Annotated in this window: 79 protein-coding genes, 1 tRNA gene, 1 pseudogene and 2 riboswitches; of the genes and pseudogenes, 31 read left to right on the top strand and 50 right to left on the bottom strand. The window is 44.3% G+C overall.

Annotated elements, in window-relative coordinates; all coding sequences use genetic code 11:
* Positions 1 to 235: 235 nt before the first annotated feature.
* The 4 genes from xthA to AB6E78_RS06960 all read left to right on the top strand — a co-directional run bounded on the left by xthA (position 236) and on the right by AB6E78_RS06960 (position 7,214).
* Complete coding sequence (xthA, locus tag AB6E78_RS06975; RefSeq protein ID WP_017070028.1) at positions 236 to 1,042, top strand: exodeoxyribonuclease III; 807 nt, start codon at positions 236 to 238, stop codon at positions 1,040 to 1,042.
* Between the two features lie 156 nt (positions 1,043 to 1,198).
* The gene (locus AB6E78_RS06970; protein ID WP_017062120.1) at positions 1,199 to 2,884 is read left to right on the top strand and encodes a type I secretion system permease/ATPase; all 1,686 of its coding nucleotides are present in this window, start codon (positions 1,199 to 1,201) and stop codon (positions 2,882 to 2,884) included.
* Entirely contained in the window at positions 2,877 to 4,217 is a 1,341-nt protein-coding gene (locus AB6E78_RS06965; RefSeq protein WP_017070029.1) for an HlyD family type I secretion periplasmic adaptor subunit, read from the top strand. The genes AB6E78_RS06970 and AB6E78_RS06965 overlap by 8 nt, the downstream gene beginning before the upstream one ends.
* A gap of 12 nt (positions 4,218 to 4,229) precedes the next feature.
* Positions 4,230 to 4,313: riboswitch (cyclic di-GMP riboswitch) on the top strand.
* 30 nt (positions 4,314 to 4,343) lie between these two features.
* Positions 4,344 to 7,214 (top strand): hypothetical protein, encoded by a 2,871-nt coding sequence (locus AB6E78_RS06960; protein ID WP_372132924.1) that lies wholly within the window; start codon positions 4,344 to 4,346, stop codon positions 7,212 to 7,214.
* 163 nt (positions 7,215 to 7,377) lie between these two features.
* Here AB6E78_RS06960 and AB6E78_RS06955 read toward each other — a convergent pair whose 3' ends face one another.
* From AB6E78_RS06955 to AB6E78_RS06940, 4 genes are all read right to left on the bottom strand, one after another.
* A complete protein-coding gene (locus tag AB6E78_RS06955) occupies positions 7,378 to 8,055 on the bottom strand; it encodes an ABC transporter permease (protein WP_017062123.1) in 678 nt (225 codons plus the stop codon).
* 2 nt (positions 8,056 to 8,057) lie between these two features.
* Positions 8,058 to 8,798 (bottom strand): ABC transporter permease, encoded by a 741-nt coding sequence (locus tag AB6E78_RS06950; RefSeq protein ID WP_017062124.1) that lies wholly within the window; start codon positions 8,796 to 8,798, stop codon positions 8,058 to 8,060.
* Positions 8,799 to 8,877: 79 nt separating this feature from the next.
* A complete protein-coding gene (locus AB6E78_RS06945) occupies positions 8,878 to 9,648 on the bottom strand; it encodes an ABC transporter substrate-binding protein (RefSeq protein ID WP_017062125.1) in 771 nt (256 codons plus the stop codon).
* Positions 9,649 to 9,785: 137 nt separating this feature from the next.
* Positions 9,786 to 10,556 (bottom strand): ABC transporter ATP-binding protein, encoded by a 771-nt coding sequence (locus AB6E78_RS06940; RefSeq protein WP_004736532.1) that lies wholly within the window; start codon positions 10,554 to 10,556, stop codon positions 9,786 to 9,788.
* 791 nt (positions 10,557 to 11,347) lie between these two features.
* Here AB6E78_RS06940 and AB6E78_RS06935 point away from each other — a divergent pair.
* The 5 genes from AB6E78_RS06935 (at position 11,348) to AB6E78_RS06915 (ending at position 18,302) form a co-directional block, all read left to right on the top strand.
* Positions 11,348 to 12,889 carry a DUF3360 family protein gene (locus tag AB6E78_RS06935; RefSeq protein ID WP_016767646.1) on the top strand — a complete coding sequence of 514 codons (1,542 nt, stop codon included), beginning with the start codon at positions 11,348 to 11,350 and terminating at the stop codon, positions 12,887 to 12,889.
* Positions 12,890 to 13,196: 307 nt separating this feature from the next.
* A complete protein-coding gene (pflB, locus tag AB6E78_RS06930) occupies positions 13,197 to 15,473 on the top strand; it encodes a formate C-acetyltransferase (RefSeq protein ID WP_372132921.1) in 2,277 nt (758 codons plus the stop codon).
* Positions 15,474 to 15,673: 200 nt separating this feature from the next.
* Positions 15,674 to 16,675, top strand: coding sequence for a lipid A deacylase LpxR family protein (locus AB6E78_RS06925; RefSeq protein ID WP_372132918.1), 1,002 nt, complete (start codon positions 15,674 to 15,676; stop codon positions 16,673 to 16,675).
* 164 nt (positions 16,676 to 16,839) lie between these two features.
* Positions 16,840 to 17,580 (top strand): pyruvate formate lyase 1-activating protein, encoded by a 741-nt coding sequence (gene pflA / locus AB6E78_RS06920; protein WP_010437353.1) that lies wholly within the window; start codon positions 16,840 to 16,842, stop codon positions 17,578 to 17,580.
* A 221-nt stretch (positions 17,581 to 17,801) separates the two neighbouring features.
* The gene (locus tag AB6E78_RS06915) at positions 17,802 to 18,302 is read left to right on the top strand and encodes a YfbU family protein (protein WP_017070032.1); all 501 of its coding nucleotides are present in this window, start codon (positions 17,802 to 17,804) and stop codon (positions 18,300 to 18,302) included.
* 107 nt (positions 18,303 to 18,409) lie between these two features.
* Here AB6E78_RS06915 and AB6E78_RS06910 read toward each other — a convergent pair.
* Positions 18,410 to 18,550: pseudogene (locus tag AB6E78_RS06910) on the bottom strand (MipA/OmpV family protein); the annotation flags it as partial.
* Between the two features lie 380 nt (positions 18,551 to 18,930).
* On the opposite strand from AB6E78_RS06910, the gene AB6E78_RS06905 reads away from it, so the two are divergent.
* The 3 genes from AB6E78_RS06905 to AB6E78_RS06895 all read left to right on the top strand — a co-directional run bounded on the left by AB6E78_RS06905 (position 18,931) and on the right by AB6E78_RS06895 (position 23,838).
* Complete coding sequence (locus AB6E78_RS06905; protein ID WP_372132915.1) at positions 18,931 to 20,865, top strand: PrkA family serine protein kinase; 1,935 nt, start codon at positions 18,931 to 18,933, stop codon at positions 20,863 to 20,865.
* 127 nt (positions 20,866 to 20,992) lie between these two features.
* The gene (locus tag AB6E78_RS06900; RefSeq protein WP_171732055.1) at positions 20,993 to 22,264 is read left to right on the top strand and encodes a YeaH/YhbH family protein; all 1,272 of its coding nucleotides are present in this window, start codon (positions 20,993 to 20,995) and stop codon (positions 22,262 to 22,264) included.
* 11 nt (positions 22,265 to 22,275) lie between these two features.
* Positions 22,276 to 23,838: a SpoVR family protein gene (locus AB6E78_RS06895; RefSeq protein WP_017062134.1), complete on the top strand. Its 1,563-nt coding sequence runs from the start codon at positions 22,276 to 22,278 to the stop codon at positions 23,836 to 23,838.
* A gap of 197 nt (positions 23,839 to 24,035) precedes the next feature.
* Here the strand turns inward: AB6E78_RS06895 and sohB are convergent, their stop codons facing one another.
* A complete protein-coding gene (sohB, locus tag AB6E78_RS06890; RefSeq protein ID WP_009849001.1) occupies positions 24,036 to 25,097 on the bottom strand; it encodes a protease SohB in 1,062 nt (353 codons plus the stop codon).
* 143 nt (positions 25,098 to 25,240) lie between these two features.
* On the opposite strand from sohB, the gene AB6E78_RS06885 reads away from it, so the two are divergent.
* The 4 genes from AB6E78_RS06885 to AB6E78_RS06870 all read left to right on the top strand — a co-directional run bounded on the left by AB6E78_RS06885 (position 25,241) and on the right by AB6E78_RS06870 (position 31,522).
* Complete coding sequence (locus AB6E78_RS06885) at positions 25,241 to 25,981, top strand: YciK family oxidoreductase (RefSeq protein WP_017629695.1); 741 nt, start codon at positions 25,241 to 25,243, stop codon at positions 25,979 to 25,981.
* Between the two features lie 154 nt (positions 25,982 to 26,135).
* Positions 26,136 to 26,843, top strand: coding sequence for a translesion DNA synthesis-associated protein ImuA (gene imuA / locus AB6E78_RS06880; RefSeq protein ID WP_372122644.1), 708 nt, complete (start codon positions 26,136 to 26,138; stop codon positions 26,841 to 26,843).
* Between the two features lie 3 nt (positions 26,844 to 26,846).
* Positions 26,847 to 28,316: a DNA polymerase Y family protein gene (locus AB6E78_RS06875; RefSeq protein ID WP_372132912.1), complete on the top strand. Its 1,470-nt coding sequence runs from the start codon at positions 26,847 to 26,849 to the stop codon at positions 28,314 to 28,316.
* Between the two features lie 113 nt (positions 28,317 to 28,429).
* Positions 28,430 to 31,522, top strand: a complete 3,093-nt coding sequence (locus tag AB6E78_RS06870) for an error-prone DNA polymerase (protein WP_372132909.1) — start codon at positions 28,430 to 28,432, stop codon at positions 31,520 to 31,522.
* 333 nt (positions 31,523 to 31,855) lie between these two features.
* Here AB6E78_RS06870 and AB6E78_RS06865 read toward each other — a convergent pair whose 3' ends face one another.
* Complete coding sequence (locus AB6E78_RS06865) at positions 31,856 to 32,797, bottom strand: chemotaxis protein CheV (protein WP_102398089.1); 942 nt, start codon at positions 32,795 to 32,797, stop codon at positions 31,856 to 31,858.
* A gap of 168 nt (positions 32,798 to 32,965) precedes the next feature.
* On the bottom strand, positions 32,966 to 34,183 hold the full coding sequence (locus AB6E78_RS06860) for an ROK family protein (RefSeq protein ID WP_017062140.1): 1,218 nt from the start codon (positions 34,181 to 34,183) through the stop codon (positions 32,966 to 32,968).
* A gap of 319 nt (positions 34,184 to 34,502) precedes the next feature.
* Here AB6E78_RS06860 and pyk point away from each other — a divergent pair, with 319 nt between their 5' ends.
* Positions 34,503 to 35,951, top strand: a complete 1,449-nt coding sequence (gene pyk, locus AB6E78_RS06855; RefSeq protein WP_017062141.1) for a pyruvate kinase — start codon at positions 34,503 to 34,505, stop codon at positions 35,949 to 35,951.
* A 159-nt stretch (positions 35,952 to 36,110) separates the two neighbouring features.
* Here pyk and AB6E78_RS06850 read toward each other — a convergent pair whose 3' ends face one another.
* Together AB6E78_RS06850 and AB6E78_RS06845 are read right to left on the bottom strand one after the other, a co-directional pair.
* Positions 36,111 to 37,325 (bottom strand): patatin family protein, encoded by a 1,215-nt coding sequence (locus tag AB6E78_RS06850; RefSeq protein WP_017063485.1) that lies wholly within the window; start codon positions 37,323 to 37,325, stop codon positions 36,111 to 36,113.
* Between the two features lie 41 nt (positions 37,326 to 37,366).
* The gene (locus AB6E78_RS06845; RefSeq protein ID WP_100214626.1) at positions 37,367 to 37,456 is read right to left on the bottom strand and encodes a YnhF family membrane protein; all 90 of its coding nucleotides are present in this window, start codon (positions 37,454 to 37,456) and stop codon (positions 37,367 to 37,369) included.
* A gap of 145 nt (positions 37,457 to 37,601) precedes the next feature.
* On the opposite strand from AB6E78_RS06845, the gene AB6E78_RS06840 reads away from it, so the two are divergent.
* Positions 37,602 to 38,195, top strand: coding sequence for an outer membrane beta-barrel protein (locus tag AB6E78_RS06840; protein WP_017067207.1), 594 nt, complete (start codon positions 37,602 to 37,604; stop codon positions 38,193 to 38,195).
* A gap of 92 nt (positions 38,196 to 38,287) precedes the next feature.
* Here the strand turns inward: AB6E78_RS06840 and AB6E78_RS06835 are convergent, their stop codons facing one another.
* From AB6E78_RS06835 to yceD, 15 genes are all read right to left on the bottom strand, one after another.
* Positions 38,288 to 38,692 carry a hypothetical protein gene (locus AB6E78_RS06835; protein WP_017062144.1) on the bottom strand — a complete coding sequence of 135 codons (405 nt, stop codon included), beginning with the start codon at positions 38,690 to 38,692 and terminating at the stop codon, positions 38,288 to 38,290.
* 229 nt (positions 38,693 to 38,921) lie between these two features.
* A complete protein-coding gene (gene ptsG / locus AB6E78_RS06830) occupies positions 38,922 to 40,352 on the bottom strand; it encodes a PTS glucose transporter subunit IIBC (protein ID WP_017062145.1) in 1,431 nt (476 codons plus the stop codon).
* 445 nt (positions 40,353 to 40,797) lie between these two features.
* Positions 40,798 to 41,565, bottom strand: coding sequence for a TatD family hydrolase (locus AB6E78_RS06825; RefSeq protein WP_017063483.1), 768 nt, complete (start codon positions 41,563 to 41,565; stop codon positions 40,798 to 40,800).
* A complete protein-coding gene (locus AB6E78_RS06820; protein WP_017062147.1) occupies positions 41,556 to 42,521 on the bottom strand; it encodes a DNA polymerase III subunit delta' in 966 nt (321 codons plus the stop codon). Before AB6E78_RS06820 ends, AB6E78_RS06825 begins: the two co-directional genes overlap by 10 nt.
* Positions 42,522 to 42,527: 6 nt before the next feature.
* Positions 42,528 to 43,160, bottom strand: coding sequence for a dTMP kinase (tmk, locus tag AB6E78_RS06815; protein WP_017062148.1), 633 nt, complete (start codon positions 43,158 to 43,160; stop codon positions 42,528 to 42,530).
* A 10-nt stretch (positions 43,161 to 43,170) separates the two neighbouring features.
* Positions 43,171 to 44,187 (bottom strand): endolytic transglycosylase MltG, encoded by a 1,017-nt coding sequence (mltG, locus tag AB6E78_RS06810; RefSeq protein WP_372099116.1) that lies wholly within the window; start codon positions 44,185 to 44,187, stop codon positions 43,171 to 43,173.
* Complete coding sequence (pabC, locus tag AB6E78_RS06805; protein WP_065583975.1) at positions 44,184 to 45,062, bottom strand: aminodeoxychorismate lyase; 879 nt, start codon at positions 45,060 to 45,062, stop codon at positions 44,184 to 44,186. Before pabC ends, mltG begins: the two co-directional genes overlap by 4 nt.
* A 104-nt stretch (positions 45,063 to 45,166) precedes the next feature.
* On the bottom strand, positions 45,167 to 46,411 hold the full coding sequence (fabF, locus tag AB6E78_RS06800) for a beta-ketoacyl-ACP synthase II (RefSeq protein WP_010437291.1): 1,245 nt from the start codon (positions 46,409 to 46,411) through the stop codon (positions 45,167 to 45,169).
* Between the two features lie 93 nt (positions 46,412 to 46,504).
* On the bottom strand, positions 46,505 to 46,738 hold the full coding sequence (gene acpP / locus AB6E78_RS06795) for an acyl carrier protein (protein WP_004737381.1): 234 nt from the start codon (positions 46,736 to 46,738) through the stop codon (positions 46,505 to 46,507).
* Between the two features lie 166 nt (positions 46,739 to 46,904).
* Entirely contained in the window at positions 46,905 to 47,639 is a 735-nt protein-coding gene (fabG, locus tag AB6E78_RS06790) for a 3-oxoacyl-ACP reductase FabG (RefSeq protein ID WP_029235138.1), read from the bottom strand.
* Positions 47,640 to 47,664: 25 nt separating this feature from the next.
* Positions 47,665 to 48,588, bottom strand: coding sequence for an ACP S-malonyltransferase (gene fabD / locus AB6E78_RS06785; protein ID WP_017063479.1), 924 nt, complete (start codon positions 48,586 to 48,588; stop codon positions 47,665 to 47,667).
* An 80-nt stretch (positions 48,589 to 48,668) separates the two neighbouring features.
* The gene (locus AB6E78_RS06780) at positions 48,669 to 49,619 is read right to left on the bottom strand and encodes a beta-ketoacyl-ACP synthase III (protein ID WP_017054985.1); all 951 of its coding nucleotides are present in this window, start codon (positions 49,617 to 49,619) and stop codon (positions 48,669 to 48,671) included.
* Between the two features lie 5 nt (positions 49,620 to 49,624).
* A complete protein-coding gene (gene plsX / locus AB6E78_RS06775; RefSeq protein ID WP_372113120.1) occupies positions 49,625 to 50,650 on the bottom strand; it encodes a phosphate acyltransferase PlsX in 1,026 nt (341 codons plus the stop codon).
* 9 nt (positions 50,651 to 50,659) lie between these two features.
* On the bottom strand, positions 50,660 to 50,830 hold the full coding sequence (rpmF, locus tag AB6E78_RS06770) for a 50S ribosomal protein L32 (protein ID WP_004737376.1): 171 nt from the start codon (positions 50,828 to 50,830) through the stop codon (positions 50,660 to 50,662).
* Positions 50,831 to 50,865: 35 nt separating this feature from the next.
* Positions 50,866 to 51,393 (bottom strand): 23S rRNA accumulation protein YceD, encoded by a 528-nt coding sequence (gene yceD, locus AB6E78_RS06765; RefSeq protein ID WP_017062153.1) that lies wholly within the window; start codon positions 51,391 to 51,393, stop codon positions 50,866 to 50,868.
* Positions 51,394 to 51,542: 149 nt separating this feature from the next.
* Here yceD and AB6E78_RS06760 point away from each other — a divergent pair, with 149 nt between their 5' ends.
* The gene (locus AB6E78_RS06760) at positions 51,543 to 52,124 is read left to right on the top strand and encodes a nucleoside triphosphate pyrophosphatase (RefSeq protein WP_017067204.1); all 582 of its coding nucleotides are present in this window, start codon (positions 51,543 to 51,545) and stop codon (positions 52,122 to 52,124) included.
* A gap of 280 nt (positions 52,125 to 52,404) precedes the next feature.
* On the opposite strand, the gene rluC is transcribed toward AB6E78_RS06760, so the two are convergent.
* Complete coding sequence (gene rluC / locus AB6E78_RS06755) at positions 52,405 to 53,349, bottom strand: 23S rRNA pseudouridine(955/2504/2580) synthase RluC (RefSeq protein WP_017054981.1); 945 nt, start codon at positions 53,347 to 53,349, stop codon at positions 52,405 to 52,407.
* 618 nt (positions 53,350 to 53,967) lie between these two features.
* Between rluC and rne the strand changes: the two genes are divergently transcribed.
* Positions 53,968 to 57,045: a ribonuclease E gene (gene rne, locus AB6E78_RS06750; RefSeq protein WP_372132905.1), complete on the top strand. Its 3,078-nt coding sequence runs from the start codon at positions 53,968 to 53,970 to the stop codon at positions 57,043 to 57,045.
* 258 nt (positions 57,046 to 57,303) lie between these two features.
* Positions 57,304 to 58,851, top strand: a complete 1,548-nt coding sequence (locus tag AB6E78_RS06745) for a SulP family inorganic anion transporter (RefSeq protein ID WP_017063477.1) — start codon at positions 57,304 to 57,306, stop codon at positions 58,849 to 58,851.
* Positions 58,852 to 58,965: 114 nt separating this feature from the next.
* Here the strand turns inward: AB6E78_RS06745 and AB6E78_RS06740 are convergent, their stop codons facing one another.
* Complete coding sequence (locus tag AB6E78_RS06740; RefSeq protein ID WP_372073701.1) at positions 58,966 to 59,415, bottom strand: low molecular weight protein-tyrosine-phosphatase; 450 nt, start codon at positions 59,413 to 59,415, stop codon at positions 58,966 to 58,968.
* Positions 59,416 to 59,499: 84 nt separating this feature from the next.
* Between AB6E78_RS06740 and cobO the strand changes: the two genes are divergently transcribed.
* Positions 59,500 to 60,105, top strand: coding sequence for a cob(I)yrinic acid a,c-diamide adenosyltransferase (gene cobO / locus AB6E78_RS06735; protein WP_017062158.1), 606 nt, complete (start codon positions 59,500 to 59,502; stop codon positions 60,103 to 60,105).
* A 221-nt stretch (positions 60,106 to 60,326) separates the two neighbouring features.
* Here the strand turns inward: cobO and AB6E78_RS06730 are convergent, their stop codons facing one another.
* The 3 genes from AB6E78_RS06730 to apbC form a co-directional block, all read right to left on the bottom strand.
* Entirely contained in the window at positions 60,327 to 62,453 is a 2,127-nt protein-coding gene (locus tag AB6E78_RS06730; protein WP_102398545.1) for an AsmA family protein, read from the bottom strand.
* A gap of 106 nt (positions 62,454 to 62,559) precedes the next feature.
* On the bottom strand, positions 62,560 to 63,201 hold the full coding sequence (gene udk / locus AB6E78_RS06725; protein ID WP_004734002.1) for a uridine kinase: 642 nt from the start codon (positions 63,199 to 63,201) through the stop codon (positions 62,560 to 62,562).
* A 257-nt stretch (positions 63,202 to 63,458) separates the two neighbouring features.
* On the bottom strand, positions 63,459 to 64,535 hold the full coding sequence (gene apbC / locus AB6E78_RS06720) for an iron-sulfur cluster carrier protein ApbC (RefSeq protein ID WP_372074414.1): 1,077 nt from the start codon (positions 64,533 to 64,535) through the stop codon (positions 63,459 to 63,461).
* Between the two features lie 157 nt (positions 64,536 to 64,692).
* On the opposite strand from apbC, the gene metG reads away from it, so the two are divergent.
* Entirely contained in the window at positions 64,693 to 66,753 is a 2,061-nt protein-coding gene (gene metG / locus AB6E78_RS06715) for a methionine--tRNA ligase (RefSeq protein ID WP_048617880.1), read from the top strand.
* Positions 66,754 to 66,974: 221 nt separating this feature from the next.
* On the top strand, positions 66,975 to 67,454 hold the full coding sequence (locus AB6E78_RS06710; RefSeq protein ID WP_016783812.1) for a DUF1456 family protein: 480 nt from the start codon (positions 66,975 to 66,977) through the stop codon (positions 67,452 to 67,454).
* A 194-nt stretch (positions 67,455 to 67,648) separates the two neighbouring features.
* Here AB6E78_RS06710 and fadR read toward each other — a convergent pair whose 3' ends face one another.
* Positions 67,649 to 68,488: a fatty acid metabolism transcriptional regulator FadR gene (fadR, locus tag AB6E78_RS06705; protein WP_017062161.1), complete on the bottom strand. Its 840-nt coding sequence runs from the start codon at positions 68,486 to 68,488 to the stop codon at positions 67,649 to 67,651.
* A gap of 640 nt (positions 68,489 to 69,128) precedes the next feature.
* Between fadR and nhaB the strand changes: the two genes are divergently transcribed.
* Together nhaB and dsbB are read left to right on the top strand one after the other, a co-directional pair.
* A complete protein-coding gene (gene nhaB / locus AB6E78_RS06700) occupies positions 69,129 to 70,721 on the top strand; it encodes a Na(+)/H(+) antiporter NhaB (protein ID WP_102332510.1) in 1,593 nt (530 codons plus the stop codon).
* Positions 70,722 to 70,868: 147 nt separating this feature from the next.
* Entirely contained in the window at positions 70,869 to 71,384 is a 516-nt protein-coding gene (dsbB, locus tag AB6E78_RS06695; protein WP_029235613.1) for a disulfide bond formation protein DsbB, read from the top strand.
* A gap of 121 nt (positions 71,385 to 71,505) precedes the next feature.
* On the opposite strand, the gene AB6E78_RS06690 is transcribed toward dsbB, so the two are convergent.
* Complete coding sequence (locus AB6E78_RS06690; RefSeq protein ID WP_017062164.1) at positions 71,506 to 72,126, bottom strand: YecA family protein; 621 nt, start codon at positions 72,124 to 72,126, stop codon at positions 71,506 to 71,508.
* A gap of 175 nt (positions 72,127 to 72,301) precedes the next feature.
* Between AB6E78_RS06690 and dusC the strand changes: the two genes are divergently transcribed.
* Entirely contained in the window at positions 72,302 to 73,258 is a 957-nt protein-coding gene (dusC, locus tag AB6E78_RS06685; RefSeq protein ID WP_017069187.1) for a tRNA dihydrouridine(16) synthase DusC, read from the top strand.
* Between the two features lie 162 nt (positions 73,259 to 73,420).
* Here dusC and AB6E78_RS06680 read toward each other — a convergent pair whose 3' ends face one another.
* The 3 genes from AB6E78_RS06680 to yfbV all read right to left on the bottom strand — a co-directional run bounded on the left by AB6E78_RS06680 (position 73,421) and on the right by yfbV (position 76,859).
* On the bottom strand, positions 73,421 to 74,887 hold the full coding sequence (locus AB6E78_RS06680; RefSeq protein ID WP_017069188.1) for a sensor domain-containing diguanylate cyclase: 1,467 nt from the start codon (positions 74,885 to 74,887) through the stop codon (positions 73,421 to 73,423).
* Positions 74,888 to 75,138: 251 nt separating this feature from the next.
* Positions 75,139 to 76,104: an ABC transporter substrate-binding protein gene (locus AB6E78_RS06675; protein WP_017062167.1), complete on the bottom strand. Its 966-nt coding sequence runs from the start codon at positions 76,102 to 76,104 to the stop codon at positions 75,139 to 75,141.
* Positions 76,105 to 76,406: 302 nt separating this feature from the next.
* Positions 76,407 to 76,859 (bottom strand): terminus macrodomain insulation protein YfbV, encoded by a 453-nt coding sequence (gene yfbV / locus AB6E78_RS06670; protein ID WP_017062168.1) that lies wholly within the window; start codon positions 76,857 to 76,859, stop codon positions 76,407 to 76,409.
* Positions 76,860 to 77,200: 341 nt separating this feature from the next.
* On the opposite strand from yfbV, the gene AB6E78_RS06665 reads away from it, so the two are divergent.
* Positions 77,201 to 78,397 carry an acetate kinase gene (locus AB6E78_RS06665; protein WP_017062169.1) on the top strand — a complete coding sequence of 399 codons (1,197 nt, stop codon included), beginning with the start codon at positions 77,201 to 77,203 and terminating at the stop codon, positions 78,395 to 78,397.
* 147 nt (positions 78,398 to 78,544) lie between these two features.
* On the top strand, positions 78,545 to 80,710 hold the full coding sequence (gene pta / locus AB6E78_RS06660; protein ID WP_017062170.1) for a phosphate acetyltransferase: 2,166 nt from the start codon (positions 78,545 to 78,547) through the stop codon (positions 80,708 to 80,710).
* Between the two features lie 82 nt (positions 80,711 to 80,792).
* Here the strand turns inward: pta and AB6E78_RS06655 are convergent, their stop codons facing one another.
* The 11 genes from AB6E78_RS06655 to moaA form a co-directional block, all read right to left on the bottom strand.
* A complete protein-coding gene (locus AB6E78_RS06655) occupies positions 80,793 to 81,731 on the bottom strand; it encodes a glutathione S-transferase family protein (protein WP_017069190.1) in 939 nt (312 codons plus the stop codon).
* Between the two features lie 198 nt (positions 81,732 to 81,929).
* Positions 81,930 to 82,916, bottom strand: a complete 987-nt coding sequence (oppF, locus tag AB6E78_RS06650; protein ID WP_372132899.1) for a murein tripeptide/oligopeptide ABC transporter ATP binding protein OppF — start codon at positions 82,914 to 82,916, stop codon at positions 81,930 to 81,932.
* The gene (locus AB6E78_RS06645; protein WP_012603544.1) at positions 82,913 to 83,884 is read right to left on the bottom strand and encodes an ABC transporter ATP-binding protein; all 972 of its coding nucleotides are present in this window, start codon (positions 83,882 to 83,884) and stop codon (positions 82,913 to 82,915) included. The genes oppF and AB6E78_RS06645 overlap by 4 nt, the downstream gene beginning before the upstream one ends.
* Before the next feature lie 42 nt (positions 83,885 to 83,926).
* Positions 83,927 to 84,829, bottom strand: a complete 903-nt coding sequence (gene oppC / locus AB6E78_RS06640; RefSeq protein WP_019823598.1) for an oligopeptide ABC transporter permease OppC — start codon at positions 84,827 to 84,829, stop codon at positions 83,927 to 83,929.
* A 15-nt stretch (positions 84,830 to 84,844) separates the two neighbouring features.
* On the bottom strand, positions 84,845 to 85,765 hold the full coding sequence (oppB, locus tag AB6E78_RS06635; RefSeq protein ID WP_017067676.1) for an oligopeptide ABC transporter permease OppB: 921 nt from the start codon (positions 85,763 to 85,765) through the stop codon (positions 84,845 to 84,847).
* A gap of 103 nt (positions 85,766 to 85,868) precedes the next feature.
* Positions 85,869 to 87,500, bottom strand: a complete 1,632-nt coding sequence (locus AB6E78_RS06630; protein ID WP_016767672.1) for an ABC transporter substrate-binding protein — start codon at positions 87,498 to 87,500, stop codon at positions 85,869 to 85,871.
* 652 nt (positions 87,501 to 88,152) lie between these two features.
* Complete coding sequence (gene moaE / locus AB6E78_RS06625) at positions 88,153 to 88,608, bottom strand: molybdopterin synthase catalytic subunit MoaE (protein ID WP_017062176.1); 456 nt, start codon at positions 88,606 to 88,608, stop codon at positions 88,153 to 88,155.
* 2 nt (positions 88,609 to 88,610) lie between these two features.
* Positions 88,611 to 88,856 (bottom strand): molybdopterin synthase sulfur carrier subunit, encoded by a 246-nt coding sequence (moaD, locus tag AB6E78_RS06620; protein WP_017063465.1) that lies wholly within the window; start codon positions 88,854 to 88,856, stop codon positions 88,611 to 88,613.
* Complete coding sequence (gene moaC, locus AB6E78_RS06615; RefSeq protein WP_004734026.1) at positions 88,853 to 89,332, bottom strand: cyclic pyranopterin monophosphate synthase MoaC; 480 nt, start codon at positions 89,330 to 89,332, stop codon at positions 88,853 to 88,855. Before moaC ends, moaD begins: the two co-directional genes overlap by 4 nt.
* A gap of 12 nt (positions 89,333 to 89,344) precedes the next feature.
* Positions 89,345 to 89,857, bottom strand: a complete 513-nt coding sequence (gene moaB, locus AB6E78_RS06610) for a molybdenum cofactor biosynthesis protein B (protein WP_004734027.1) — start codon at positions 89,855 to 89,857, stop codon at positions 89,345 to 89,347.
* Positions 89,858 to 89,943: 86 nt separating this feature from the next.
* Entirely contained in the window at positions 89,944 to 90,933 is a 990-nt protein-coding gene (moaA, locus tag AB6E78_RS06605; RefSeq protein WP_009848642.1) for a GTP 3',8-cyclase MoaA, read from the bottom strand.
* Positions 90,922 to 91,074, bottom strand: a riboswitch (molybdenum cofactor riboswitch). (Overlaps the previous gene by 12 nt.)
* Positions 91,075 to 91,269: 195 nt before the next feature.
* Between moaA and AB6E78_RS06600 the strand changes: the two genes are divergently transcribed.
* Complete coding sequence (locus AB6E78_RS06600) at positions 91,270 to 92,157, top strand: YvcK family protein (RefSeq protein ID WP_017062178.1); 888 nt, start codon at positions 91,270 to 91,272, stop codon at positions 92,155 to 92,157.
* A 74-nt stretch (positions 92,158 to 92,231) separates the two neighbouring features.
* Here AB6E78_RS06600 and luxU read toward each other — a convergent pair whose 3' ends face one another.
* The 3 genes from luxU to uvrB form a co-directional block, all read right to left on the bottom strand.
* Positions 92,232 to 92,576, bottom strand: coding sequence for a quorum-sensing phosphorelay protein LuxU (gene luxU / locus AB6E78_RS06595; RefSeq protein WP_372126067.1), 345 nt, complete (start codon positions 92,574 to 92,576; stop codon positions 92,232 to 92,234).
* Between the two features lie 24 nt (positions 92,577 to 92,600).
* Complete coding sequence (gene luxO / locus AB6E78_RS06590; protein WP_004734031.1) at positions 92,601 to 93,989, bottom strand: quorum-sensing sigma-54 dependent transcriptional regulator LuxO; 1,389 nt, start codon at positions 93,987 to 93,989, stop codon at positions 92,601 to 92,603.
* A gap of 302 nt (positions 93,990 to 94,291) precedes the next feature.
* Positions 94,292 to 96,322: an excinuclease ABC subunit UvrB gene (gene uvrB, locus AB6E78_RS06585; protein ID WP_372126065.1), complete on the bottom strand. Its 2,031-nt coding sequence runs from the start codon at positions 96,320 to 96,322 to the stop codon at positions 94,292 to 94,294.
* 508 nt (positions 96,323 to 96,830) lie between these two features.
* Here uvrB and AB6E78_RS06580 point away from each other — a divergent pair.
* Positions 96,831 to 96,906, top strand: a tRNA-Asn gene (locus AB6E78_RS06580).
* A gap of 170 nt (positions 96,907 to 97,076) precedes the next feature.
* On the opposite strand, the gene melB is transcribed toward AB6E78_RS06580, so the two are convergent.
* The gene (gene melB / locus AB6E78_RS06575; protein ID WP_102394332.1) at positions 97,077 to 98,450 is read right to left on the bottom strand and encodes a melibiose:sodium transporter MelB; all 1,374 of its coding nucleotides are present in this window, start codon (positions 98,448 to 98,450) and stop codon (positions 97,077 to 97,079) included.
* Positions 98,451 to 98,917: the final 467 nt, after the last annotated feature.

The following is a 98,917-nucleotide window of genomic DNA, read 5'->3' as shown; positions in this document are numbered from 1 at the left end:
TGAAGCCTTTTTTCTATCTAAATAAACAAGTTAGCTCTTAAGATCCTGTCTATGAAGACTCAATAGATTCTACGTAACTGTAAGTATTCACATCATTTAATGTCGCCATTTTGTCTCTACAAAGTGGCGACAGAAATTATTAAGCATGGTTAAATACGATGAACCATGAAATCCACCAAATCAAAAACCTTTAAAAACAAGCAGTGACAAAGGTTTACGAGAGGTATAAAAACAAATGAAAGTAATTAGCTTCAACATCAACGGTCTTAGAGCCCGCCTTCACCAACTGCAAGCTATTATCGACAAACACCAACCCGACGTGATTGGTCTGCAAGAGATAAAAGTGCACGATGAAGCCTTCCCAATTGCTGATGTTGAAGCAATGGGCTATAAGGTTTACTTCCACGGTCAAAAAGCCCACTACGGTGTGGCAATGTTGTGTAAGCAAGAGCCTATTTCTGTGCAGAAGGGTTTCCCAACAGATAATGAAGACCATCAAAAACGCATGATCATGGCGACGTTTGAAGATGAAGATGGTGAAAAGGTTACCGTGCTAAATGGCTACTTCCCTCAAGGGGATAACATCAAGCATGAAACAAAATACCCGTACAAACGCCAGTTCTATAAAGACTTAATGACTTACTTAAACGATTATCACAACAAAGATGAGCAAGTGATTGTGATGGGCGACATTAATATCAGCCCTATCGACGCAGACATCGGCATTGGTGAACCTAATGCGAAACGTTGGTTAAAAACAGGTAAATGCTCTTTCCAACCAGAAGAGCGAGAATGGTTGAAAACATTGATGGACTGGGGCTTTGTAGACAGCTTCCGCTTGCTGCACCCTGAAGTGAATGATCAATACTCGTGGTTTGATTACCGCTCAAAAGGCTTCGTAGACAACCGCGGCCTGCGTATTGATGTAGTCCTAGCGACTCAAAAGCTTGCCGATAAGTGTACTGAAGCTGGCATCGATTACGAGCTACGCGGCATTGAAAAACCGTCAGATCACGCTCCGATTTGGTCGACGTTTAAATAAAATCCAAATTAAATTTCAAATCAAAAATGCACAAGCTTTTGTTTAGCTTGTGCATTTTTTTTACTTAGCTCAAATCCACTCAAAAAGCTTGAGATAGTTCACATTCTCGCCACTGCCCATCTATACTATTTGGACAACCAATGGAGAGAGTTTTGTATGGACGCAAAGCCTTGGGCCGGTATAAATCCAATTAATCTGCGTAGTTTACTTCCGATGATGGTGGTCAGCGGAGCGATCAGCGTATTGATGTTAGTCGTTCCCTTATTCAGCCTCCAAGTGTTTGATCGAGTCCTCTCAAGTCAAAGTTTAGATACGCTTCTATTCTTGGCTTTCATTGCTGTGTTCCTACTTACAGCCCAAGCGTTCCTTGACGCGTCTAGAGCCAAGTATGCACAAAAGAAAGCGATCAAATTTGAATTTATCGCGTCTCAGCAGCTATTTGAACAAACCTCCTTCTCATCGAAATCAAAAGAAAAACATCTGTTCAACGATATAAGTGAGGTAAAGAGCCTACTCTCTTCTCCAGCCTACTTTGTCATGTTTGATCTGCCATTCACTCCCCTTTTTCTTATTATTATGTTTGCGATTCATCCATATATAGGATTAGTCGGTGTGGGTGCCGTTGTTTTTATTCTCATGACAACATTGCTTTCTCATTGGGTTAAATCTAAGCACTTTAAAACCACTTACTTAAGCCAGCTCGCAACACAAAGAAAAAACGACGAGTGCTTTCAAAAACACGCCACGATCTTTAGCCAACATCAACAACAAGGTTTAAGTCAGACCTACCAAGAAATATTGGCGGAGAAGAGCTGGTCTCGAAGCCATTTAGATCAAGCCACCTGTTCACTGAGTGCATTTTCTCGTTACATACGTATGGTCCTTCAACTCATCATCATGGCTGTCGGAGCAAGTCTAGTCATTCAAAATGCCATGTCTGCTGGTGGAATGATTGCGGGTTCAATCCTAATGGCGAGAGCACTCCAGCCAATTGAGATGCTCTCTAGTGGTATTCAAGCATGGAAAACTGGTTTGGATGCAAACAAACGCTTAGCTAAGGAATTTGCTTCTCATACTAAACATACCGAGCGAACCGAGTTGGAAACAATTAAAGGTGATCTGGTCATCGACAACGTCACATGGTTCGCGTCTGAAAAACTTAACAAGCCGACTCTTAATGGTTTGAAGCTAAGACTGGAATCAGGAAATCGAGTCGCATTGATAGGCCCTAGCGGGTCAGGTAAGTCTTCCATCTGCAAAATGATCACTAACGGCATATCGCCCTCAAAAGGTGGCATTTCTATCGATGGACTCAATGTTGAGTTGTGGAATCTGAATCAGTTCAAACACACCGTCGGTTATGTTCCTCAGCACATCGACTTTTTACATGGCACTGTCAAACAAAATATCGCCCGATTTGATTCCAACGTTACGGATAGCCAAATCGTCAGATCCGCTATTCAAGCCGGTGTGCATGATGCTGTTGTCGCCTTACCGAATGGATATGAAACGATTATCGGTTCTTTTGGTCATCAGTTATCTGGTGGACAAGCCCAGAAACTTGCCATCGCAAGAGCATTGGTTTTCTCACCTAAGCTACTCGTGCTTGATGAGCCTGATTCCCATCTCGACAAAGAAGGCGAAGAGTTTCTTGTTTCGCTATTACAATTGGCGAAAGAGAAATCCATTTCTGTCGTGATGGTAACGCATAACCCAAGCTTACTCAGACATGTCGATTGGGTTGTTGAATTGAAAAACGGCCAGATAACGCAAGCAGGCGAAGCGAGTAAAGTTGTCCGGTCGCTCTTCAATGTCGCTTCCTCGGAGGTGTCGAATGGCTAGTATTCATCATGACGATAAAGGTATTCACTTCGACGATGGTAGAAAACTGATCTTTTCTACATTCAAAATACAGGTGTTCATCTGGTTAGTTCTTGTGACTACTCTTGGTGGCTTTGCTGCTTGGGCATACCTAGCCCCGCTTTCTTCTGCTGCCATTGCGCCAGGCGTGATTATCGTAGAATCAAAGCGAAAACCCATTCAGCACTTAGAAGGCGGGATTGTAGAAATCGTCCATGTTTCTGACGGCGACCATGTTCAAAAAGACGAACTGCTCATCACGTTAAGTCACACACAAGCTCAAGCATCGCTTCTAAGGCTAAGAGCTCAGTGGCAAAGTGATTTAGCGCGGCTGAACCGCTTACAATCAGAGTTAGCGAGTCATCAAGAAATTCAATTTGATATGAGATTACTCTCCCTTATGAGTGACCCAAACGTATCAAGCTTACTTGATACGCAGAGTAAACTTTTCAGCAAAAGACAATCGTTAAAATCCGGTGAATCCGATGTGTTACAGCAAAAAGTCGAGCAATCAAAACTTGATCTGCAAGGCTTCCAACAACGATTCTTAGCCGGAAATCGAAGCCTGAAGTATTTAGAAGAACAGGTACAAATGCACCAAGATTTGCTTGTTTCCGGTAACACATCCAAATCTCGCTTATTGGATTTACAGCGAGAACGCTCTCAATTACAAGGTAACGTTGCTGACCTCAAAGCTAGAATCGGACACGCCAAGCGCACCATCGCCGAAGCGAAATTAGAGCTGATCAACGCGGATTATACTTACGCCAAAACGCTCGGCGAAGAGATACAAGATTTAGAACGAAAGCTGAATGAAACCAGAGAAGCTATGGTCAATGCTCAAGATATTCTTACCCGGGTTGAAATAAGAGCACCTCAAAGTGGTGTGGTGGTTGGACTTAATGTGGTCTCCGAAAATGCCATTGTTCCACCCGGTGAAACCTTAATGGAATTGGTTCCGCAAAATGACGAGTTGATTGTAGAAGCGTTAGTCAAGCCAGAAGACATTGAAGCCTTACGAATTGGGTTGGATACCCAAGTAAGACTGACTGCATACAGTTTCCGTAAAACACCACCGATTCGTGGAAAATTAGTCCATATTTCGGCTGACCGCATTAGCGATCAAGCTACAGGATCTTCTGCTTACTTAGCGAGAGTATCGTTAGATAAGTCTGAGCTAGAAGCATTAGAAAACATCTCATTGTATCCGGGCATGCCCGCAGAAGTGATGATATTACTTGAGCAACAAACACCGCTCGAGTATCTACTCAACCCACTCTCTGTGAGCGCCTATAAGGCAATGAGAGAAATTTAACCAAGCGCACAAAGAAGATAAAGCCAAACTCATCGTGAGGTGAGGACGGAAAGCTCCAGATCTCAGGGATGAAGCCGAGATGGCTGGGCTGCCTCTATGTATCGAATGATATGTGAGGAAAAAACGATGGCAGAAGTAACCAATACAGCAGCAGGACTGAAAAGTAATGGTAGCAATGATACCAATACACTAGTAGATGGTCCTAACCTCCCCACCCCAGAATCTAGAGATGTCAACAATGACCTTTCTAACCTCAGCGGCGATAACCTCGAAGTACGAGCCGGTAAAGGCGACGACATTGTGCATGCCGGCAGCGGCGATGACTTTATCGCTGCTGGACGTGGATCGGACACAATTAAAGCAGGTGCCGGAAACGATGTGGTTGAAGCTTGGAATCATTCGCTCAATGCTGGTGATGAAGCCGGCGTTAACCGCGATTTAAGCGCGGCACGCGATAAAGATTTAGAAGCGCTAGGAGAAGAGTGTGTTGACGACATTGTGGTTGCAGGTGCCGGTGATGATTATGTTGAAGGCGGTGCGAACAATGACATTATTTATGGTGACAGAGGCGCTGGTGCAGAATTTGGCGAAAACCTAATCAGCGATGGTGATTTTGAAGCTTTTGACCTTGGCAATACATGGGGAACAGCGCCAAGCGCCGGTGCATGGAACGCAGAGGTTGGCAGTATCGAGATTCAAGAACAACTGCATGGCGGTGTCCCAGCTGATGGTTACGGGACTGATATCGCCAGTGGTCACTTCCTAGAATTAGACTCGCATGGCGCGAATTCAAATTCAACCGTCTCCCAAACATTTACGGTCGATGACGACGGTATATATCAACTCGATTTTTCCTACGCTTTCCGTAACAAAGGAGGCGATAGCACCACCGCTCCTTTCACAGTCCAAATAATGGCGGGCACCGACGTTGTATTCGAGAAGTCTTTCCAAGACATTGACGGCGTCGATGATGATTGGGATCTGTTTAGCGAAGATGTCGATCTCTCTTCAGGAAATTACTCACTCAATTTTATTGCCGACGGCGCAGAAGACACCTTTGGGGCTCTGATTGATAATGTGTCATTGAAGCAGGTACTGCATAACGATGTGCTCATTGGTGATAACGGGCCAGACGCTGCAAATGAAGGCGCCGCTGGGAACGACTTGATTCGAGGCGGTAAAGGGAATGACGTAATTATCGGCGATAACTTTGAAGCGCTGTCGTTTAACGAAGGAACCGGCGAGTTTGAATTAGCGGAGCCAACGACATCCGTCGACCTATCAGCAAATTCAACCGCCTACAACGCTGATGGATCTGTCGGTACCGTTGATACAGGTAATGCAAGTTCTGGCGGTACAGGTTATGGGGTAGATGGCGCAGCAGAGGCTGGCGTGCTTGCTCAAATTGGCTTCAGCTACGACGGCGGTTCTGGTGAAGGTGCATCAGAGATGTTTTCTGTCAGCTTAGACGAACATACAATGATTGCTAAAGTCGGTATATCCAACCTCTACTTAAATGAAGGCGACAATGGCGTAGATGAGGCTGGCCATTGGGCAGCATATCGAGAAGGTATTCTGGTCGCTGAGGGCGATTTCATTGCGAGCGATTTAGCGGATGGCAATAACAACAGCGGTTATCTAAACATCGGTCCTGATGAGACTGGCTTTAAAGCCTTTGATGAACTTCAGTTTACTGCCGTTGGTCCTGCATTTGAAAAAAACGGAAACGCTAATGCCGATTCAAGTGACTACTACGTCACTTCTGTTACCACCGATGGCCTAACGGGTGACGGAACCGATATATTGCGCGGTGGTCGTGGCGACGATGTCATTCTTGGTGGCGACAACGCCAAGGGTGGCGTACCTGAACTCGATCCTGATACGGGTTACTACGATGTAAGTAACTTCAGAGGGACTATTGATGTCACTATGGAAGGCACCGAAGCGGGCTTCGAAAATTCGTTTGGTTACTTCACAAAAGACAGTGAAGGCAATGTAAACGCTGAAGTCATTTGGGGAAATGTGAAGGATCACCTTCCAAACTCTGAAGCTGGCAACAGCTTTAGTCTCGATTTGGGGCACTGTGATGATTGCGTTGATACGCTCGGGTTCTTCATTATCCCAGATGGCGGGAATGACGGTTTCGTCTCAGGCGAAAGTATCGCAATTGACTTAAACACTCAACAAGCGACAAGCTCTAACAATAGTGACCACCCCTTCTTGCTGGGCGTACAAAATTTAGTCGGTAGTAACGGCAACCTTACCTTAGATGTTAGCGGCATTAACAACTTCAATCCGGGTACAGAACTCGGAAATCAGTTCTGGAATGACAACCCTGGCGGTGATGGTGACTTCGATGATGTGGTAACCACCGTTGAAATCGACGACCAACCAGAGCAATTGTTTGGTGGTAAAGGCGATGATTGGCTTGATGGCGGAGACGGAATCGACCATATCAAAGGCGGTAAAGGCGATGACATCATCATTGGTGGTGGTGGTGCAGACGAAATCCGTGCTGGTAAAGGCAACGATACAGTAGCCTTTGATGCAGAGGATACTCTAATTCATGGTGGTAAAGGGTTCGATGTACTGGTCGCCAATGACCCTGGTGGTGTCGATATCGACATGTCGAAGGGGTCAAACATCAATGGGTTTGAAGCAGTCATAGGGGGAGACTCAGCTAATGACAAACTGACTATTTCTCTAGGTAAAACCTTCAATCAAAACCATGACCTTGATGGTAATAGAGCAAAGAACGACGACCAAGTTGCTGAATTCTTTGCTTTAGGAATTGAAGATATCGACGCTAGTCATCTTCAAGGATTCCAATACCAAACCGCAACATCAGTGACGCTAGACCAAGATATGCAAGATAAACTTGGACTCGATGGAACTGAAACGATTACCGCTTATAGTTTCACCAAAGGAGGCAAAGAAGTCATCATCTACACTGATGCATCCTTTGATGGTGATTTCATTGGCGTTAATGAAGTTTAATTGCTTTTTGAACTAGTAAATCAGAAACAAAGTTAAAGGACTTATTGCTTGTGTAATAAGTCCTTTTTGCTTCAAAGAGCTACTCAACTAATTCCTATACAAACCCTAAATAAGAACGGCGCTCAATGAGCGCCGTTTTGTTAACTGTGTGAATACCGTGCAATTAGCTAAGGGGTCTTAGATAAGCAAGGAAACGCTTCTCTGCGAATTTGAAAATCGCGATGATGATGAACGTTAACGCCATGTAGAACAGACCTGCCGTTAGGAAAGACTCGAATGGAGCGTAGTAACGTGAGTTAACCAAACGTGCTGCACCGGTTAAGTCCATAATGGTTACGATACCCGCTACCGCAGAGCCGTGAAGCATGAAGATGACTTCGTTACTGTAAGCCGGCAATGCGCGACGCAGAGCACTTGGTAAAATGATACGACGGTAAGTCTTCGGTGTACTCATGCCGTAAGCTTTTGCTGCTTCCACTTCACCTTTAGGTAAGCCGTTAATCGCACCACGAATGATCTCTGCGGTATAAGCTGACGTGTTAAGAATGAATGCCACCAAAGCACAGAACCATGCGTTTTCCCATAATGTGTCTTTCACTGGGAAGAATTGGTCCATACCGTAGTAAATCAGGTACAGCTGAACCAGTAATGGCGTACCACGGAAGAAATAGATGAATGACCAAGCCGGAGCATTAATCAGCATATTTGGACTGTTACGAGCGATAGCTAGTGGTATGGCGACGAATAAGCCAATGATCAAAGCAACGCAAACCATCCAAGCCGTTGTCCATAAACCACCAAGGTAAATCGGCAGGCTTTCAATTATCAATGAAAAGTCCATAACTACCTCGCGTGGATACTGAATTTACGTTCAACCAGCTTAAGTAAGCCCGTTGAAACACTGGTGAAGAATAAGAAGATAATCGCCACAGTCATGTAGAAAGTGAATGGCATTTTGGTTGAACCCGCCGCCAGTGCACTAACACGTACCATGTCTTCTAGGCCAATAATCGAAACCAGCGCAGTGGTTTTAAGTAATACCAGCCAGTTATTCCCAAAACCCGGTAATGCGTGACGAATCATCTGCGGTAGCAGTATGCGGTGAAACGCCTTTACAGGGCTCATACCATAAGCTTTTGCCGCTTCCATTTCACCGCTGTCGACAGCCATGATGGCACCACGGAACGTTTCTGCCATATAGGCACCGAAAATAAAGCCTATGGTTAAGACACCAGCAACAAATGGGCTGACATCAATATAATCAGGTAAGTAAGCGGTCCATTCGTGGTTAGGATCACTGGATGCAAACCACTCGTTGAGCCACTCGTTGATGGAATACAAACTGTTGTTTAAAAGGATTTGTCCACCAAAGAAAATCAACATCATCAGTACGAGATCTGGAATGCCTCGAATGACGGTTGTGTAGAGGGTTGCAATAGCACGAGCCCAGCGATAAGGCGCGAGTTTTGCTAAGGCACCTAGCATACCAAGAACCATAGCTAAAATTAGCGACAGCAAGGCAACTTCGATTGTGAGCACCGCCCCTTTCAGGATCGACGCTTCATATCCTTGTAAATCAAACATAATGGATTCCAACAGAACTGCGAAAAAGTTGGTAAGACAGGGAGAGGAGAACCTCTCCCTTAAGAATTGACGCTAAAGATTACTGACCGTATACGTCGTAGTTGAAGTATTTAGCCGCGATATCTTGGTAGATGCCTTTTTCACGTAGTGAAAGGATTGCCGCATCTAATTGCTTAGTCAGATCTTTGTCTTGCTTACGAACAGCAATACCCATACCTTCACCGAACCACTTAGGATCCGTTAGAGAGGGGCCAACAAACTCGTAGTCTTCACCACCAGCTTTGTTCAGCACGCCTTCTTCTAGAGCAGATGCATCACCTAGTACAGCAGCAACACGACCGTTTGCTAGATCAAGGTAAGCTTCGTCGAATGAACCGTAACGAACGATCTCTACTGTATCGCCGTAGTTGTCTGTTAGGTATTTATCGTGAGTTGTTGCACGTTGAACTGCAATCTTTTGACCGCTTAGATCATCAAAGTTAAGGCCTGCACCTTTCTTAGCGATGAACTTGTTTGGGATAAGTGCGTATTTACCAGTGAAGTCGATTTTTTTCTTACGCTCTTCCGTGATAGACATTGCCGCGATGATCGCATCATATTTACGAGCAAGTAGAGAAGGAATGATACCATCCCAGTCTTGTGCAACGATCTTACACTGCACCTGCATTTCAGTACAAAGTGCGTTAGCCATATCGACATCGAAGCCTTTCAGTGACCCGTCAGCTTCTGTCCAGCTAAATGGAGGGTAAGCACCTTCAATACCAAAGCGTACTGTTTTCCATTCTTTTGCTTGAGCTACGCCCGTTGCAGCAGTTGCAGCAAGTGCCGCGACTAATAACCACTTTTTCATATCCCTACTCCTGTGATTTAGGTTTTTATGTTTTGCTAGTTTTAATATTGTGTTTGTTGTTGCTTATTAACTTACTTGTTGTGTTTTATTGTTCACACCGTCGCTGTTTACCGTTGGCAACGGCGTTTCAATTCTGATTAGTAAATCGATGAGATAAATTGTTGTAAACGTTCAGATTCAGGTTCCGTAAACAGTTTAGCTGGATCGCCCTGTTCTTCCACTAGACCTTGGTGCAGGAACATCACATGGTTTGATACGTCACGAGCAAAAGCCATTTCATGTGTTACCACAAGCATGGTTCTTCCTTCTTCTGCTAGATCTCGCATTACACCGAGTACTTCCCCTACTAACTCAGGGTCAAGTGCTGATGTTGGCTCATCAAACAGCATCACTTCCGGATCAACCGCTAACGCTCGAGCAATTGCCGCTCGTTGTTGTTGTCCACCGGATAAATGACCTGGGTAGTAATCTTTGCGCTCATACAAGCCTACTTTTTTAAGTAGTAGTTCTGCATTTTCAATCGCTTGAGCTTTAGGTACACCTAATACGTGAACGGGTGCTTCGATAACATTTTCGAGAACGGTCAGGTGAGACCAAAGATTGAAGCCTTGAAAAACCATCGCTAAGCGTGAACGGATACGCTGTACTTGTTTTTCGTTGGCAGGAACAGATACGCCTTGGCGGTTGTTTTTCATTTGAATTAATTCGCCATTAACCCAAATCTCGCCTGCAGTTGGTGTCTCTAAAAGGTTGATACATCTAAGGAAAGTACTTTTACCCGACCCTGAAGATCCGATAATCGATACAACATCGCCTTTATGCGCAGAAAGTGAAATTCCCTTTAAAACTTCATTTTGACCAAACGTTTTGTGTAGATCCTTTATGTCCAGCGCTGGTACATCTTTCATGCGCTTTCTCTCCCAAGTTTGTGAAAATGCAAGGTACTCCGACCTTTTCATGCGATACAAACTAGCACCACACGAAACAACATGCAACAAATTATTAACCTGATAAATTGGAATAAATAGCGATTCACTCTGACTTATTATGCAAAAGGTAGCGTTTTCGCCTCAATTTAATGAATGAGTTCTATCAATAAGCTGCAATTACACCCCTTACATTGTTTAAATAAAGTTAATCAAAATGAGATTCTCGTAGCTGGATGTCTCACAAGAAAAACACGTTTTGTGAACTTATAAACATTACTGTCGACAAAATATAGCGCACACATTCAGCACACTGCCCTCACCTTAAAGCACAATTATTTTAAGGTTATTACATTGTAAGCATTTCACTCGGAACAGTTGGGAAGCAAGTAATAGTGAAATAACTCAGTAAGAATTGAGTATTGAACTCGAGCCATGACGACAAAGGCTCGAAGAAGATAGGTAAACGTCAATTTGTGAAAACTAATTACACGATTCATCAATGGGAAGTTAATGAATCGCTGCGTTTTGTAGCTTTCTTTCACATATACTCATAAAGTGATCAAGATCAATCACCCTAAAGGGTAAGCTTGTTAGACTCCTCAGCAAAGAATAAGGCATTAAAAATGCCAAACATTTCTTTTAACTTAGCTGCATAAAGCACAGCAAAACCGTGCAACATAATGTTAATGAGTTATAACTAAGAAATAACGCAATTACGCGAACTTATAGAATTCAATTTTAGAATTACTAACAAAAAATATGAGGAATCTATGTCAGACGTTGTCAATAATGCGAACTCTGAAGTAGAAGAGAAAAGCTATAAAGAGCTACACCGTCCTGCTTCTGAATTTGAGAGCCGCTCAGATTATCTAGATCACGAACTTCAAATCATGAAGCCTCGCCGCTTCGGTTTAAACCTTCCAGGTCGTGACTTCCGCTTTGAACTTGAAGATCTTGTTCCTGCACTTGCTGGTACTATTGGTATCATTGCGATGTACTCTGCAGTAATGATGTCGTGGGCTGATGGCCTAACTCAAGCTTGGGATCACGTAAACCTAGGTAAAGACTTCGCAATTGAAGTCGCTCGTGTAGAAATGCTTATTCCTGCACTACTGTTTTGTATCCTTGCTTCTGGTTTCTTTAACCCTAAAGCAAACCTTGCCGGCAACCACGGCCCAATGATCCCTCTTATCGGTACCATCGCTCTCGCTGGTGCTCACCCTCTTGCATTGGCCATCCTGATCGGTGTGTTCGGTCTCATCCTAAGTTTCCTAAAAGGCGGATCTAAACTTGTTAACCTAACTTCTGAAGGTACAGCAGGTGGCTTGCTCATATTCTTAGGCTTAACCGGTACCATGAGCCAAATCAACTCAATTCAAGCATGGGCGGTTGGTCTTCAATCTTCTACTGTTGAAGCGGGTAGCATGGGTTACGTGGGTCTTATCGTTCTTGCTATTACTATTGCTATCTACGCTTTCTTAGCAAAAGTGAACAAGCGTTGGTTAGCTATTCCAGTTTGTGCGTTTACAGGCCTTGCTATTGCATTAGCATTAGGCGCTGGTTTCGATATCGTGTTCGAAACTGAAATGGGCATTCCAAACCTAAACCCAGTTTACTGGTGGGGTTCGACTTCTGAAGGTTGGATGCTTGGCTTGCCAAATGTTGAGCACTTCATCGCTTCGCTACCGTTCGCTATTCTTGCAGTAGCAATGTGGTCACCAGACTTCCTAGGTCACCGTATCTTCCAAGAGCTGAACTACCCTAAACGTTCTGAAAAAGTTCTGATGGACGTAGATGACACAATGACGATGTGTTCTGTTCGTCAAATGGTCGGTACTGCAGTAGGTGGTGGTAACATCACATCTTCTTGGGGTACTTACATGATCCCAGCAGCAATCGCGAAACGTCCAATCCCTGGCGGCGCAATCTTGCTTGGTTCTCTATGTATTATTGTTGCGATTCTTGGTTTCCCGATGGACGTAGCAGTATGGCCACCAGTGATGCGTGTTGCGCTACTTGTAGGTGTATCTCTACCTCTACTTGAAGCAGGTATGCAAATGGTTAAGGATTCAAAAGATTCTCAAGCGGCTGGTATCTGTATCTTTGGTTCAGCGGTTGTTAACCCAGTATTAGCATGGGCACTAACTATGCTTCTTGATAATAATGGTCTAATTGGTGATAAAGAGCGTGCAAAGCGTCTATCATTTGTAGATAAGATTGTTATCCCTGTTGGCGTTTTAGTTATCTGTCTAGTGGCAATGCTTGCAGTTGGTATGCTAGAAAGTCAATATGGCCTGAAAGCTTGGCTATAATAGTCCTTACTACACAAAAGTAGTATTAGGATTAAAAAAAAGTTTGGGTGGCAACCCCTGCCACTCAAATTTTTTCAACTTTTTTTGGCATTTATTGATTTAGTTTAAGGTTTGCAGAAATTTTTTAGCGTAGTCTTGAATACATAGAGTAAAGACAACATATAAAAGGTAGTGACAATATATATAACCATATGATGCTTATATGCTCATATATATTGTTATTAATAAGAGTGTACTACCCTTACGAGGGGCGCTGGCTCAACAGTGTTAATGTACGTATTTTTTCTACTAAAAAGGTAGGTATGTCATGGCAGAGCAATTTGCTAAAGCTTGGGAAGATTTTGCTGCAGGTGAGTGGCAAAGCGAAGTAAACGTTCGTGATTTCATTCAAAAGAACTACACGCCGTATGAAGGCGACGAGTCTTTCCTAGTTTCTGAGGGTACTGAAGCAACTAACAAGCTTTGGTCTTCGGTAATGGAAGGTATCAAACAGGAAAACGCAACTAAAGCACCTGTAGATTTCGATACTTCTGTTATCTCTACCATTACTGCTCACGATGCAGGTTACATTGAGAAAGATCTTGAGACTATCGTTGGTCTACAAACTGAGAAGCCACTAAAACGTGCAATCATCCCTAACGGTGGTGTGCGTATGGTTGAAGGTTCTTGTAAAGCATACGGTGAAACTCTTGACCCAATGGTTTCAAAAATCTACTCAGAATACCGCAAAACACACAATGCTGGCGTTTTCGATATCTACACTCCTGATATCCTAAAATGTCGTAAGTCTGGTGTTCTGACTGGTCTTCCTGATGCTTACGGCCGTGGTCGTATCATTGGTGACTACCGTCGTGTTGCACTTTACGGTATTGATTTCCTAATGAAAGACAAGCAAGCTCAATTTGCTTCTCTTCAAGAGCAATTCGAAAACGGTGAAAACCTAGCAGAAACAATGCAACTGCGTGAAGAGATCTCTGAGCAACATCGTGCTCTAGGTCAAATCAAGCAAATGGCTGAGAAATACGGTTTCGATATCTCTGAGCCAGCTCAAACTGCTCAAGAAGCTATCCAGTGGACTTACTTCGGCTACCTAGCTGCTGTTAAATCTCAAAACGGTGCTGCAATGTCTCTAGGTCGTACTTCGACTTTCCTAGACATCTACATCGAGCGTGATATCGCTGCTGGCAAAATCACAGAAGACCAAGCACAAGAAATGATCGACCACTTCGTAATGAAGCTGCGTATGGTTCGTTTCCTACGTACTCCTGAGTACGATGAGCTATTCTCTGGCGACCCAATCTGGGCAACAGAGTCTATGGGTGGTATGGGTATCGACGGTCGTACGCTAGTAACGCGTTCGAACTTCCGTTTCCTAAACTCTCTATACACTATGGGTCCTTCTCCAGAGCCAAACATCACTGTTCTTTGGTCTGAGCAACTACCTGACGGCTTCAAACGTTTCTGTGCGAAGGTATCTATCGATACTTCTTCTATCCAGTACGAAAATGATGACCTAATGCGTCCTGACCTTGAGTCTGATGATTACGCTATCGCTTGTTGTGTATCTCCAATGATCGTTGGTAAGCAAATGCAGTTCTTCGGTGCTCGTGCTAACCTTGCGAAAACAATGCTTTACGCAATCAACGGCGGTGTGGACGAAAAACTTAAGATGCAAGTTGGTCCTAAAGAAGCTCCAATGACTGACGCTGTTCTTGATTACGATAAAGTAATGGCCCGTCTAGATCACTTCATGGACTGGCTAGCTAAGCAATACGTGACTGCACTAAACAGCATTCACTACATGCACGACAAGTACAGCTACGAAGCGTCTCTAATGGCTCTTCATGACCGTGACGTTCGTCGTACAATGGCTTGTGGTATTGCTGGTCTATCTGTTGCAGCTGACTCACTGTCTGCAATCAAGTTCGCGACTGTTAAACCAATCCGCGACGAAGATGGCATTGCAACTGACTTCGAAATTGAAGGCGATTACCCTAAATACGGTAATAACGACTCTCGTGTAGATGATATTGCTTGTGAACTAGTTTCTACGTTCATGAACAAGATCCGTAAGCTTAAGACTTACCGTAACTCTATCCCTACACAGTCAGTTCTTACTATCACGTCTAACGTGGTTTACGGTAAGAAAACAGGTAACACTCCAGACGGTCGTCGTGCTGGCGCTCCTTTCGCTCCTGGTGCAAACCCAATGCACGGTCGTGATGAGAAAGGCGCTGTAGCTTCACTAACGTCTGTTGGTAAACTACCGTTTGCTGACGCACAAGATGGTATCTCTTACACGTTCTCTATCGTGCCAAACGCACTAGGTAAAGAACAAGACAGCCAACGTGCTAACCTTGCAGGCCTAATGGATGGTTACTTCCACCACGAAGCTGGCATTGAAGGTGGTCAACACCTTAACGTTAACGTTCTTAACCGCGAAACTCTTGAAGACGCAGTTAAGCACCCTGAGAAATACCCTCAGCTAACAATCCGTGTATCTGGTTACGCTGTTCGCTTTAACTCTCTAACTGCAGAGCAACAAGCTGACGTAATCGCACGTACATTTACTGAGTCTCTATAAGCTCACGCTCAATAGACAGTAAATAATATTAGCCTCGCCAATGTGCGGGGCTTTTTTATATCTGAAATAAATCGCACTACACTCACCTATCCCGCGAAATGTTAGGTTGAGCAAAAAAGCACCCTGCCATTCACTTTTTTTCCACAAATTCTGTCAAATTACGGTAATATCGCGGTTCATAATTTAAGAGTAACTGCTCCATGAAATACCTGCGTTGTTTACCCCTGATTCTTCTCTCTTTCTCATCTTTAGCCTCTGAGCGTTCTACGTTAACTTTTGCTTTAGATAATGATGGTATTTTTGGTGTCGACCAAGACTATACCAACGGCTTATTTCTGGGTTACACATCATCAAGTATTACGCCATATAACTGGGTAAAACCATTGAGTCTTTCCTACTGGGGCGCAAGCTCTCTAGACAAGTGGGAAATCACCATTGGCCACAAGATGTATACGCCTTCTGACATTGAGTTAGAAACGCCATCGCCTAATGATCGCCCATACGCAGGTTACCTTCACACTGAATTCAATTACATCAGCTTAAACCCACAGCAAGCCCAGCGTTTTAATATCACGTTTGGTACTACGGGCGAACGTGCACTGTCTGAAGATGCTCAAAAGCTGGTTCACTCAATCACTAAGTCGGATGAGCCGATGGGTTGGGAATACCAAGTCGATGATGAATGGGCGGGAAGCGTTGGTTACCTAAGCCATTTCAACCTAATGCGTAATCAAGCTCTTGCGAATACTGACTACGAAATCTCTAACGTTTCTGAAATCAACGTCGGTAACTTTAGAAGTGACATTTCAACGGGCTTCATGTTTCGTTGGGGTACAGACTTAGGCGGTAACTTTGGTGCAGCTAACATCACCACAGAAAACCCATTCAAACCGGGCATGATCGGCGCATCAAACGCTGGTTGGTTTACCTATGCAGGCCTCGAAGGTCGCTACCGATTCAACGACCTGACTATCGAAGGCGATCGCTCAGGTGTTGATGAGTACGCTAATAAAAACAACGAAGATCCAGCGATCTACGATGTGACTTTAGAGAACATTCAAGTAACTGCTGTATTGGGTGTCGCTTGGTATAACCGATACGTTGGTGCCTCTTTAGCGCTAACCGCAAAAACACCGGATTACGAAGAAGCGAAAGAGTCAGTGTACACCACTGGCGGTATCACAATGTTTGCTTTCTTCTAGCCACCAGTAAGGGCTTTCGTCCTTTACTTTTCAAGTTTAATAAAGGCAATCATCTTCACAGGTGGTTGCCTTTATTTTTAAAGGTCTCGTTACCATTTGACCCTATTTTATGTACCGTTTTTGTAATAAAATAAACGGTATAAATTCCTCTACGAGAATAGCTCATGTCTACAACTGGTCGCATTCACTCATTCGAATCTTGTGGTACTGTCGATGGCCCTGGTATCCGCTTTATTGTGTTTCTTCAAGGCTGCTTAATGCGTTGTATGTACTGTCATAACCGTGATACATGGGATCTTCATGACGGAAAGGAAGTAACGGTCGAAGAGATCATCAACGAAGCAAAATCATACCGTCATTTCATGAAAGCATCGGGCGGTGGTATCACCTGTTCTGGTGGTGAAGCGATGCTACAACCTGAGTTTGTTCGTGACTTTTTCCGCGCAGCTCAAGCTGAAGGCATCCACACTTGTCTTGATACTAATGGCTACATTCGTAAGCACACTGAAGTGGTTGATGAAGTCCTAGAAGCCTCTGATCTAGTTATGTTGGATCTTAAGCACATGCGAGATGAGATTCACCACGATTTCATTGGTGTATCAAACAGACGTACTCTGGATTTCGCACGCTACTTACACAAAATCGGTAAGAAGACGTGGATTCGTTATGTGATTGTCCCTGGCTACACGGACACACCTGAAGATGCTCATCTGCTAGGCGAATTCATCAAAGACATGGATAACATCGAGAAAGTAGAACTGCTTCCATACCATAAGCTTGGTGCACATAAGTGGGAAGCACTTGGTTTTGACTACCCTCTTGAAGGTACAAACCCGCCAAGCAAAGAGAAAATGGACGAGATTGTTGCTGTTCTTAGCCAGTACCATTCAAACGTAAAATACTAATCTAGACTGACGTTCATAGTGATTTCAAGCGCCTCAATTTCGATTGGGGCGTTTTCTTTTCTAGCGCTAACTATCCTTTCACTTTTCTTTACAACTTTTGTTTATCAATTAAAAAAATCATATTAAATCCGTGTTGAGATCATGTTTCCACGCGTAGGAATGCTGTTACTCTTACTGCAACAAAAGAATATAACATTTAGTTTTTTAGTGAGGCTCATCCCATGGAAATGACCAATGCTCAGCGTCTAATTCTATCAAATCAATACTACCTAATGTCTCAAATGAACCCTGAGAACTCGGCGAAATACCAGCGTCTACAAACGATTGTAGAACGTGGTTACGAACTCCAAATGCGTGAACTTAACAAAGAGTTTGGTTGTTTGACTGAAGCAGAATGTCGCGAAATTATCGACATCATGGAGATGTACCATGCAATGCAAGAGTCGAACAAAATGCTTGCAGAACAAGAGCGTGCTGAAGTAGACCAACGTCGCCTGCAGTTCTTAGGTTTTGATATCGCTTCTGAAGCGCAGATCGTACACTACGTGCGTTTCCTTGTTGATTCTGAAGGTCTTTACCCTCAATTCGACAAAGCCGATCACCACTTCAATAGCCAGATGCCAATGCTAGAGAAGTACCGTCGCATGCTAACAACATGGCGCAACTGCCCTCGTCAGTACCACCTATGTGCGACAGAGCTATCTCAAATCTTTAGCGCTTAATTCGTTAATAGATCAGCGATAACTTTTAAAAAGTTTCAAGAAAAAGGGTTACTCATCATGAGTAACCCTTTTTTAATGTTCGCACACAAAGAGAAAAACCAAAGCAACTAGAAAACGTAAGCAACACCAACGTTCGCGGCCATGTTGATACCACTTTCAAGTATTGGGCTATTCTCTATATCACCTTCAAGGTTGGTATAACGAACGCCACCAGTTACTCGAACATTTGGCGTAACATGCAGATAGCCACTATTTTTAACCCATAATTCTTCACTACATCTACCTATTTATTGAGCAATTTTTGATAACGCTGCGCATTATATGGTACTTCATTCCAATAAATCAATAGAGCTCAGTTATACATCTAATACACATAAATCCAGTGTGAGTATTATTAAGCGACCTAAAATCACAAAACAAACGGCTAGATCCCCTCGAATGTAAAATAATTGGATTCTACACGCCTCAAGTTGCCTATTGCGCTCGCTAGGTTTTTCACACGCAAAATTGTAAATAAATACATAATTGTTAAGCAAAATTGTGCAAGCGGGTCTAACCTTAAAATGTAGGGAGAGCCTATTTTTCAATCGCTCATCAGTTTTGACTGGTTAACAAGGGGAATGTGACTATGAGTATTTTTGACCACTATCAATCACGTTATGAAGCAGCCAAGGAAGAAGAGCTCACATTGCAAGAGTTCTTAGGGCTGTGTAAAGACGATAAAAGTGCTTACGCTAACGCTGCTGAGCGCTTACTACTGGCCATCGGCGAACCGGAGGTTATAGACACCGCTCAAGACCCCCACCTAAGTCGTATTTTCTCGAACCGTGTCATCTCACGCTACAGCGAATTTAAAGATTTCTACGGCATGGAAGATGCGATTGAACAGATTGTTTCTTACTTAAAACATGCTGCGCAAGGTTTAGAAGAACGTAAACAAATCCTTTACCTACTTGGCCCTGTGGGCGGTGGTAAATCTTCTCTCGCTGAAAAACTCAAAGCCCTGATGCAGAAACTACCAATCTATGTATTGTCTGCTGACGGTGAACGAAGCCCAGTAAACGATCACCCATTCTGTCTATTCGACGTTAACGAAGACGGCGACTTATTGAAGAATGAATATGGCATTGAGAAACGCTATCTTCGCTCAATTATGTCTCCGTGGGCAGCAAAACGTCTGCACGATTTTGGCGGTGATATTTCCAAATTCAAAGTCATCAAACTGCGCCCTTCTATTCTCGATCAAGTTGCGATCGCGAAAACGGAGCCAGGTGATGAAAACAACCAAGATATCTCGTCTCTGGTTGGTAAAGTTGATATTCGTAAACTTGAACACTTCTCTCAAGATGATCCTGATGCCTACAGCTACTCTGGTGCGCTTTGTAAAGCCAACCAAGGTGTGATGGAATTCGTGGAGATGTTCAAAGCGCCAATCAAAGTATTACACCCTCTACTTACGGCAACACAAGAAGGTAACTTCAACGGTACCGAAGGGCTTTCTGCACTGCCATTTGACGGTATGATTCTCGCTCACTCGAACGAATCTGAGTGGCAGACCTTCCGTAACAACAAAAACAACGAAGCATTCCTCGACCGTGTGTACATTGTAAAAGTCCCTTACTGTCTGCGTGTGTCTGAAGAAGTTAAGATCTACAAGAAACTGCTTGAGCACAGTGAGCTATCCCAAGCGCCTTGCTCACCAAGCACACTCGATCTGCTATCGCAATTCAGCATTCTTTCGAGACTAAAAGAGCCTGAAAACTCATCTCTATTCTCTAAGATGCGTGTTTACGATGGTGAGACTCTAAAAGACACCGATCCAAAAGCGAAGAGCTACCAAGAGTACCGAGATTATGCTGGCGTTGACGAAGGCATGTCTGGGCTATCAACGCGTTTCGCCTTTAAGATCCTGTCTCGTGTGTTTAACTTCGACCAAGCCGAAGTGGCCGCGAACCCAGTGCACCTGTTCTACGTTATTGAGCAGCAAATCGAACGGGAGCAGTTCCCTCAAGAGACCGCCGAGAAGTACCTAGAGTTCTTGAAAGGATACCTAGTGCCACGCTACGTAGAGTTCATCGGTAAAGAAATTCAAACCGCTTATCTAGAGTCTTACTCTGAGTACGGTCAGAATATCTTCGACCGCTATGTCACCTACGCAGATTTCTGGATTCAAGACCAAGAGTACCGCGACCCAGAAACAGGCCAACTATTTGACCGTGCTTCTCTGAATGGTGAACTAGAGAAAATCGAGAAGACAGCCGGTATCAGTAACCCTAAAGACTTCCGAAATGAGATTGTGAACTTTGTGCTTCGTGCCAAAGCCAACAATAACGGTCAAAACCCAGTGTGGACGAGCTACGAGAAACTGCGCACTGTGATTGAGAAGAAAATGTTCTCTAACACAGAAGAGCTACTTCCTGTTATTTCGTTCAATGCTAAGACCTCAACGGATGATCAGAAAAAACATGACGACTTCGTTGCTCGTATGATGGAAAAAGGCTACACCGAGAAGCAAGTGAGACTGCTATCTGAGTGGTACCTAAGAGTTCGTAAATCCTCATAACTAAACGGTATTGAGCTGCTCAACTGAGCAGCTCGTATAAACCAATAACTTTTATACCTTAGTAAATCAATAACTCTTATACCCGAATAAAAAGTAGGATCGCGACATCAGCTGAGAGGGAGTTCTTATGGCACAATTTATCGATCGGAGGCTCAATGGCAAAAATAAGAGTGCTGTGAATAGACAGCGTTTCTTACGACGCCATAAAGAGCAAATCAAAGAATCTGTTGCCGATGCAGTTAACCGACGCTCAATCACCAATACAGAAACAGGTGAAGACGTCACTATTCCCCATAAAGACATCAAAGAGCCGAACTTTCACCAAGGTCAAGGCGGCGTAAGAGAGCGCGTTCACCCAGGTAATGATCAGTTCATCACTGGCGATAAAATCGAACGCCCTAAAGGTGGTGGTCAAGGTGGTGGCTCAGGCCAAGGCGACGCAAGCCCTGATGGCGAAGGCCAAGATGAATTTACCTTCCAAATTTCAAAAGATGAGTATCTTGATATTCTCTTTGAAGATTTAGCTCTACCTAATCTAGAGAAAAATCAGGTCAACAAAATCACCGAATGGAAAACCCACCGCTCTGGTTATCAGAGTGCGGGGATTCCATCCAACATCGCTATTGTTCGTTCACTGCAGCAATCTCTAGCTCGTAGAACCGCGATGACAGCAGGTAAAAAGCGCGAGCTTAACCTACTGATGGAACAGCTTGACCAAGTTAAAATGACGGAGCCGGCACAACCTTTTGAGGAAGGTCGCCTCAAAGAAGAGATTGCCGAGTTACGTAAAAAGATTGAAAGCGTGCCGTTCATTGACACCTTCGACTTACGTTTTAAAAACTACGAGAAGCGCCCTATTCCATCTAGCCAAGCCGTGATGTTCTGTCTAATGGATGTATCGGGCTCTATGGATCAGGCCACAAAAGATATTGCGAAGCGCTTTTATGTTCTTCTGTATCTGTTCTTAAATCGCACCTACGAAAACGTCGATGTGGTGTTTATTCGTCACCATACTCAAGCGAAAGAAGTCGACGAACATGAGTTCTTCTACTCACAAGAGACGGGCGGCACCATCGTTTCTAGCGCACTGAAATTAATGAAAGAAATTGTCGCAGACCGTTACCCAGCTAATGAGTGGAATATCTATGCGGCACAAGCATCTGATGGTGATAACTGGGCTGACGACTCGCCTCGTTGTAAAGAGCTGTTGGTCAACACGCTTCTGCCAACTTGTCAGTATTACTCTTATATCGAAATTACACGCCGCTCTCACCAAACGCTTTGGCACGAGTATGAGAAGTTAGAAGCAAGCTTTGACAACTTCGCCATGAAAAACATTAAAACGGTGGATGATATTTTTCCTGTGTTTAGAGAACTGTTCCAGAAAGAGACAGCGTAAGGGAGTTTGCCATGACAGCGAAATCAAACGTTGCAGAGAAAAACAAAGCTGCAAAAAAGAAAAACGACAAGATGCTGCCTGATGGTCCAGATTGGACGTTCAACCTCTTGGAGAAATACCACGTAGAAATCAAACGTGTTGCGCAGCATTACCGTTTAGATACTTACCCAAACCAGATTGAAGTGATTACTTCAGAACAGATGATGGATGCCTACTCGAGCATTGGTATGCCTATCAATTACAACCACTGGTCTTTTGGTAAGAAATTCATTCAAACCGAGCAAAACTACAAGCATGGCCAAATGGGCTTGGCATACGAAATCGTAATCAACTCCGATCCTTGTATCGCTTACCTGATGGAAGAGAACACGGTCACAATGCAGGCGCTGGTAATGGCTCACGCTTGTTATGGCCACAACTCTTTCTTTAAAGGCAACTACCTGTTCCAAACATGGACTGATGCCAGTTCCATCATCGATTACTTGTTGTTTGCTAAGAAGTACATCAGTGGTTGTGAAGAGAAATATGGTGTTGCTGAAGTCGAGCAGCTCCTTGATTCTTGTCACGCACTGATGAATTACGGCGTAGACCGATACAAACGCCCTGAGAAGATTTCCATTGCAGAAGAGACAGCAAGACAAGAAGAACGCGAAGCTTATCTGCAATCTCAAGTGAATGAGCTATGGCGAACCGTTCCTCAAAATAAAAGTAAGGAAGAAGAGACCAAGATCCGCTTTCCTAGCGAGCCTCAAGAAAACATTCTCTACTTTATCGAGAAGAACGCACCACTGCTTGAACCTTGGCAACGAGAGTGTGTTCGCATCGTTCGCAAAGTGAGCCAATACTTCTACCCTCAAAAACAAACTCAAGTGATGAACGAAGGCTGGGCAACCTTCTGGCATTACACCATTCTTAACCACCTTTACGACGAAGGCTTGGTGAGTGATAAGTTCATCTTAGAATTCCTACACAGCCATACCAGTGTCGTCGCACAACCTGCCTACAACAGTCCTTATTTCAGCGGGATAAACCCTTATGCGCTTGGCTTTGCGATGTTTAGAGACATCCGACGCATCTGTGAAGAGCCAACCGATGAAGATAGAGAGTGGTTCCCTGAGTTAGCCGGAAGTGATTGGTTAGAAGCGGTGCACTTTGCGATGCACAACTTCAAAGATGAAAGTTTCATCAGCCAATACCTTTCTCCAAAAATCATTCGAGACTTTAAGCTGTTCTCTGTACTCGACGACGACCGTAAAAATACCATTGAGGTGAGTGCTATTCATGATGATCCGGGCTATCGCCTGATTCGTGAGAAGCTTGCGGCGCAATACAACCTAAGTAACCTTGAACCAAACATTCAGGTGTTTAATGTCGATGTTCGTGGTGACCGCTCAATGACACTGCAATATGTGCCTCACGACCGCATCCCGCTTGATAAAGGCTACGACGAAGTGATGAAGCATCTCTATCGCTTGTGGGGCTTTGATGTGATTTTGGAAGAGCTCAAAGATACGGGTCATAGAGAGATTCTGACTACTTGTCCAAAACGTAATGATTATGGAGCCAAGATTTAATATCAATCACAGTAAGTCAGTGTTTGGTATAAAACTCCGCTCCCCCTACAACATAGTGGTCACCCGCTCGGAAGTGGAGCAATAAAAAAACGCATAAGTCTGATGACTTATGCGCTTTCTTTTTAAGGCTCAAACGTCTGTAAATGAACGTAAGGCACCAAGCCTAGAACTAGAACTAGAACTAGAACTCAATAAGCTTAAACAATCGGCTTTTGACCGCGTTCAATCAGCTTCATCAACACGCTGTCTGCAGATTTACCTGCCACGCCCGCTAGTTTGTCTGAAAGCTTTTTCTTCTGTACGTAGTGGATCGCTAGAACCGTTTTGTCCTTACATGCCGCTACGACTAAGTCATCAGAAGTGCTGATCTCATCCACCAGTCCAAGTTCATGTGCTTGTGTACCAAACCAGTGTTCACCCGTTGCTACTTTTTCAAGATCTAACGCAGGACGATGGTCACGGATGAAGTCTTTGAATAGGCCATGTGTCTCTTCTAGCTCTTCTTTAAACTTCTCACGTGCTTTATCGCTGTTCTCACCAAACATAGTAAGCGTGCGTTTGTACTCACCCGCCGTTAGCTGCTCGAACTCAATATCGTGCTTTTTAAGTAGTTTGTTGAAGTTTGGCAGTTGAGCGATAACACCAATAGAGCCAACAATAGCAAACGGTGCAGATACAATTTTGTCTGCGATACATGCCATCATGTAACCGCCGCTTGCCGCCACTTTGTCTACCGAGATAGTCAGAGGCAAACCTGCCGCTTTGATACGATCAAGTTGAGAAGACGCTAAACCATAGCCGTGAACCATGCCACCGCCAGACTCAAGTTTCAGCAATACTTCATCACCTTCACGAGCCACAGCCAGAACCGCCGTTACCTCTTCACGTAATGAAGCCACTTCTTTCGCATCAATGCTGCCGTTAAAATCAAGAACGAATAGATGTGGTTCACGCTTACTATCAAGCTCACCCTCTTTCGCTGCTTTCTTCACTTCTTTACCGCGTGATTTTACTTTCTCTTTTTCCGCTTTCTTTTCTGCTTTATCACGGGCTTTGATGAAAGCATCATCGTGTAGATGGTGCTCTAGTTGTTCAATCGTCTGTTTATGATGTTCAGATAGGTTCGTGATTTCCAGCTCACCTTTAATCGCGCTTGATTTCCCACCCACAGATTTAGCAATCACTAAAATTGCGATGATGGCGATTACAACGGTCGCAATCTTGGCTAAAAACAAGCCGTAGTCCAACAAAAATTCCAATGTCATATCCCCTATTGTATGAATTAGTGTATTGTAACCATCTTGTCACGATTACCAAGAATTTCTCATCATTCCTGCGGTTATCTGTGTGATTAAACATCAATGGAATGACGAACATAATAAAAGAAAGAAGGATAAGCACAGTGGATTACCCAATCTCTACAGATGCCCTCAAAGATAAAGTAATTTTGGTTACAGGTGCCGGTGCTGGCATTGGTCGCCAAGCAGCACTAAGCTTCGCTCAACATGGTGCAACTGTCATTCTGTTAGGCCGCAATGTTAAAAACCTTGAATTCATTTACGATGAAATCGAAAGCGCTGGTTACCCACAGCCTGCGATCATCCCACTGGATCTAAAAGGCGCGACAAAGCAGAACTACATTGATATGGCTGAAACCATTGAGTCACAGTTCGGTCGTTTAGACGGTCTACTTCATAACGCTGGCGTTCTCGGTACTCTGAGCCCGTTTGAGCAGATTGATGAAGAGACTTTTGATGATGTTATGCAGATCAATGTGAAGTCTGAATTCTTGATGACTCAAGCACTTCTGCCTGCTCTTAAGAAAGCGGAAGCAGGTCGTATCGTATTTACCTCTTCTACCGTTGGCCACTCTGGCCGTGCATTCTGGGGCACTTACGCGATCTCTAAGTTTGCTACCGAAGGTATGATGCAAATCCTAGCGGATGAGCTTGAAGACACCAACATCCGTGTTAATGCGATCAATCCGGGCGGCACTCAAACTCGAATGCGCGCAAAAGCATACCCAGGTGAAGATGCAAACAAGCTAAAAACGCCACTGGATATCATCCCACTGTACTTACACTTAATGAACCCAAGTGTGACAGATATTAATGGCCAATGTATCGACGCTCAACCTAAGTAGTTGATATTATAACCAATCGTAAAAAGTCGCTTTAATAGCGGCTTTTTTTGTATCTAAATCAAGCATCTAACACTTACTTCTACTAATTTTCGTCATTTTGCTTTGCATCTTTTTCATTGTTAAATATACTGTATAAATATACAGGTATTTAATTATGCATGAACTAATAAAAAACTTACAAGACCGCCAGCTAATCTGGAAAGGGTTACAATCAACAACGCAAGGAAGCACCACTTCAACAGGCTATCCTCAACTGGATAAACAGCTTGATGGCGGCTTCCCGACGCACGGCGTTATTGAAGTTGAATCACAACAAGGGATCGGCGAGCTTCGCCTACTGACGCCCTATTTATCTCAACAAAACTCGCAAAAACTGGCCATATTCATTAACCCGCCAGGGAAGATCTGTGCTGAGTTTTTTAACAGCCAAGGCATTGAATTAGAAAACATTCTCGTTATCCAGCCTCAACGCGATCTCGATGCGTTGTGGGCAGCTGAGCAGTGCCTCAAAAGTGGTGCTTGCCATTCTGTATTGTTATGGGGAACCGATCTCGAAATTCACCAAACCAAACGCCTACAAGCAGCAAGCGAAACGGGCAAGTGCCTGCAATTTCACTTTAAAGCCACCAGCCATAATCAATTATCCCTACCCGTTTCTTTAAGCATGAAACTCTCTTCTCACGCGCAGGGGTTAAAGGTTGAAGTGACGAAGAGAAAAGGCAGTTGGTCGTATGGCAGCTTTATTCTCGACATGACCCCAAATTGGCCGTTACTGACAGAGAAAGTCATCAACATCGATAGTTCACACCACGGTCTATCAGGTAATACTGTATTGGCCTTTCCTATTGCGAAACAAGGTTAGCGCATGCTGTGGCTTTATCTGCACTTTCCATCTCTGCAGTTGGATACCTTATTTAACTCTAATGAATTGGGTTCGAGCGAAGACTCACGCGAACAACCTATTATCATCGTGGATGAAAAAGATCATCGTGTGCTGCAGGCTAATCAAGCAGCACTGGACTCAGGCATTACACTGGAGATGGGTCTAGGGTCTGCGGCAGCGCTTTGCCATAACTTACACGTCCACCCTTACAGTATTGAGCTGGAGAAAAGTAAGCTGAAAGAGATAGCTCAATGGGCGTATCTGGTCACTTCTGATATGGCGTTATTGCCACCTAATGGTTTGTTGATTAAAGCCTCTAACATGCTGTCACTTTACGACGGGCTAGATAACTATTGGCATGAACTCAAAAGCCATTTAGAAACGCTCAATATTCAGTTCAACTTTGCGACGGGTTATTCACCGCTTTCTGCGATCCTTTTGGGTAAGCAAGCGATCAACCAAGCAACAAACAATATTGAGCAGATGAAGACTTGGGTTAATCAGCAAGCTCTAAGTTCTAGCGAACTGCCGCCTAAACAAGTTGAACGCTTAAATCGTGTCGGCATTAATATCATTGAAGAGTTATTGAAGCTGCCTTTGCAAGAGGTCGCACGCCGCTTTGATATCGACTTGGTGAATTATGTCGGTCGCCTTAACGGCCAGTTCAAGCACCCGATTGATTTCTATCATCCACCAGAGAATTTCCAGCAATATTTGGAGCTATTGTTTGATATTGAAAACATCCTATTTATCGAAAAGCCGTTGCTGAAATTACTGAATCAACTCGAATGTTTTTTGAAGCTACGCGATCGAGTGGCTTTCGAGTTAACTCTGACTTTACACCTAAGAGATAAAGACGATCACCCTGTCTCTTTTTATTCGGCACAAGGTGATTACCTTGCTGAAAAATGGGCGAACCTTACTCATCTCACCTTAGAGTCACTCAAGCTCACCGCACCGGTTCAAGGACTGACCCTCAGCTTGGTTCGTCATGGAGAACCCCAAATGGCCTACCATGATCTTTTTGATGGTAATACCGGAACACTTGCCGCGTTAGATTTGCTCTCACTACTGCAAGCAAAGCTTGGACAAGCCTGTATTCAAACACCAAAAATACAGCACGACCCAAGGCCAGAAAAGGCCAATCAGTATTCGCTCCCAACACTGAGTAAGTCTGTGACAAAAAGGCAAGCGCCCTCAAGGAGCGAGCAACAAACCACAGCTCTCAGCGTCGTTCAACAGCGGCTCAGGCCCAGTATTTTACTGCCAGAGCCCGAAGCCTTAACCGAAAGCGTCACCTTATCTCAAGGCCCAGAGCGCATTGTGTCTGGCTGGTGGGACGGAGAGAAGGTCATTCGTGACTACTTTATTGCTCACAGCGAAAACGGTCGGTGGCTCTGGATATTTAAAACGCCAGATAAACAGTGGTTTTTGCACGGCTTATTTAGCTAGTCGGTAAGAACGTAAGTCAGCAAGAAACTTTGTTAGCTCCTCCGTTCTACTTATTCAATTTCAGCGTCCCTTTTCAATCATGTTCACTCGCAATGGTTAAGTGAGATCACATTATGTCTCAGCAATACTCAGAGCTTTTCTGTCAAAGTAATTACTCCTTTCTAGAGGGAGCTTCGCATGCGGAAGAGCTTGTTTTACAGGCCGACTTCTTACGTTACAAAGCACTCGCGGTTACTGATGAGTGCTCAGTCGCGGGCATCGTTAAGGTTCACTCTGCAATCAAGCAACATAAACTGTCACTCAAGCAAATTGTCGGGAGCATGTTTTGGCTAAATGAAGAGTGCCAAGTGGTCTTGATATGCCCAAACAGACAAGCCTACGCCGAGCTGTGCCGTATTATTACCAACGCGAGACGTCGTAGCAGCAAGGGACATTATCAGCTCTCTGAGTGGGATATCATGTCGGCTAAGCACTGCTTTATTCTTTGGCTTCCTCAACAGAAAAATGAAGACGCACACTGGGGGCAATGGCTCTCCCAGCATCATTCAGGTCGGTTGTGGATCGGCTTACAAAGACACCTAAAGCAAACCGACCAGCAGTACACAGATTACTGCGTTGAGCTGTCACAACATCACCAACTGCCGATTACAGCTTGTGGTGGTGTGTTGATGCACAATGCGAATCGCTTACCCTTGCAGCACTCACTCACTGCGATTAAATATCAAAAACCCATTACCGAAGTGGGCAGTCACTTACTCGCTAATGCAGAACGTTGTTTACGGAGTATCAATAAGCTCTCTCATATCTTCAAAGCGGAGTGGCTAGAAGAGAGCAACCGCATCGCTGAGTTGTGTGAATTTGATTTAGATAGCTTACGATACGAATATCCCAGTGAACTGATTCCTCAAAGTGAGACACCCATGAGTTATCTGCGCATGTTGGTCGAAAAGGGAAAACGAACTCGCTTCCCACAAGGTGTACCTGACGACATCCAACAAATCATAGATAAAGAATTGGGATTAATTGACGAGCTTGACTACCCTTTCTTTTTTCTCACCATTCACGACATCGTGATGTTTGCCAAAAGCCAAGGCATTCTTTACCAAGGTCGAGGTTCAGCGGCCAATTCCGTGGTCTGTTACTGCTTAGAAATCACCTCTGTCGACCCAAGACAGATCTCGGTGCTGTTTGAGCGTTTCATCAGTAAAGAGCGCGATGAGCCGCCTGATATTGATGTCGATTTTGAACACGAACGTCGTGAAGAAGTCATCCAATACATCTATAAAAAATACGGTAGAGAACGGGCTGCACTTGCTGCAACAGTCATCTCTTATCGCTTCAAAAGTGCGGTGAGAGATGTGGGGAAAGCATTAGGGCTACAAGAAACTCAGCTCGACTACTTCATCAAGAACACCAATCGCAGGGACAAAAGCTTAGGTTGGCAGGCTCAGCTCACTCAATTAGGGCTACAACCTGATTCTTTGAAGGGGCAGCAGTTTATCCACTTGGTTAATGAGATTATCGGCTTCCCACGTCACTTATCTCAACATGTCGGTGGCTTTGTCATATCCTCAGGGCCTTTGTATGAGCTGGTTCCCGTCGAAAATGCAGCGATGCACGATCGAACCATTATCCAATGGGATAAGGATGATCTAGAAACCTTAGGCTTGCTGAAAGTTGATGTGCTCGCGTTGGGTATGCTCTCTGCGATTCGTAAATGTTTCGACCTGATCAAACGTATTCACGGGCGATCACTGACCATTGCTGAGATCACTCGCCTTAAGGACGATCCTCAGGTTTACGGCATGATTCAGCGAGCAGACACAGTCGGGATATTCCAAATTGAGTCACGCGCACAAATGAGCATGCTGCCAAGGCTTAAACCGAAGACTTATTACGACTTGGTGATTCAAATCGCTATCGTACGCCCAGGTCCTATTCAGGGTGATATGGTGCATCCGTTTCTCAAGCGTCGAGATGGCATTGAGCTAATCAGTTATCCATCTAAAGACGTGGAATCAGTACTGTCGCGCACCTTAGGTGTACCGATATTCCAAGAGCAAGTGATCAAACTCGCGATGGTCGCTGCAGGGTTCACAGGCGGAGAAGCAGATCAACTCAGACGGGCAATGGCCGCTTGGAAGAAAAATGGCAACGTCTTTAAGTTTAAAAACAAACTCATCGAAGGAATGCAAAAGCGCGGCTATGAGACAGAGTTTGCTGAGCAGATCTTTAAACAGATATGCGGCTTTGGCGAGTACGGTTTTCCTGAAAGCCACTCCGCTTCGTTTGCGGTGTTAGCGTATTGCTCCGCTTGGTTGAAATGCTACTACCCAGAGTGCTTCTACGCTTCTCTGTTGACTAGCCAACCGATGGGGTTTTATAGCCCTTCACAGTTGGTACAAGACGCACAACGACACAATGTGGTGATACTTCCGATATGTGTGAACGCTTCTCAAAACGACCACACGGTTGTCTCTCATCAGAATGGTCTAGCGATTCGCTTAGGACTGCGACAAATCAAAGGATTCAGCGAGCATGGAATTCAAAGCGTGCTCGCCAATCGCCCACAATCCGGTTATCGCCACCCTAGTCAGGTCAAACAGTTATCGATGAATAAGAAAGATATCGAGCTACTGGCATCGGCCAATGCGCTACATAACGTTTCTGGTGACCGCTTCCAGACTCGCTGGGCGATCATGGACTCGGCGTCGGATTTACCTCTGTTTAGCCAAGCCTATGACGATGCTGAGGCAGGGCATGACGAACATGTACTGCACAAGCCCAACGAGATGCAAGATCTACTCGAAGACTTCACCAGTGTCGGAATTTCATTGAACAAGCACCCCATCACTTTGCTCGAAGAAGCAGGACGATTGGGTCGATTCACACACATGAAAGATTTAATACAGCAAAGACACAAATCTATGGTCACCGTTGTCGGATTAGTCACAGGTAAACAATCTCCCGGCACCGCGGCAGGTGTCACCTTTGTTACGCTGGAAGATAGCACTGGCAATATTAATGTCGTGGTATGGGGAGCAACCGCACGCGCTCAACAGCAAGCTTATCTCACAGCCAAGGCGTTAAAAGTACAAGGGATATTAGAAAAAGAAGGTGAAGTCGTGCATGTTATCGCGGGAAAACTTATCGATATTACCGATGAAATTGTTGGCTTGAAAACCAAATCTCGGGATTTTCATTAGCGAAGTACCAACTGTTCTCAATCGATCATTGGCTAAAGAAAAGAGAGAAAGAAAAACGAAAAAGGGAAGCATCCGCTTCCCTTCAATTCCAGTTGTTGAGTTATGACTCAACTTCAGCTTCCGTACGTCTTTTCTTAAATTCCCTATACAGTAATAAGCTCAAAGTCATGACGACTTTAGACGTTAACCATATCATTAAGAGGAACTACCTTAGATTGTGTGTGAAAAATTACGCTAGTAGTTGAGCATATTTCGTTAAGAAAAATATGCTGCGTGAATATTAGCAAGCGTTTTCTATAAGGTCACTCAAAACAAACCGTACAGCAGCATTAATTATAAAATCTGACGCATTCGCTCTTGAGTCACTTCAACCAAGAGGTCTGGCTGGAACTTAGAAATAAAGCGGTTACACCCTACTTTCTCAACCATAGCTTCATTAAAACTTCCACTTAATGAAGTGTTTAGCGTTATGAATAGGTCATGCATTCTTAGGTCAGTACGTACTTCATGTGTCAGTTTATAACCGTCCATTTCAGGCATTTCAGCATCGGTGATCATCAACAATATTTCTTGATTGATGTCTTTGCCTTCATCACACCAGCCCTTAAGTAAGGTCAGTGCTTCTAAGCCATCACAACACTCAATAATGTTCAAACCCAACTGCGACAAGGTGCCTTTAATTTGGTTACGCGCTGTTGAAGAGTCATCAACGATAAGCACGTTACGTCCTATCATCTCCTGAGCTAATTGTTCATCTAAAACGCCTTCAGAGATCGAGACATCGTAATCAATGATCTCAGCCAACACTTTCTCAACATCGATGATCTCGACGATCTTGTGCTGCTCTTCTTCTTGAATATGCGTAATAGCGGTTAGGTAGTTTGCACGGCCTGTTGTCTTTGGCGGCGGCTGGATTTCTGTCCATGTCGTGTTCACGATATTACGAACTTGCCCAACCAAGAAACCTTGTACGGTTCGGTTGTATTCCGTAATAATCAGGTTGCTCTCTTGAGACTCCGCACGAGATGGCGGAAAGCCAATGGCACTGCGTAAATCGATAACAGGCACCGATTCACCACGTAAAGACGCAACACCCGTAATATGATGATGAGAGCCCGGTAAGCGAGTGAGTACTGGCACTTTGAGGACTTCTTTCACTTTAAATACGTTAATCGCAAATAGTTGACGACTATTTAAGCTGAATAACAAGAGTTCCAGACGGTTTTCACCGACCAGTTTGGTTCTCTGATCAACCGAATTTAAAACGCCAGACATACAACACCTTAGTGACAAATAATAACTGTGGCTACAATAGCCTACTTCAATAGGTTAAAGCAAAGCGCCAATGCACAGAATGCTTAAACTAAGTACAACAAATGATGTTATACAAAGCTTAAGTACATGGAAAGGTTCAAGGTAAGGCTACAAGACGAGAAAAAGGGGTTAACCTTCAATAACTTTCATTAACAGTTGGCCATCGTATAAGGCCTGCTTGATGAGCGCAGCACCTGGCATGGTTGCCTGCTTATAAAAACGAGATTCCACCAGCTCTAAGTCTTTATGGTAAACCGATAGACTCTGCTCTTCGATACACTTTTGAATCGCCGGGTATAACACGCTCTTCGCCTGATTGATAACACCACCCACCAAGATTTTCTCTGGGTTGAACAGGTTAATCACAATCGCAATCGCAGAACCTAGATAACGGCCTAACTGTTCAATCACTTCGACAGCCAGCGGATCCCCATTAGCAGCGGCAGCACAGATCTGTTCAATAGTGACGTCTTCAAACACCGTTAGCGTTGATTCTTCACCATTTACCAATCGCTCTTTGACTTGCTCACGGATTGCCTGAGAACTCGCCACCGTTTCTAAACAGCCTCGATTACCACAGTGGCAAAGCTTGCCTTCCTTGTCGATCTGGATATGCCCCAACTCACCGATGTTACCGTGACGTCCTTGCAGAACGCGACCATCAAGAATGATCCCGGCACCTAAACCGTGGTGAATCGAGATAAGAACAGAGTTGTCGTTGTCTTGTGAGTTACCAAACAGCTTTTCTGCTAATGCCCACGCTCGGGTATCATTGGCAATAAAAACTGGCAAACCGGTTTCTTTGTAGATCTCCGGCCCCAACGCTAAGTTTTCAACGTTATAGTGCGGCATCTGCAACACAATACCTTGCTCTGAATTCACCAGACCTGGCAGTGTGATAGCGATACTCGTCACCCTGTCGAGTTGCTCGGCATAGGTTTGGAAGAACTCATCGATTTCATGGAGAAGACGCGCAAGCACATCGTCTTGATCACGTTCATGGATATCAATCTTGGTATCGATAAGCACGTCGCCGCCCAATTCATGGAGCGCGATCGTCAAGTATCCGCGACCAAGACGCATCGACAAAAATTGCCAACCTTCGTTATTGGTTTGCAGACCGACAGCAGGACGCCCACGAGTCGTGGCTTCTTGAACCGTCGTTTCGTGAATAAGGTGAGCTTCAATGAGTTCACGGGTAATTTTAGTAATACTCGCCGGAGCCAACTCACTTTGCTTGGACAGATCGATACGAGAAATAGGACCTTTAAGGTCAATTAGTTTATATACACGACCAGCATTGACCTGTTTGATATGATCAATATGGCCCGGTTGAGCCATGTACATTTTACGCTCCAGAAATCATCAACGAGGTAATTTTTTTACTTTGCGAAGTAATTGTGAAGTCACTTGGTATATCGCCGTGACCAGTATCACGTATATACATGAATCTTTGTGTATCGAGTCAAATAGTTCGAGGAAAATTAACACCCACATCGATAATTTGCGACTTAATTTTCAGAATAAAACATCGCATTTGAGCCCTGAATTCAATAATTAAAGGCAAATCAAGAAATATCCTCCTAGCTCCCAATAAATTATCAATTAATGCATATACTTAATTCAGTCTTTTAAAAGATTACTTGGCCTCACTCTAGGAGTATTCATGACAGCCGAATTAAGAAAAACGAAAATCGTCACAACGCTAGGCCCTTCTACTGATAAAGGTAACGTGCTTGAAGAGATCATCAAAGCCGGTGCCAATATTGTTCGTATGAACTTCTCTCACGGCACCAGCGACGACCATATACAACGCGCAGAAAAAGTCAGAGCAATAGCAAAAAGACACGGTACTCAAATCGCCATTCTCGGAGACTTACAAGGTCCCAAGATTCGTGTGTCGACATTCAAAGATGGCAAAATCCAACTTGCCGTAGGCGACCTGTTCACTCTCGATAGCAGCCTAGGTTTAGGTGAAGGCAATCAAGAAGCCGTTGGCCTTGATTACAAAGAACTGCCTAACGACGTATCCGCCGGCGATATACTGTTGCTTGACGATGGTCGTGTTCAACTCAAAGTAACCAAAGTGGAAGGCTGTCGCGTTCATACCGAAGTCATCATTGGCGGCCCACTCTCAAATAACAAAGGCATCAACAAAAAAGGGGGTGGCCTTTCCGCAGAAGCGCTAACAGAAAAAGACAAGCGCGACATCGTCACCGCCGCACAAATCAAAGTGGATTACCTAGCGGTGTCTTTCCCTCGTAATGGTGAAGACATGCACTATGCTCGTCAGCTTGCACGAGAAGCCGGCTTAGAAGCTCACCTCGTCGCAAAAGTGGAGCGAGCAGAGACAGTAGCTACAGTTGAGAACATGGATGACATCATAATGGCCTCAGATGTGGTCATGGTGGCTCGTGGTGACCTCGGAGTGGAAATTGGCGACCCTGAGTTAGTCGGAGTACAAAAACAGCTTATACGCCGTGCCAGAGCGCTTAACCGAACTGTCATCACCGCAACTCAGATGATGGAATCAATGATTTCTGCGCCAATGCCAACCCGTGCCGAAGTTATGGATGTTGCCAACGCCGTACTCGATGGCACCGATGCTGTGATGCTGTCTGGTGAAACTGCAGCTGGTGACTACCCAGTCGAGACCGTAAAATCGATGGCTGAAGTCTGTATTGGTGCGGAAAAAATGGCAGGCATTAATAACCAATCCAATTACCGTATTGACCGCACCTTTGTTACTGCCGAAGAAACCGTTTCGATGGCGACCATCTACTCTGCAAACCATATGGAAGGCATTAAAGGCGTTGTCACTCTCACCGAGTCAGGCCGCACCGCACTGATGATGTCTCGCCTGAGTGCCGACATGCCGATCTACGCGCTGTCTCGTAACGAAGGAACGCTTAATCGCTGTACCTTATACCGAGGTGTGACACCAATCTACTTCGAGACAGAAGCCGAAGACAGCTTTGACATTGCACTATCTACACTCACTTGCTTGAAAGAGAAAGGACACCTTAAGTTTGGTGACCTAGTGATCGTCACTCAAGGCGACATTATGGATGTAGCAGGGTCAACCAACTGTATGAGAATCTTGCCTGTCACCTAATATTTGACCTTAAGGCGAAACGATTCGCCTAATCTCAAAAACTTAAAAGGGTTATCGAACCAAGTTCAATAACCCTTTTTCATTTCAGAACACGACTCACTAAAATCTGCTTAAACAGCATAACGAGCTCACAGCATGCTAGCTCATCAACTTCGGGAATTAGTTACCCGCAGCAATGGTGGCTAACTGTGGCATATGCGAGTTGCGAGCGTTTTCCGTTGAGGTATAGGTCTCCACAAATCGGTAACCGGCTTCTAAACCCAATTCGTAATCATGCAGTAAATCATCTTTATGACTCATTAATGAGCTCGATTTAAGCGTTTGACTAGGTGCTATCTGAACCACAAACGCGTCGTCTGGTGGCGAATTCAAAAAATCCTGAGTCAATGAGTAGGTCTGATAATGCACCATCAGCATGTCAGCCAACCCTGAATCAAACTTATCTCCGATTAAATGACTTAAGCGATAAATATCATCTGCACCAAATAGCCAGCGACCACCGTTCAGCAGGTCTAAATGCCCACGGTCACGCTTCTGCTCTTTTGAGCGCATAATTTGTTGTTGGAAGAAAGAGGTCCAGTCGGTTTTCCACTGTTCCACTTTCTGTTGCCAATGGCCTTGAACACTGTCGAAAGATTCGCGGAACCACTCCAGTTCTTCTGCAGATATAGGTTTAGGCGCTTTGACTGAAGATCCCTTAACTGGTGCTTCAACCAAATGGGTATTACCTTCCTCCACCACTGGCTCAGTACGAATCACCACAATAGAACGAGCTTGTCTTCGCCACGCTTCCTGAACTGGGATACACGCCGATACACCACCGTCCACATAAGCACTGTCACCAATAAAGACTTCGTCATTGTACAAGCGAGGAATAGCACAGGTCGCAATCATCACCTTGTACCAATCTTCGCCCAATAATGGGAAGTAGTGGTCTCGTAAGTCTTTGGAATCCGTTACAGCCGCATAGAAGTGGCGATCGCCTAGCGTTTGTCGCCCTAAATCCAGATCGAGCTTATATGGGTAAGCCATGATTTGTTCTAGCGCCCATTCTAATCCTAGGTTCTTTCTGTGTCGTATATAGGAAAAGAGATTGAAGAACTCTGGTGAGGTTGTGAGGTCGAGAACAAAAGAACGTCCAAGGCCTTTATCACGGCACAGATAAGCACATAAGTTGAGAGCACCTGCTGAGGTACCAAAAAATTCGTCGAAGGGGTCAAAATTTGAGAGAAGAAAGGCATCCAGCACTCCAGAAGTAAAAATACTTCTCTGTCCGCCACCTTGAGCGACCAGTGCTGTTTTTCCAGCAATAAACTTAGCGTAATAATCCAAGTCTATTGCTGTATCAATATTGGTTATAATCCCACTATTCATTATTCCCTGAGTATCAAAACTCAGCCTCGCAATAGATGGTATTAACTACCAATCGCAATAAAGCCAAATGAAAGAATGATCATGTAGATAAATACGGTAATTTGTAGGGCATTTTTCAGATTATGGTCCATAGACACCTCTGGTTTATTATTAATTTGTCGAGTCTCTATTTAAGTACTATCAGGTGTGTGAAGTATCTTCAAGAATCGTCGAAATTAGTCGCACAATATTGATGTAACCATCACAATTAGTAAGTGTATGGATAAGGATATACTCATGAATAACAAAGCAAATATGATGGCACTGATTACGCTTCTCTCCGTTTCAAGCGCGTATGCTTCGCCGGAGATCATCATTACACCTATGGTAGGTTATACCGGCGGTGGCAGTGTCGAAGACCAGGACGGTAAAACCTATGACATGAAAGGCTCTGAAAATTACACCTTTGCCATTGAAACGCCACTTGAAAAAGGACGCATCGGCTTCTTCTACTCCAATCAGAGCTCGGAATTAGAAACGCTTAACCTAAGCTCCTCCATCCAATACCTGCACCTTCAAAGCAGCATCTACTACCCTGCTTCGCCTGTGTTGTCGGGTTATCTAGGGCTAGGCCTGGGTGCTTCTTACGTCGATGTAGACTGGGCAAAAGATAAGTATGGATTCTCAACTTCTATCTTTGGTGGCTTAGAGTACAAATTTAGTGACCGACTAGCGTTGAACACACAAGTACGTTGGTTAGGCACGGTTGTCGACAACGATACCTCCGGTGTTTGTAATATCCCAAATAACGGGCAAGAGTGCATCATTCGCTTTGATACCGACTGGATGAACCAATTCCAAGCCAATGTCGGACTGAGTTTTACTTTCTAAGCGGCTCAATGAAGCAAAAATATAAGATCGGCCCAAACTAAAAAACCAGCTAAATGCTGGTTTTTTCATTATTAAAACGGTTTTAGTTCAGGTTAGAACTTATAGGTAACACCTAAAGCGCCGCCCACTTGCAACTCAACACCTTTATACATATCGAGTTCAGGGTGAACTTGAGCGTAAGCATTCCAACCTTCGTAGAAATTCACTTTCACGCCTAACGGCAAGCGTAAGCCAAAGTCGTCATTCCATTCAGCCCAAGCACCAGCACCGACGTACCAGCTCAACGGAGCTTCAGTCTCGAACTGACCACGCTTCAAAATGTAATCAAAGGCAGCGCCGTCATTGCCAATCGTAGCACGGTATTTCTGATCAAATTCCACAACGACACTCAGGTCTTGGTCAATGGCGAGTCCCACTTCCAAAGCTGGAGCTTCAGAAGCTTGAGCAAACGAGGCTCCGCTGCAGCACATAAGGCCGATCAAGTAACGATGTTTCATAATATTCTCAGACTGTATTTAAAAAACGGAAGTCTACTGGAATCTCAGCAAAAGGTGTCATCGCTGGGTAAAAGATAAAAGACACGAAAAATTTAAGAGCAACCATCAACTGATCGAGTTGAATGATAAGTATCTGAGTTAATGGAGATTAAGCACAATAGATCTTTCATAGAGCAGAAAACAAAAAAGGAGGCCTTTCGGCCTCCTTTCAATTTATTGAATCAGAGAATTAACCGTTGTTACGGATCCACTCATCCATGTCTGTCTTAAGGTTGTCAGACTTAGTACCGAAGATAGCTTGTACGCCACCCGCTACTACTACAACACCTGCAGCGCCTAGTTTCTTCAGCTTGTCTTGGTCAACAAGAGCTGTATCAGCTACTGCAACACGTAGACGAGTAATACAAGCGTCAAGACCAGTGATGTTCGCTTTACCACCGAATGCAGCAACTAGCTCACCAGCAAGTTCAGAACCAGTCGCAACTGACTCTTCTTCAGTCTCGTCTTCACGGCCTGGAGTTTTAAGGTCTAGAGCTTTAATCACAGTGCGGAATACGATGTAGTAAATTGCAGCGTAAGCAATACCACATACAACCATTAGGCCCATCTTAGACGCGTTGCCAGATAGAACTAGGAAGTCGATTAGACCGTGTGAGAAAGATGTACCGTGTACAAAACCTAGAGTGTTCGCAAGAACGTATGCAGAACCAGCTAGTAGAGCGTGGATTGCGTACAGTACTGGAGCAACGAATAGGAAAGAGAATTCGATTGGTTCAGTGATACCCGTTAGGAATGAAGTCAACGCAGCAGAAGCCATGATGCCCATTACTTTAGCGCGGTTTTCAGGCTTAGCTGAGTGTGCAATCGCGATTGCAGCAGCAGGTAGACCGAACATCTTGAACATGTAACCACCAGCTAGCTGACCGAAGCCATTGCCCGCTGCACGAGATGCGTCATCAGCAACTAAGTAACAAGTAAGAACACCGTTTTGAGTTTCGCCAGCAGCGTTTACACAAGTACCAGCTTCAAAGAAGAAAGGTACGTTCCAAACGTGGTGAAGACCAAATGGAATTAGAGAACGCTCAACGATACCGTAGATACCAAACGCCACTTGTGGGTTTTGGTGAGCAGCCCAATCAGAGAACGCAGAGATAGCGCCGCCAACTGGTGGCCATACTACAGATAGTAGGATTGCTAGACCAATCGCAGAGAAACCTGTGATGATTGGCACAGCACGCTTACCAGCGAAGAAGCCAAGGTACTCTGGTAGTTGAATACGGAAGAAACGGTTGAATGCCCAAGCAGCAACACCACCGACTAGGATACCACCTAGTACACCAGTATCGATTTTATCAACGCCCATTACACCAGCCATTACGCCAAGTGTAGCAGTCATGATGCCATAACCAACGATAGCAGCTAGACCCGCTACACCATCGTTGTTAGTAAAGCCAAGTGCAACACCTACTGCGAACAGTAGTGCCATTTGACCGAATACTGAACCACCAGCTTGTTCCATTAAGTTTGAAACGATTTCTGGAATGAAAGGAAGATCTGCTGCACCGACACCTAGCAAAATACCCGCAACTGGTAAAACTGATACTGGAAGCATCAGAGACTTACCAACTTTCTGCAGGCTAGCAAAAAGGTTCTTAAACATGTTTATGCTCCTGATAAAGATAAAATAATTATATTGGGTTCTAACGGCACACCCCCGTAGCCTATATGTTAGCACCCTGCGAAAATGTAACCATGTATTGCATTATATTTTCTGCCGCTAAATATATATTGATGGGGAACTAACTTTCTAGTCACTTACGAAATTTAGTTTCAAAACACGTCTTGGATCACATGTCAAATCTAGAAATGCAATGCTTTACAAGTGTTTAATGCATTGAAATATATAAGTATTTTTCAATAGCCCTATTATTTTACTGGGTAAATAAAATAGGAGCGAATGTTATTTTTAGTAACAAAATTACAAATGTTATAATTAGCGCTCTCAAGTTCAACATAATTCGTAAACATTAAAAAAAAACGTATTTTTGGTGATCAAAAACACAAAAAGGGAGCTTTTGCTCCCTTTTATTTGTTTACTTAGATTTTTATCGCAAAAAAAGTTTTTGGTAATTTTTGGTCGTTTGTTCGGCAACCTCTTTCATCGACACACCTTTTAATTGCGCAATGTAGGCCGCCACTTCGACGACATATGCAGGCTGATTCTGCTTTCCACGATATGGAATGGGCGCCAAGTATGGAGAATCCGTCTCGATCAGCAACCTGTTTAGCGGTAGGTTTTTAACAACTTCTTTAAGTTCTGTAGCCTGCTTAAAGGTCACAATGCCTGAAATTGAGATATAGAAACCTAGTTCCATTGCTGCTTCTGCGAATGCTTGATCTTCGGTAAAGCAGTGAATCACACCGCCACACTTCTCAGCTCCGCCATCACGTAAAATAGCTAATGTGTCTTCACGTGCGTTACGAGTGTGAATGATCAAAGGTTTATTCAGCTCAACGGCTAACTCAACATGCTGCTTAAATCGTAGCTGTTGCAGCTCCGCCGTCTCTGGTTGGTAGTGATAATCTAAACCTGTCTCTCCAATCGCCACAACCTTAGGGTTGCTCGCGTATTCACGCATTGTCTCTAGGCTGAAATCACTTTCAACATCGAGAGGGTGAACGCCACAAGAGGCTTTAACGTTATCAAACGGCGAGATCATCTCGAGCATATTTTCAAACGAATCGAGTGTCACACCGACAGAAAGCAATTGGTCTACATTAGCAGCCTTCGCCTTGTTAACCACATCTTCTACGCTGGTGTGTAAATCTTGGTAATCCAGTTTGTCTAAATGACAGTGGGAATCTACGAACATGTTTCCTCGCAAGTGGCTATCAGCCAATTCATTATGAGTAGCTCCGTATTGAGCCCAGGGTGTTGCTTTAACTGCTCAATCAATGTCAGCAGTTTATTCGATGCTGCATAAGCACTTTGATAAGACATCGCCTCACACAGTGCTTTCGCACTCGGAGTGAAAGCCTGATTCGCCAAACCAAAATGCAGCTTCTGTACATCTGACAATAGATGCCAAAGCCAGCCAAGTTGAATCAAAGGGTCTTTGCTAAGCTCTGTAGAGAACTTTAGCATGTCAGGTTGAGTGCCTTTTATCACATTCACAAAGCCATCGAGCGCTTTTGTTGAAGCTTCAACGCCACCTTGCTCAAACATCGCTTTTGCTTTTAAAGGCGCGTTGTCATTGAGTGCTAAAATATACTGCGGTACCGCTTTGCCCACTTCACCATCTAACCACGCTGATGCTGTCTCTAACTGCGGACTAACCACATTGAATTGCTGACAACGGCTAATAATAGTCGGCATTAAGCGATTACTGTTACGAGTAGACAGAATGAAGATGCACTTGCTTGATGGCTCTTCCAGAGTTTTCAATAGTGCGTTGGAAGCCGATTCGTTCATTGCTTCAGCAGGGTTAAGCAAAATAACGCGCAAACCACCTAACTGAGAAGACTCTTGAGCCCAGCGGTTACTGGCACGCACTTGATCAACCGTGATCGACTTACCTTCTTTCTCGGGTGAGATCACATGAAAATCAGGATGACTGCCCGACTTCATTAACTCACAGCTGTGGCAAAACCCGCACGACTCGCTTTCATAGTTCGTGCACATCAATGCGTCGGTAAGTTGGCTAATCAAAGCATCAACGCCGAGCCCTTCCGGTGCATTAACAATCACAGAGTTAGGAAAACGCTCCGCATCGAGACTTTTTTTCCACTCACTCCATACCGGTGTGAGCCAAGAATACACTTCAGCCATGACTACCTACTGTTTGTCGAGCCAAGCAGTTAGCGCGACTTTAATATCAGCGGCTACTTGCTCAATTTCTTGCTGCGCGTTAATCACAAGTACAGAATCATCTTGTTCTGCAATTTCTAGATAGCGCTCACGCGTGCGGTCGAAAAATGAGATGTCCATCTTTTCAATTCTATCAAGCTCACCACGGCCTCTAGCACGCTCTAGCCCTACTCTAGGGTCTAGGTCCAAATATAGCGTTAGATCGGGTTTAAAGCCGCCTAGCGTGGTTGCTTTCAGTGATTCCATAGTCGTGCGCGCGATCTGGCGACCACCACCTTGGTATGCCTGTGAAGACATATCATGACGATCACCCAATACCCATTGACCATTGGCGAGTGCCGGCTTGATGACGTTCTCGACTAATTGAACACGTGCTGCATACATCAACAGCAATTCAGTCATGTCTTGAAGCTTCTCGCCTTCGTGCTCTTCTTTAACCAATGAACGCATCTTTTCAGCTAAGACAGTACCACCCGGCTCGCGAGTATTAACAATATCTTCAACACCCGATGCTTTTAATGTCTCAACGATGGCATTGATTGCTGTACTTTTGCCAGCACCTTCAAGGCCTTCAACTACGATAAATTTCGACTGATTCATAATTATTTCTTTATTTGTTTTTTCTTAATTGCTTTAAGTAAGCTCGTACTGCACGGTTATGCTCAGTCAAACTCTTTGAAAATACGTGACCGCCAGTTCCACTCGCAACGAAATACAGGTAGTTGCTCTTCTCTGGATTCAGCGCAGCATTGATAGACGCTTTGCCCGCCATTGCAATCGGCGTCGGTGGTAAACCACTCATTGTATAAGTGTTGTATGGCGTTGGAGTACGTAAGTCTTTCTTACGTATATTGCCTTTGTAACTGTCGCCCATGCCGTAGATAACCGTTGGGTCAGTTTGCAGACGCATACGCTTGTTCAAGCGATTAACGAACACAGAAGACACACGCTCACGTTCTGACGCAACAGCGGTCTCTTTCTCAATGATAGACGCAAGAATTAGCGCTTCATATGGCGATTTAAGAGGCAGTTTATCGGCTCTATTTTCCCACTCATCATTGACCACGTTCATCAGATCTCGGTGGGCACGTTTCAACAAATCTAAATCCGTTGTGCCATAGGTGTAGTGGTATGTTTCCGCTAAGAAAAGACCTTCTAGCTTTTCATTTTCGATACCAAGCTTTTGTGCGATCTCTTTTTCAGAGACATCATTCAACGTCTGTTGAATGAATTCATTGTCTTTTAGCTGAACAAGCCACTCGTCAAAACGACTGCCTTCAACAAAGGTAATAGTAAACTGGTGTTCTTTCCCTTCTACAAGCACCTGTAGCGCTTGCTCTAAGGTTAAACCCGGTTCAAGCAGGAAAGTACCCGCTTTTACGTCTACAAGCTCAGGATGTAACTTACGGATTAATTTCTCGTAAGGAGAAGCCTCAAACAGCCCCTCGTTAATCAACTGGGCTAGAACGCGGTTAAAGCTGCTACCTGAAGCAACAGTCACGACTTGTGGTTTTTCTAATTGAATAACTTGTTTCAGGTTATCTTGCGCTTGGTTGTAAACATAAAAACCAGCAGCACCGGCTGCAATTAAGCACAAGATAATAAAAATAAATAACTTTTTGATCACGAGTTTAGTTGTCCTTGAAGGCTACGAGTAACGGTTCCAATGTTAAATTGGGTATCACTAATACGGGTAACTGGGGCAACCCCTAAAATGGAGTTTGTCATGAAAACCTCATCAGCTTGCATGAGTTGAGATAAGCAGTAGTCACTAATTGTAACGGAAAGTTCAGCCTGATTCAGCGCGGTTAACACTTGCTTACGCATAACCCCCGCGACACCACTTTGAGTGAGTTGAGGTGTGTATATCGACTGACCTTTGCGCCAGAACAGATTGGCCATGGTAGTTTCAATCACATTGCCCGATATATCAAGAACCACACCATCCACTTCATTAGCTTGATCCATTTCATCTTTCATCAAAATCTGCTCAAGGCGATTATTGTGCTTATGGCCAGCCAGTAGTGGGCTCAAACCTAGCGCTTGATGGCAGATACCGAGTTCAACACCGGAGTCTTGCCACGCTGAATAATGGCTTGGGTAATCAAAGGTACTGATGGTGATTGTCGGCTTGGCGATATTCTTGGTACTGTAGCCACGCCCACCCGCTCCACGACTAACGTGCAGCTTGATCCCTGCTTTTTGATTATGAGGCTTGTTGGCGTTATGGAGCTTCTTTGAACCATCAAGGCTCTTTGTGCCATGAAGAGCGTTATGTTGGATGTGTTGAAGCGCAGTATCGAGCCAAAGACTAACAACATCCCAATCAAGAGCAGAAATGCGTAGCGCTTTAAGGCACTCGTCGACACGGTGCTGATGATCGTGAAGATGTTGTATCTCACCATCACTCACGAGCATTGTCGTAAAACAGCCGTCTCCGTACTGAAACGAGCGATCCAAAATATCGATAGTTTGCTGGCTTTCTCCATCAACCCAAAACATGTTTTTCCCCATAAAAAGAAACGGCTCAATGCTAAAGCATCAAGCCGTTTAAAAACAAGTCTAATTGTGACTATCTACGAGTGTTTACGTCTTTAATAAGATGATTAAATCTTTTTGAAGATCAAACAGCCGTTTGTACCACCGAAACCGAATGAGTTACATGCAGCATATTCCATGTTGCTAACTTCACGCGCAGTGTGAGGTACTAAGTCAATATCTAAGCCTTCTTCGGGATCATCTAGGTTGATTGTTGGTGGAACAATTTGGTCAACCAGAGACATAGCCGTGATGATAGCTTCAGCAGAACCAGCAGCACCTAGAAGGTGGCCTGTCATTGATTTCGTAGAAGAAACCAATACTTGCTTGCTGCCTGCTTCGCCAAGAGCACGCTTGATGCCCTTAACTTCCGCTACGTCACCTGCAGGAGTCGAAGTACCGTGTGCGTTTACATAACCGATTTGTTCACCAGTAATGCCAGCATCACGCATAGCCGCTTCCATTGCTAGTGCGCCACCTGAGCCATCTTCACTTGGAGATGTCATGTGGTAAGCGTCACCCGACATACCGAAGCCAACTAGCTCACAGTAAATCTTAGCGCCACGAGCTTTCGCATGTTCGTACTCTTCAAGAACCATCATGCCTGCACCGTCGCCAAGAACGAAGCCATCACGGCCTTTGTCCCATGGACGAGAAGCTTTTTGAGGCTCATCGTTACGAGTAGAAAGTGCTTTAGCCGCACCAAAACCGCCCATACCTAGTGGAGTTGATGCTTTTTCAGCACCACCCGCTAGCATTGCGTCTGCATCGCCGTATGCAATCATACGAGCCGCGTGACCAATGTTATGTAGGCCAGTCGTACATGCAGTAGAAATCGCGATGTTTGGACCGCGTAGGCCACGCATGATAGACATGTGACCAGCAATCATATTCACGATCGTCGACGGTACGAAGAACGGGCTGATCTTACGAGGGCCTTTTTCAGTTAGAGCTTGGTGACCGGCTTCGATCAAACCAAGACCACCAATACCAGAACCGATAGCAACACCCACACGTGGAGCGTTTTCTTCAGTAATAGTTAGGGCTGAATCATCTAAAGCTTGAATACCTGCTGCGACGCCGTACTGGATGAACAAGTCCATCTTACGAGCATCTTTTTTAGTCATATACTCTTCGCAGTTAAAGTCTTTAACTAGACCTGCAAAACGAGTTGAGAAATTGGTTGCATCAAAATGATCGATATTAACGATACCACTTTGACCAGCTAGCAGGGCTTTCCAAGAAGATTCTACAGTGTTGCCTACCGGTGACAACATACCCATGCCAGTGACAACTACACGACGCTTGGACACGATTTTACACTCCGGGGATTGAGGTGATTTAAGATGAGGATAGATGAGTTAGATAAAACACAGGCGGTCGAGGTGACCGCCTGGGAGAGATTATTACTGAGCGCTAGTTACGTAATCGATAGCTGCTTGAACAGTAGTAATTTTCTCAGCTTCTTCATCTGGGATTTCAGTGTCGAATTCTTCTTCTAGAGCCATTACTAGCTCTACTGTGTCTAGAGAATCTGCACCTAGGTCATCAACGAAAGAAGCTTCGTTTTTAACTTCAGCTTCGTCTACACCTAGCTGTTCAACAATGATTTTCTTTACGCGTTCTTCGAGGTTGCTCATTTTTTCTTTTCCTTTACAGAGTTCGCTTTATGCGATGTTTTCCGTAGTTTATTCAATCTATTGAAAGTTGCAAGGTCAACTTTTCTGGTCAAACCACAATTTTCACGATTTTAACCGAAATTACGTATGATCTTGACTTAAATCATGCACAAATGTTGCACATAATTTACACCATGTACATACCGCCATTGACGTGAAGTGTTTCACCTGTGATATAAGCTGCCGCAGGTGACGCCAAAAATACCACAGCTTCAGCGATTTCGCGAGGGTCACCTAGTCGACCTGCTGGTACATTCGCCAAAGTTGCTGCACGTTGGTCATCATTTAGCGCTTTAGTCATGTCAGTTTCGATGAAACCAGGAGCTACAGTGTTCACTGTAACGCCACGAGACGCAACTTCACGAGCCATTGATTTAGTAAAACCAATTACGCCTGCTTTTGCAGCTGCGTAGTTAGCTTGACCAGCGTTACCCATAGTACCTACTACAGAACCAACGTTTACGATACGGCCTTGACGTTTCTTCATCATGCCACGCAATACAGCTTTAGACATGCGGAAGATAGGAGTTAGGTTAGTATCGATGATGTCATTCCATTCGTCGTCTTTCATACGCATCAGTAGGTTATCACGAGTGATACCTGCGTTGTTAACTAGAATGTCAATCGCACCGAATTCATCGTTGATGGTTTTCAGTGTAGCAGCAATTGAGTCAGTATCCGTTACATTAAGAGCAAGACCTTTACCGTTCTCACCAAGGTACTCGCTGATTGCAGCTGCGCCGCCTTCAGATGTCGCAGTACCGATAACTTTAGCACCACGCTCAACTAAAAGTTCAGCGATTGCACGACCGATGCCACGGCTTGCGCCTGTAACTAGTGCAACTTTGCCTTCTAAATTCATCATAACTTCTCTATTAAGTGGTTATTTACTTAGCAGCTTCTAGTGATGCAGTATCATTAACTGCAGCAGCTGTCATAGTTTTTACGATTCGTTTTGTTAGACCAGTAAGAACTTTACCAGGGCCTAATTCAAGTAGCTTCTCAACGCCTTGCTCATTCATCGCTTGTACACCTTCAGTCCAACGAACTGGGCTGTATAGCTGACGAACAAGTGCGTCTTTAATTTTTGCAGGGTCTGTTTCAGCAATAACATCAACGTTATTGATAACAGGCAATGCTGGCGTGTTGAACTCTAGAGCTTCTAGAGCCACTGCTAGTTTATCTGCTGCTGGCTTCATCAGTGCACAGTGAGACGGCACAGAAACAGGTAACGGAAGTGCACGCTTAGCGCCCGCTTCTTTACAAAGTGCACCAGCACGCTCTACTGCAGCTTTGTTACCCGCGATAACAACTTGGCCAGGAGAGTTAAAGTTAACTGGAGACACAACTTCGTCTTGCGCAGCTTCTTCACACGCTTTAGCAATCGCTTCATCGTCTAGACCGATGATTGCGTACATTGCACCAACACCTGCAGGAACCGCTTCTTGCATCAGTTGACCACGTAGTTCAACCAGCTTGATCGCTTCTTTAAAGTCGATAACGCCGGCACATACAAGAGCAGAATATTCACCTAGGCTGTGACCTGCTAGATTTACAGGTTGCTCTAGGCCAAGCTCTTGCCATACACGCCAAATTGCAACAGACGCTGTTAATAGAGCCGGTTGAGTGCGAAAAGTTTCATTTAGATTTTCTACAGGACCATCTTGAACCAATGCCCATAGATCGTAACCAAGTGCTTCTGAAGCTTCAGCAAATGTCTTTTTAACAACATCATACTGTTCGCCTAGGTCAGCAAGCATACCGATAGCTTGAGAGCCTTGGCCTGGGAATACGATAGCAAATTTGCTCATTGTAATTTTCCTTTAAGCAAAGCAAAAAATTGAATAAGGCACATAAGTTATGTGCCTTGTTTGTTGATTATCGCTTAGGGTTAGAATTTAACTAACGCAGAACCCCAAGTGAAGCCGCCGCCAAATGCTTCAAGTAGAAGCGTTTGACCACGTTTAATTCGCCCGTCGCGAACAGCCTCATCTAGGGCCGTTGGTACGGTAGCTGCTGACGTGTTGCCGTGCTTATCAAGAGTAATCACTACTTGATCAAGCGACATCGTCAGCTTTTTAGCGGTTGCCGAGATAATACGGTAGTTCGCTTGGTGTGGAACTAACCAATCAAGCTCTGACTTATCCATATTGTTCGCCGCTAAGGTGTCTTTAACTAGCTTAGAAAGCTGAGTTACCGCCACTTTAAATACTTCGTTGCCCGCCATGTGCAGCCATTTGTCTGCATCACCGCCGCGCTCTGGTACTTCTAGGCTTAGAAGCTCACCGTATTTACCATCAGAGTAAATATGAGTAGACAAAATACCTGGCTCTTCGCTTGCGCCTACAACCACCGCGCCTGCTGCATCACCAAATAGGATGATAGTAGAGCGGTCAGTCGGATCACAGGTTTTTGACAGTGCATCCGCACCAATTACCAAAACGTTCTTACACATGCCAGTCTTGATGTGTTGATCAGCAACAGACAGTGCGTAGACAAAACCAGAACACGCTGCAGCCAAATCAAACGCAGGGCAGCCTTTGATACCAAGCTTGCCTTGTACCTGACATGCCGAAGACGGGAATGTGTGGCTACTGCTGGTTGTCGCAACGATGATTAAATCAATCTCTTCTTTGTCGATACCTGCCATTTCAATGGCATTTTCAGCAGCGTAAAACGCCATATCAGCAACGGTTTCGTTTTCCGCTGAAATACGACGCTCTTTAATACCCGTTCTAGCAACGATCCACTCATCGCTAGTCTCTACCATTTTCTCTAAGTCTGCGTTAGTACGCACCTGAGATGGCAAGTAGCTGCCAGTACCTAAAATTTTGCTATACATGAAGACTAATAATGCCTCTCGAGTAAAACCGCTTCCAAACGATCGCTAATGCGGCTGGGGACTTGTCGTTTGACCTCGTGTACTGCTTCACCAATCGCGTTGACGACTGCAGACACATCAGCACTTCCATGACTTTTAATGACAATGCCGCGCAATCCTAACAAACTTGCGCCGTTATACTGGTCGGGGTTCAAGGTTTTTAATTCAGTAAATAGCTCAGAAAACAGCATTCTGGCTATCCAACCCTTTATTGTTGAAGCCATCATGCGCGTTTTTAGCTTATCAATAAAGAGCTGAGCCGTACCTTCGCACGTTTTTAAGCAGACATTGCCCACAAAACCATCACATACGACGACATCAGCAGCATCTTGAAGTAATTGATTACCTTCAATATAGCCTATGAAGTTCACAGACTGAGTATTAGACAACATTTCAGCGCATCGTTTTACAAGGTCATTGCCTTTAATTTCTTCTGCACCGATATTCAAGATAGCGACACGTGGTGCGCGACCTAAATGTTGTTCTGCTAATGCACTGCCCATGACAGCAAACTGAAACAGTGAATCTGCGTCACTAGAAACGTTCGCCCCTAAATCAAGCATCCATGTGCGATTTCCGGATGCAGTAGGCAAAGCTGAAACCAATGCAGGCCTATCAATACCGGGAAGAAGCTTGAGTCTGAAACGGGATAAAGCCATCAATGCGCCAGTGTTACCACCACTCACACAAGCATCAGCCTGTGATTCGGCAACCAGATCGATAGCGGCACGCATAGAGCTACCCTGACTATTACGTAAGGCTAGTGAAGGTTTTTCAGAATTGGAAATGATTCGATCACAATGCTGGATACTCAAACGAGAATCAGGCATTCGACCTAATGAAGATAATTGAGATGTGATCGCGTTTCGATCACCTATTAGAATGACTTTTAGCTCTGGGAAATACGACAGTGCCTGCACGGCGGCAGGCACTGTTACACGAGGACCGAAGTCCCCGCCCATTGCATCAAGCGCAACGGTTAGATTTTGCAAAGGTCAACCTTACTTGTTGATAACCTTTTTGCCGCGGTAGAAACCTTCGGCAGTCACGTTGTGACGTAGGTGAGTTTCACCTGAAGTTGCGTCTACAGAAAGTGCAGCTGTAGTTAGCGCATCGTGTGAACGACGCATGCCACGCATTGAACGTGATTTCTTGCTCTTTTGTACGGCCATTGACCCTACTCCTATGTAAATTCTTAAAGAAGCAATTACTTCTTTAAGCTTTTTAAAACATCAAATGGATTCGGCTTTTTGTCTTCCTCAATTTCTTCAGGAAGTTCACCAAACACCAAGTTATTTGAGTTAACGCTACATTTCGCATCGTCGTGCATTGCTATTTGTGGCAATCCAAGGATGAACTCGTCTTCAACTAATTGAATCAGGTCTAACTCACCGTACTCGTTCAGATCTACCAAATCGTACTCTTCCGGTGCTTCCTCTTCACTTTTCTCACTGTAAACAGGAGTATAAGTAAATTGGACATCGCACTCATGTGCGAAAACCTCATTACAACGTTGACACTCTAAATCGACTTCGACGTTAGCTTTACCAGAGATAACGACTAATCGTTGTTCATCAAGCCCAAATGACATTGAGACTTGCGCGTCACGTTTTACGCCTTCAGTTGCTTCAGTTAAACGCTTCAAAAGACTGACCTGGATGATACCATCCATATCGAGTCGTTTTTGAGCCGTTCTTGCCGGATCAACTGTACGCGGTATTTTTTCCTTTTGCATAGGGCGCGAATCTTATCTTCCAAATCGTGTTTAGTCAAAGGAAATGGCAAAAAAAATGTACTTTCCTGCCTTTCCTATTCAGAGCATTATGAATAGCAGGACAAGTTACGTTATCCTGAGATAAATGCTTCCTTGAATTGTAAATTAAAATGAGAAATTACCAACTAGTTTTAGCCTCTACATCACCATTTAGGCAAGAGATCCTCAAAAAACTACAGTTAAGCTTCATTACAGCCAAGCCAGACTGCGATGAAACGCCGCTTCCAGAAGAGACACCACAACAGTTGGTGATGCGCCTTGCTGAGACCAAAGCTAAGTCTTGTGTTGTGGAGCAACCTAGCTTAGTCATTGGTTCTGATCAGGTTTGCGTAATTGATGGAGAGATCATTGGTAAGCCTCACACTCGAGAAAAAGCGATCGAGCAGTTATCTCGTCAAAGCGGCAAGAGCATTACTTTTTATACTGGGCTTTCGGTTTGGAACAACGAAACCAATGAAGCTGACACACGTCTCGACACCTTTGTAGTGCATTTCCGCGATTTAACTAAGCAACAGATCATTAGTTATGTTGAAAAAGAGCAGCCTTATTACTGCGCAGGTAGCTTTATGTGTGAAGGGTTAGGCATCGCGTTGTTTAAACAGATGGAAGGGAAAGACCCAAATACTTTGATCGGCTTACCGCTGATCGATCTAGTCGATATGTTAGAAGCGCAAGGAATGGGTGTACTATAACGGATACGCTCTCTTTGTTAGAGATTCCCTACTCCTTCCTTCGTCAGTCTAGGGAATGGCGGAACACGCAATTTTATCTAACCAACTAATGATATAGAGCGTGATTTTAAAAAGTCGTCATCCTCAAGAGCGAGGAACGAGCGACTTGGGGATCTTCTACAACAGATGAAAACAAAAAAGGTTGACGATATTCGTCAACCTTTCTCATTTATGGATACTGAAGAACAAATTTAGAGGCACTCTATACCTTCGTATCTCGTATCTCGTATCTCGTATCTTCTTAAAGCTTACGTAAACCAGTTAGGGCTTTCTCTAGCCTTCTTTCCATTGGCGCCGAGATATCCATCTTCTCTTCACTACCTGGGTGTGTGAACTTGATGTTTGCTGCATGTAGGAACAGACGATCAAGACCAACCTTACCCGTGTAAGCGTCAAAACGACGATCACCGTAGCGATCATCCCAAGCAATTGGGTGACCAGTATACTGAGCGTGCACACGAATTTGGTGTGTTCGGCCTGTAATTGGGCTTGCTTGAATCAACGTCGCCTCTTGGAATTTTTCTAAAACCTTAAAACGGGTTTCAGAAGCTTTACCATTCGGGTTAACTCGAACAATGCTGTTCACTTCATTTTTCAACAAAGGTGCGTTGACGACTTTGCAGCTGTTCTTCCATTCGCCCATAACTAAAGCGAAGTAGTATTTTTGAACCGTTTTTTCACGGAACTGTGCTTGAAGGTGTCTTAGCGCCGAGCGCTTCTTAGCAACAAGCAAAATGCCAGACGTATCTCTATCGATACGGTGCACTAATTCAAGAAAACGAGCATCAGGGCGAAGAGCACGTAATGCTTCAATCGCGCCAAATTTTAATCCGCTACCACCATGAACAGCAGTGCCAGACGGTTTGTTAAGAATTAGCATGTGATCATCTTCATAAATGATGCACTGTTCTAATTCTGAAACCTTGTTGAGTTTCGTGCTCGGCACGTTCTCTTCTGTTTTCTCTTCAATAGTAACCGGAGGGATACGAACTAAATCGCCAGCTTTTAGTTTGTATTCAGCCTTGATGCGTTTTTTATTTACGCGGACTTCGCCTTTACGCACGATTCGGTAAATCATGCTTTTCGGGATGTTTTTTAATTGGTTGCGTAAGAAGTTATCAATACGCTGACCAGCCATATCTTCGTCAATGTCGACGAATTGGACTTGGGTTCTAATTTCGCTCATTGCGCTATTGTATCACTGTCACTTTTGATAATTGAGATTTTCTTAGCCCTATTCCGAACTTATTTATCCCTAATCCTTACCGATCTATCCCAAAATGGTCGCCGAAATTCTATATTTCTTTGATTCTTCGAACAAAAAAGCACCAAGATTCCTGCAAATTAAAATATCAATTGATAAATTATTTATAGACAGTGAGTTAGAGCTATCAAAACCCAAACAAAAACTGTTTTTTTTACAGCATTCCGACAAAGCAGATTGCTGTGTTTACCGACCGCTGCTATAGTTCACAGCTGCTATCAGTGGTTTGACTATTATTTAAACAGCTAACCATTCATAAGCAAGTAAATGAGTAGATAACTCAGATTAGACAGTGCTGCAATCGGCGTAAGACACGGTCAACTGAGTTCCTTATCGCTCTACTCACGTACACTCATGTTGAGTATTCACCGCCACATCGCGGATCATAGGCTAACTCCCTATGATGACTGACGTGCCCCAGAGCATCCCTCTCCAGCCGGGAGGCTGCACCGATAAAGCCATGGGATCTGGCACCATGAGAAACGAAATAAAGCGATAAGAACAATGATGAAAATAAGAAAAGACAATGAGAACTTCTAAATGAAAAGAATGTTAATTAACGCAACTCAAAAAGAAGAGTTGCGTGTCGCTTTGGTTGATGGCCAACGACTGTTCGATCTAGATATCGAAAGTCCAGGTCACGAGTCAAAGAAAGCGAATATCTACAAAGGACGTATTACCCGTATTGAACCAAGCCTAGAAGCGGCATTCGTTGATTACGGCGCAGAACGTCACGGTTTCCTCCCTCTTAAAGAAATTGCCCGCGAATACTTCCCTGAAGGTTATACATACCAAGGCCGTCCTAGCATTAAAGAAGTGCTAAAAGAAGGCCAAGAAGTAATCGTACAAGTAGAGAAAGAAGAACGTGGTAGCAAAGGTGCTGCACTGACAACTTTCATCTCTTTGGCTGGTAGTTACTTAGTTCTTATGCCTAATAACCCTCGTGCTGGCGGTATTTCTCGTCGTATCGAAGGTGATGAACGCACTCAACTGAAAGCAGCATTAAGCACTCTTGAGCTTCCTCAAGGTATGGGCTTAATCGTGCGTACAGCGGGTGTTGGCAAAAGCGCAGAAGAGCTAGAGTGGGACCTGAATGTTCTATTGAACCATTGGGGCGCTATCAAGCAAGCTTCTGATTCAAATGCAGCTCCTTTCCTAATTCACCAAGAGAGTAACGTTATTGTTCGCGCAATTCGTGACTACCTACGTCGTGATATTGGCGAGATTCTAATCGACAGCAATACTATTTTTGAACGTGCACAAGCGCACATTCAATTAATACGCCCAGATTTCATGAATCGCGTTAAGAAATACGATGGTGAAGTGCCACTATTCAGCCATTACCAGATTGAAAGCCAGATCGAATCTGCTTTCCAACGTGAAGTTCGTCTTCCATCTGGTGGTTCTATCGTAATCGACCCAACAGAAGCACTGACTTCTATCGATATCAACTCTGCTCGTGCAACAAAGGGCGGCGATATTGAAGAAACAGCACTTAACACTAACCTAGAAGCTGCCGATGAAATTGCACGTCAATTACGTCTACGTGACCTAGGTGGTCTTGTTGTAATCGACTTTATCGATATGACCCCGGTTCGCCACCAACGCGAAGTAGAAAGCCGTCTACGTGATGCCGTTCGTTTAGATCGCGCACGTGTTCAGATTGGTCGTATTTCTCGCTTTGGTCTTCTAGAGATGTCTCGTCAACGTTTGAGCCCATCACTAGCAGAAGCAAGCCACCACATTTGTCCTCGTTGTACAGGTACTGGTGTTGTTCGTGATAACGAATCTCTAGCACTTTCTGTTCTACGTTTGATTGAAGAAGAAGCTCTAAAAGACAACACAGCACAAGTACTTGCTGTTGTGCCTGTTCCAATCGCTTCTTACCTTCTGAACGAAAAACGTCGCTCAGTAAACCACATCGAGAAGAACCAAGAAGTTAAGATCACTGTTGTTCCTAACTCAGACATGGAAACGCCGCATTTTGAGGTTATCCGTGTTCGTGAAGGTGAAGAGTTCGATCTACTATCTTACTTGCTGCCTAACAAGCTAGAAGCTCTAAAAGAAGCGGAAAGCAAAGAGCCTGCTGAACAGACTATTCGTCCTAAGAAGATCGAAGAACCTGCTCTGAAAGGCTTCGCAGCTCCTGCTCAATCAGCACCAACTCCTGCTCCAGCACCTAAAGCTGTAGAAGAGAAGAAAGCTGAACCAGCAGCGACTCAAGAACCAGGCCTAATTGGTCGTTTCTTCAAAGCTATCGGTAGCTTCTTATTTGGCTCTTCAACTCAAGAAGAGAAAAAAGAAGAAGAGAAGAAAGAAGAAGAAAAACCTAAAAACAATCGTAACAACGGCAACCGTCAACGCCGTGATCGTAACGATAACCGTCGTCGTAACCAACGTGGTGAGCGTGGCGAACAGCGTAACGACCGTGGTGAACGTGGTGACAATCGTAACGAAAACCGTGACAACAAACGCCGCCGTAAGCCAGCTCGTGATGAGAAGCCTGAAGAGCAAAAAGAAGCAGCTCCACAGCAAACTCGTCAGCCTCGCAAGCCTAAGCAAGACCGTCGCAACAAGCCACGTGATGAGCAGAAGCAACGCGAAGAGCAAGCACCATCTAAATTAGCAGAAGAAGGTCTACAGCTAGCAGCAGAAGCACAAGCTGGTAAACCGGAAGCGCCTAAGGCTAAACCTGAAGCGAAAGCAGCTAAGATTAAAGAGCGTCGTCAGCGTCGTAAACTGAACAAGCAAGTTCGTGTTAAAGACCAACAAGCTCAAGCTGAAGATAACGCTTCAAAAGAGCAGGTTGCTGCTAAAGAACTATCTGTTTCAAAAGAACAGTCAGTAGCTCAAGAGCAAAAAGTTGCGGAACAAGTAGAAGCAACTCAAGCGAATGCAGAGCAAACTGAACAGGAAGAGCCGAAACAACGTCGTAACCGTCGTTCTCCACGTCACCTACGTGCAAGTGGTCAACGTCGTCGTCGCGGTCGTGATCGTCGCCCTAACCCATTCCGCCTACGTAAAGGTGGTGTAGCTTCTCCAGAGATGGCTATGGGTAAAGTGATGCCTCGCTTCATTCCAAAACCTCACCACAAGCAGGCAAAGCCTGAAGTGGCTGAAGTTCAAGTAGCAGCTGAAGCTCAAACATCTGTTCAAGAGCAGAATGTTGCTCTAGAGACGGCACCACAAAGCAACGTAGCAATGACTGGCGGCTTCGCATGTCCAGAGCTTGCAATGGGTAAAGTTATCATCCGTCGTGAAGATGCTGCTGTTGAAGCTCAAGTAGCTGAGACTCCTGCTGTAGTTGAAGCTCCTGCAGTCGTTGAAGAAGCACCAGTGGTTGCAGAAGCGACGAAAGTTGAAGCGCCTAAAGCTGAAAGTGCAAAAGTTGAAGAAGCACCTGTTGTTAAAGCAGAAGCTCCTAAAGCGGCACCAAAGGCAGCTGTTGCTAAGAAGCAAGCCGGTTCACCAATGACTAAAGCTCCTGGTCCTCAAGAGATCAAAGAGATTGAAGTGATTGCAGCTCCGTTCCGCACTGAACGTTTTGTATCGAAAGGTGCAGGCAGTCAGGCAGCGTCGAACAAAGCTGGCGCGGCGATGACTAAGCCAAACTACTAGTGATTACTGATAGGTAATCGCGAGTAAATAGAATCAAAGGCTGCTTATTAAAGCAGCCTTTTTCATATCTACTAATCGAATAAAAATTAACAGATATATTACTCAAAGTTAGGTTCAACCTTGAACTTAATCACATTTTTGGGTAGCATTCGCGCACTTATCTTTTCGACACTTCGCTATTGCCGCTCTTTTCCATCACTGTTTGGCTACGCAATACACCCGTGTCGGTAAATCCATCTTAAGCATAGCTGAGCAAACATGTTCGAATTCCCACAATTTTCAAAGCACTCTGTAAAGAATGACGTGCTTTCAGGTCTTACAGTAGCCCTGGCTCTGGTACCTGAAGCTGTAGCATTCGCCTTTGTTGCTGGCGTTGACCCAATGGTTGGTCTTTATGCAGCATTCATCGTAGGTTTAATCACTTCTGTCTTTGGCGGCCGTCCAGGTATGATTTCTGGCGCAACCGGCGCAATGGCCGTTGTAATGGTGAGCCTAGTGGCAACCCATGGTGTTCAATACCTATTCGCAGCCGTTATGCTGGCTGGCCTTCTGCAAATTGCAGCAGGTGTATTTAAACTAGGTAAATTTATCCGTATCGTTCCACACCCAGTAATGATTGGTTTCGTGAACGGTTTGGCCATTGTTATCTTCCTAGCTCAGCTTGGTCAGTTTAAAGCGCCAGACGTAACAGGTGCATTAACTTGGCTACCAAGCGGTCAAATGACACTCATGCTGGGTTTAGTAGCCCTTACAATGGCTATCATCCACTTCCTACCTAAGCTAACAACAGCGGTACCATCTTCACTGGTTGCTATTGTTACAGTAACGGCTTTGGTTGTCGGTCTTGACCTTGAAACTCGAACTGTTGTCGACTTCCTACGTACAATGTCTGGTGACGAAGCTGCAACGCTAGCGGGTTCTCTACCAACGTTCTCTATTCCTGCTGTTCCGTTTTCTTTTGAGACACTACAGATCATCCTACCGTACGCAATTATCCTTGCGGCTATCGGCCTGATCGAGTCTCTACTGACACTGACAGTACTAGATGAAATGACAAACACTCGTGGTCAATCTAACCGTGAATGTGTTGGTCAAGGTATGGCTAACGTAACGTGTTCTGTATTCGGTGCGATGGGTGGTTGTGCGATGATCGGTCAATCGATGATCAACGTAAACTCAGGTGGTCGTGGTCGTCTTTCAGGTATCGTCGCCGCAGTTGCACTACTGATGTTCATCCTGTTCGGTTCTGCACTGATTGAAATGATTCCTCTAGCAGCACTTGTGGGCGTAATGTTCATGGTTGTTATCGGCACATTTGAATGGGCAACCTTCAAGCTTGCGCGTCGCGTTCCTAAACAAGACTTCTTCGTTATCGTTCTTGTTACCGTAGTAACAGTACTGACTGATCTTGCTGTGGCAGTAGGTGTTGGTGTTGTCGCTTCTGCGCTAATGTTTGCTTGGCAACATGCTAAACACATCTACGCAGATACATCAGTAAACGCTGAAGGCTCAAAAGAGTACAAAGTTAACGGCCCAATCTTCTTTGGTTCAACGGCTAACTTCCTAGAGTTGTTTGACGCATACAACGATCCACAAGATGTAATCGTTGATTTCGCAAACTCACGCGTGACTGACCACTCTGCAATTGAAGCGATCGACACGATTGCTGACCGTTACGCGGCGCTAGGTAAAACACTTCACCTTCGCCACCTAAGCCAAGACTGTGTTGCTATGCTGCACAAAGCAGGTAGCTTAGTTGAAGCGAACGTTGCAGAAGACCCAATCTACAAAGTAATGTCTAAGTAATCTTAGCTGTAGCTTTAAGTTAGATTTAGAGAGGCCGACATTCAATGTCGGCCTTTTTTATACCTATCGGTCAGCCCTTACGCTGATAACAAAACGACGTACATTGTTCCTACACTACATCGAACGCAGTATCGCTTCGCTAGACTCTTCGATTAAATCCAACACCAATTCAAAACCATTTCCCTCACCATAATACGGATCGGGGATCTCTTGATATTGTGACTCTCCAAAACTCAAAAATAATGCGAGCTTGTATTGGAGGTGAACTGGGCATTGGCTCATTAAGTCGTCTAAATTCGCCCTATCGGCCGCGAGTATCAGGTCAAATTCTTCGAAGTCATTATCTACCACTTTACGAGAATTAATCCCCTTAAAGCTGTAGCCTCGCTTCTCTCCTGCAGATTTGGATCGCGAGTCTGGCGGGTTGCCTTGATGAAAACCAATCGTCCCCGCAGAGTCGACCACAACATCAATATCCAGCTGTTGCGCTTTCTTCCTTAGCACCGCTTCACCTGTTGGCGAGCGGCAAATATTCCCCATACAAACTACGAGTATCTTTTTCATCCCTAATCACCTGTTCTTCCGATGGTTTTTGCTATCGTTAAGTTAGGCTATGATAGACGCAATCACAACTTAAAAGGATTTGTTATGTCGACTGAAGACAACAAAGAACAACGCCACAAAGCAAGACAACAGAAAGTAAAAGAACAAGTCGATGCACGTGTCGCTGCAGCACAAGAAGTAAAAGGCCTATTGCTGGTCATCACGGGTAACGGTAAAGGTAAATCAACATCCGGTTTTGGTACGATTACACGTGCAGTTGGTCATGGTAAGAAATGCGCCGTTGCTCAGTTTGTTAAAGGTACCTGGGATAACGGCGAAAAAAACGTTCTGCAAAAGCTTGATGTCGAGTTCCAAGTCATGGGCACAGGCTTTACTTGGGAAACTCAGAACAAAGCGCAAGATATTGAAGCTGCGCAGCGTGTATGGAAAGAGTGCCAACGCATGCTGGCTGATGAGTCGATCGATGTGATTCTGTTTGATGAACTGACTTACATGGTTAGCTACGGTTACATCGAACTCGATGAAGTGGTTGAGGCGTTGAATAACCGCCCGAAGATGCAGTCTGTCATCATTACAGGTCGTGGCGCGCACCGTACTCTTACTGAGATAGCAGATACAGTATCTGAAGTTCGCAATGTGAAACACGCTTTTGAATCTGGTGTTAAAGCGCTACAAGGCGTTGACTGGTAATCACCTTCAACCAGAGATCCCCGACTCGGTCATTCTTCCCTCTCGAGGATGACGACCACTAGGCCGTTACGCTCTTGAACAAAGGACGACGGCCTATCGTCATTCCCTAGAGCGAGGGACGAGTGTCATAGGGAATCTCTCGAAAGTATTATAAGCACCCAAACAAAAGCGCCATTCCTACAGTAGGAATGGCGCTTCTTTTATATACGAGTTAAAAACGTTTAGTTAAAGAAACCTTTCAATAAACCATCAACTGCTTCTTTAGTTTTCTCGTCTTTGATCTTGTCCGTTAGCTTGTTCACACCACGGTCAATTTCTTTCTGTGCTTTCTGTTTCAATACGTCATCAAAAACAAGTGCAAATTTCGGGGCTGCCCACTGACCAGTTACCTTAATTGGGATAGTCACATCTTTCAGGTCGTCGATGCTCTTACCGCCCTGACCTTCAAGTGAACCCACAATTGATGTACGCACAAGGAAGTCGACCGTTTCATTGATGAAGTTTGCTTTACCTTGACCTGTCACACGTAACAGTGGCGACTGTGCTGATAAGTCGTTAGTTGAAACCCAACCTTTATCCACTTTCAGCGTCGCTTTCATTGCACTGAAGTCCGTTTTTTGAGCTTCATTTGTGCTTTCAACTTTCTCGCCCTTGATCTTAGCGTAGTTTTCTCGAATCAGTTGAGCTACGTTGATGCCGTTAACTGCACCATCTTCAAAGTTAATCGCGATAGTACCGACTAGGTTTTTCTTGATACCCGTCGGAGTTAGACTCTTACCTTTCACGTTGACATCAATATTACCGGTACCTTCCAGCATATCGTTATCTGCAACATCAACCAGTAACGGTTGTACTTTCACGCCTTTGATTTTCTTCTTAGCCGTGTAAGTCGCTGGTGTTTTACGAGCGTCTAACTTTGCAGTAGCAGAAATAGAACCTTGGTAAAGATTCGAGGTGAATGAGGTTAGCTCTGCGATACCACGGTTAACCGAAAATGCGGTTTTAACATTCTGCATCTTCGCGTTGTTCGCCTTGAACTTATCAATCGTGATGTCACCTTTCACGTCTAACGTTTTCAGAGCCGACAGATCAGGTTCCACTTCTTTAGCTGGATCTGAACTACCAGAACTTGACGTTGAACCACCAGCAGAACCAGAAGGCGCTGTGCTCGCTGTTTCTGTTGTATTGCCTAAGCCTAAGAATTCATCTAAATCAATATTCGGGCTATGAAGAGAGAAACGAACCTTTGGTATTTCAGATAGGATTACGTCTGCTTTACCGTCTAATGCAATAGCGTTAGCTTGTAGCTTCTCTAACACAAAGCTCAGGTGGCTCTTGTTAAGATCGAAGCTTAAGTCAGACAGCATGTCGACTTTCATTGGAGACTGAGGAAGCGTGTCGCCTTTGAATGTTGAGTCTAACGTTAACTTGTTCAGCGTTACTTTTGAAATCGCGCTATCAACAGTAAGTTCACCGCCACCTTTAAGATCAAGGTCAAGGCCAGCTGCATTACCGATTACAGCGTAAGTCAGTTGGTTTACCTTATCGAACTCAAACGTATTCAAGCCAATTTTTGCTGACTCAATCGACGTCGCTGGATCATTGAACTTAGCGTTTAAGTCGATATTACGAAGTGCGTAACTTGCAAAGCCTTCAGCTAATTTGAATTCTGCACTGCCTTGTGCAGAGAACTTCTGTTGATTGTTCTCACCAGAAGCCGCAAATGTCGCGGTTGTCCATGTATCAACGGCAAACTCAGAAAGATTCAAAGACACATCGTATAGCTTAGTGAATGAACCCGCTTGCTTGTCGTCCATTTCAAACAATGCGTTTGATACAGTTACGCCTGCAAGGTTGATCGTCCAACCCGATGCGTCTGTGGTAGTTTGCTCTTGAGGGGCAGGCGCTGATTCAGAACTTGTGCCTGCTGCAGGCTCAGATTCTTGAGGCGCTGACGCTTGCGTTAGTGCATCAATGTTCTTGCGACCATCTTTAAGCGTTTCTAAATAGAATTCTGCACCATCTAGAGTAATGTTGCCGATCTCTAGTTGGTTGCTAAATAGCGGAGTAACCGAAACGTCAACGCCAACGGTATCAACCTTAAATAGGTTAGGTTGCGTAAAACCTTCAGGGTTGCGTAATTCAGTTTGACCAAGTTCAAAGCCAATGGATGGGAAGAATTGCCAGCTGATATCACCCTCGATCACTAGCTCTAGGCCTGTGTGTTTTTGGGCTTGTTCGACAATTAATGGCTTAAATTGGTTGGGATTCACTAACAGCACTAGTGCCAGAATTGCTGCAACGACAACAAACACTGGTACAGCTATGAAAATGAGTAGTTTCTTCATCCGCATATTCCTTGCTTAGATTCCAAAAGAAAGTGGCACTATAAAAGTGCCACTGATTCGGTAAAAAATAAAGCTAAGTGAGTCACTTAGGCAAAATTTTATTCGATTAAGACTTCAACAACTTCGCAATGTGCGCTTTTAGCACATCAATCGCAATACGGTTTTTACCACCACGAGGAACGATGATGTCTGCATGTTGTTTTGAAGGCTCGATAAACTGCATGAACATTGGACGTACTGTTTCTTGGTATTGCTTAAGTACAGTGTCCATTGTACGACCACGCTCTTCTACATCACGCTTAACACGGCGTAATAGACAGATGTCTAATGGTGTATCCATAAACACACTTGCGTGCATTAGTTTACGAAGACGCGGGTCTGTTAGAAGCAGAATACCCTCTAAAATGATCACTTTCTTTGGAGTAAGTGTAGTCGTTTCAGAAGTACGTGTGTGCTCTGTGTAGCTGTATTCAGGAACTTCTACGGCGTTGCCACTCATTAGCTGCTGTAGATGTTCACATAAAAGATCATGATCTAGTGCATTTGGGTGATCGTAGTTAGTTTTAACACGCTCTTCCATACTCAAGTGGCTTTGGTCGCTGTAATAGCAATCTTCCGTGATAACACCAATTTGATGGTCGCCTACTTTTTCGCGCAATTCATTATAAATTGTACTAGCAATCAGACTTTTTCCTGAAGCTGAAGCGCCAGCGATACCTACGATGACACATTGATTATTATCAGACATTAATTTTGCACCCGATATGGTTTGGTGGTGGGAAGAGATAAACCGCCTGATTATAGGGGCTAAAGCACATAGATTCTAGTCGCCATTTTAGCTAATTGCAGTCAAATTGATGATATCAATGCATTTAATGAATGCAATCGTTTGCTTTCAAATAACTTGCCTACAACTATTTGCACAACCCCAATGGCTATCAGCCTAAATCCAACCGCTATTTATCTAATCCAACATGATTAACACAACTTTTTGATTATCTTTCGCTATTCAACCAAAGAAAAGTTAATCGCTTCTGGTCTCGCCTTGCCGGTCCAGAACATCTTCGCAGCCACATTCTCTGCAAGCTCTAAGTAGTGACGTGTATGTTCACTATCTGGACGACGAATCACCGTCGGGCAACCTGCATCGATATCTTCTCGCACATCAATATGAAGAGGGATCTGTGCCAAAATATCGAGGTAAAACTCTTCTGACATAGCTTCGGCACCACCAGCACCAAAGATATGCTCTTTCTCACCACAGTGACTACATATATGGTAGCTCATGTTTTCAACTAAGCCTGCTACAGGCACACTCACTTTATCGAACATCGCAACACCTTTACGTGCGTCTGCTAATGCTAGATCTTGAGGAGTAGTCACAACCACCGCACCGGTTACCGGAATTTGTTGAGATAGAGTTAATTGGATATCACCCGTGCCCGGTGGCATATCGATAACCAGGTAATCCAGCTCTGGCCATACCGTTTCATTCACAAGCTGACCTAGCGCTTTTGCCGCCATCGGACCACGCCAAATCGCAGCGTCATCCTTCGATACAAGGTAACCAATTGAATGCGTGAAAATGCCGTGTGCTTCGATTGGCATCATCCACTTGTTATTCTGGACTTCTGGTTTCGCATCTAATTGGCCAAGCATCATAGGTACAGAAGGACCATAGATATCCGCATCCAACAAACCCACTTTTGAACCAGACTTAGATAAAGCCAAAGCAAGGTTGACTGAAGTGGTCGATTTACCCACCCCACCCTTTGCAGATGTCACGGCGATGATGTTCTTCACCCCCTTCAATGGTGTCGCAACCGTGGTTTCTAACGCAGACGGCTTCACCTTCACTTCAAACTGAAAAGCGCTAACAAGCTGTTGTTCAATCTGAGAGTGAATCCACTGTTCCAATTCAACCGCAAGCTGATTAGCGGCAAAAGGTAAGGTGATAATAAATGATCCACGCGGATCAACCGATACAATATTTTGGTGTAGCGCCCACTCTGGGATGAGGATTGGTGACTCGAACTCATTCAACCATGAACAGAAATCTTGCTTAGAAGTAAAGTTACGCATTGGGACTCCTTTTTTTATTTATGCTATCACCCACGAGATGAAGACTGAACCCCTAAAAAACTAGGGGAATCCTTAGTCTGATACCTTGGCGTATCACACGTTATAAAGTAGTATTACCTCTCAAATTTATACCTATCAAAAAAGCGAATTATTAAGTATGGCAACTGATCCAAGACAACTTTTGGTAACTTGTGCGCTTCCGTACGCTAACGGCTCTATTCACCTTGGCCATATGCTTGAGCATATCCAAGCTGATATCTGGGTTCGATACCAGCGTCTACGTGGCAACACTGTAAACTTCATCTGTGCTGACGATGCTCACGGCACGCCAATTATGCTTAAAGCTCAACAGATGGGTATCACGCCAGAAGAGATGATCGCTGCTGTTAGTGAAGAGCACCAAAAAGACTTCGCTGGCTTTGATATCAGCTTTGATAACTACCACAGCACACACAGCGACGAGAACCGTGAACTGGCTTCTCACATCTACCTAGAACTTAAAAAGAACGGCTTCATTTCTAGCCGTACTATTTCTCAGCTTTTCGACCCTGAGAAAGAGATGTTCCTACCAGACCGCTTCGTAAAAGGTACTTGCCCTAAGTGTAAGTCAGAAGACCAGTACGGTGATAACTGTGATAACTGTGGTGAGACATACAGCCCAACTGAGCTAATTAACCCTAAATCAGCGGTTTCTGGCGCAACTCCAGTAATGAAAGACTCTGAGCACTTCTTCTTCGACCTACCTCAGTTCGAAAGCATGCTTAAAGAGTGGACTCGTTCAGGCTCTCTACAGAATGAAACTGCAAACAAAATGCAGGAATGGTTTGAGTCTGGTCTGCAACAGTGGGATATCTCACGTGATGCACCTTACTTCGGCTTTGAAATCCCAGGCGAAAAAGACAAGTTCTTCTACGTATGGCTAGACGCACCTGTTGGCTACATGGCTTCTTTCAAGAACCTATGTGACAAACGTGACGATCTAAACTTCGATGAATACTGGAAGAAAGACAGCACAACTGAGCTTTACCACTTCATCGGTAAAGACATTGTTTACTTCCACAGCCTATTCTGGCCAGCAATGCTAGACGGCGCAGGTTTCCGTAAGCCAAACAACGTATTCGTACACGGCTACGTAACAGTGAACGGTGCGAAGATGTCTAAGTCGAAAGGCACATTCATCAAAGCAAGCACGTACCTAAACCACCTAGACCCTGAGTGTCTACGTTACTACTACGCTGCGAAACTAAACAGCCGCATCGATGACTTAGATCTTAACCTTGAAGACTTCACTCAACGTGTAAACGCTGACGTAGTAAACAAGATTGTTAACCTAGCTTCTCGTAACGCTGGCTTCATTACTAAGCGTTTTGAAGGCAAGCTAGCTGCTGAATTTGCAGAGCCTGAGCTATACAACGAATTCGTTGCTGCTGCTGAGCGTATCGGTGAGCTATACGAAACTCGTGAATTCAGCCGTGCTATCCGTGAAATCACTGCACTAGCGGATAAAGCTAACCAGTACATCGACGAAAAAGCACCTTGGGTTCTTGCTAAAGAAGAAGGCAAAGAAGCTGAGCTTCAACAAGTTTCTTCTGTAGGTATTAACCTATTCCGCGTACTGATGGCTTACCTGAAACCAGTGATGCCAGAGCTTGCAGCTCGCACTGAAGCTTTCCTAAACGAAGAGCTAACGTGGGAAGCGATTGCTACTCCGCTAACTGATCACGAGATCACTAAGTTCAAAGCGCTATTCAACCGCATTGACCCTAAGAAAGTGGAAGCAATGGTTGAGTCTTCTAAAGAAGATGCAGCCGCTGAAGCAGCAGCGAAAGAAAAAGCAGAAGCTGAAAAAGAGCAAGCAAGCCAAACTGAGCTAGACAAAGAGCCAATCGCAGACGAGATTGAGTTCGATGCCTTTGCAGCAGTAGACATGCGTATCGCTCGTATCATCTCTTGTGAAGAAGTACCAAAAGCGAACAAACTACTGAAGTTCCAACTGGACATCGGTGGTGAGACTCGCCAAGTATTCTCTGGCATCAAATCAGCATACAAACCTGAAGAGCTAGAAGGCAAGCTAACTGTAATGGTAGCAAACCTAAAACCTCGTAAGATGAAGTTTGGTATGTCTGAAGGCATGATCCTAGCAGCGGGTCCTGGCGGCAGCGACCTATGGATCCTTGAGCCACACGAAGGTGCTCAACCTGGTATGCGTGTAATGTAATTCTGGCTCCTGTCAGATAACAAGCACTCATCACTAAATCCCTAATGCATTTTTGACTTGAAAGAGTTAATCAGCATTGGGGATTTTTTATATCTACCGAAAATTAACGTTCTCTGTTAGAGTCGCCGTCAACTATGCTATGTAGAGTAGAAATTGGTTCGTCGACAAAAATAGGCTAAACCAACACCTCTTTACTCTAAAACCCTTTTTAGGAATCCCCAGTGACTAACAACGAAATCTTGCGTCGTATTCAACACGCACTAAACCTTAAAAATGCACAAATCATCAAAGCTATCGAACAAGCTGATGTGACTGTTGCTCATGACCAAGTGATTAACTGGCTAAAAGATGACAACGACAAGTCATGCTCTAAGATGAAAGATAAAGAGTTAGCGGTATTCTTAAATGGTTTCATCAACCTTAAGCGTGGCAAAAAAGAAGGCGAGCAACCTAAACCTGAAGTTGCACTGACGAACAACATGATCTTCATGAAGCTTCGTATCGCATTGAACATGAAAGCAGAAGATGTTTTGGACGTACTAGAAGTGGTTGGCATTAGCTTGAGCAAGTACGAAATCGGCGCTTACTTCCGCAAGCCAGAAAACAAAAACTACAAAGTGTGTGAAGACCAACTACTTTGCGATTTTCTAAACGGTGTGCAATTTACCAACCGTCCAGACTCAGAAGAGTTTACGGGTTAAGTTACTACTCCTAGATAAATTTTAAGTTGCTACACATAGATAAATTACTCGTCATAGGTAAGTAACTGACCCACTGATAATTTTCTAGTAACGACAGATAAATAAAAAGCGGCGAGATAATTGAATTATCTCGCCGCTTTTTCGTTTTCTTTACGTCACTGACTAAACAGGAACAACAATAGTAAACCTATGGCTTAGCTGTCGTCTTCAGTGAAGTTCGTCGGCAATGTCGTTTTCATTTCATTCCAAACTTGTGCACTTGCGATACCGTAGTTACGAATCACTAATGGCAAAGTTTCGCGCTCGCCACTTTCACAGATAATGAACAACTCTTTATAAAAGTCCATCGCTAAACGTCGTGCTTCTGGGTTAGAGAAGTAGTAGCTACCGATACGGTCATAAAGTTTACGCACACCGTTAAAGATCAGGCCGTAAATCTGGTTGCCTGAGTGGAATGCCAAACGTTGGAAAAGCATGTAATCATAGAAGTTGAAAGTCTTCGCGATTAAGATCGTCTGACGTTTCGCTTCATCTTTTTCTGAATCTTCTTTTACCGCTTGTTTGATCTTGTCAGCGTATGGCGACGATTCTAGGAACTCATCCCAAGTTGGTGCCGCAAGTAGCGCTTCACAAGATTCAATCACGTTACTGATAGTACGCTCTGAAGCTTCTTTGTTTGCTTTGAATGCATAACGCATAAAGATCGGGCTGATATTAGTACGAGCAGCAAGCAGGTCTTCTACCATTTTGCTTGCGTTATCAACGTCCAACGTCATTAGCGTATCAAGGATATGAAGACCTGAGGTTTCCATAAACTGGTTAACTTTAGTTGGTTTGCCATGTTGGATTGTCAACCAACCATCACGAGCAAGACGTTGTAGTACTTCACGAAGCGTAGTACGTGTAACACCAATCAGCTCAGAAAGCTCACGCTCTGCGGGCAAGATAGAACCTGGAGGGAAACGGCCATTCCAAATACTTTCAATGATATACTTCTCTGCAAATCCTGCCGGGCTCTTCGCCTTAATGACCATCTACACTTCAATCCAATTTAATTATTCTGTTCTAATTTACTCATCATACCACTAGTTCACACCTAGCGGAAACACCCTCAAAAATTTTACTCACCCTAAACACCGTTAGAGTTATAACTCTAAAGTTCAGCACACGTTTGCACCTCAGGTTTGTAAAGCAAGCGACTCTAAACCACCATTTAAACAAACCGTTAACACAACAATTTTTCTTTAAAATCAATGTGATTGGTCATATTTTTAAAGCTATTAATTTGCAATATTAAGTTGTAATAATAATATATAAGCCGTCGTTATTCTGTAATTTTCAATCATTTCGCTGAAATATTGATTCTAGTCGGTTTTTATCACATTTTAAGTGGTATGCTTGCGCTACTTTGATCGCGTTTCTCAACAAAAAAGAGGTATTTTTAGGGCTACAGGGCTTTTCCTGTTGACTAAATGTTATCTAAGAGTAAAGTTGCGCTCAAAAATAAGCAGTGCTTGAGTTTCTAAGGGAGTGACTTGGCAAGACCACAGAACATTACATGGAATGTAGTTTTTCTAAGTCACTGTTAGTCATAGTTTTTAACAATTTCTATAGCTCGATTCTCAAAATGTTGTATTGCTTGTCTATTCATAATCAACATAAAAGAGTATTAACATGCCGATGTCTCTCGGAAACGCTTTTATCAAGAACTTCCTTGGTAAAGCTCCTGATTGGTATAAACTTGCCATCATTTCCTTTTTAATCATCAACCCGTTTGTTTTCTTCCTAGTTGACCCATTTGTTGCGGGCTGGCTATTGGTGGTTGAGTTTATTTTCACTCTAGCTATGGCTCTCAAATGCTACCCACTTCAACCGGGTGGTCTATTAGCTATTCAAGCAGTCGCCATTGGCATGACCAAACCAGAAATGGTTTATCACGAGCTGCAAGCAAACCTTCCTGTATTACTCTTGCTCGTATTCATGGTTGCTGGCATTTACTTCATGAAAGAACTGCTTTTGTTCATTTTCACGAAGATCTTGCTTGGCATCCAATCTAAAATTTTACTCTCCGTTGCCTTCTGTGTTGCTGCCGCTTTCTTATCAGCATTCCTAGATGCACTAACAGTAATCGCCGTAGTTATTAGCGTTGCGGTCGGCTTCTACTCTATCTACCACAAGGTTGCATCAGGCAAGGGCACAACGTCTTCGCACGATCATACTCATGATGAAGAGATCTCAGAGCTAACTCGTGATGACCTAGAAAACTACCGTGCTTTCCTACGTTCACTGCTAATGCACGCTGGTGTGGGTACAGCACTGGGTGGTGTAATGACCATGGTAGGTGAACCACAAAACTTGGTAATTGCTAAGCAAGCAGGTTGGGAGTTCGGTGAATTTATCATCCGTATGCTGCCAGTAACACTACCTGTTTTCTTCTGCGGTATTTTAACTTGTGCACTTGTCGAGAAATTCAAAGTGTTTGGTTACGGTGCTCAACTACCAATGAATGTTCGCCAAATCTTAGTTGAGTTTGACAACAAAGAACGTGCAAACCGCACAAAGCAAGACGTAGCAAAACTATGGGTTCAAAGTGCAATCGCAGTTTGGCTTATCGTCGGCCTTGCACTTCACGTTGCTGAAGTAGGTTTGATTGGCCTGTCTGTGATCATCTTAGCTACAGCATTTACGGGTGTTATTGAAGAACACTCTATGGGTAAAGCCTTTGAAGAAGCGCTGCCATTTACTGCACTTCTTGCCGTTTTCTTCGCTGTTGTTGCTGTGATCATCGACCAAGCTCTATTTAAGCCAGTAATCGATGCTGTACTTCACGTTGAAGATAAAGGCGCACAGCTCGCACTCTTCTATGTTGCCAACGGTATCTTGTCGATGGTTTCAGATAACGTATTCGTAGGTACGGTTTACATCAACGAAGTGAAAACTGCACTGGTTGAAGGCATTATCACTCGTGACCAGTTTGACCTACTTGCTGTTGCTATCAACACTGGTACTAACCTACCTTCTGTTGCTACACCAAATGGCCAAGCTGCATTCCTATTCCTATTAACATCAGCACTTGCTCCGTTAATTCGATTGTCTTACGGTCGCATGGTTATCATGGCGCTGCCATACACCATCGTATTGGCACTGGTTGGCCTAGCAGGCATTGTGTTCATCGTAGAGCCAATGACAGCATGGTTCTACGATGCTGGTTGGATCATTCAACGCACTGGTGAAGTCGTCGCTCCAGTTATCTCTGGTGGTCACTAAGCTAAACACTGTGTCGCAAACCACAATAACTATAACTAACTAATCAAAAATATTAGTTGATTAGGAAACTTATCCAAGATAAAAAGCTCTGAGTAATCAGGGCTTTTTTATTTTATAGACAGGATTCAATTCGTGAACTTTTTAGCAATGATCAAAGACTTCTCTAAGGGACGTTTATCTTGGCTTTTACTGTTGGCTTTTATTGTCTTTTTTGAAGCGTGCGCTCTCTTCTTCCAACACGTGATGATGCTTGGTCCTTGCGTGATGTGTATCTATGAGCGCGTTGCTATGCTCGCTATCGGTGTTGCCGCCATGATTGGTGCGATTGCCCCGAATAACCCAATATCACGCTGGTTAGGCCTTGCTAGCTGGGGATTTGGCGCATACAAAGGTTTGATGCTTGCTTTAGAGCACGTCGATTACCAGTTCAATCCGTCCCCTTTCGCAACCTGCGACTTATTCGTAACCTTCCCTAGCTGGGCGCCTTTAAACCAATGGGCTCCGTGGATGTTTGAGGCTTACGGCGATTGCAGCAAGGTTGTGTGGCAGTTCTTCGATCTTTCTATGCCTCAGTGGCTAGTAATTATCTTTGCAGGTAACTTGGTTGCTTTCGGTATTGTGGTTATTTCTCAATTTGTGAAGTCGAAAAAAGACTTGCAGTAAGCCGTTGACACTTGGACAACAAAAAAGTCGACCACGAGGTCGACTTTTTTATTACTTAAGCTTTTGAACATATTAAGAGAGTCTGTTATTCACACAAACTAAGTTACTCAACAAGCCGTGATTAGCTGCTTTTACCGCAGCATTGTTTAAACTTCTTGCCGCTTTCACAAGGGCAAAGGTCGTTTCGACCAATGTCTTTAAACGGGTTCACGCTCTGGGACTTATTGCCCAACATAGCTTCATCCGCTGCCATTGCCACTTCTGAGATCATCAGATCGACTTGACCCACTAAATCGGCAAGCGATGGTGGGTTAGTAAGCCCTGCAGCGATCATTTGTTGTTGAGTTTGCTCTTCATCAATCGCAAGCATCAAGGTGGTTAAGAGCGCTTGCAACATGCGCAGAGTACCATCCGCGACTGTCACGCTCTGCCACTGCTCTTCCACTGTTGGCCAAACCATCATGAAGCCTTCAGAAAAATCAGCGAACTGTTCGTTAAAGTCACCTTCAGCCAGTACGTCTGTTAATAGGTATTCATTACGCTGAATCAGGTTGTGCTGGCGATTAATCTGTTCTGTCACCGTTGTTACCAGCTCTTTACCCGCTTCAGGCGCAACGATAACCAGCCACTCTTCTGGATCGAGTGGTTTGGTCGCTAAGTTAGAGGCAAGGATTGCACCTTCCATAAACTGCGGAGTAATGTCAGTGATTGATTCTGGTAGGCTTAATAATTGATATGTCATGAAAGCTCTGGATATTGGGCATTTTCGATATTATAACGCCATCCTCCCAAAGATGTCGCTATTAAGAGACGAAACCATCATTAAGACATGCACCACACTCATAGTGACAATTCTGTAAGCACACCGTACAATCACGCCTCGAATTATTCGGTTCATTCAGTTTTGGTAAAGCAACATGCGCGTAATACTTGGCCCTATGGAGGGCGTTCTAGACCACCTAATGCGTGAAATTCTCACAGAGATTAATGATTACGATCTCTGTGTGACAGAGTTTGTGCGCGTCGTAGATCAACTTCTTCCCCCGCATGTGTTCCACCGTATTTGCCCTGAGCTACATCAAGGCTCTCAGACCATGGCTGGTGTGCCAATCCATCTCCAACTTCTAGGGCAACACCCAAATTGGATGGCCGAGAATGCTTTTCAAGCTGCTAGCTTAGGCGCGAAAGGGATCGATCTTAATTTTGGTTGCCCAGCAAAAGCGGTCAACAAAAGTAATGGTGGCGCTTCATTGCTAAAAGAGCCAGAGCTCATCTATCAAGTGGTGAACGCCTGTCGAGAAGCGGTACCGGCACACATTCCTGTGTCCGCAAAGATTCGATTAGGTTGGGAGCATCCGGAAGAGTGCTTTGAAATCGTCGATGCCATCGAACAAGCCAAAGCTGACGAACTCACCGTGCATGCAAGAACCAAAGTTGGCGGCTATAAAGCCAGCGAAATCAAATGGGACTTCATCAATCAAATAAGAGAAAAAACATCTCTGCCGTTGATTGCTAATGGGGAGATCTGGAACTATCAAGATGGTCAAGATTGCATAGAAGCAACAGGCGTCGATTCATTAATGGTCTGCCGTGGTGCTTTCAATATTCCAAACCTTGGTAACGTCGTTAAGCACAACCACCAGAAAATGCCGTGGGATAAAGTCATTGAACTTTTGCTGCGCTATTCAGAGTTTCAAATTAAAGGGGACAAAGGCATGTACTACCCCAATAGAGTGAAGCAGTGGTTTGTTTATCTAAGTAAAGGCTACCCTGAAGCGAACGAACTGTTTAAAGAAATTCGTACTTTCAAAAAGGCGCCACCGATTGTAGAACGCCTTCAGCGTTATCAAGAAGAACGCCGCCAACCTGTTTAAGATTATGTTTAGGGTTAAATACCCAACGCTACAAACGTGTTTACCGGTGCAAATAAGCTTTGCTTGGTAGACACGTTCGCTCTTCCCTCTTTCATTTTCATTTTCATTTTCATTTTCATTTTCATTTTCATTTTCATACAAAGCATCGATTCAATAACGTGGTTAAAATTTAAGACGGTCTTTACCCGTCGTCTTAGCCACGTACAGCTTTTCATCGGCGTACTTAAATATCTCATCGAAGTTAAGTTTACTTTGCTCAGTTTCAACAATGCAGACACCGCCAGACACCGTAAATCCATTTGGAATAATGTCGGCTGAAGTGGAACAAATCGCATTCTTCACTCGCTCTAATGTTCTCATCAAAGTTTCACGATCTTCGCCTTTCATATAAACGACAAACTCTTCACCGCCAAACCGTGCTGCAACGTCACTGCTTCGAATACTGTTGCTGATCTGACGCGACATATAACGAATCACATCATCCCCCTTATCGTGGCCGTAGGTGTCGTTAATTGACTTAAAATCATCAATATCGAAGACGGTTAATGCAAACAGTTGATCGTGCTCTACACTGCGCCAGAACGCTTCTAAGCCACGACGATTCAATAACCCTGTCATAGGGTCTTTGGCTGCGAGATCTTTGAAGTAACCACGTTCAATATTGGAATTGACGTAGAAGAAGATGGTTACTGAGAACAGATACACAATGATGGCAACAATAAGGCTGTCTTTCTCGTAGACGAAAAAGTGCTCAACCTCTTTCGCGATGTCTAATTTGTAATACATCGCATGGTGAGACGAGACACCATCCAGTTTGATCTCGTGATAAAACGCCGCAGAATCTACCGGAGTCGCTAAAGTGGTATCAATGATATCGATCCGACCTGCAAGATGCTCATTCGAGTTTGCGAGCAGCTTGTCAGCATTAATATCCACCGACAGCATCCCTTGGTGAACGCCTTTATGGAATACAGGGATCGTCATACTGATTATACGGTCAAGGGAATCAAAACGATAACCAGGGCCTGAAAGGGTGAGTTGGTCAGGGTTGTTGGCTGTTTTCTGCCAATAAGGACGACTCTTTATGGTCGAGAGTAACTCTTTGCTCAGCCCTTTGGCAAAACCTTCAGGTGAAGAGATCACATAGCCGCTCGTATCAATAAAGTGCACGCCGGCATGGTATTCATCAAGCTGGGATAAAAATGAAAGAATAGGAGCTAACGCTATTTTTTCTGACGCGCTCTTATAACTATCACTGCTTTCAGAACAAAGAGACTCTTGACCAATTAGCATATAGTCGATATCGACAGAGGGAATGTCTGAGGTTTTACCGTCGGCAAGTAGCAATACATCAATAGGCCAGATTTGGCAAAGACCATCCACAACATGTTTGTTGTGATCAAGAAAGAGAGGGTTTCCTGATTTATAATAGTTGGAGAAGCTGTAGTCTAGGGCTGTCGCCACTTTTGTGGTTCTTTTGAACACATCTTCAATACGATGAAACTCACTACTGATATCTTTTTCTACCGCGTCAAAATGATTCTTTCCTATTAGGCCAAGTAACATCGCGGCGATCACAGCGGGAAACCCGAAAACAAAGGTTAGGCTAAAGTGCCTATTTACTTTCATATAATGTGCTCTTAGCGTTCAGCTATTTTCATTTTCCCCATTAATATTATTACATTAATCGGCAATTCGCTCGACGTAAAATAATGTAAATTGATATTAACGACACACCTAACGGTCAAATAACCGCTTACAAATGAATAAAATAGAGAAGCGCCAACATATAGAGCAGGTGAGTTTGTTATCTGAGCCCATTTCAATGCTGTTAATAATATGACTTATGGCCTATTAGCTCACCTAACACCAAACTCAATTCACCGGCTAATGACCGCACGCTCAATCACAGATTGAGGCACTGTCACGCCAAGCTCACGAGCAGCATCTAGGTTGACCACCAGCTGAGAGCTCTGCGCAGTTTTGACACTCAACTTCCCGGGCTTCTGTCCTTCCAAAATGGCTGCGACATAATCCGCGGTCTGAACCCCAACATCATAATAATCTAGACCTAAACCAGCAATCGCTCCCTTTCCGACATAAGATGTGGCGCCTGCGACGACTGGCGTATCTGCATGGTTAGCCGCTTTGATAAGACCCTCCATGCCGCTTGCAACCGTATTATCGGTCAAGGCATAGATAACATCGGACTTCTTAGCAATGGATTCTGCTTTTGCTTCGACATCGTCAACAGTCAGCGCTTTTTCGGTGTGAAGTGTATAACCGAAATCTCGAGTTGCCTTTCTCAATAACCCAACTAACGCAACGGCATTTGCTTCTGCTGGGTTGTAAACTACACCGATTGAATTAGCTTCAGGGAGCAGTTCTTTGATTAATGACACATGCTGAGTGATCGGAGATAAGTCAGAAAGCCCCGTGACATTACGCCCCGGCTTTTCTAATTGTTTAACGAGCCTAGCGCCGATAGGATCCGTAACCGCGGTAAACACGATAGGAATCGAGCGAGTCGCCGACACTAAGGCTTGTGAAGTCGGTGTCGCGATACCAACAAGTACATGTGGATTTTCACTGACGAGCTCTCTGGCAATCTTGGCTGCCTGAGCCGGGTTACCATTCGCCATTTCATAGGAGAATTCTAAGTTCTTACCGGGTTCATAACCATTGGCTCTCAATCCTTCAAGAAGCCCTAAACGTGTCGCATTCAGATCTGGATGGTCAACAACTTGTGAAACCGACACTTTGGCAACGTTTGCCATTGCATTGCCAGTCCATAGCAACATCAAGCAACTTAAAACCGCTGCCAATACCTTTCTTACAGAACTCATTATCGCTCCCTGAATCAAGCTCTACCCGTCATTACTCGCTCAAAGAGAACAACATCAAAATCACTATTGACATTATTACCAGTAACCATTGATAACTTGAAGTGATATTTAACAAAAATACAACAAGGCTCGAGTTATGTGAGAAAGGTTATATTGACTTCGGAGGAAGGTAAGAAACCAAGTGAATAAGGACAGGTAAGCTAAACGGAAAGTAAGCGAGGTAACAAAAAGAGGAGCAAATCTGAGAACAAGCTATAGAAGATGAATAGTTGTTCTCAGACAAGAGGGAGAGCTGGGATTCTTTAGAACCAACGCTCCATTGAGGATTTATCTAACTGACGAAAGGCACGATTTAAAATGATTGCCAATTCTTTATAGCGAGGGCGCGGCTTCATAGGCTCTAACGCAAAACCCGTTTCAGTGATCTTTTCATGCAGTTCGCGGTACCACGATACTAGCGCCGGCGGAAGTTGTGTATTTGAGCGATTGCCCAACCACCACATACCTTGTAGCGGCAAGCTGATCGCAAACAAAGCCATAACCACAGCCTGTGGCATCGCTTGGTAATTATTAAAGACCATTTGTGTAAGAACACTGATAGCGGCAATCGCAGGCATCACTTTCACGCCAAAACGGGTCGCTTTAATAATGCGTTGTTCTGGGAAGATCGCGTTTAACTCTTTTCGGACGGGCCAGAGATCCATGTACTTTTGGCCATCTTTTAAACTACTAGCTAAACCAACTCTATTGCTCATATGAGTCTCCCATTAAAAAAAAGTTGAAATCATCAACTAAAAACACAAAAATTTGACGAAAAATAATATTCTTTCAAATTTTTTTGTTATATTTGCACAATATCGCTATTATTTGCAGACCTCAATCTCATTGTTGCCCTTATTTACAATTTAAGCAACTTTGAGAAGACTTCTGCAAGGAATGCACAAGCCTCTTTTTGATAAAGAGCGCTTTCACTTTATACGGAAATTAACGTTTTTTTGACCAAGGTTAGTACGCAAGCCTATGTGCTTCGACTATTCTTGAGATTAATTTTCATCCTTAACTGATTTCGATCAGAAAAATAAACAGGTAGTCATTAATGTCTAAGCTAGTTTTAGTTTTAAACTGTGGTAGTTCTTCTCTTAAATTCGCTGTTGTTGATGCAGAAACAGGTGCAGAGCACCTAACTGGTCTTGCTGAGTGTCTAGGTCTTCCAGAAGCTCGTATGAAGTGGAAACTTGATGGCAAGCATGAAGCACAACTAGGCGCGGGCGCAGCTCACGTAGAAGCACTATCTTTCATGGTAGAAACTATTCTTGCTTCTAAGCCTGAGCTTAAAGCTAACCTTGGCGCTATCGGTCACCGTATCGTACACGGTGGCGAGCAGTTCACTTCTTCTGCACTTATCACTGATGAAGTTCTTAAGGGTATTCAAGACGCTGCGACTTTCGCACCTCTTCACAACCCTGCTCACCTTATCGGTATCGAAGCGGCTCAACAGAACTTCCCTGGTCTACAAAACGTTGCTGTTTTTGACACTGCGTTCCACCAAACAATGCCTTCTGAGTCTTACCTATACGCTCTACCGTACAACCTGTACAAAGAGCACGGCATCCGTCGTTACGGCATGCACGGTACTTCTCACCTATTCATCACTCGTGAAGTTGCAGGCCTACTAAACAAGCCAGTTGAAGAAGTTAACATCATCAACTGTCACCTAGGTAACGGCGCTTCTGTATGTGCAATCAAGAACGGTAAATCTGTAGACACTTCTATGGGTCTTACTCCTCTTGAAGGTCTTGTAATGGGTACTCGTTGTGGTGACCTAGACCCTGCAATCATCTTCCACCTACACGACGCACTTGGTTACTCTGTTGAAGAAATCAACAACATGCTAACTAAAGAGTCTGGTCTTGCTGGTCTAACTGAAGTGACTTCTGACTGTCGTTTCGTTGAAGACAACTACGGTGAGAAAGAAGAAGCAACTCGTGCAATGGACGTGTTCTGTCACCGTCTAGCTAAGTACGTAGCTGGTTACACTGCAACTCTAGAAGGTCGTCTAGACGCAATCACTTTCACTGGCGGCATCGGCGAGAACTCAGGCCCAATCCGTGAAATGGTTCTTAACCGCCTAGGCATCTTCGGTATCGAAGTTGACGGTGAAGCTAACCTTAAAGCTCGTTTCGGCGGCGAAGGTACTATCACTACAGCTAACAGCCGTATCCCTGCAATGGTTATCTCTACTAACGAAGAGCTAGTAATTGCTGAAGACACTGCGAAACTAGCAGGTCTTTAATTGATTTTCCTGACTAGCTTCATTCGAAGCTAGTCAGTTTTTCATATCAAGAAAATGGGGCTCAACTTCTATTCCTACCCCAATTTAAATATCGGTGGGAATAGCAGTTGAGCTTTTTTTATTTCCAATAGTCAAAGGTGTTCGTCAATGTCACGTACTATTATGCTTATCCCTACAAGCGCTGGTGTTGGTCTTACTAGTGTTAGCATGGGTGTTCTTCGCGCTATGGAGCGTAAGGGCGTAAGTGTTTCTTTCTACAAGCCAATCGCTCAGCCTCGCAGCGGTGGTAACCAACCAGATCTAACGTCTACTATCATCAGCGCAAACAGCGACATTAAGATTGGTGAGCCAATCGCAATGACTAAAGCTGAAGCTTTGATCGGTAGCGAAAAAATGGACGAACTTCTTGAGTCTGTTGTTGAGCAATACAACAAGATCAACAAAGACGCAGAAGTTACGCTAATCGAAGGTCTAGTACCTACTCGTAAGCACCCATTTGCTAACCAAGTGAACGCGGAAATCGCAAAAACACTTGGCGCGGAGATCGTATTCGTTGCGACTCCTGGTACTGACAACCCTACGCAGCTTAAAGAGCGTATAGAAGTAGCATGTTCTAACTTCGGCGGTACTAAGAACAAAAACATCAAAGGCGTAATCATCAACAAGCTTAACGCTCCTGTTGATGAGGCTGGCCGTACTCGCCCTGACCTATCTGAAATCTTTGATGATGCAGACAGCGCTCAGCAAGCGAACCTTGAAGTAATGCAAATCTTCAACTCTAGCCCTATCCGTGTTCTTGGCTGCGTGCCATGGAGCATCGATCTAATCGCAACTCGTGCGGTTGATATGGCTAAGCACCTTAACGCTGAAATCGTTAACGAAGGTGAAATCTCAACTCGTCGTATTAAGAGCATCACTTTCTGTGCACGTTCTCTACCGCACATGATTGAGCACTTCAAACCAGGCTCACTGCTAGTAACTTCTGCAGACCGTCCTGACGTTATCGTTGCTGCGGCTCTTGCTGCGAAAAACGGTGTTGAGATTGGCGCAATCCTGCTTACTGGCGGTTACGACATTCCAGAAAGCATTGCTAACCTTTGTGCACCAGCATTCGCTTCAGGTCTACCGATCTTCAAGGCTCAAGGTAACACTTGGCAGACATCTCTAAACCTACAGAGCTTCAACCTAGAAGTTCCTGCAGACGATAAAGAGCGTATCGAGTTCGTTAACGATCACGTTGCAAGCCACATTGATGGCCCTTGGATTGATTCTCTATCTGAAGGTACTCAAGGCATCCGTCGTCTAAGCCCACCAGCATTCCGTTACCAGCTAACTGAATTTGCTCGTAAAGCGGCTAAGCGCATCGTTCTTCCTGAAGGTGATGAGCCACGTACAGTTAAAGCTGCGGCTATCTGTGCTGAGCGCGGTATCGCAACGTGTGTACTTCTAGGTAACCCTGAAGAAATCCGTCGCGTTGCAGCGCAGCAAGGTGTTGAGCTTGGCGCTGGCGTTGAGATCATCGATTCTGCATCAGTTCGCGAAAACTACGTAGCTCGTCTAGTAGAACTTCGTGGCGCTAAAGGTATGACTGAAGTTGTTGCTCGTGAGAAGCTAGAAGATTCAGTATTCCTAGGTACTATGATGCTTGAAGCTGGCGAAGTTGACGGCCTAGTTTCTGGTGCTGTTCACACAACGGCGAACACTATCGTTCCTCCGTTCCAGATCATCAAGACTGCTCCTGATGCTTCTATCGTATCTTCGATCTTCTTCATGCTTCTGCCTGATCAAGTTCTTGTATACGGTGACTGTGCGATCAACCCAGATCCAACAGCTGAACAGCTTGCTGAAATCGCTATCCAATCTGCAGATTCTGCTGCGGCATTCGGTATCGACCCACGCGTTGCTATGATCTCTTACTCTACTGGTGAATCTGGTAAGGGTGCAGACGTAGATAAAGTACGTGAAGCAACGAAACTTGCTCAAGAGAAGCGTCCTGATCTAGTGATCGACGGTCCTCTACAATACGATGCTGCTATCATGGAAAACGTTGCTGCTTCTAAAGCACCGAACTCTCCAGTAGCTGGTAAAGCGACTGTATTCGTATTCCCAGACCTAAACACGGGTAACACGACTTACAAAGCGGTACAACGTTCAGCAGATCTAGTATCTATCGGTCCAATGCTTCAAGGTATGCGCAAGCCAGTAAATGACTTGTCTCGTGGCGCTCTAGTAGACGACATCGTTTACACAGTAGCTCTAACGGCTATCCAAGCAGACCAAGCTGCACAAGCTGAAGAAAAAGTAGTTAACTAATTTTCTTTTTCAGAAAGCAAAAACCCTAGATGTTTATCTAGGGTTTTTTTACGCCTGAAGAAAAGCGGATTAATTAATGATTCTAACCACGTCCGTGAGGCGAATCTAAATCCAGATCAGGCCCTTTAGGCACCACTTGAGTCGGGTTGATACCAGTGTGGCTGTAATAGTAGTGGCGCTTGATGTGGTAGAAATCCGTAGTCTCTTTAATACCCTCTATTTGATAGAGCTCTTTTAGATAACCTTGGATATGTTTGTAATCCGCAATTCGTTGCTTGTTACACTTGAAGTGACCCACATAAACCGCATCAAATCGAACCAGAGTGGTAAACAAGCGCCAATCCGCTTCTGTAATCTCGTTACCCGCCAAATAGCGATGTTCGCTAAGGTGCGCATCTACTTTGTCTAAGGCTTCAAACAAGGCGTCATACGCTTCTTCGTAGGCTTCTTGTGTTGTCGCAAAGCCGGTTCGGTATACGCCGTTGTTGATGTTTGGGTAGATATAATCATTCCACTCATCAATCTTCTTGGACAACTCCCACGGGTAGTAATCATCGGTGTTACCCGTTAGCTCGTTAAACTCTGAGTTAAACATGCGAATGATTTCAGACGACTCGTTACTCACAATGGTGTTGGTTTTCTTATCCCATAAAACAGGAACCGTGACTCGACCTGAATAGTCCGGTTTGCCTTGGGTGTAGATTTGGTGCATGCGGGTATGGCCAAATAGAGGTTCAGGTAACCCCATTTGCCAACCTTCACTCATCATGTCTGGGCAAACAACCGTCACGTCAATGTGATCGGTTAGGTCTTTCAGCTCGCGGAAGATAAGGGTTCGGTGCGCCCAAGGGCAAGCTAACGATACGTATAAGTGATAACGGCCGCTTTCCGGCTCAAACTGCGCGCCCGGTTTGTTCTCTACCCAATGACGAAAGCCCGCATCTTCACGAACAAACTTACCACCGCTTTCTTTCGTGTCGTACCACACATCATGCCAAACACCTTCAACTAACTTACCCATATCCAAACCTCTGTGATGCTAACTTTTCTCTAGTATAAAAAAAGCCAACTTTTTCAAAACTAGAAGAAGTTGGCTTAGTTGTTCGAATATTTTGATGAAGCTTGTTGAGCGAACCAATAAGCCTAAGACAAAAAAAGCGCGACTCTAATAACTAGTCGCGCTTAAGCCTGTCACAGGCTGAACCGTTTTAAATAGGCTCTAGACTTGTACGTGCAAGCAAGATACTGCGTGAACGTCATCGCCTTGAATCGTTGGCTTAGTTTGCGCACACGCCTCTGTTGCTTGTGGGCAACGAGTACGGAACACACAACCTGATGGCGGATTGATTGGCGATGGGAGATCACCTTCCAACATCTGAATGGTTTTGCTGCGCTCTAAGCGTGGGTCTGGAATTGGAACTGCAGACATCAACGCTTTGGTGTATGGGTGCTTAGGATCAGAGAACAATGCATCTGATTCGCCAAGTTCTACCGCATTCCCTAGGTACATCACCAATACGCGATCAGAGATGTGTTTAACAACCGACAAATCGTGCGCGATGAATACCAAAGACAAACCTAGCTCTTTTTGTAGCTCCTTCAGAAGGTTAACTACTTGAGCTTGGATAGATACATCCAGTGCAGAAACAGGTTCATCACAGATGATCATCTTAGGTTTCAAGATAAGCGCACGTGCAATACCAATACGCTGACACTGACCACCAGAGAATTCATGAGGGTAACGGTTGATTACGTTGGGTAGTAGACCAACCTTTGCCATCATCTCTTTAACTCTGTCCTTCACTTCTTGTTTAGAAAGTTCAGGGAAGAAAGTCTCTAGAGGCTCAGCAATAATATCTCCTACTGACATACGTGGGTTAAGCGATGCTAGCGGGTCTTGGAAGATCATCTGAATCTCTTTACGAGTCTCACGACGCTTCACTTCCTGCATCTTAATTAGGTCTTGACCTAACCACATCACTTGACCTTCAGTCGCTTCAACCAAGCCGATAATCGCACGGGCAAAAGTCGACTTACCACAACCAGACTCACCTACTACACCCAGAGTCTCTCCTTCGTAAAGGTGAACATCAACACCATCAACCGCTTTAAGGTTTGATGGTTTTGCCCAAGGCCAAGCAGACTTAGCTGTAATGCTAAAGTGAACTTTCAGGTCTTTAATATCTAATAGTAATTCTTTACTCATTTTGTCCAAGTCTCCCAATCTGAAAAACAAGCACGCTGACGGTCTTTAGCAAATGGCTGCAAAATCGGTGCTTCTTGCTTACAACGGTCCATTACACGGTGACAACGGTCTTGGTAAGGACAACCTGTTGGTAGGCGAAGTAAGTTAGGTGGGTTACCTGGAATCGTCGGTAGAATTTCACCTTCGGTATCCAAACGAGGAATCGCTTTAAGCAGGCCTTCCGCATATGGGTGGCTTGGCTCGTAGAAGATTTCATCAACCGTGCCGTACTCCATTGTACGACCCGCGTACATCACAAGTACTTTGTCACATGAGCCAGCAACAACACCCAAGTCATGGGTGATCATGATGATTGCCGTATTGAACTCATCTTTAAGTTCGTTCAGCAATTCCATGATTTGCGCTTGAATGGTTACATCCAGTGCCGTTGTTGGTTCATCAGCGATAAGTAATTTAGGACGACACAGCAGTGCCATTGCGATCATCACACGCTGACGCATACCGCCAGAAAATTCGTGTGGGTACATGGTGATACGCTTACGTGCTTCAGGGATTTTAACCGCTTCAAGCATGCGTACTGATTCTTCAAACGCCTCTGCTTTACCCATGCCTTTGTGCAGCATAAGTACTTCCATCAACTGATCACTTACTTTCATGTAAGGGTTCAGTGACGTCATTGGATCTTGGAAGATCATTGCGATCTGTTCAGCACGAACCTTGTTCAGCGCTTTTTCAGGCAGGTTGAGGATTTCATTGCCTTCAAACTTTGCACTGCCTGAGATGATGCCGTTTTTAGCCAGCAGCCCCATCAGTGCAAATACCGTTTGTGATTTACCTGAACCCGACTCACCAACAATACCCAGCGTTTCGCCTTGGTTAAGTGAGAAGTTCAAGTCGTTTACTGCGGTTACGATACCATCTTGCGTGGTAAATTCGACGCGCAGATCTTTGACATCTAATAAGCTCATTATTGCTTCCTTAATCTTTTATAGCCTTTAATTGCTATTTCGTTATCTGTCTTTTGGATCAAGCGCGTCGCGCAGACCATCACCTACGTAGTTAAAGCAGAACAGCGTAACTACCATGAATGCCGCAGGGAATGTTAATTGCCAGATTGCAACTTCCATTGTTTGCGAGCCTTCTTGAAGCAATGCGCCCCAGCTTGTCATAGGCTCTTGAACACCAAGACCAAGGAAAGATAAGAATGATTCTGTAAGGATCATGCTTGGAATAAGCAGCGTAGAATAAACCGCTACGATACCCAGTACGTTCGGTACGATGTGACGTGTAATGATCTTCCATTTGCTTACACCACATACGTGTGCGGCTTCAATGAACTCTTTACTACGCAAGCTCAGCGTTTGACCACGTACAATACGCGCCATATCTAGCCAAGCAATCGCACCAATAGCAACGAAGATTAGGATGATGTTACGACCAAAGAACGTTACCAGGACGATTACTAGGAACATAAATGGTACCGCGTACAAGATCTCTAGGATACGCATCATCACTCGGTCAGTACGACCGCCGATGAAACCTGAAGCTGCACCGTAAAGCGTACCAATCAGTACCGCTACGAATGCGCCCATCACACCAACCATCAATGAGATACGACCACCGATAAGAGTACGAACGTACAAATCACGGCCTAAGCTATCAGTACCAAACCAGTGGTCCGCGCTTGGCGCTGCATGCATTGCGTACCAGTCAGTATCATCATAAGTGTACTGAGCAAGCATCGGTAAGAAGATAACCGCCAGTACCATAAGCGTAAGAATAAACAGGCTTACCATTGCCGCTTTGTTTCGCATAAAACGAATGCGGGCATCCTGCCACAAACTGCGACCTTCAATCTCTAAGCTCTCAGAGAACTTTTCGATCGCTTCTAAATTTTCTTTTTTCTTCAACATAACCATGCGTCCCTGTTAGTAGCGAATTTTCGGGTCAATTAGCGCTAGCAAAATATCAACGATTGCGTTGAACAAGATGAATAGGAAACCAATCAAGATGGTTACACCCATTACTAGCGAGTAGTCACGGTTAAACGCGGCGTTAACAAACAGCTTGCCGATACCTGGTAGGCCGAAGATGGTTTCAACAACAACAGAACCTGTAATGATACCTACAAACGCAGGTCCCATATAAGAAACGACAGGCAGCAGTGCTGGCTTCAGTGCATGTTTTAGAACGATGTAACGGTAACTTAGGCCTTTTGCACGAGCAGTTCGGATAAAGTTACTGTTTAGCGTTTCAATCATGCTACCGCGAGTAATACGAGCAAATGTGGCTACGTAAAGAAGAGACATCGCGATAACTGGCAGGACGATGTACATATAAGTACCGCCGTGCCAACCACCTGCTGGGAATATGTTCCAGTGCAGAGAGAACAGGTAAATAAGCGCTGGAGCCAACACGAAGGATGGCATTACTACCCCGAGCATAGCGGTCGACATTATGGTGTAGTCAATCCAGGTGTTGTGCTTCAAGGCGGCAATCGTTCCGACCGATACTCCCATAATCAGGGTAAAGATAAAGGCAATAAAACCTACCTTCGCAGATACTGGAAGTGCGACTGCGATCAGCTCATTTACGGTGTAATCTTGATATTTGAATGATGGACCAAAGTCACCTTGAACGATGTTAGTCAAGTACGTGGTGTACTGTTCAAATACAGGTTTATCTAAGCCGTATTTAGCTTCGATGTTAGCCATAACTTCTGGCGGTAATGGGCGTTCGCTCGAAAACGGGTTACCCGGTGCAAAACGCATGAGAAAGAAAGATATAGTGATCAACACCAACATGGTTGGAATCGCTTCGAATATCCTTTTCATAATGAATTTAAGCATAAACTCACTCTTTTCAGTCTGTGACAATTAAAAATTAAATAGACACTGCGTGCGATTTCTCGCACACAGGTCTAAGTTAGTTATATTTTATTTTTATAGGAGGTTATTTTGCTTTGATATAAAGATCTTTTGAATAGATCTTATCTTCGGCGTTACCTTCTGGGTAACCACCTAGCTGAGGTGATACAAGACGTGTTGTAACGTACTGGTAGACTGGAGCAATTGGCATGTCTTTAGCTAGCAATTTTTCTGCTTCGATGTATAGCTTAGTACGCTCTTCTTCTGAAGTAGAGCTTAGTGCTTTATCGATAATCTTGTCATAGTCTGCGCTCTTATAGTGCTGACCAGCAGTTGTATTTTGGCTAACCATCAATGTTAGGAATGAAGATGCTTCATTGTAGTCACCACACCAACCTGCACGAGCAACGTCAAAGTTACCAGTATCTTTACTGTCTAGATATGATTTCCACTCTTGGTTTTCGAGTTTCGCGTTAATACCAAGCTCTTTCTTCCACATTGATGCGATTGCTACAGCAAGCTTCTTGTGGTTTTCAGACGTGTTGTAAAGCAGGTTAAATTCAAGTGGGTTGCTCTTCGTGTAGCCCGCTTCTTCAAGAAGACGCTTCGCTTCAGCAATACGCTCTTTTTGAGAAAGTTGACCATACTCTGGAGTTACCGGGTCAAAACCAGCAGTAATTTCAGGAGTCAAGAAGTAAGCTGGTTTTTGACCTTGACCAAGAATCGCTTTCGTCACGATGTCACGATCCATCGCATAAGACATTGCTTTACGAACACGTACGTCGTCGAAAGGTGCTTTCTGTGCATTAAATTGGTAGTAATAAGTACACAGGTTACCCTTAATGTTTACATCTTCTGGGTATTCTTTCTGTAAGCGACGGAAGTGCTCGTTAGGAACTTCATATGTGAAATCTAGTTCGCCAGAGAGGAAGCGGTTCATTTCCGCTACTTGGTTTTCGATTGGTAAGAATGTTACTTTGTTAAGAACTGTATGTTCGTTATCCCAATAATTTTCGTTGCGTACTAGTTCAAGACGCTCGTTAACTACCCATTGATTTGGAACAAATGCACCATTACCAACAAAGTTTTCAGGCTTAGTCCACTGGTCACCGAATTTTTCAACAGTTGCTTTATGTACTGGCTTCACTGTTGTGTGACCCATCATCATTACGAAATATGGGACAGCTGTATCTAAAGTCACTTCTAACGTGTAGTCATCTAAAGCTTTAACGCCTAGTTCACTCTTGTCTTTCTTACCCGCAACGATGTCTTTCGCATTCGCCATCTTGGTATATTCCATGTACCAAGCGTATGGAGAAGCAGTTAAAGGATCAACCGCACGTTGGAAGCTGTAAACGAAGTCATTTGCCGTTACAGGATCGCCGTTAGACCATTTTGCGTCTTTACGTAGGTGGAAAGTGAATGTTTTGTTGTCTGTCGTTTCCCAGCTTTCAGCTACTCCTGGGATAGTATTGCCGTCGCCATCTTGGTTCACTAAACCTTCTAGAAGGTCACGAATTACGTGAGATTCTGGTACACCTTGAGATTTGTGAGGGTCGAGTGTTGCTACTTCAGTACCATTACCGCGAACCAGTTCCTGAACTTTTGCTAGTTCAGTGCCTGCTGGAACTTCAGCAGCGATAGAAAGAGTAGAAGTGGCAGCCACTGCCAAACCAGCACCTAGAAGAAGGGCCTGAGTGATTTTATTCTTGTACATTTAATAAACTCCAAGTTTTCCGTATTGCATCCATGACTTCTTTGCTTGGTTCACTGAACGGCAGTGATTTAGATTTATTTAGCTCAAATTTTAAGCATAAAAATCTAAAACCTTACAAAGATTGAGGCACACACTATCAACCATTGAAGTAATTTGCCACAAACAAGTCGCAAAAAATCGGATAATTCTCCGAAATACTTAAGGTATCAGTGTAAATATCTAAAAAACCCCAAATCAGTAGTGACTTGCGTAGAGGGATTAATTAAAAAACAGCCTTTAGTGTTGATGTATCTGTGTTGATACTTTTTTTTAGCATCTTATGCTAGAACACTGAGCGCAAATTAACATTAATGCCACATGAAATCTAATTGCACATCACATATCACCTAAACCGTCTACACTATTTGTGAGGATAATCACTTTATACAAGACAGCATAATGCTCTGCACCAAACCGGGTTATCCAATGCACCAATTAAGACAAAATTACGCGCTGAATTTATATGCAACCACAATGAATTATCATTCATCAAATCAATGATTATCTATAAATAGATTTATAGCAGGTACAAAAAAACCGACCTAAGTGGTCGGTTTTTAACTGTCTCATATACAAATGAGTAAATGCTGAAGCAACATCACTTTAAGAGAAATTACTTCTCCCAGCGTTCCGCTGCTTTCGTGTCTGAATCACGAGAATCAACCCAACGCGTCGTTTCGGTCGTGCGTTCCTTTTTCCAAAAGGGAGCCTTGGTTTTCAGGAAGTCCATAACGAATTCACAGGCTTCAAATGCAGCACCACGGTGTGCACTGGATACACCAACGTAAACAATCTGGTCGCCGATATCTAAGTCACCTACACGGTGGATAACACGCATCTTCTGAATAGGCCAGCGAGCCTCAGCTTGGTCACAGATCTCGCTCAGTGATTTTTCTGTCATACCCGGATAGTGCTCCAGAGACAAACCAATCACATTGTCGCCAAGGTTCATGTCGCGAACTTTACCAACGAACGTCACAATCGCTCCGGCAGCTGTACCTTGAGCCAAGTAGTCGTATTCGTCGCCTACCGAGAAGTCCTCAGCTGTCACTAATACTCTTGGATCCATGCTTAGCCTCCAGTCACTGGTGGGAAGAAAGCCACTTCGTCGCCGTCTTTCACTTCAGCTGTCAGAGGTACGATTGATTGGTTAAGTGCAGCCAGAAGCTTCCCCTCTTCCAATGCGATATCCCATTTGCCTTCTTGTGTCACAAGATGACTACGAATCGCTTCAATCGTCTTAAATTGTGCATCAACTTCAACGCTGTCCACACCAACAAGTTCACGAGTTTGAGCAAAGAAAAGTACTGTAATCATGACTCCACCTTAAAGTGACCAGATTTACCACCTGTCTTCTCTAGCAGGCGCACGTTTTCGATAACAATGTCTTTCTGAACAGCTTTACACATATCGTAAATCGTTAACGCAGCCACAGAAGCAGCCGTTAGCGCTTCCATCTCTACGCCCGTCTTACCCGCAAGCTTACAAACAGATTCGATGCGAACCTTGTTTTCAGACTCGATAGCTTCAAGCTGCACTTCTACTTTAGTTAATAGCAGAGGGTGACACAGGGGAATCAGATCCCACGTCTTCTTCGCCGCTTGAATACCCGCAATACGTGCCGTTGCGAAAACATCACCTTTATGGTGGCTACCAGAGACAATCAGCTCTAGCGTTTCTGCCGACATTTGAACGAAGGCTTCCGCTCTCGCTTCACGTACTGTTTCCGCTTTAGCCGATACATCGACCATGTTTGCTTCGCCAGACGCGTTAATGTGTGTAAATTGGCTCATACTCAAACCGCCTTATACAGAAAGGTGTGGCATGAAGTTACAAGGACGGTGGCTAGCATCCATCTGTTGCTTGATGATCTTAGTCCAACCGGTGCGGCAAGCGCCTGTAGAACCTGGCATCGCAAAGATAACCGTGTGGTTAGCAAAACCCGCAATCGCACGAGATTGAATTGTCGAAGTACCGATCTCTTCGTAAGATACTTGACGGAATAGCTCACCAAAGCCTTCTACTTCTTTGTCGAACAGTGGCTTAAGCGCTTCAGGCGTGCTGTCACGAGAAGTGAAACCAGTACCACCCGTGATCATGATAGCTTGTACGCTTTCATCAGCGATCCATTTAGATACGATCGCACGGATCTTGTACATGTCATCAATAACGATTTGCTTATCAACCACGTTGTGACCCGCTTCTTTAGCATGCTCTGCTAGGTAACCGCCTGAAGTGTCGTTTTCTTCTGTACGAGTATCTGAAACCGTTAGTACTGCGATGTTTGCTGCTTGGAATTTGCTTTCTGCGTGACCCATTTGTTCACCTATATAAATTTTTCATTAGACTGATTCGCCCAGCCTGAAGAAGCTGAGCGATAAAATGCTTTAGAGTGTGTAGCGGGTTAACCGCCGATTGACGCCAAGTTTGGAGTCATGCCGCTGTTGCCATCGTGTAAGAAGTGGCTAACGGACTTGGTTTGAAGCTGAGCCTGAATTCGATCAATGAGTTCTTGCTCTTGTTGATCTTCTTGAATCAGATCTCTCAGTTCAACACCATGGTCGCCAAACAGACATAAGTGAAGTTTACCGGTCGCAGAAACGCGCAGTCGGTTACAACTCTCACAAAAGTCTTTCTCGTAAGGCATGATCAAACCGATTTCACCCTTGTAGTCTGGGTGGACAAACACTTGCGCCGGGCCATCGTTAACGGCTTTGACTTTTAACAGCCAACCATTAGCAATAAGCTGGTTGCGAATCGCAACGCCAGACACATGATGTTTATCGAACAACTCGTCCATCTCGCCGGTTTTCATCAGCTCGATAAAACGTAATTGAATAGGTTTGTCTTTGATCCAATTAAGGAAGGCTGGTAATTCCTGACTATTGAGGTCTTTCATTAATACGACGTTGACTTTGACTTGTTCAAAGCCAACCTCAAACGCTTTATCAATGCCTCGCATAACCTCAGTAAACTTATTCTCACCAGTGATCTGATGGAACATGCGCGAATCTAAACTATCCACGCTCACGTTTATATGGGTTAAACCAGCATCACGCCATTGCCCTACTTGTTTCTCCATGCGGTAGCCATTCGTTGTGGTGGCTACTTTTTCGATGCCTGGAGTAGAAGCAACGGTATGTATGATTTCAGGAAAGTCTTTACGCAGACTCGGCTCTCCGCCTGTAATGCGGATCTTTGAGGTACCACAATCTGCAAACGCTTTAACAACGCGTTTAATCTCGGGAACACTTAAAAAAGACGAGTTTTTTTGCCCTGACGGTTTGTAACCATCTGGCAAGCAGTAAGTACATTTAAAGTTACAGACGTCTGTAACCGACAAGCGCAAGTAATAAAACTTGCGATGGAATCTATCTTCAAATTGTTGCGCCACGGAACACCTTTCCAAACACGGGAGGCATAATCATTTCCAATTAAGCCCTTGTGACAACATGTCACTGGCTCTTAATGCGTATCGGTACAGCAAATACCACTGTGCGACTTAGCATGCGAGAGCTCGGAGTTATGGCAACTGAGCGTTATATTCACACGCGCAGTAGCTGAGTAATAAAATACTTAATATTTGTACGTGAATCTAGCTCTGATGGTAAAAAACGGGTCACATCGGCAAAAAAAAACGTATCAAACGCTCAAAATAACTCTTGTTGAGTATATAGCGAGAAGCATTTAACCTAAATTATAGTTGGTAATAACCTAACAAGAACAATAAATGAATATTTACTCTTCAAAGAAAGTCGTAGCAATCGGCGGTGGCCATGGCTTAGGTCGCATGTTAGCTGCATTAAAAGACTTTGGTAACAACGCAACTGGCATTGTTGCAACGACAGATAACGGCGGTTCCACCGGACGTATTAGAGATTGCCAAGGTGGCATCGCATGGGGAGATACACGCAACTGTATCAACCAATTAATCACAGAGCCTTCAATCAGTTCGATGATGTTCGAATACCGCTTTCGTGGTCAAGGTGAGCTAGACGGTCATAACTTGGGTAACCTAATGCTGACGGCGTTAGACAACCTTTCCGTTCGCCCATTGGAAGCAATTAACCTGATTCGAAATATGCTCAAGGTCGATGTCAATATCGTGCCGATGACTGAGCATCCTTCAGACCTCACGGCTCTATCAATGGACGGCCGCTGGGTTACCGGCGAAACCAACGTTGATGACATGACGGAAAAGCTGCGCATGATGGACTTGTCTCCAGAAGTGCCAGCAACCAAAGAAGCCGTTGCTGCCGTTGAGCAAGCAGACTGCATTGTCCTTGGCCCTGGAAGCTTTTTAACCAGTGTGATGCCCCCTCTTCTCCTTCCAGAGATTGGCAAAGCAATCTCTGAGAACACCAAGGCAAAAGTTATCTTCGTTGAAAACCTTTCACCAGAGCACGGTCCCGCAGGGAAAATGACGCTTCAAGAGCAATTGGAGTGGTGTGAACGTACCTGTAAGGCAAGGAAAATAGACATCGTGTTAGGCAATGAACCTCACCCGGAACTAGAAGTGCAATGGAATTGTGTGACCACAGATCTTGCATCGGCAAACCGAGATTGGCGACACGACCGTGTGAAGCTTCAACAAGCCATTGAAGCCCAGTTGGCGTAGCCATAGGTTCAAGCGACAAACAACAAAAAAGGAGCATGCTGCTCCTTTTTTAATCTCAGTAATAACTCGCTGTTTTAAAGGTCCGTCATCAACTGCTGATATTCAGTGTACGTCGATAACAGGAGGTCTTGCATATCTTGAAAATCAATCTCGGTTACAGGCAACGCTTGCTTCACTTTTGCGTCTAAGCTAATCGCAAAACTACACAAAGAATCCGCACCAAAGCTTGCTGCGCTGCTCTTAAGCGCATGACTGATATCAGCCAAGTACTTAGAGGTATCCGACTCTTTATTTATCTCTAGGTGTTCGTAGTAGCCTTTCAACTCACCTAAAAAGATTTCCAGTAAAACCGGGACATTCTCTTGGCCTATTTCGCCGCCAAGCTCATCAACTTTTTGCTGATTTAATACTTTCGTCATTATTATTTTCTTATTGTTTGTTGATTACTGCTTCGCATTCCACGTTTGCAACTTACGGTATATCGTCGATGGACTGACATCTAAGAAACCTGCCGCACGAGGGATGTTGCCATCACACGCTTTAATGGCCTGCTCGATAGCCGTTTTCTCAGTGATCCACAATGGGAAAATATCTTTTACCGTGATGTCTTCATTCTGCTTCTCTTTCAATCGCAGACTGTTTTCAATCGGTTGGTTCAACGGTGGTGGAAGCATGTTGAGAGTAATCTCTTTGCCGTTATTCAAAACCACCACGTTCCGCAACACGTTTTGTAGCTGACGAACGTTACCCGGCCACTCATATTGATTAAAGCGATCAAGTACTTCCTGAGCAAAACGTACAAACGCCTTCCCCTCCTCGACCGACATATAGCCTAGCAGAGAATACGCGATCTCGATGACATCTTCACCACGCTCACGCAATGGCGGCAAGTGCAATGGAATCACGTATAAACGATAGTATAAATCTTCTCTAAAGCGACCTTCTTGTACTTCTTTCCAAGGGTCACGGTTGGTCGCACACACAAAACGAACGTCGACACTCTTCATCTTCGAAGAGCCGACTTTTTGGAAAGTACCGGTTTGGATAAAGCGCAGCAGCTTGGTTTGCAGCTCTAAGTCCATTTCGCACAGTTCATCAAGGAACAGTGTTCCACCATCAGCAAGCTCAGCAGCACCTTGGCGATCGGTCGCAGCACCGGTAAAGGCACCTTTAACGTGGCCAAACAGCTCACTTTCAATCAGGTCTTTAGGGATAGCGGCACAGTTAATCGCGATGAACGGCTTATCGCCACGCTTACTCGCCGCATGAATGGCTTCTGCACATACCTCTTTACCGGTACCACTTTCACCAGTAATGAAAATGCTCGCCTTACTCGATGCAGCAGAATCGATAGTTCGGTAAACCTGCTGCATGGTTTGGCTGCTGCCGATAAAACCTTGGTAGTTCTGGTTTCCCGGGTGTTCCGAGCTATTTTTAAGTTTGGTGGCTTTGCGGATCGCATTATTCACCGTAATACGGAGTCGGTCGGCTTCACACGGTTTGATAAGGAAATCTTGAGAGCCATGACGCATCGCTTCTACAGCGGTATCGATAGAGCCGTGAGCCGTCATGAAGATAACTGGAACTTCAGGGTATTTTTGTTTTACAGCAAATAGTACGTCCATACCCGTCATATCAGGCAGACGTAGATCTAATAAAATAAGGTCTGGGATTCGATGATTCAAACTCTCGATTGCATCGCGGCCAGTGCCGACAATGTTGATATCAATTTCGAGCGGTGTAAGATACGAGCGATATAAAGCTGCTACCGAAGCGGTATCCTCTACCATCAACAAATACTTCGATTTGTTATCTAGCGTTTTTGATTGCATATCCTAGCCATTTATAATTTGCATTTCTTATTATAGTCGCATTCCGCTTTGCATTATGCAAATTAGCCACAGTATTTGTAGTGTGTTTTTTTACTTGCTTCAAACAATCAATGTTTTATCTATCTGGCACGAACGATGCAACGGTATAAATGACCTTCGGGTCACCTAGCCAACTGACGTTGTTAGTGGACCGATTGTTCACAAACGTAAGCCAGTAGAACATTTACTACTGGCTGTTTTTTTGTCTGAAACACTCTCAATTCTTGTGTTGAGGGGGATCAATTCTCGAGCGAAAAGTGAGATTAGCTGTTGGTAATAAACTGCTTTCTTAACTGATCAATTTCATCACGCTTCTGTGCGGCCAATTCAAATTCCAGATTCTGAGCATGCTGATACATCGCAGATTCTAGCTTGCTGATCTCTTTATCAAGCTGTTGCGGCGTAAGTACTGCATAACTTTCAGAAGGCTCTGCCACCTTAGATAGTGGAACTTGTTTCGATTGGCGCTGCTGCTTCGACTTGGTTAGATCACCCAGTTCCATAATGTCTTTGATATTGCGTTTCAACGCTTGCGGAGTGATGCCTTGCTCTTCGTTGTAGGCTTGCTGTTTCTCGCGACGACGATCGGTTTCATCAATCGCTTTTCTCATCGACTTAGTAATCGAATCACCATAAAGGATTGCTCGACCTTCCAAGTTACGAGCAGCACGACCAATGGTTTGAATCAGAGAACGCTCAGAACGCAAGAAGCCCTCTTTATCTGCATCAAGAATCGCCACCAGCGACACTTCAGGCATATCCAAACCTTCACGAAGTAAGTTAATGCCCACTAACACATCGAACTTGCCCAAACGTAGGTCTCGGATGATCTCTACACGCTCAACGGTATCGATATCCGAGTGCAAGTAACGCACTTTAACGCCGTGCTCATTTAGGTATTCGGTTAAGTCTTCTGCCATTCTCTTGGTCAACGTGGTAACCAAAACACGCTCTTCTTTCACTGAACGGATTCTGATTTCAGACAGCAAGTCATCCACCTGCGTCGCGACAGGTCTTACTTCGATGATTGGGTCTAACAGACCAGTAGGACGTACCACTTGATCAGCAATCTCGCCATCTGATTTTTCAATCTCGTAATTACCTGGTGTTGCCGACACAAAAATCGTTTGTGGGGCTATAGACTCAAATTCTTCAAACTTCATTGGACGGTTATCCAATGCAGAAGGCAGTCTAAAACCAAACTCGACCAAGGTTTCTTTACGAGAACGGTCACCTTTATACATCGCACCAATTTGCGGCACAGTCACGTGTGACTCATCGATGATCAGCAAACCATCATCAGGCAGGTAGTCAAATAACGTTGGCGGCGCTTCCCCTTCCGCACGGCCGCTCAAGTATCGTGAATAGTTTTCGATACCGGAACAGAAGCCAAGCTCGGTCATCATCTCAATATCAAACTGAGTTCTTTGAGAGATACGCTGCTCTTCCAAAAGCTTATTGTTGTCTTTTAAGTATTGAGCACGATCGCGCAGTTCGTCCTTGATGTTCTCAATCGCCTCAAGGATTTTTTCTCTTGGCGTTACATAGTGAGTTTTTGGATAAACCGTAAAGCGCGGCAAGTCTCTTTGTTTCACCGCACCAGTCAGAGGATCAAAAATACTAATGCAGTCCACTTCGTCATCGAACATCTCAATTCGAACCGCATCTTGGTCAGATTCAGCCGGAAAGATATCAATCACCTCACCACGAACACGGAACTGACCACGTTCAAAGGCGACATCGTTTCTTGAATATTGCAGCTCAGCCAATCGACGCAGGATGTCTCGCTGATCCATCACCTCGCCACGACTCAAATGAAGCATCATCTTCAAATAAGACTTAGGATCACCCAGACCGTAGATAGCCGACACAGAAGCCACAATGATGGCGTCTTTTCGTTCTAATAAGGCTTTGGTTGCCGAAAGCCTCATTTGTTCGATATGAGCGTTCACAGACGCATCTTTCTCGATGAACGTGTCCGTGGTTGGAACGTAGGCTTCAGGTTGGTAGTAATCGTAGTAAGAAACGAAATACTCAACGGCATTGTTTGGAAAGAAAGATTTCATCTCACCGTAAAGTTGAGCCGCCAATGTCTTGTTAGGCGCTAACAGAATCGCAGGTCTTTGAGATTGGGAAATGACGTTGGCAAGGGTAAAGGTTTTACCTGAGCCCGTTACCCCTAGTAGAGTTTGATGTGCCAAACCAGAATCTAATCCGTCTAGTAATTTGGTTATCGCTGTCGGCTGATCACCGGACGGGCTGTAGTCCGATACCAAGTCAAAGAGTTTACTCATAGGTCGCCATTTCCATACTGTTTTTTTAATCAGGTCATTGTCACTCTAGGAGGAGTGTCGTTGCAACAATTATCTAGAGAAATGCATCTTAAGATCAGAGATCAGTTATAGCTTTTATTTTTAGAACTTGGTATTATCCGTGCCCTGCAAAGTTTCCCCAGCTAAATTACTCGAATTTTAATCCACTACTTTTCCCCAAAAAACCTAAAAATACCGCTTGTTTTACTGTTCGTTTTATAATCTACAAAAGTTATACAATTGCGACATTTTGCTATAAATCTTTTAAATACATTACGTTAGATAAGGTTTTTACATTTTTCGATTTATCCCGATTATTGTTGTTAAAGTTTCACACACACACTTATCCACAATTTTGGTGGATAACTAAAGCAAAGCTAAATCCTATAAGGCGTTCAAGAAAGTAAAGTTTTTTATCTTACTTTTTTCTGATATTTTTTATTGACAGAAATCCGGACAATTATTAGAATTCGCGTCGCTAACAAGCAATTCCCCTTTAGTTCAGTTGGTAGAACGGCGGACTGTTAATCCGTATGTCGCAAGTTCAAGTCTTGCAAGGGGAGCCAAATTTAAAGAAGCCGCATCATTCGATGCGGATTTTTGCGTTTTAGTCGAAACAAAAGCCCTACAGGCACAGCTTTGATTAACTCACATCCATAAAAAAACGCCTCACAAGGAGGCGTTTGGGCTTAGTGACTAAACTGAGCTTTATTCTAGATTAGACGTCGTTTAGCGGTTATGCTTCTGCTGTAACAACATTTGTCTGAGTCTCTTTACCGGCTTGGTCTTGATCAAATCCTTCATGCAGGTGGTAGTAGCGCTTATAAACAAGAGCACTTACCGTCATTAGAATCGCTGGTAAACCTACCATCATAAACTGCAGTCCCATGATAGTGCTGTCAGACTGTTCCACGTTTGGTACATAACCCACCACAGACAAGCCCATACCAACAATAAAACCACCAGCCGCGCCTGCAAACTTAACAAGCATAGTTTGAACAGAGAAGATAACACTCTCACTGCGACGACCCGTTTTGTGTTCACCGTAATCAACAACATCGGCAAGCATTACAGTTTGCAGTGCGTTAGCGATACCCACACCAAACTTGATAGCAGCACCTGCGATACCGATTAGAATCGCGTTACCTGGAGCGATAAAGCCCATGATAAGTAGAGTGGTACAAGACAGCACTGGGAAGCCACAAGCGATAACCCATAGGTGTTTGCGTGGTAACACTGATGCAATACGAGGGAACAAGAATACGCCTGCAACTTCAGCGATACCTGCCACCATCATATAAACGGGGAACAAGTCAGCGTTGCCTAAAGCGTAAGAGAAGTAGTAAATCGCAAAACCACCCACCAACAAGTTTGCTATTTGGAACGACAATACGGTACCAATAAGTGCTTTTAGTTGGTCATTCTTACCAATGATAACCATTACATCTTTAAAGCTGAAACGCTCAGCTGGTTTCGCATTTGCTGGTGCCGATTTTTCTTTTACGTTGCGAGCAATCAAGAATGCACTCATCACGAACAGCACAGCAATCAACATAGCAACGTTGAAGAAACCTTGTCCTTGGTCGCCGTCACCCAGTTTACCGACAATATGTAGCCCGTAAGTACCCGTAATAAACCACGCCAAGCTAGCAAATAATCGTGGCCAAACAACCAACTTTTCACGTTCTTGACGAGAGCTCGATAGTGCAGGAATCAAAGACCAATATGGAATGTCCATAATAGTGTACGTAAGGCCCCACAGAATATAAGCAGCCGCTGCATAAATGTATAACGTAGTGCCTTCAAACATATGCGTACTAAAAAGACCAACAAGCACTACAGCATTTAACAGGGTTCCAATCACTATCCAAGGACGGAATTTACCAAACTTAGAGCGTGTGTTATCAACGATAACGCCCATCATTGGGTCGGTCACCGCGTCGACAATGCGCGCGGCCAAAAAGATAGTACCCACAAATGCCGCTGACAGCCCAGCAACATCGGTGAAGTAAAACATTAAGAAGATGTAGATTGGAGCACAGGCAAAGTCTTTACCTAAAGCCCCAAGTCCATACGATAATTTGGTTTGTAGAGTAATTTGATCAGACATAGTATTTCCTTCAGGCGCGTAACTTCATCTCCTAACAGACGTTGAAACGCTTACCTTTTATTTATAATAATTTATCCACTCAAGTTCTGTTTTAGAGCCACTCTGTGGTCGCTTCTTAAAACACTCAAGTATCAAGTCCGATGCTAATGTAACCATTCCAACGAACAGATACTGTGATCAACAACCACTCCATGGAAACGTTTTCAGTCAAATATCCAAAGTGAGAGATCGAACAATAAAACCCTCGAATTGATAGAGAATATCGCTAATTAAAGTGCTCAAAACAGTTCATTGTGTGAAGTAACGCATGAGAACGATTACATAAGTACAGTATCACGCTGGGAATACCTACAGTTCTCCAATCTATACGGGCACATCAAATTGATTTGATAGTTCATGACGGCTTATTAAAGGTTCATCGCGGATTAGCGGGAACTAAAAACAAAAACGGTAGTAAGTGATATGGT

The organism is Vibrio sp. 10N.247.310.98 (assembly GCF_041467395.1).
In the GTDB taxonomy this organism is placed as follows: Bacteria; Pseudomonadota; Gammaproteobacteria; order Enterobacterales; family Vibrionaceae; genus Vibrio; species Vibrio crassostreae_C.
This window is presented reverse-complemented; position numbering and strand designations above follow the sequence as displayed.

What these genes read in the sequence shown, in the direction of transcription:
- xthA (WP_017070028.1), top strand. Translation starts at nt 236, where the DNA reads ATGAAAGTAATTAGCTTCAACATCAACGGTCTTAGAGCCCGCCTTCAC.
- AB6E78_RS06970 (WP_017062120.1), top strand. Translation starts at nt 1,199, where the DNA reads ATGGACGCAAAGCCTTGGGCCGGTATAAATCCAATTAATCTGCGTAGT.
- AB6E78_RS06965 (WP_017070029.1), top strand. Translation starts at nt 2,877, where the DNA reads ATGGCTAGTATTCATCATGACGATAAAGGTATTCACTTCGACGATGGT.
- AB6E78_RS06960 (WP_372132924.1), top strand. Translation starts at nt 4,344, where the DNA reads ATGGCAGAAGTAACCAATACAGCAGCAGGACTGAAAAGTAATGGTAGC.
- AB6E78_RS06955 (WP_017062123.1), bottom strand. Translation starts at nt 8,055, where the DNA reads ATGGACTTTTCATTGATAATTGAAAGCCTGCCGATTTACCTTGGTGGT.
- AB6E78_RS06950 (WP_017062124.1), bottom strand. Translation starts at nt 8,798, where the DNA reads ATGTTTGATTTACAAGGATATGAAGCGTCGATCCTGAAAGGGGCGGTG.
- AB6E78_RS06945 (WP_017062125.1), bottom strand. Translation starts at nt 9,648, where the DNA reads ATGAAAAAGTGGTTATTAGTCGCGGCACTTGCTGCAACTGCTGCAACG.
- AB6E78_RS06940 (WP_004736532.1), bottom strand. Translation starts at nt 10,556, where the DNA reads ATGAAAGATGTACCAGCGCTGGACATAAAGGATCTACACAAAACGTTT.
- AB6E78_RS06935 (WP_016767646.1), top strand. Translation starts at nt 11,348, where the DNA reads ATGTCAGACGTTGTCAATAATGCGAACTCTGAAGTAGAAGAGAAAAGC.
- pflB (WP_372132921.1), top strand. Translation starts at nt 13,197, where the DNA reads ATGGCAGAGCAATTTGCTAAAGCTTGGGAAGATTTTGCTGCAGGTGAG.
- AB6E78_RS06925 (WP_372132918.1), top strand. Translation starts at nt 15,674, where the DNA reads ATGAAATACCTGCGTTGTTTACCCCTGATTCTTCTCTCTTTCTCATCT.
- pflA (WP_010437353.1), top strand. Translation starts at nt 16,840, where the DNA reads ATGTCTACAACTGGTCGCATTCACTCATTCGAATCTTGTGGTACTGTC.
- AB6E78_RS06915 (WP_017070032.1), top strand. Translation starts at nt 17,802, where the DNA reads ATGGAAATGACCAATGCTCAGCGTCTAATTCTATCAAATCAATACTAC.
- AB6E78_RS06905 (WP_372132915.1), top strand. Translation starts at nt 18,931, where the DNA reads ATGAGTATTTTTGACCACTATCAATCACGTTATGAAGCAGCCAAGGAA.
- AB6E78_RS06900 (WP_171732055.1), top strand. Translation starts at nt 20,993, where the DNA reads ATGGCACAATTTATCGATCGGAGGCTCAATGGCAAAAATAAGAGTGCT.
- AB6E78_RS06895 (WP_017062134.1), top strand. Translation starts at nt 22,276, where the DNA reads ATGACAGCGAAATCAAACGTTGCAGAGAAAAACAAAGCTGCAAAAAAG.
- imuA (WP_372122644.1), top strand. Translation starts at nt 26,136, where the DNA reads ATGCATGAACTAATAAAAAACTTACAAGACCGCCAGCTAATCTGGAAA.
- AB6E78_RS06875 (WP_372132912.1), top strand. Translation starts at nt 26,847, where the DNA reads ATGCTGTGGCTTTATCTGCACTTTCCATCTCTGCAGTTGGATACCTTA.
- AB6E78_RS06870 (WP_372132909.1), top strand. Translation starts at nt 28,430, where the DNA reads ATGTCTCAGCAATACTCAGAGCTTTTCTGTCAAAGTAATTACTCCTTT.
- AB6E78_RS06865 (WP_102398089.1), bottom strand. Translation starts at nt 32,797, where the DNA reads ATGTCTGGCGTTTTAAATTCGGTTGATCAGAGAACCAAACTGGTCGGT.
- AB6E78_RS06860 (WP_017062140.1), bottom strand. Translation starts at nt 34,183, where the DNA reads ATGTACATGGCTCAACCGGGCCATATTGATCATATCAAACAGGTCAAT.
- pyk (WP_017062141.1), top strand. Translation starts at nt 34,503, where the DNA reads ATGACAGCCGAATTAAGAAAAACGAAAATCGTCACAACGCTAGGCCCT.
- AB6E78_RS06850 (WP_017063485.1), bottom strand. Translation starts at nt 37,325, where the DNA reads ATGAATAGTGGGATTATAACCAATATTGATACAGCAATAGACTTGGAT.
- AB6E78_RS06845 (WP_100214626.1), bottom strand. Translation starts at nt 37,456, where the DNA reads ATGGACCATAATCTGAAAAATGCCCTACAAATTACCGTATTTATCTAC.
- AB6E78_RS06840 (WP_017067207.1), top strand. Translation starts at nt 37,602, where the DNA reads ATGAATAACAAAGCAAATATGATGGCACTGATTACGCTTCTCTCCGTT.
- AB6E78_RS06835 (WP_017062144.1), bottom strand. Translation starts at nt 38,692, where the DNA reads ATGAAACATCGTTACTTGATCGGCCTTATGTGCTGCAGCGGAGCCTCG.
- ptsG (WP_017062145.1), bottom strand. Translation starts at nt 40,352, where the DNA reads ATGTTTAAGAACCTTTTTGCTAGCCTGCAGAAAGTTGGTAAGTCTCTG.
- AB6E78_RS06825 (WP_017063483.1), bottom strand. Translation starts at nt 41,565, where the DNA reads ATGTTCGTAGATTCCCACTGTCATTTAGACAAACTGGATTACCAAGAT.
- AB6E78_RS06820 (WP_017062147.1), bottom strand. Translation starts at nt 42,521, where the DNA reads ATGGCTGAAGTGTATTCTTGGCTCACACCGGTATGGAGTGAGTGGAAA.
- tmk (WP_017062148.1), bottom strand. Translation starts at nt 43,160, where the DNA reads ATGAATCAGTCGAAATTTATCGTAGTTGAAGGCCTTGAAGGTGCTGGC.
- pabC (WP_065583975.1), bottom strand. Translation starts at nt 45,062, where the DNA reads ATGTTTTGGGTTGATGGAGAAAGCCAGCAAACTATCGATATTTTGGAT.
- acpP (WP_004737381.1), bottom strand. Translation starts at nt 46,738, where the DNA reads ATGAGCAACCTCGAAGAACGCGTAAAGAAAATCATTGTTGAACAGCTA.
- fabG (WP_029235138.1), bottom strand. Translation starts at nt 47,639, where the DNA reads ATGAATTTAGAAGGCAAAGTTGCACTAGTTACAGGCGCAAGCCGTGGC.
- fabD (WP_017063479.1), bottom strand. Translation starts at nt 48,588, where the DNA reads ATGAGCAAATTTGCTATCGTATTCCCAGGCCAAGGCTCTCAAGCTATC.
- AB6E78_RS06780 (WP_017054985.1), bottom strand. Translation starts at nt 49,619, where the DNA reads ATGTATAGCAAAATTTTAGGTACTGGCAGCTACTTGCCATCTCAGGTG.
- rpmF (WP_004737376.1), bottom strand. Translation starts at nt 50,830, where the DNA reads ATGGCCGTACAAAAGAGCAAGAAATCACGTTCAATGCGTGGCATGCGT.
- yceD (WP_017062153.1), bottom strand. Translation starts at nt 51,393, where the DNA reads ATGCAAAAGGAAAAAATACCGCGTACAGTTGATCCGGCAAGAACGGCT.
- AB6E78_RS06760 (WP_017067204.1), top strand. Translation starts at nt 51,543, where the DNA reads ATGAGAAATTACCAACTAGTTTTAGCCTCTACATCACCATTTAGGCAA.
- rluC (WP_017054981.1), bottom strand. Translation starts at nt 53,349, where the DNA reads ATGAGCGAAATTAGAACCCAAGTCCAATTCGTCGACATTGACGAAGAT.
- rne (WP_372132905.1), top strand. Translation starts at nt 53,968, where the DNA reads ATGAAAAGAATGTTAATTAACGCAACTCAAAAAGAAGAGTTGCGTGTC.
- AB6E78_RS06745 (WP_017063477.1), top strand. Translation starts at nt 57,304, where the DNA reads ATGTTCGAATTCCCACAATTTTCAAAGCACTCTGTAAAGAATGACGTG.
- AB6E78_RS06740 (WP_372073701.1), bottom strand. Translation starts at nt 59,415, where the DNA reads ATGAAAAAGATACTCGTAGTTTGTATGGGGAATATTTGCCGCTCGCCA.
- cobO (WP_017062158.1), top strand. Translation starts at nt 59,500, where the DNA reads ATGTCGACTGAAGACAACAAAGAACAACGCCACAAAGCAAGACAACAG.
- AB6E78_RS06730 (WP_102398545.1), bottom strand. Translation starts at nt 62,453, where the DNA reads ATGAAGAAACTACTCATTTTCATAGCTGTACCAGTGTTTGTTGTCGTT.
- udk (WP_004734002.1), bottom strand. Translation starts at nt 63,201, where the DNA reads ATGTCTGATAATAATCAATGTGTCATCGTAGGTATCGCTGGCGCTTCA.
- apbC (WP_372074414.1), bottom strand. Translation starts at nt 64,535, where the DNA reads ATGCGTAACTTTACTTCTAAGCAAGATTTCTGTTCATGGTTGAATGAG.
- metG (WP_048617880.1), top strand. Translation starts at nt 64,693, where the DNA reads ATGGCAACTGATCCAAGACAACTTTTGGTAACTTGTGCGCTTCCGTAC.
- fadR (WP_017062161.1), bottom strand. Translation starts at nt 68,488, where the DNA reads ATGGTCATTAAGGCGAAGAGCCCGGCAGGATTTGCAGAGAAGTATATC.
- nhaB (WP_102332510.1), top strand. Translation starts at nt 69,129, where the DNA reads ATGCCGATGTCTCTCGGAAACGCTTTTATCAAGAACTTCCTTGGTAAA.
- dsbB (WP_029235613.1), top strand. Translation starts at nt 70,869, where the DNA reads ATGATCAAAGACTTCTCTAAGGGACGTTTATCTTGGCTTTTACTGTTG.
- AB6E78_RS06690 (WP_017062164.1), bottom strand. Translation starts at nt 72,126, where the DNA reads ATGACATATCAATTATTAAGCCTACCAGAATCAATCACTGACATTACT.
- dusC (WP_017069187.1), top strand. Translation starts at nt 72,302, where the DNA reads ATGCGCGTAATACTTGGCCCTATGGAGGGCGTTCTAGACCACCTAATG.
- AB6E78_RS06680 (WP_017069188.1), bottom strand. Translation starts at nt 74,887, where the DNA reads ATGAAAGTAAATAGGCACTTTAGCCTAACCTTTGTTTTCGGGTTTCCC.
- AB6E78_RS06675 (WP_017062167.1), bottom strand. Translation starts at nt 76,104, where the DNA reads ATGAGTTCTGTAAGAAAGGTATTGGCAGCGGTTTTAAGTTGCTTGATG.
- yfbV (WP_017062168.1), bottom strand. Translation starts at nt 76,859, where the DNA reads ATGAGCAATAGAGTTGGTTTAGCTAGTAGTTTAAAAGATGGCCAAAAG.
- AB6E78_RS06665 (WP_017062169.1), top strand. Translation starts at nt 77,201, where the DNA reads ATGTCTAAGCTAGTTTTAGTTTTAAACTGTGGTAGTTCTTCTCTTAAA.
- pta (WP_017062170.1), top strand. Translation starts at nt 78,545, where the DNA reads ATGTCACGTACTATTATGCTTATCCCTACAAGCGCTGGTGTTGGTCTT.
- AB6E78_RS06655 (WP_017069190.1), bottom strand. Translation starts at nt 81,731, where the DNA reads ATGGGTAAGTTAGTTGAAGGTGTTTGGCATGATGTGTGGTACGACACG.
- oppF (WP_372132899.1), bottom strand. Translation starts at nt 82,916, where the DNA reads ATGAGTAAAGAATTACTATTAGATATTAAAGACCTGAAAGTTCACTTT.
- AB6E78_RS06645 (WP_012603544.1), bottom strand. Translation starts at nt 83,884, where the DNA reads ATGAGCTTATTAGATGTCAAAGATCTGCGCGTCGAATTTACCACGCAA.
- oppC (WP_019823598.1), bottom strand. Translation starts at nt 84,829, where the DNA reads ATGTTGAAGAAAAAAGAAAATTTAGAAGCGATCGAAAAGTTCTCTGAG.
- oppB (WP_017067676.1), bottom strand. Translation starts at nt 85,765, where the DNA reads ATGCTTAAATTCATTATGAAAAGGATATTCGAAGCGATTCCAACCATG.
- AB6E78_RS06630 (WP_016767672.1), bottom strand. Translation starts at nt 87,500, where the DNA reads ATGTACAAGAATAAAATCACTCAGGCCCTTCTTCTAGGTGCTGGTTTG.
- moaE (WP_017062176.1), bottom strand. Translation starts at nt 88,608, where the DNA reads ATGGATCCAAGAGTATTAGTGACAGCTGAGGACTTCTCGGTAGGCGAC.
- moaD (WP_017063465.1), bottom strand. Translation starts at nt 88,856, where the DNA reads ATGATTACAGTACTTTTCTTTGCTCAAACTCGTGAACTTGTTGGTGTG.
- moaC (WP_004734026.1), bottom strand. Translation starts at nt 89,332, where the DNA reads ATGAGCCAATTTACACACATTAACGCGTCTGGCGAAGCAAACATGGTC.
- moaB (WP_004734027.1), bottom strand. Translation starts at nt 89,857, where the DNA reads ATGGGTCACGCAGAAAGCAAATTCCAAGCAGCAAACATCGCAGTACTA.
- AB6E78_RS06600 (WP_017062178.1), top strand. Translation starts at nt 91,270, where the DNA reads ATGAATATTTACTCTTCAAAGAAAGTCGTAGCAATCGGCGGTGGCCAT.
- luxU (WP_372126067.1), bottom strand. Translation starts at nt 92,576, where the DNA reads ATGACGAAAGTATTAAATCAGCAAAAAGTTGATGAGCTTGGCGGCGAA.
- luxO (WP_004734031.1), bottom strand. Translation starts at nt 93,989, where the DNA reads ATGCAATCAAAAACGCTAGATAACAAATCGAAGTATTTGTTGATGGTA.
- uvrB (WP_372126065.1), bottom strand. Translation starts at nt 96,322, where the DNA reads ATGAGTAAACTCTTTGACTTGGTATCGGACTACAGCCCGTCCGGTGAT.
- melB (WP_102394332.1), bottom strand. Translation starts at nt 98,450, where the DNA reads ATGTCTGATCAAATTACTCTACAAACCAAATTATCGTATGGACTTGGG.